The 115,343-nt window shown below is 65.1% G+C and carries 86 protein-coding genes and 5 pseudogenes (2 of these 91 cut by a window edge); 26 read left to right on the forward strand and 65 right to left on the reverse strand.

Annotation, left to right across the window (positions count from 1 at the left end):
• The 5 genes from AC1Q7Q_RS12245 to AC1Q7Q_RS12265 form a co-directional block, all read left to right on the forward strand.
• A protein-coding gene (locus AC1Q7Q_RS12245) for a VOC family protein (protein WP_492372470.1) crosses the window boundary here: on the forward strand, positions 1–266 show its 3' portion. It extends 157 nt beyond the left edge of the window; 266 of the gene's 423 nt are visible here — the last part of the coding sequence; its start codon lies off the left edge, out of view; its stop codon occupies positions 264–266.
• Between the two features lie 167 nt (positions 267–433).
• The gene (locus tag AC1Q7Q_RS12250; RefSeq protein ID WP_492372469.1) at positions 434–1,450 is read left to right on the forward strand and encodes a TonB-dependent receptor; all 1,017 of its coding nucleotides are present in this window, start codon (positions 434–436) and stop codon (positions 1,448–1,450) included.
• A 163-nt stretch (positions 1,451–1,613) separates the two neighbouring features.
• A complete protein-coding gene (locus AC1Q7Q_RS12255) occupies positions 1,614–2,972 on the forward strand; it encodes a sensor domain-containing diguanylate cyclase (protein ID WP_492372468.1) in 1,359 nt (452 codons plus the stop codon).
• 219 nt (positions 2,973–3,191) lie between these two features.
• On the forward strand, positions 3,192–3,632 hold the full coding sequence (locus tag AC1Q7Q_RS12260) for a hypothetical protein (protein WP_492372467.1): 441 nt from the start codon (positions 3,192–3,194) through the stop codon (positions 3,630–3,632).
• Between the two features lie 392 nt (positions 3,633–4,024).
• Positions 4,025–5,482 carry a sensor domain-containing diguanylate cyclase gene (locus AC1Q7Q_RS12265; protein WP_492372466.1) on the forward strand — a complete coding sequence of 486 codons (1,458 nt, stop codon included), beginning with the start codon at positions 4,025–4,027 and terminating at the stop codon, positions 5,480–5,482.
• On the opposite strand, the pseudogene AC1Q7Q_RS12270 reads toward AC1Q7Q_RS12265, so the two are convergent.
• Together AC1Q7Q_RS12270 and AC1Q7Q_RS12275 are read right to left on the reverse strand one after the other, a co-directional pair.
• Positions 5,405–5,628, reverse strand: a pseudogene (locus tag AC1Q7Q_RS12270) (hypothetical protein); the annotation flags it as partial. The gene AC1Q7Q_RS12265 and the pseudogene AC1Q7Q_RS12270 overlap by 78 nt on opposite strands.
• 29 nt (positions 5,629–5,657) lie before the next feature.
• Positions 5,658–6,032, reverse strand: a pseudogene (locus AC1Q7Q_RS12275) (MFS transporter); the annotation flags it as partial.
• A 294-nt stretch (positions 6,033–6,326) separates the two neighbouring features.
• On the opposite strand from AC1Q7Q_RS12275, the gene AC1Q7Q_RS12280 reads away from it, so the two are divergent.
• A complete protein-coding gene (locus tag AC1Q7Q_RS12280; RefSeq protein WP_492372465.1) occupies positions 6,327–7,103 on the forward strand; it encodes a hypothetical protein in 777 nt (258 codons plus the stop codon).
• A gap of 579 nt (positions 7,104–7,682) precedes the next feature.
• Here the strand turns inward: AC1Q7Q_RS12280 and AC1Q7Q_RS12285 are convergent.
• The 5 genes and pseudogenes from AC1Q7Q_RS12285 to AC1Q7Q_RS12305 form a co-directional block, all read right to left on the reverse strand.
• Positions 7,683–8,120: an SDR family NAD(P)-dependent oxidoreductase gene (locus AC1Q7Q_RS12285; RefSeq protein ID WP_492372464.1), complete on the reverse strand. Its 438-nt coding sequence runs from the start codon at positions 8,118–8,120 to the stop codon at positions 7,683–7,685.
• Positions 8,078–8,317: pseudogene (locus AC1Q7Q_RS12290) on the reverse strand (type IV toxin-antitoxin system AbiEi family antitoxin domain-containing protein); the annotation flags it as partial. The pseudogene AC1Q7Q_RS12290 and the gene AC1Q7Q_RS12285, both read right to left, overlap by 43 nt.
• A gap of 70 nt (positions 8,318–8,387) precedes the next feature.
• Entirely contained in the window at positions 8,388–11,078 is a 2,691-nt protein-coding gene (locus AC1Q7Q_RS12295) for an AAA domain-containing protein (RefSeq protein ID WP_492387164.1), read from the reverse strand.
• A gap of 388 nt (positions 11,079–11,466) precedes the next feature.
• Complete coding sequence (locus AC1Q7Q_RS12300; protein WP_492372462.1) at positions 11,467–12,147, reverse strand: SMI1/KNR4 family protein; 681 nt, start codon at positions 12,145–12,147, stop codon at positions 11,467–11,469.
• 187 nt (positions 12,148–12,334) lie between these two features.
• On the reverse strand, positions 12,335–14,539 hold the full coding sequence (locus AC1Q7Q_RS12305) for an OsmC domain/YcaO domain-containing protein (RefSeq protein WP_492372461.1): 2,205 nt from the start codon (positions 14,537–14,539) through the stop codon (positions 12,335–12,337).
• A gap of 1,650 nt (positions 14,540–16,189) precedes the next feature.
• Here AC1Q7Q_RS12305 and AC1Q7Q_RS12310 point away from each other — a divergent pair.
• Positions 16,190–17,329 (forward strand): GGDEF domain-containing protein, encoded by a 1,140-nt coding sequence (locus tag AC1Q7Q_RS12310; RefSeq protein ID WP_492372460.1) that lies wholly within the window; start codon positions 16,190–16,192, stop codon positions 17,327–17,329.
• Positions 17,330–17,531: 202 nt separating this feature from the next.
• On the opposite strand, the gene leuD is transcribed toward AC1Q7Q_RS12310, so the two are convergent.
• From leuD to AC1Q7Q_RS12325, 3 genes are read right to left on the reverse strand one after another with little or no spacing between them, the layout of a single operon-like run.
• The gene (gene leuD / locus AC1Q7Q_RS12315) at positions 17,532–18,173 is read right to left on the reverse strand and encodes a 3-isopropylmalate dehydratase small subunit (RefSeq protein ID WP_492372459.1); all 642 of its coding nucleotides are present in this window, start codon (positions 18,171–18,173) and stop codon (positions 17,532–17,534) included.
• Positions 18,174–18,183: 10 nt separating this feature from the next.
• A complete protein-coding gene (locus AC1Q7Q_RS12320; protein ID WP_492372458.1) occupies positions 18,184–19,590 on the reverse strand; it encodes a 3-isopropylmalate dehydratase large subunit in 1,407 nt (468 codons plus the stop codon).
• Positions 19,591–19,600: 10 nt separating this feature from the next.
• The gene (locus tag AC1Q7Q_RS12325) at positions 19,601–20,494 is read right to left on the reverse strand and encodes an isocitrate lyase/PEP mutase family protein (protein WP_492372457.1); all 894 of its coding nucleotides are present in this window, start codon (positions 20,492–20,494) and stop codon (positions 19,601–19,603) included.
• 125 nt (positions 20,495–20,619) lie between these two features.
• On the opposite strand from AC1Q7Q_RS12325, the gene AC1Q7Q_RS12330 reads away from it, so the two are divergent.
• Together AC1Q7Q_RS12330 and AC1Q7Q_RS12335 are read left to right on the forward strand one after the other, a co-directional pair.
• Positions 20,620–21,618, forward strand: coding sequence for a Bug family tripartite tricarboxylate transporter substrate binding protein (locus AC1Q7Q_RS12330; RefSeq protein WP_492372456.1), 999 nt, complete (start codon positions 20,620–20,622; stop codon positions 21,616–21,618).
• Between the two features lie 17 nt (positions 21,619–21,635).
• The gene (locus tag AC1Q7Q_RS12335; RefSeq protein WP_492372455.1) at positions 21,636–22,400 is read left to right on the forward strand and encodes a GntR family transcriptional regulator; all 765 of its coding nucleotides are present in this window, start codon (positions 21,636–21,638) and stop codon (positions 22,398–22,400) included.
• A gap of 46 nt (positions 22,401–22,446) precedes the next feature.
• Here AC1Q7Q_RS12335 and AC1Q7Q_RS12340 read toward each other — a convergent pair whose 3' ends face one another.
• From AC1Q7Q_RS12340 to guaB, 9 genes and pseudogenes are all read right to left on the reverse strand, one after another.
• Positions 22,447–23,169: an RNA polymerase sigma factor gene (locus AC1Q7Q_RS12340; RefSeq protein ID WP_492372454.1), complete on the reverse strand. Its 723-nt coding sequence runs from the start codon at positions 23,167–23,169 to the stop codon at positions 22,447–22,449.
• A gap of 151 nt (positions 23,170–23,320) precedes the next feature.
• Positions 23,321–35,533 (reverse strand): filamentous hemagglutinin family protein, encoded by a 12,213-nt coding sequence (locus tag AC1Q7Q_RS12345; protein WP_492387165.1) that lies wholly within the window; start codon positions 35,531–35,533, stop codon positions 23,321–23,323.
• Positions 35,534–35,806: 273 nt separating this feature from the next.
• Entirely contained in the window at positions 35,807–36,799 is a 993-nt protein-coding gene (locus tag AC1Q7Q_RS12350) for a FecR family protein (RefSeq protein ID WP_492371717.1), read from the reverse strand.
• A 118-nt stretch (positions 36,800–36,917) separates the two neighbouring features.
• Complete coding sequence (locus tag AC1Q7Q_RS12355) at positions 36,918–37,427, reverse strand: RNA polymerase sigma factor (protein WP_253927749.1); 510 nt, start codon at positions 37,425–37,427, stop codon at positions 36,918–36,920.
• A 2-nt stretch (positions 37,428–37,429) separates the two neighbouring features.
• Positions 37,430–38,239 (reverse strand): TonB C-terminal domain-containing protein, encoded by an 810-nt coding sequence (locus AC1Q7Q_RS12360; RefSeq protein WP_492371716.1) that lies wholly within the window; start codon positions 38,237–38,239, stop codon positions 37,430–37,432.
• Positions 38,240–38,757: 518 nt separating this feature from the next.
• Positions 38,758–39,309 (reverse strand): annotated as a pseudogene (locus AC1Q7Q_RS12365) (tyrosine-type recombinase/integrase); the annotation flags it as partial.
• Positions 39,310–39,610: 301 nt separating this feature from the next.
• Positions 39,611–41,230, reverse strand: a complete 1,620-nt coding sequence (gene guaA / locus AC1Q7Q_RS12370; protein ID WP_043346901.1) for a glutamine-hydrolyzing GMP synthase — start codon at positions 41,228–41,230, stop codon at positions 39,611–39,613.
• On the reverse strand, positions 41,205–41,816 hold the full coding sequence (locus tag AC1Q7Q_RS12375; protein WP_492371714.1) for a hypothetical protein: 612 nt from the start codon (positions 41,814–41,816) through the stop codon (positions 41,205–41,207). Before AC1Q7Q_RS12375 ends, guaA begins: the two co-directional genes overlap by 26 nt.
• A gap of 140 nt (positions 41,817–41,956) precedes the next feature.
• Positions 41,957–43,420, reverse strand: coding sequence for an IMP dehydrogenase (guaB, locus tag AC1Q7Q_RS12380; RefSeq protein ID WP_006163509.1), 1,464 nt, complete (start codon positions 43,418–43,420; stop codon positions 41,957–41,959).
• A gap of 123 nt (positions 43,421–43,543) precedes the next feature.
• Here guaB and AC1Q7Q_RS12385 point away from each other — a divergent pair, with 123 nt between their 5' ends.
• Positions 43,544–44,512 (forward strand): DMT family transporter, encoded by a 969-nt coding sequence (locus AC1Q7Q_RS12385; RefSeq protein WP_150983476.1) that lies wholly within the window; start codon positions 43,544–43,546, stop codon positions 44,510–44,512.
• A gap of 118 nt (positions 44,513–44,630) precedes the next feature.
• A complete protein-coding gene (locus AC1Q7Q_RS12390) occupies positions 44,631–45,200 on the forward strand; it encodes a DUF4124 domain-containing protein (protein WP_492371713.1) in 570 nt (189 codons plus the stop codon).
• A gap of 29 nt (positions 45,201–45,229) precedes the next feature.
• Here the strand turns inward: AC1Q7Q_RS12390 and AC1Q7Q_RS12395 are convergent, their stop codons facing one another.
• Entirely contained in the window at positions 45,230–45,577 is a 348-nt protein-coding gene (locus AC1Q7Q_RS12395) for an RnfH family protein (protein WP_492371712.1), read from the reverse strand.
• Complete coding sequence (locus tag AC1Q7Q_RS12400) at positions 45,570–46,007, reverse strand: type II toxin-antitoxin system RatA family toxin (protein WP_150983478.1); 438 nt, start codon at positions 46,005–46,007, stop codon at positions 45,570–45,572. Before AC1Q7Q_RS12400 ends, AC1Q7Q_RS12395 begins: the two co-directional genes overlap by 8 nt.
• 239 nt (positions 46,008–46,246) lie before the next feature.
• On the opposite strand from AC1Q7Q_RS12400, the gene smpB reads away from it, so the two are divergent.
• Positions 46,247–46,699 carry an SsrA-binding protein SmpB gene (gene smpB / locus AC1Q7Q_RS12405; RefSeq protein ID WP_006164727.1) on the forward strand — a complete coding sequence of 151 codons (453 nt, stop codon included), beginning with the start codon at positions 46,247–46,249 and terminating at the stop codon, positions 46,697–46,699.
• A gap of 75 nt (positions 46,700–46,774) precedes the next feature.
• On the opposite strand, the gene AC1Q7Q_RS12410 is transcribed toward smpB, so the two are convergent.
• The 3 genes from AC1Q7Q_RS12410 to ppsA form a co-directional block, all read right to left on the reverse strand.
• Entirely contained in the window at positions 46,775–47,707 is a 933-nt protein-coding gene (locus AC1Q7Q_RS12410; RefSeq protein ID WP_459371101.1) for an SPFH domain-containing protein, read from the reverse strand.
• Positions 47,708–47,791: 84 nt separating this feature from the next.
• Positions 47,792–48,217 (reverse strand): NfeD family protein, encoded by a 426-nt coding sequence (locus AC1Q7Q_RS12415; protein ID WP_492371711.1) that lies wholly within the window; start codon positions 48,215–48,217, stop codon positions 47,792–47,794.
• Between the two features lie 157 nt (positions 48,218–48,374).
• A complete protein-coding gene (gene ppsA, locus AC1Q7Q_RS12420; RefSeq protein ID WP_492371710.1) occupies positions 48,375–50,759 on the reverse strand; it encodes a phosphoenolpyruvate synthase in 2,385 nt (794 codons plus the stop codon).
• A 268-nt stretch (positions 50,760–51,027) separates the two neighbouring features.
• Here ppsA and ppsR point away from each other — a divergent pair, with 268 nt between their 5' ends.
• Positions 51,028–51,939 carry a posphoenolpyruvate synthetase regulatory kinase/phosphorylase PpsR gene (ppsR, locus tag AC1Q7Q_RS12425; protein ID WP_301542523.1) on the forward strand — a complete coding sequence of 304 codons (912 nt, stop codon included), beginning with the start codon at positions 51,028–51,030 and terminating at the stop codon, positions 51,937–51,939.
• A gap of 60 nt (positions 51,940–51,999) precedes the next feature.
• Here the strand turns inward: ppsR and AC1Q7Q_RS12430 are convergent, their stop codons facing one another.
• The 16 genes from AC1Q7Q_RS12430 to rpsB form a co-directional block, all read right to left on the reverse strand.
• Positions 52,000–52,782 (reverse strand): TrmH family RNA methyltransferase, encoded by a 783-nt coding sequence (locus tag AC1Q7Q_RS12430; RefSeq protein ID WP_416048775.1) that lies wholly within the window; start codon positions 52,780–52,782, stop codon positions 52,000–52,002.
• Positions 52,779–53,489: a ribonuclease HII gene (rnhB, locus tag AC1Q7Q_RS12435; protein WP_492371709.1), complete on the reverse strand. Its 711-nt coding sequence runs from the start codon at positions 53,487–53,489 to the stop codon at positions 52,779–52,781. The genes AC1Q7Q_RS12430 and rnhB overlap by 4 nt, the downstream gene beginning before the upstream one ends.
• Positions 53,489–54,694 carry a lipid-A-disaccharide synthase gene (gene lpxB, locus AC1Q7Q_RS12440; RefSeq protein ID WP_492371708.1) on the reverse strand — a complete coding sequence of 402 codons (1,206 nt, stop codon included), beginning with the start codon at positions 54,692–54,694 and terminating at the stop codon, positions 53,489–53,491. The genes rnhB and lpxB overlap by 1 nt, the downstream gene beginning before the upstream one ends.
• Positions 54,695–54,708: 14 nt before the next feature.
• Complete coding sequence (gene lpxA, locus AC1Q7Q_RS12445) at positions 54,709–55,512, reverse strand: acyl-ACP--UDP-N-acetylglucosamine O-acyltransferase (protein WP_492371707.1); 804 nt, start codon at positions 55,510–55,512, stop codon at positions 54,709–54,711.
• A 101-nt stretch (positions 55,513–55,613) separates the two neighbouring features.
• Positions 55,614–56,063, reverse strand: coding sequence for a 3-hydroxyacyl-ACP dehydratase FabZ (gene fabZ, locus AC1Q7Q_RS12450; RefSeq protein WP_150983486.1), 450 nt, complete (start codon positions 56,061–56,063; stop codon positions 55,614–55,616).
• On the reverse strand, positions 56,060–57,166 hold the full coding sequence (gene lpxD / locus AC1Q7Q_RS12455; RefSeq protein ID WP_492371706.1) for a UDP-3-O-(3-hydroxymyristoyl)glucosamine N-acyltransferase: 1,107 nt from the start codon (positions 57,164–57,166) through the stop codon (positions 56,060–56,062). The genes fabZ and lpxD overlap by 4 nt, the downstream gene beginning before the upstream one ends.
• A 34-nt stretch (positions 57,167–57,200) precedes the next feature.
• A complete protein-coding gene (locus AC1Q7Q_RS12460) occupies positions 57,201–57,728 on the reverse strand; it encodes an OmpH/Skp family outer membrane protein (protein WP_492371705.1) in 528 nt (175 codons plus the stop codon).
• 36 nt (positions 57,729–57,764) lie between these two features.
• Positions 57,765–60,098 carry an outer membrane protein assembly factor BamA gene (gene bamA / locus AC1Q7Q_RS12465; protein ID WP_492371704.1) on the reverse strand — a complete coding sequence of 778 codons (2,334 nt, stop codon included), beginning with the start codon at positions 60,096–60,098 and terminating at the stop codon, positions 57,765–57,767.
• 95 nt (positions 60,099–60,193) lie between these two features.
• Entirely contained in the window at positions 60,194–61,585 is a 1,392-nt protein-coding gene (gene rseP / locus AC1Q7Q_RS12470; RefSeq protein ID WP_492371703.1) for an RIP metalloprotease RseP, read from the reverse strand.
• Between the two features lie 138 nt (positions 61,586–61,723).
• On the reverse strand, positions 61,724–62,902 hold the full coding sequence (gene ispC, locus AC1Q7Q_RS12475) for a 1-deoxy-D-xylulose-5-phosphate reductoisomerase (RefSeq protein ID WP_492371702.1): 1,179 nt from the start codon (positions 62,900–62,902) through the stop codon (positions 61,724–61,726).
• 11 nt (positions 62,903–62,913) lie between these two features.
• Positions 62,914–63,735, reverse strand: coding sequence for a phosphatidate cytidylyltransferase (locus AC1Q7Q_RS12480; protein WP_492371701.1), 822 nt, complete (start codon positions 63,733–63,735; stop codon positions 62,914–62,916).
• 38 nt (positions 63,736–63,773) lie between these two features.
• Positions 63,774–64,547, reverse strand: coding sequence for an undecaprenyl pyrophosphate synthase (uppS, locus tag AC1Q7Q_RS12485; RefSeq protein ID WP_492371700.1), 774 nt, complete (start codon positions 64,545–64,547; stop codon positions 63,774–63,776).
• Between the two features lie 53 nt (positions 64,548–64,600).
• A complete protein-coding gene (gene frr, locus AC1Q7Q_RS12490) occupies positions 64,601–65,161 on the reverse strand; it encodes a ribosome recycling factor (RefSeq protein WP_043346946.1) in 561 nt (186 codons plus the stop codon).
• A gap of 120 nt (positions 65,162–65,281) precedes the next feature.
• Positions 65,282–65,992: a UMP kinase gene (gene pyrH / locus AC1Q7Q_RS12495; RefSeq protein WP_043346948.1), complete on the reverse strand. Its 711-nt coding sequence runs from the start codon at positions 65,990–65,992 to the stop codon at positions 65,282–65,284.
• 326 nt (positions 65,993–66,318) lie between these two features.
• Entirely contained in the window at positions 66,319–67,197 is an 879-nt protein-coding gene (gene tsf / locus AC1Q7Q_RS12500) for a translation elongation factor Ts (protein WP_492371699.1), read from the reverse strand.
• 265 nt (positions 67,198–67,462) lie between these two features.
• Positions 67,463–68,206 carry a 30S ribosomal protein S2 gene (gene rpsB, locus AC1Q7Q_RS12505; RefSeq protein WP_043346950.1) on the reverse strand — a complete coding sequence of 248 codons (744 nt, stop codon included), beginning with the start codon at positions 68,204–68,206 and terminating at the stop codon, positions 67,463–67,465.
• 404 nt (positions 68,207–68,610) lie between these two features.
• Here rpsB and map point away from each other — a divergent pair.
• From map to AC1Q7Q_RS12520, 3 genes and pseudogenes are all read left to right on the forward strand, one after another.
• Positions 68,611–69,432, forward strand: a pseudogene (gene map / locus AC1Q7Q_RS12510) (type I methionyl aminopeptidase); the annotation flags it as partial.
• Positions 69,433–69,499: 67 nt separating this feature from the next.
• Positions 69,500–72,085: a [protein-PII] uridylyltransferase gene (locus AC1Q7Q_RS12515; RefSeq protein ID WP_492371723.1), complete on the forward strand. Its 2,586-nt coding sequence runs from the start codon at positions 69,500–69,502 to the stop codon at positions 72,083–72,085.
• A 23-nt stretch (positions 72,086–72,108) separates the two neighbouring features.
• Complete coding sequence (locus AC1Q7Q_RS12520) at positions 72,109–73,713, forward strand: pseudouridine synthase (RefSeq protein WP_492371698.1); 1,605 nt, start codon at positions 72,109–72,111, stop codon at positions 73,711–73,713.
• Positions 73,714–73,948: 235 nt separating this feature from the next.
• Here AC1Q7Q_RS12520 and AC1Q7Q_RS12525 read toward each other — a convergent pair whose 3' ends face one another.
• Positions 73,949–75,100: a hypothetical protein gene (locus tag AC1Q7Q_RS12525; RefSeq protein ID WP_492371697.1), complete on the reverse strand. Its 1,152-nt coding sequence runs from the start codon at positions 75,098–75,100 to the stop codon at positions 73,949–73,951.
• 172 nt (positions 75,101–75,272) lie between these two features.
• Between AC1Q7Q_RS12525 and AC1Q7Q_RS12530 the strand changes: the two genes are divergently transcribed.
• Positions 75,273–76,217 carry a LysR family transcriptional regulator gene (locus tag AC1Q7Q_RS12530; protein WP_492371696.1) on the forward strand — a complete coding sequence of 315 codons (945 nt, stop codon included), beginning with the start codon at positions 75,273–75,275 and terminating at the stop codon, positions 76,215–76,217.
• A 28-nt stretch (positions 76,218–76,245) separates the two neighbouring features.
• Here AC1Q7Q_RS12530 and def read toward each other — a convergent pair whose 3' ends face one another.
• The 4 genes from def to smc are packed head-to-tail and all read right to left on the reverse strand — an operon-like array spanning position 76,246 to position 83,855.
• Entirely contained in the window at positions 76,246–76,779 is a 534-nt protein-coding gene (def, locus tag AC1Q7Q_RS12535; RefSeq protein WP_492371695.1) for a peptide deformylase, read from the reverse strand.
• The gene (gene ligA, locus AC1Q7Q_RS12540; protein WP_492371694.1) at positions 76,776–78,902 is read right to left on the reverse strand and encodes an NAD-dependent DNA ligase LigA; all 2,127 of its coding nucleotides are present in this window, start codon (positions 78,900–78,902) and stop codon (positions 76,776–76,778) included. Before ligA ends, def begins: the two co-directional genes overlap by 4 nt.
• A 52-nt stretch (positions 78,903–78,954) precedes the next feature.
• Positions 78,955–80,343 carry a cell division protein ZipA C-terminal FtsZ-binding domain-containing protein gene (locus AC1Q7Q_RS12545; RefSeq protein WP_492371693.1) on the reverse strand — a complete coding sequence of 463 codons (1,389 nt, stop codon included), beginning with the start codon at positions 80,341–80,343 and terminating at the stop codon, positions 78,955–78,957.
• Positions 80,340–83,855: a chromosome segregation protein SMC gene (gene smc / locus AC1Q7Q_RS12550; protein ID WP_492371692.1), complete on the reverse strand. Its 3,516-nt coding sequence runs from the start codon at positions 83,853–83,855 to the stop codon at positions 80,340–80,342. The genes AC1Q7Q_RS12545 and smc overlap by 4 nt, the downstream gene beginning before the upstream one ends.
• A gap of 451 nt (positions 83,856–84,306) precedes the next feature.
• On the opposite strand from smc, the gene AC1Q7Q_RS12555 reads away from it, so the two are divergent.
• Entirely contained in the window at positions 84,307–85,182 is an 876-nt protein-coding gene (locus AC1Q7Q_RS12555; RefSeq protein WP_492371691.1) for a ferritin-like domain-containing protein, read from the forward strand.
• Positions 85,183–85,195: 13 nt separating this feature from the next.
• Here AC1Q7Q_RS12555 and AC1Q7Q_RS12560 read toward each other — a convergent pair whose 3' ends face one another.
• Complete coding sequence (locus tag AC1Q7Q_RS12560; protein ID WP_492371690.1) at positions 85,196–86,176, reverse strand: DMT family transporter; 981 nt, start codon at positions 86,174–86,176, stop codon at positions 85,196–85,198.
• Between the two features lie 213 nt (positions 86,177–86,389).
• Between AC1Q7Q_RS12560 and dapC the strand changes: the two genes are divergently transcribed.
• From dapC to prmB, 6 genes are all read left to right on the forward strand, one after another.
• Positions 86,390–87,607: a succinyldiaminopimelate transaminase gene (gene dapC, locus AC1Q7Q_RS12565; protein WP_492371722.1), complete on the forward strand. Its 1,218-nt coding sequence runs from the start codon at positions 86,390–86,392 to the stop codon at positions 87,605–87,607.
• 83 nt (positions 87,608–87,690) lie between these two features.
• Positions 87,691–88,518, forward strand: a complete 828-nt coding sequence (gene dapD, locus AC1Q7Q_RS12570) for a 2,3,4,5-tetrahydropyridine-2,6-dicarboxylate N-succinyltransferase (protein ID WP_043346976.1) — start codon at positions 87,691–87,693, stop codon at positions 88,516–88,518.
• Positions 88,519–88,715: 197 nt separating this feature from the next.
• Positions 88,716–89,075 (forward strand): hypothetical protein, encoded by a 360-nt coding sequence (locus tag AC1Q7Q_RS12575; protein WP_492371689.1) that lies wholly within the window; start codon positions 88,716–88,718, stop codon positions 89,073–89,075.
• Positions 89,076–89,098: 23 nt separating this feature from the next.
• The gene (locus AC1Q7Q_RS12580) at positions 89,099–89,446 is read left to right on the forward strand and encodes an ArsC family reductase (protein WP_150983508.1); all 348 of its coding nucleotides are present in this window, start codon (positions 89,099–89,101) and stop codon (positions 89,444–89,446) included.
• 98 nt (positions 89,447–89,544) lie between these two features.
• Positions 89,545–90,696 carry a succinyl-diaminopimelate desuccinylase gene (gene dapE / locus AC1Q7Q_RS12585; RefSeq protein WP_492371688.1) on the forward strand — a complete coding sequence of 384 codons (1,152 nt, stop codon included), beginning with the start codon at positions 89,545–89,547 and terminating at the stop codon, positions 90,694–90,696.
• 25 nt (positions 90,697–90,721) lie between these two features.
• Positions 90,722–91,615: a 50S ribosomal protein L3 N(5)-glutamine methyltransferase gene (gene prmB / locus AC1Q7Q_RS12590; protein ID WP_183031221.1), complete on the forward strand. Its 894-nt coding sequence runs from the start codon at positions 90,722–90,724 to the stop codon at positions 91,613–91,615.
• A gap of 91 nt (positions 91,616–91,706) precedes the next feature.
• Here prmB and AC1Q7Q_RS12595 read toward each other — a convergent pair whose 3' ends face one another.
• The 10 genes from AC1Q7Q_RS12595 to AC1Q7Q_RS12640 all read right to left on the reverse strand — a co-directional run bounded on the left by AC1Q7Q_RS12595 (position 91,707) and on the right by AC1Q7Q_RS12640 (position 103,415).
• Positions 91,707–92,786, reverse strand: coding sequence for a M14 family metallopeptidase (locus tag AC1Q7Q_RS12595; RefSeq protein WP_492371687.1), 1,080 nt, complete (start codon positions 92,784–92,786; stop codon positions 91,707–91,709).
• Between the two features lie 95 nt (positions 92,787–92,881).
• The gene (locus AC1Q7Q_RS12600; RefSeq protein ID WP_492371686.1) at positions 92,882–93,727 is read right to left on the reverse strand and encodes a hypothetical protein; all 846 of its coding nucleotides are present in this window, start codon (positions 93,725–93,727) and stop codon (positions 92,882–92,884) included.
• Positions 93,728–93,884: 157 nt separating this feature from the next.
• Positions 93,885–94,697, reverse strand: a complete 813-nt coding sequence (locus tag AC1Q7Q_RS12605; protein WP_492371685.1) for a M55 family metallopeptidase — start codon at positions 94,695–94,697, stop codon at positions 93,885–93,887.
• Positions 94,698–94,710: 13 nt separating this feature from the next.
• The gene (locus AC1Q7Q_RS12610) at positions 94,711–95,778 is read right to left on the reverse strand and encodes a DmpA family aminopeptidase (protein WP_492371684.1); all 1,068 of its coding nucleotides are present in this window, start codon (positions 95,776–95,778) and stop codon (positions 94,711–94,713) included.
• 13 nt (positions 95,779–95,791) lie between these two features.
• Positions 95,792–96,709, reverse strand: a complete 918-nt coding sequence (gene gsiD / locus AC1Q7Q_RS12615) for a glutathione ABC transporter permease GsiD (protein ID WP_183031225.1) — start codon at positions 96,707–96,709, stop codon at positions 95,792–95,794.
• A gap of 11 nt (positions 96,710–96,720) precedes the next feature.
• A complete protein-coding gene (gene gsiC, locus AC1Q7Q_RS12620; RefSeq protein WP_416048798.1) occupies positions 96,721–97,641 on the reverse strand; it encodes a glutathione ABC transporter permease GsiC in 921 nt (306 codons plus the stop codon).
• A 154-nt stretch (positions 97,642–97,795) separates the two neighbouring features.
• Positions 97,796–99,343, reverse strand: a complete 1,548-nt coding sequence (gsiB, locus tag AC1Q7Q_RS12625) for a glutathione ABC transporter substrate-binding protein GsiB (protein WP_253928212.1) — start codon at positions 99,341–99,343, stop codon at positions 97,796–97,798.
• Positions 99,344–99,366: 23 nt separating this feature from the next.
• Positions 99,367–101,256: a dipeptide ABC transporter ATP-binding protein gene (locus AC1Q7Q_RS12630; RefSeq protein WP_253928213.1), complete on the reverse strand. Its 1,890-nt coding sequence runs from the start codon at positions 101,254–101,256 to the stop codon at positions 99,367–99,369.
• A gap of 105 nt (positions 101,257–101,361) precedes the next feature.
• Positions 101,362–102,315 carry an isoaspartyl peptidase/L-asparaginase family protein gene (locus tag AC1Q7Q_RS12635; protein ID WP_492371683.1) on the reverse strand — a complete coding sequence of 318 codons (954 nt, stop codon included), beginning with the start codon at positions 102,313–102,315 and terminating at the stop codon, positions 101,362–101,364.
• Between the two features lie 5 nt (positions 102,316–102,320).
• Positions 102,321–103,415, reverse strand: coding sequence for a MurR/RpiR family transcriptional regulator (locus AC1Q7Q_RS12640; RefSeq protein WP_492371682.1), 1,095 nt, complete (start codon positions 103,413–103,415; stop codon positions 102,321–102,323).
• A gap of 256 nt (positions 103,416–103,671) precedes the next feature.
• Here AC1Q7Q_RS12640 and AC1Q7Q_RS12645 point away from each other — a divergent pair, with 256 nt between their 5' ends.
• Entirely contained in the window at positions 103,672–105,618 is a 1,947-nt protein-coding gene (locus AC1Q7Q_RS12645) for an ATP-binding cassette domain-containing protein (RefSeq protein ID WP_492371681.1), read from the forward strand.
• Between the two features lie 81 nt (positions 105,619–105,699).
• Here the strand turns inward: AC1Q7Q_RS12645 and AC1Q7Q_RS12650 are convergent, their stop codons facing one another.
• The 5 genes from AC1Q7Q_RS12650 to alr all read right to left on the reverse strand — a co-directional run bounded on the left by AC1Q7Q_RS12650 (position 105,700) and on the right by alr (position 110,179).
• Positions 105,700–106,185, reverse strand: coding sequence for a disulfide bond formation protein B (locus AC1Q7Q_RS12650; protein ID WP_006161979.1), 486 nt, complete (start codon positions 106,183–106,185; stop codon positions 105,700–105,702).
• Positions 106,186–106,244: 59 nt separating this feature from the next.
• Positions 106,245–106,898 carry a GNAT family N-acetyltransferase gene (locus tag AC1Q7Q_RS12655; RefSeq protein WP_492371680.1) on the reverse strand — a complete coding sequence of 218 codons (654 nt, stop codon included), beginning with the start codon at positions 106,896–106,898 and terminating at the stop codon, positions 106,245–106,247.
• A gap of 25 nt (positions 106,899–106,923) precedes the next feature.
• Positions 106,924–107,505 carry a hypothetical protein gene (locus AC1Q7Q_RS12660; RefSeq protein WP_492371679.1) on the reverse strand — a complete coding sequence of 194 codons (582 nt, stop codon included), beginning with the start codon at positions 107,503–107,505 and terminating at the stop codon, positions 106,924–106,926.
• Positions 107,506–107,581: 76 nt separating this feature from the next.
• Positions 107,582–108,943: a DNA repair protein RadA gene (gene radA / locus AC1Q7Q_RS12665; RefSeq protein ID WP_006161974.1), complete on the reverse strand. Its 1,362-nt coding sequence runs from the start codon at positions 108,941–108,943 to the stop codon at positions 107,582–107,584.
• Positions 108,944–109,063: 120 nt separating this feature from the next.
• Complete coding sequence (gene alr, locus AC1Q7Q_RS12670) at positions 109,064–110,179, reverse strand: alanine racemase (RefSeq protein ID WP_492371678.1); 1,116 nt, start codon at positions 110,177–110,179, stop codon at positions 109,064–109,066.
• A 461-nt stretch (positions 110,180–110,640) separates the two neighbouring features.
• Between alr and lplT the strand changes: the two genes are divergently transcribed.
• Complete coding sequence (lplT, locus tag AC1Q7Q_RS12675; RefSeq protein WP_492371677.1) at positions 110,641–111,960, forward strand: lysophospholipid transporter LplT; 1,320 nt, start codon at positions 110,641–110,643, stop codon at positions 111,958–111,960.
• Positions 111,961–112,100: 140 nt separating this feature from the next.
• Here the strand turns inward: lplT and AC1Q7Q_RS12680 are convergent, their stop codons facing one another.
• The 4 genes from AC1Q7Q_RS12680 to tsaB form a co-directional block, all read right to left on the reverse strand.
• The gene (locus AC1Q7Q_RS12680; RefSeq protein WP_492371676.1) at positions 112,101–113,267 is read right to left on the reverse strand and encodes a DUF1853 family protein; all 1,167 of its coding nucleotides are present in this window, start codon (positions 113,265–113,267) and stop codon (positions 112,101–112,103) included.
• Positions 113,242–114,213, reverse strand: a complete 972-nt coding sequence (locus AC1Q7Q_RS12685) for a uracil-DNA glycosylase (RefSeq protein WP_492371675.1) — start codon at positions 114,211–114,213, stop codon at positions 113,242–113,244. The genes AC1Q7Q_RS12680 and AC1Q7Q_RS12685 overlap by 26 nt, the downstream gene beginning before the upstream one ends.
• Positions 114,210–114,695, reverse strand: coding sequence for a ribosomal protein S18-alanine N-acetyltransferase (rimI, locus tag AC1Q7Q_RS12690; protein ID WP_416050501.1), 486 nt, complete (start codon positions 114,693–114,695; stop codon positions 114,210–114,212). Before rimI ends, AC1Q7Q_RS12685 begins: the two co-directional genes overlap by 4 nt.
• A 101-nt stretch (positions 114,696–114,796) precedes the next feature.
• Positions 114,797–115,343 carry the 3' portion of a tRNA (adenosine(37)-N6)-threonylcarbamoyltransferase complex dimerization subunit type 1 TsaB gene (gene tsaB / locus AC1Q7Q_RS12695; RefSeq protein ID WP_492371674.1) on the reverse strand. The gene runs 221 nt beyond the window's last position, so the window shows 547 of its 768 coding nt (coding positions 222–768); its start codon lies off the right edge, out of view; it ends in the stop codon at positions 114,797–114,799.

Consider the following 115,343-nt stretch of genomic DNA (forward strand, 5'->3'; position numbering starts at 1 on the left):
TGAAGCATTTTGCCCTGTGGCCGTTGGCGCAGGCGGCTGAATCCTGTTTTGGCACGGATCAATGGCCTGGCAATCTTCCCGTGCCACAAGCGTGGATCGAATTTGACGTGGCGGATATCGAAAATGGCACAGCGGAACTGAAGTCGCAGGGCTACACACTGCTGGTTGCGACGCGAGCGGAACCCTGGGGTCAGACCGTCACGCGGCTGCTGGGACCGGAAGGTCTGCTGGTGGGCATAACCCATACGCCCTCGATGCGCAAGTGAACTCGTGCGCCCTCACTCTCCGAGTCCATTCCAGAGCGATCATGCCCGAGATGCCATCTCGAGCGAACAGCAGGCTTTTGGTGCGTTCCCATTGCGTTTCCGGACGTGTAGCGTCCGCCGCGCCGCAACAAGACCCACTCGGCATGCCCAACCACGGAGTACCGTTCATGCGACATCACCTCGGGTTCGGCGTGGGCCGATGGGGCGGCCGGCATCACCTGTTTCATCTTGCACTTTGCATGGCCTTGCTAGTGGGCATCGCCCATGCGGCCCATGCCCAGGAGATTTACGTGCTTGGCGGGCTGCAGCAAACGCCGTCGCTGGGAGAGAAAACATACGGCTACACTTACGAGTACGCCCATAACCTGACCGACAACGTCTACGCCTCCTTCTCGTACCTGAACGAGGGCCACGTCACCAACCATCATCGTGACGGACATAGCGCGCAGTTATGGGGACGATTGCTGTCGACGGACCGGCGGTTTGCCTTCTCGCTTGGGGTCGGTCCCTACCGCTATTTCGATACCACGGTGAGAACGGCCGAAGGCGGTGTCAATGACCAGCATGGCTGGGGAATCCTGATCAGCGCGGCGGCCAACTGGTATATCAACGGCGGCCCTTGGATCGTCCAGGCCCGATACAACCGGGCGCAGGCATTTGGCAGCATCGACACCAACACCTTGCTGATTGGCGTGGGCTATCAGCTCGATCGAGGGAGCAGGGATGGCCCGGTGGTGCCACCGCCTTCGTACACCCTCAACACGACCAGCAACGAGCTCACGGTCTTTGGCGGCACCACCATTATCAACAACTTCGATTCACCCAGCGGCACCGCTTTCGCGGTGGAGTACCGCCGCGGCATCCTGCCCTATGTAGACCTCAGTGCCACCTATCTGAACGAGGGCGATGCCCGGGTTGTACGCCGGCAAGGTGTCGCAGCGCAGGCCTGGCTGGTGCGGCCGTTCTTCAATGACCGTCTGACGCTGGGGATCGGACTGGGCCCTTATGTGGCGCGGGACCGGGACGAGGGCGGCGGCATCACGCACACGCTCGGCCTATTCACCATGTCGGCGAGCTATCGCATCAGCCGGTCCTGGACCACCCGCTTCTCCTGGCACCGCACCGTCACGACCAATAGCCGCGATTCCGATGTGATGGTGCTCGGCCTAGGCTATCGGTTCTAAGATCCCGGCTGATCAATCAAGGATGGGCGATATAGACTGACTAGACTGACGATCGTTGTACGTTGACGGGCTTGTATGAGGTTGATTGTGCCTCAACGGTATGTCACTTCACGATGCCGGGACCATGCGGGCTGTGGAAGACGGCTAAAGACTGGTGAACACTATGGAAAGCTTCCTGGTACGGCAGGCCACGCGCAGACAAGCAATGCTTGCCGGTATCACTGCGCTACTTATCCTGTGCGTCTTCGCGATCGCCGTCCCTCGGGCAACCCAGGTGCTACCCGCGGTTCCCCCCTTCATGCCGATGTGCGCGCTGACGGTATTCACCACCGCCTGTATCGCCAGTTTTTTGCTCGGCGCGCAATTTACGGTGACCCGGCAGCCGATCCTTGGAGCACTGGGTGGGGCATACGCGTTTACCGCATTGGCGGTGGCTTTGCAGCTGCTAACGTTTCCCGGTGTTTTCACCCCTGGGGGCCTCTTTGGCGCCGGTCCGAATAGCGCCGCGTGGATGTGGGTCTTCTGGCATGGCGGCTTTCCGTTTTTTGTGATTCTCGCAGTGGCGGTGCGCAGTTTATCCATGAAAGAGCTGATCCGCCCCAAGAATGTCAGCCTATGGGCATGGGGGCTAGTCGGTGGGCCCGTCGCAATTGGTGTGGTGTTGTGTGGGCTGGCTCTATACGGTGATCTGCCATCCGCCCTGAACGCAGCGGGAGACGCCGGGGCCTACGAGAAAAATGCAACCGCGCTGGCGATATGGTCGCTCAATGTCGTTGCCATTGCTATCGTGTTGCTGAGCGGTCGCCTGCGGGCCGTACTTGACATATGGCTATCGATTGCCTTGCTCGCTTGCCTCATCGATACCAGCTTGAACCTGCTGAGTGCCGCCAGGTTCAGCGTGGGCTGGTATCTCGCCAGGATTTTCAGCATGTTTGCCCCGGGTGTACTCGTGTGCGTTCTAGTATGGGAGGTCACCGTTCTGTACCAGCGTCTATTTGCGGCCCATGCCAGCCTGCTGCAAACATCTGTCCATGACGGGTTGACGGGGATCTATAACCGGAGCTATTTCAATGAGCACTTCAGCAAGGAATTCGACCGTGCGAAGCGCAAGAACTTGCCACTATCGCTAATCATGATCGATGTCGATCATTTCAAGCTCTACAACGACACCTTGGGCCACCTAAAAGGGGATGCTTGCCTTGTCGCAGTGGCGACTGCTCTTGCTGGGGTCGTTCGCCGGCCGGCGGACCTAGTCTGCCGTTACGGCGGAGAGGAATTTGTGATAGTTCTCCCGGATACAGACCGTCGTGGCGCTTCCGAGGTCGCGGCGCAAGCGCTCCAGATGGTGACGCAGTTAAAGCTCGACGCTCCGACTCCGGTTGGCTATGTCACAGTCAGCGCCGGCTGCGCAACCCTTCGGCAAGAACGCTTCCCCGACGAGCTTGTCGAGGCGGCCGATGCTGCGCTGTACAGAGCGAAAGGCGCTGGGCGAAATCGTGTTTATCTCGCGAAGACTGAATGAATGTTCCTGCGTGCCCTGTCGCATTGGTCGCTTCACATTGATGGGTGAATGCGTTTAGGCGCAGCCTCTAAATACGCGCCACGCGCGGCAGTGGATTCAAGATCGCGACCGTCAAAGAGCACAATAGTAACGACGCGCCTGCGCCAGGCGTCGATCTTTGGCTAGAGACCGGATAGCACGCCATCTGCACAACCATATCCGGTGTCTTGCCGATCGCATGTGGAAAGCCTCGGCAAACCTATCTCCTCCTGTCACCAGCCTCCCCGGTCGGGGGGATTGTTTGCCGACGATAAAACGCTACCATATGAGGATCACAACAACGCCAACATCATCTTGCATGCCGGCATGACAAGGATCTCTTTCAGATTGCGACGCATTGCACAGTGGGTTGCCGCGAGCATCGCGATTGTTGTCGTGGTCGTTATCAATGACCGAAACTCTGTCGATATTCACGCGGGTACCTCTGACGATGAACAACCAGGTTCCATTGGCGACCTCTGGCATCTGACCGTCGCGAAGGCAGAGTCGAATGACCCGGCAGCGCGTGAATATTTTTCCTTTACTAGCCAGCACGAGTGCGAGAAGCTTCGGCGAGAACTGCAGCTAGAGAATGCTGGCATAGTATCGGTATGTAGGATCAGCACCATGCGGAATATTTAACGGGGTTTCTAGCCGGTCACGCTTGTCTGATGCCTGGCCGTGGTCGGGCTCCCGTATGGCTTGGCAAAAATCGGGATAAATACTCGATCGTTGAGGCCTGACCTGGCAACTCGAGCGTGCAGTTTCTTTGGTCGACCCCGGGGAGCGCAGCGGCGTCTGTCTCAGGCTTGGTTCCCCTCATTACCACGAGCTTCAGGCCCCAGTTATCGAGTCAGCGCCTCGCGTGCTTGGCGGACCTTCCGGCGCGCCCTCCTTTTCGGCTAGCGTACAATTTGCACTCGCGTGCGTGGCTGTGTAACGGCCCAAGAATCATCCCGATGGCCTTGGCCTACGACAGATAAGTGATTTTAAAGTACCCCAACCTTTTCATGACAGCCAGCGTTGGCCTTGCTATGGCCATCGCCACCATTGGAGCCGGGGCGCTCGTTGAGATGCGCCAGGACGCATTTGCGCGCGCGCAAGAAGCATCCTCCAACCTCTCACTCATCCTTGAGCGAGATATTGCCCGCAATCTGGAGATCTTTGAGCTGTCGATGCACTCCGTGATCGACGGCGTCAAGGATCCGGAAATTCTCCGGTTGAATCCCGCCATCCGCCAATTGGTGCTGTTTGACCGCTCGACGAACGCAACCGACATGGGCTCCCTGTTGGTGACGGACGAGCAAGGCAATCTCGTTCTCGATTCACGCTCCACCCCTCCCCGCCCCGTCAATGTCGCTGACCGCGACTACTTCGAAGTGCATCACGATTCGGCAACGGCTGGGTTGTTTATCAGCCAGCCGTTCCAGCCTCGCTTGACGGAGCAAGCCCAATCGATCGGTTTGAGCCGGCGGTTGTCACATGCGGACGGTAGCTTTGCCGGCATCGTCGTCGGCACGCTGCGCCTCAACTATTTCAAGAGGCTCTTCGAGGGGACGAAGCTCGGCCCTGGGGGCACCATCACATTGCTGCGTGACGATGGCATCGTGTTGATGCGCCGTCCGTATGACCCTGCCACCATCGGCCGTAGCATTGCCGCCAGCGCATCCTTCGCGCCGGTTGCGCAGGCACAGGAAGGATCATTTGTCGGCATTGCCGCGCTGGACGGTAACGAACGGTTATACGATTTCCGCCACGTTGCCGGTTTCCCCCTCGTGGTTGTTATTGGCCTGTCGACCGACGATATTTACGCGGAATGGCGAAAAAGGGCATGGCTGCTCGGCGGACTGATTCTTACGCTAGACATCGCGATCCTTATCCTCTCCATCCTGATTTCCCGGCAGTTCAAGCGCAGGCAAGCGATGGAAGAGCACCTTCGGCTGATGGTCAACACGGACGGGCTGACAGGCATCGGAAGCCGGCGTGCCCTGGACGAGGCCGCGGACATCGAATGGCGCCGGGCATGGCGCAGCCAGCAGCCCTTGTCGTTGCTGATGATCGACGTGGATCATTTCAAGAATTTCAATGACCGTTACGGGCACGCGGGCGGAGATGATGCGCTGGCTGCGGTCGCCCGATGCATTGCCAGCAACATCCGCAGGCCGGGCGATTATGCGGCCCGCTACGGTGGCGAGGAGTTTGCCGTGCTGCTACCCAACACGGGTTTGGACGGAGCTATTGCGGTTGCCGAGAAGATCCGGTCGGCCGTCCAGGATCTGGTTATCCCGAATGCGGGAAGCGCTAACCGGATACTCACGGTCAGTATGGGCGTGGCTTGTGCGGACGGCCGTGCACGTTTCCCTAGTCTGCGGTTTTTCTTCAATGCAAGTGACGAGGCGCTATACAAGGCAAAATCATCCGGACGCAACCGGGTAGCTGTCGCAGAAACGCGGCCGGAGATTCAAGCCCACCGCGAGATCCCGGAGCACTAGGGCCACGGGAAACCACGCGGTCCGCCGGGCGGCCTCGGACAACCGCATCAGCGCCTGGTTGTTCTGTTCGGCGCCGCCGGCCTGCGCCTGCATGCCCTCCTGGCTATTTGCACCCGCGGAGCCAGCGACTGCACCTGGCCGATGAGCATGGGCCGCTCGTAGGGATGGAGGCGGCTGCGCCATCTGCATCATGATGGCGCTGCCCTACCTCGGCGATCTGCCCGGTCAGCCGCTTCAACTCGTCACTGCGGCAGCGCCGGATCAGGAATGCCACCGATTCTGGCATCGACTTGAGGATCAGCGGGATCAGCAACACGGGGAGTCCCGCGGCGATGAATACGGATTGCCATCCGTAGGTCTCGAACAGACCCTTGCCTAGCAGGGCGGCGAGCATGCTCCCGATCGAGTAGCCGCTGAACATCAACGCCACCATCGTGCTGCGCACGCGCTGCGGTGCGTACTCGGTCATCTGCGCGATCACGTTTGGCATGACGCCGCCGATGCCAAGCCCGGCCAGGAAGCGCGCCGCGCCGAACGAGACCGCCGGCATGCCATTTTTATTCCCGGAACCGCGACCTGAAATGGATCCCGTGCTGATTCCGCATGGCAAGCGCCGGCCGTGTGGCCAGTGCACCTCCCATGGCAATCGTCTTCACGGGCAATCGTGTGCGGCAGGAAGATGAGTGAGTGTGGGAGCGGGAATATCTGGCAACGGAGGGACGTCTACGCATTGCATACTAGAGAAGATGGCCTGCGTCCGACTGCCGGGTTAGCCGTTCGGCAGCCGCTGTGCCAGAAGTTCTCTCCATGTTGAGCATCAAGGGGAAGGAAAGTGCAATCAATCATGCGCCGCTTGCAACTCGGATCGGGTGTGGTGCTGCTGATCTATCTCTTTCTCCATCTGGCCAATCATGCACTCGGGATCTGGTCGCTGGATCTTGCCGGGCGCGGTCTCACGCTGGCTCTGCGGCTCTGGCATAGCGTGCCCGGAACGATCCTGCTGTACGGTTCGGCCTCCCTGCATTTTGTACTGGCGCTGCGCACAGTCTATGGGCGCCATCACTGGGTGCTGCCGCCCACCGAATGGATCCGCCTCTGGGCGGGACTCAGCCTCCCTCTATTACTTATCCGCCATGCGGTGGCGACCCGGCTTGCCGCCTCTCTCTACGGCTTCGAACCGAACTATGAGCGGATCGTGATTATGCTGATCACGAGCGGCACGCAGGGCCTGCAGGTTGCGTTGCTTGCGCCGGGCTGGGTACATGGTTGCCTGGGGCTGTGGATCCGCTTGCGCCACTACGCGATAGTGCGCCGCGCCAAGCCTGCACTGCTCGCTCTGCTCGTGTTCGTGCCACTCCTGTCGGCGGCCGGCCTTGTCCGGATGACCCAAGCCGTCGTGGCGAGTCGAGCAAGCCTCCCGGCGCCCGATCCGAAACTGGCTGCGCACCAGCTCGCTCTCGATGCGTGGCGTCACAATCTCCTAATCCTCTACTTGCTGCTGATCATCAGCGCCTTTGTGGCCGGCCAGCTGCGCAATCGACTTGAACGTCGAAAGATCGCGCGAAACATCGCTCAACGCTTGATTCACAGCCCTGAAGAAAACGCGCATACGGTCGAATGATAGGCACTATGTCCACCCTTGAATTTTCTTCCGTGGGCATTAGTTCACCTATAGGTAGTAAAAGAAGACCGATGATAGTGACGCCAACGGCGTTCCGAAACGTGAACTGGTCGCACTTCTTGACCCCACCCGATCCGGATTGGTACATCGCAAAAAAACCGTTCAACTGCCCCCGCCAACCGCATCTTCTTTCGAGAGGCCGTATGGGACCTGCGCGCGTAGTCAAGGCACCTGCTTCGCTCGCCGCCCTAGCCTAGTCGTCCGGCATCCCCTCGACCGCTGACGGCAACACCCATATCGCCGGGCCGCGCGATCCTTACACGGATGGCGCGAAAGCAGGCAAGTTCCACGTTCATTCCGACGGCGCAAAAATCACGGATCGGCACGATCCGTTCACCGACGGCGCGCACAGCTAAGACGCTGCCAGATCCTCCGGCGCGGCTGCGGCCCGTCCGCAACGTGAGTATTTCGGGGCGCATGATCAGCAACGTAATCGCCGTGCTCATACGCAGTTGCCCTTTGGGTGCATCAGGTAGGGTTATCCGGGGATTGCCTGGCTCCTTCCAGGTAATCCCATGCTCAACCGGCAGCCATCGTATCGTTAAACTCGTTGACCCAGGCGTGTTCGTTTGGTCCCGGATTGGCGCGCATGCTCACGGCGGAGCCCACCAGTATTTCGTTGGCTTCTGTGCCCAGTTGTTCGATCGCGCCCGCGATGAATGCTTCGAGAGGCATCGCGCGCTCCTCCTCGCTGCTGTTCATCAGCTCGGTACGGACCCAGGGTGGCGCGATCTCGATGACCGAGACCTTGCTGTCCCGAAGCAGGTAACGTTGGGAGAGCGTGTATGAATGCAAGGCCGCCTTGGTCGCGCTGTACACGGCCGTGATGGCCATGGGCACAAAGCCAAGTACCGAGGTGACATTGGCCACGACGGCACCCTCTCGCGTCTTCAGGTGCTCGATTAGCGCCGAGGTCATGCGTATCGGCCCGAGCAGATTCGTCTCGGTTGCAGGCATCCGTCGGGCACCAGCGCGCGCTTGCACCGGCCCAGATCGACACCTTGGAGCGGCACATGCGACAGCCACACATGCCGATGGCGTTCGGCCAAGGCCAGGAACAAACGCTTGGCCTTGATACTGCGGCAATGGCGCAGCAGCATGCCGGCCCGTTACGGATGCAGCGTGGTCATCGCCTGCATCAAGGCATCGGCCTCGGCTTCCTCAACACCACCCTGCCGAGGCGTAGTGAAGTTTTTCCAAGGGAGAAAGCGCCACCCATTTCCCTCAAGCGGTTGAAGCGCCGCTTGCCCACCGAGCCAAGAATTCCGCAACCTTTTCTTCGATGTGGCTCTCTACGGTTTGCAATCGGAGCAAGGGGATTTCGCTTTTTCTCAGGATGCTGTCTTTCAACGCATCCCGCTCGGCCTGCGGTGCCTCGCCATGAGACCCACCATCGACCTCGATCACGCCCAGCGGCGTTTTCCCCACCTTGAAATACAGCACAAAATCGCAACTGGCACGGTTTCTCATGAAATCCCGCTCCCGCGACGTCATTGCCTCGTTGGCCGATGAGACCAACTGGATCAGGGCGATCTGGGCGTGGAACGTCATCGCCCGATAGGCCTCCTGGGACAACGCATCACGCAGTATCTGCGCCACGATCTGCTCGGACTTGTATCGCGAATCGCCTGAGCGCAACCTGGCATTGAGCCTTTCCAGAGATTGATCGTATTCCGTGTAGAGCAGGTCGAAGGCCGACACGACGGGGGCGCGATGGATCAGCTTTTCATCCGCGTAGTATTCGATGTAACGCACCAAGGCGGCAATATGCCCGTTGTTCGCGGCAAAGACGTCGTCGCCCGTCACCAGGGTGAATTTGCTCCTGGCCCGCGATACTGCCACATTGACCAAGTGGGGATCATCCACAAAGGTCAGGCCTCGCTGGCTACTGCGCTTCTTGTCCAGCACGGTGGAAAAGACAATCTCGTCGCACTCCCGGCCCTGAAACTTGTGCACTGTGTCCTTGACGAAATCAGGCGGCAAATGCGCGCGAGAAAGCGCGACCTGAGCGTTGTAAGGGGCAATGAATCCCCGGCCATTCTCGCTGTCCCAGTCGCTCTCTCCATCCCATTTGAGCGTCTCGAGCAGTGAATCCAGCTCTCTCCGATTCGAGTTATTTCGCGTGTGGTTTCCCTTGGCAGTGACGAGCAGCTTCAGCGACTTTTCGCCAGCGTCTTGCGTCATTGGAACGAGCCGGTTGTCGTAAAACTGCTGGTTGCAGAACTGGATGATTCTGGGGTGGCACCGGTAATGCTCTTTCAGCAGCGTCACCGGGATCGAGTCATTGAAAACGCCGACGCACGAATCGAGCAGGCTGTATTTGTCGCAATCGTAGAATTCAGCGGGCGGTGCGATGCCCAGATTCGCCGGAATGTGCGGGAGCTGCTTTCTGTCGCCAACGATGATCAGGTTTCTGGCGCAGCCCAGCGCCAGTATCCCCGGGACGATATCCTGCTGCGAAGCCTCGTCGATGATGACATAGTCGAGCATCGCACCGCGGCCGATCGAGTTGACGATGGAATGCGTACTGCTACCGATAATTGGAAAACGCTTCACAAACTCACCGAACTTCGCGCGGTAATTTTCCGAATCGAATTCTTCCTGACGCGGGACATACTGATGAAGATGGTGTTTAAGATGTGCCATCGACCCGGCGGCGAGATCATTCAGCAACGCCTTGAAGTTGCCACGCTCCAACGCCTCCCGATAAGCTGCCAATGCCGATTCCTTATCCCGCAGCGCATTCTCGTAGTAGTGAAGCTGCAAGGCATAGATCATGGATTTTCGCTTTTCCCAATCATCGAAGGGTTTCGTACGCAGGATCTTGAAATTCAACAACAAATCGATCCTGTCCTTGAGCCTGATGCGATTCGTGGCAAGATAGGCCAAATAAGCCATCAGGTCCGAGGATTTTCGTGGGGACAGACTGTACTTCGCCAGAGGGACTGGCGCCACCACCATGTTTTCGCGCTGCCATTGCAGCAGATAGCGCTGCTCTATGGTCAATTCATCGATCTCGGCCTGTAGCCGTGCCACCGCGTCCTGGGCATGAAGATGCTGCTTCAGCTTCTGCAGAACGGCTTGAATATGATCCATGGAGGGCGCAGGTGCCGGGGTTTCTGAGGGCACGGCCGGTACGTCTTTGAAGAAGTCCGCTCGAATCTGCTTACTGCCCAGCTTGGCGACCACATAGTCCAGCCCAACCTTGCCTAGTTTTTCATAAACGTTTCCCACAGCAGCATTGTTATTGGACAGGATAGCGACGGATTTTCCCCGCAACACGATATTGGCGATAATGTTCAATATCGTTTGCGTCTTCCCCGTACCAGGGGGTCCTTCGATCAGACTGATTTGGGAGGTGAAGGCCTGCTCCACTGCGTTGAGCTGGCTTTCGTTGACGCCGAAAGGGTAAATAAAACTACCCGGCCGCTCCCGCGGTCGGTTCTGTCCTGTGCAGTAAGCGTGCAGCGCGGTGTCCTCGTGAGGAAGCACCATCTCCAGTTGAAGCCGCACATTCTTGGAAATGGGCTTGTCCTGCTGATTGGCCTGCTCTTCCCGGGCTTTTGCCACGACGCCGAAGTAGCGGAATATGGGCTCGTCCTTGATCGTCGTCTCCGGGCAGAACGCAATACGATCCGCGTTCATTACGTAGATTTTTTGCTTCCCGCGATACTGAACGGCGGCATACTTCCCGCCATAGATCACCGCCCTGTCGATGGCACTGAATACCGCGCCTCCTTTTTTTGACAGGAGCTTTCCTTGCACCACCTCGGTAGGTTCAATTTTGCAACTGCTGAGCGGACTGTCGTAAGACTTGCCGGAGGGAAAACGGCAAGTCAGCATCAACTCCCCCTGTTGAGAGTTCCACCATATCTTCCAGTCGCTGATTTGCCTGGTTTTGTCTTTACCGTTCACACAGATGGAAACCATATGCCCCTTATGCAAGAGTTACTCCAAGCATAAAAACATCAAATGTTTTCCATTCTAAACGCCACCCAACCCAAAAGACCCGCCGGCATGTACATCCCCACCTGCTAAGGCGAGCTAGTACACGCTTCATAAGACGAGCGGGCCTTGCCCGTAGGCGCCCCTCAAAGATACGACTGTAGATTGAGACCGGCGTACACGTAGCTTGCTAGAAGCTATCCTCTGCCACCGCGATCCAACGCCGGCCCCCTGCCTACAGGCACGTTTTTGCAACGTCAACTAGTACTTGAAACTAGCAAAGCCCTGGATTGTCAATGGCGCACTGCTGAAATGCCTGCAGGGCTAACGCGCCAGGCGGGGCGGCAGTGCGCCCGCCTCACCGCTTCCCGCACTCCCACCGCGCCACCACCGCAAACGCATCGTCTTCCACCTCCCGCAGCAAAGCCAGCACTGCCTGCGCGGTCTCGTCGCTGATCATCTTCGCCGCCTCATCATCGGGTTCCGGCAAGGCATCGGCAAGCACGCGCTCCAGTCCGGCCCGCATCGCCTCGGGCAGATACCCCCGCAAGGCCTCGATGTTCGCCGCCACGCACTGTACCGCCTCGGCGGGGCTGTAATCGTCGTCGAGCAGATGCGAGAAGTCCGCCGCGCTGCGCACCAGGGCCTCATAGACGAAGGCCGCGAATGAGACGGCTTCGATCCGGCTTGTGCCGCGGTCGTGCCAGACCAGCGCCACGCCGATGTCGCCGTTGGCTAGCGGCGTCAAGCAGTAGGCATCGCCCGCCCCGGTCTGCGCGAACGGCAGGAAGCGCCTGCCGTGCTGGAAGGCCGGATTCAGCCATTTGGCGATGAACTCCCCGGCCTGCTTCGCGTCGATCCACTCCAGATCATAGACGCAGGAAAGCACCGGTTGCGCAGCCAGCGTATGGGCCTTCCAGTCGGTGCGCCAGGCCTCGATGTCGGCGCTGTAGCCGGTGCGCCCTGTGTCAATCAGTTGCCTCAGGATAGCTGGCAAGGTGATGCCGCTGGCGTCCGCTAGTGCTGAAAAAGTGTCCATCCGTGATCTCTCCGTGGGATGCTGCCGGTCGATGCCAGATATCTGGATGCGCCCAGACGTAACTAAGCCCGCGGAATCGCGGGCTTAGCTCACTGACTGCCTCTTATTGCAAGGTGTTGCACTTCAGATTTGAGGCCGCCGGGAAAAAAAGATTGCCCTAGCCTTTATCCAGCCATGACGCATAACCCTAACTGGCTGAAGCCGCCGCATTGGCCCGCGCCTTATGCAGTTTTTTGCAACTGTCGATCAGGCGGTGGTGCCTATCGAGGCCCTCCAGTTTCATACTCGTTGGCGTCAACCCGAAGAAGCGCACGCTGCCGTCCACTGACCCCATTACGGCGTCCATCCGAGCGTCGCCAAACATCCGACGGAAATTGACCGCGTAGTCGTCTAGTTCCAGGTCGTCGTCGAGCAGCACCTCCAGCACCACATTCAAGGCCTGGTAGAACAATCCACGCTCGACCGTATTGTCGTTGTATTGCAGGAAGGCGCCCACCAGTTCTTGCGCCTCCTCAAATTGCCGCAAGGCGAGATGAATCAGCAGCTTCAACTCGAGAACTGTTAGCTTCCCCCAGTCCGTATTCTCGTCAAATTCGATGCCGATCAAAGTGGCAATATCGGAGTACTCATCCAGCTCACTGTTCTCCAGCCGCTCAAGCAGATCTGCCAGGCCGGCATCGTCCAGGCGATGCACATTCAGAATATCGGCGCGGAACAACAGTGCCTTGTTTGTGTTATCCCAGATCAAATCCTCCACCGGGTAAACTTCCGAATAACCGGGCACTAAAATGCGGCAGGCCACGGCGCCCAACTGGTCATACACCGCCATGTATACCTCCTTGCCCATGTCTTCGAGAATGCCGAACAACGTGGCGGCTTCCTCGGCATTGGAGTTTTCACCTTGGCCAGAAAAATCCCACTCAACAAAGTCGAAATTCGCCTTGGCGCTGAAAAAGCGCCACGACACCACACCGCTGGAATCAATAAAGTGCTCAACAAAGTTATTTGATTCAGTCACGGCGTTACTGACAAAGGTGGGCTGAGGTAAATCGTTCAGGCCCTCAAAACTGCGCCCCTGCAGCAATTCCGTCAGACTCCGTTCCAGCGCCACCTCGAAGCTTGGGTGCGCGCCGAACGAGGCAAAGACACCGCCTGTCCGCGGGTTCATCAAGGTGACGCACATCACCGGATAGGTCCCACCCAGCGACGCGTCCTTTACCAGCACCGGAAAGCCCTGCTCTTCCAACCCCTGAATCCCGGCCAGAATGCCAGGGTATTTCGCCAGCACTTCGTGCGGCACATCAGGCAATGCGATTTCACCTTCCAGAATTTCGCGCTTTACCGCCCGTTCGAAAATTTCGGACAGGCATTGCACCTGCGCTTCAGCCAGCGTATTACCGGCACTCATGCCATTGCTGACGAATAGGTTTTCGACCAGGTTGGACGGAAAATACACCACTTCGCCGTCCGACTGCCGCACATACGGCAGCGAACAGATACCGCGCTGCACATTGCCGGAGTTAGTGTCGTACAGATGCGAGCCATACAACTCGCCATCGGGATTATAAATTTGCAGGCAGTACGCATCCAGAATTTCGGCCGGCAGCGCATCTTCAGGGCCAGGCTTGAACCAGCGCTCGTTCGGGTAGTGAACAAACGCCGCATTGGCGATGTCTTCACCCCAAAACGTACCACCATAGAAATGGTTGCAATTCAGGCGCTCGATAAACTCCCCCAACGCCGATGCCAGTGCGCTTTCCTTGGTCGCACCCTTGCCATTGGTAAAACACATCGGCGAGTGCGCATCGCGGATATGCAGCGACCACACATTGGGAACGATATTGCGCCATGAAGCGATTTCAATCTTCATGCCCAGATCCGCCAAAATGCCCGACATATTGGCGATGGTTTGCTCCAACGGCAGATCCTTGCCCGCAATATAGGTGCTGGCGTCAGATGCCGGCGTCAACATCAGCAACGACTGAGCATCGGCATCCAGGTTCTCTACTTCTTCGATGACAAACTCGGGGCCGGCTTGCACCACTTTTTTCACCGTACAACGCTCGATAGAGCGCAAAATACCTCGACGGTCCGCCTCCGAGATATCCGCCGGTAACTCAACCTGAATCTTGAAAATCTGTTGGTAACGATTTTCCGGATCAACAATATTATTCTGCGACAGGCGGATATTCTCGGTAGGAATATTGCGGGTTACGCAGTACAACTTCACGAAGTAAGCGGCACACAAGGCCGATGAGGCCAGAAAATAATCAAAAGGACCAGGCGCCGAGCCGTCGCCCTTATAACGGATAGGCTGGTCGGCCACTACGGTGAAGTCATCGAACTTAGCTTCAAGACGTAGCTTATCGAGAAAGTTGACTTTAATTTCCATGGGGGAATTCTGAAAATGGTGCACAAAATGACGTAGCCACTACTATCCGCCGCCACGCTGGTGCCGTGCAATGCACCGAAGCTTTCGCAAACGCTGCCGCATACGGATAATTTTTCAGGCGAATGCCATGGCGCAGGACATGGCTTGGACCGGCGAGCGTCCATGTGCCACGCCGACCTCCACGGCAGCGCCAAGTGCCGTTGTACCAAACTGAATCGCCACGTGTTCCTCCAACACTCTCCAGAATGCGAGAACTACCAGGCGGCAATCCGAAATATAAAGCCCTGTGAAAACAGGGCTTTAATAGTCAATCAACTAGCGAATCATGTTTCCCAACGGGAATCCACCCCCACTCCATCATCAACAGGCCGCCCAGACCCGCATGGTTAGGGGATTGGCAGCGATTAGCATGGGACTTTATCGTCGCTTTTACCGTCGGCCGCGCTGAACTTTTGCTGGTGCGGGAGATGGAGCGATTTGCGGGGCGACGACGCTGGCCACGCCATTATAAATCAACCCAGAGGATACAAAAGGTGCCGTGCCCTGCCCGCCCTCCGCCGACCTGCTGGGCTACGCCAATCGGGGGACACAGATACGGTCTGATCACGATCGTGGTATCGACGGCACGCCAAGAGTGGCATCACCTATTTCCGGAGAAGGCGGCCCGAGTTTTGAAGACGAAGTCGCGGTGAGTGCCGAGGCCACAGGCCAAGTCGGCCTGCCCCGGGAAAGTCCGTGGATTCGTCGCCAAGTAGTCTCGCAGATGCGCTTCCATCACGAACAGGCTGGATCCGTATGGGTCCGGACTCGCGTCCATGGCCTCTCCTTGAGTGGTAAATGTGGGGGTCGAATTGACGGCTCGTCATATCCCCGTGCGTTTGCACTCAACCCTTGGGTATGTTTAGCCTGCCGCGTACGAGGCCAAGCCCTCAGCAAAACGCCCCATCTGCCTGTCCGGTAGAACTTTCCTACTACACCTGCACTACGACGTCCATTCTCCGAACTGGTCGACGGTGGTGGGAGCCTCCTCCTACCTCTTTGCAACAAGCCGAGATCCACCAATCAACGCACGAATCAACGTCGGAGGCAGCTTGCCTTCCGCCCACTCCCGACCCGGCGACTTACCGTCCATCATGAATGTCCATCACGACGAGTGATCGCTTGGAGCTCCACCTGCAAGCTCACGCGCCCCAACTTCACCGCACTTACAAGACGATACTGGCAGAGCCGAGCTCTCATTGCAGCGGAGTGATCTTGCTAATCGCACAGTTGCCAGCATCGGCCACGTAGACGTTGCCGCCGGCGTCGATCGAAGTACCAAAAGAGGCTTTAAACGAAGCGGCGGTACCGGTACCATCGGACGACCCAGATGTTGTCGAACCCTCCAGGGTCGTGACTATGCATTCGGATGTCCGGTCCGCAGCAGACACGCGACGGTTCGCCGGCCCGGCCGCCGTTATACTTCGGTTTGCGCAGCCGTTTCGAGCGCGTCGTCCACTTCGATACCAAGGTAGGCCTCGCTAACCGGCTCCGCGGCGAGTCAGTCACTGGGCATGCGCGATTTGGGCTGGGGCAAATCCCAATCGCGCCAGTCATCTTTGTGAAAAAGTGCTTCTTCGATAATTCGCGTATGGGAACCGAAGGGGCTATATGCACCTGACTTTCGATGTGGGCACCATTATTCTTCTGCACAACACCTCGTTGATTGCAGGCGCCGCGGCGATATTGCATAGCCGCAAGCGTTCGTCCCGGCCCACGGGTCTAGGGCGTCTCGCCGTTGCTTTGATTGCCTTGGCAATCGGTGCAGTGCTGGCTGCGTTTGGGGAGCGGGCCGCCTTACCGCTTTGGCTGTGGACGCATTTGAGTCTTCTTTTAGGGACGATCGCCTATCCGCTGCTCTGGGACGGCATACGGCGCCTAAGTGGTCGCCGCCGGAGCCATTACTGGATTGTCATACTCGTGCCGGCGGTGTGGTTCATATTTGGCATAGTGTCGGGATTCCCGCTTGTGAATTCTCAGCGGGCGAGCGTCTTTCACCTGACCGCGGTAATGTCCCTGGCGGCTTCGGCAGTCGAGATATGGCTGGACCGACATAGCGAGCCACTGCCTGCGCGTCGTCCGTTGGCTGCGTGCCTCCTGGTGAGTGCGCTGATCTATGCTGTTCGCCTCGTTTGCATCGTTCTCGATATTCCATCGGAATTTGACTTTTCGGCTGCCTTTTTTCTTCAGATATTCTTCAATTTCTGGATTGCGCTGCTGGTTGTGACGCTCGTCAGGGAGCGGCGCGAGGCGGGTCTTCAGCTTGCAGCGGACACCGATGCACTGACCGGCGTCGGTAACCGCCGCTGGTTCCTGGGGCGCCTTCCCCCAGCGCCGCTCGCAAACAGCGCTCTCGCAATCCTGGATGTGGACCACTTCAAGCAGATCAACGACAGATTCGGACATCCTGTGGGGGACCTCGTACTGGCGTCGGTGGCTACAGCTGTCCGAGATGGATTGCGGGAGGGAGACGTCCTTGCGCGATACGGGGGCGAGGAGTTCGCGCTCTTTCTTCCGAACGTCGACGAGCAAGATGCCAGAGCGGTCGCTGAACGGCTTCGCAAGCGAATCGAAGCAATGTCCATTGTGATCGACGGCGGGCGCGTTAGCGTTAGCGTTACCGCGAGCATCGGTGTGGCCTGGAGCGACCGGAATGGCGGGGCGTGGGAAGCCTGGATAAAGACAGCAGACAGTGCTTGTTATGCGGCGAAGGGCGGCGGGCGCAACCTCGTGAAGACGAGCGCCGTGTAGATCCAGCCACCCCAAGCCGAGGTCGGGAGCGGCATCGAGACGTCTTAACGACGCCACTCATCGCGAGATGCAATGCGCGATCTTGCCGTCCGGGTGCGTGATATCGACAATGTAGCCGAGTCCGATGAATGCAGTGTTTGTCATGGTCTGTGTCGAACCGTTGCGGTGAGGTGGCCAGCATGGTCTCTGGCCACCTGAGATGTCAAAGCGGCTCTTCTACGGCCAAAACCCAGGGACGCGCCTCACGCAGCGCCGCCTGGTACGCCTCGATCTCGGCCCGGCGCTTCAAAGTCAGGCCAATGGCATCGAGCCCTTCGAGCAGCAGGGTGCGTTCGCTCGGGGGTACGATGAACGGCAAGCAGCGGCCCTGCGGGTGCTGCACCGTGCAGGACTCAAGATCGACGGTCAGCTCCAGCACCTCCCGCTCGGCTTCGGCGGCCAGCACGGCAATTTCATTCGCGGGCAGCACCACCGGCAGCACGCCATTGCGGTAGCAGTTGCTCTGGAAGATCGCGCCGAACGACGGCGCGATGACGCAGCGAAGGCCAAACTGCCGCACCGCCCAGACGGCGGCCTCGCGCGAGGATCCGCTGCCGAAGTTCTCGCCGGTCAGCAGGATCGTCGCCCGGCGGTAGGGTTCGCGATTGAGCACAAAGTCGGGGCGCTCGACGCGCTGTCCGTTCCCGCTCCCGCTGGCTTCATAGCGCCAAGGCGCGAGCAGCTTCTCACCATAGCCATCTCGCCCGGGTGAGTTGATCTCGCGCGAGGGAATGAGAAGGTCGGTATCGATGTTGGCTCGCATCAGCGCAGCGGCGATTCCCTTCAGTTGGATGAACTGTTCCATGTGATGCTCCCTAGCGCAGCAGCGGGCGTGGATCGGCGATGCAGCCGGCGACGGCTGAGGCGGCCACCGTTGCCGGGCTGGCCAGGTGAGAGCGCACGCCCGGGCCCTGCCTGCCCTCGAAGTTGCGGTTGGTGCTGGTGATCACGCGGCGCCCCGGCTTGCCAGGCTGGTCGAAGTTATCGCCGCCGGCGAAGAAGCACAACGAGCAGCCGCTTTCGCGCCACTCGAAGCCAGCTTCCGTGAACACGCGATCCAGGCCCTCGCTTTCTGCGGCATGCTTCACACTGGTCGATCCGGGCACCACGATGGCCTTTACGCCAGGGCGCACGCGTCGTCCTCGCACCACCTGCGCGGCGGCGCGCAGGTCGGGCAGGCGGCTATTGGTGCAGGAGCCGATGAAAGCCGCATCGATGGGAGTCCCCAGCATCGGCTGCCCGGGGTGCAGCTCCATATAGCGCAGCGCGCGCTCGGCATCCGCGTCGGCGGGAGGCGGCACTGTGCCGGTGATGCCCACGACCTGGCCGGGATGGGTTCCCCAGCTCACCTGGGGAACGAGCTCCGCGCAGTCCAGCTCCAGTTCCTTGTCCCAGTGCGCGTCGTCGTCCGAGCGCAGCGCGAGCCAATCCGAAACCGCTGCATCCCAGGCGGCACCTGAAGGGGCAAAGGGTCGCCCCGCCAGCCATTCGACGGTACGCGCGTCTGGCGCCACCAGACCAGTCCAGGCGCCGAACTCGACGGCCATATTACATAGGGTCAGCCGCCCCTCAACGTCCAGCGTCCGCACTGCCTCGCCCGAAAATTCGATGGCATGCCCGTCGCCACCGCTGACGCCGAACCTGCCGATCAAGGCCAGCACCATGTCCTTGGCCGACACCGCCGGCCCGAGGCTGCCGTGGAACGATACCCGCATCGTCCGTGGCTTGCTTCGCACCAGACACTGCGTGGCGACAGCGTGCTCGCCTTCGGTAGTGCCGATGCCCCATGCCAGCGCGCCAATGCCCCCAACAGTGCAGGTATGGCTGTCGCAGCAGACCAGGGTGCTGCCCGGCAAGGCGATGCCCAGCTCCGGGGAGATCACGTGCGCGATGCCCTGACGTGGAGTGCCCAGGTCGAACAGGCGGATGCCCGAGCGCCGCGTGGCGGCGCGAAAGGCCTCAATGAAGCTGCGCCCGCCCCGAACCAGCGTGTCGTCGCCCCGGCCCGGCTGAGTGTCGACAATGTGGTCCATGGTGCCGAACACAAGGCTCGGATGCGCCACGCGATGCCCCCCCTCCTCCAGGCCGGCCAGCACGCGCGGCCCGGCGCGGTCGTGCAGGAAGACCCGGTCGACATGTAGCAGCGCCTGCTCGCCCTCCAGCTGGGCCACAACGTGCTGGTCCCAGATCTTCTCGATGATGTTGCGCGGTGATGCATACATAATGCTCACCTCACGGTGCGGTGCCGGGATGCTGCAGCCCGGCCAAATAGCGCTGCTCCAGCGCGAACACCTCCTTGAAGCCGACCAGCTCGAGCTGCTCGCGAAAGTCCGCCAACCGCGCGCCGGGACCACCGGCGTAACCGTTGGCACGCAGCGCCGCCAGCGCGTCGCGCATGCCCTGGATGGCCGCCAGCATCAGCGTGGCGGGCAGGCTCACGCGCGCGATGCCGATGCCCTGCATCTCCTCGAACGTGAAGGCTTCGGGCGACTTGCCGCCTTCGACCACATTGATCGCCACTGGCCCGCGAATTCCCTGCACGGCCTGCCGCGCCAGCTCCTTGGACGTCATGCCGTCCACGAAGATCATGGTCGCCCCCGCCTCCAGGTAGGCATTGCCGCGACGGATCACTTCCTCGATGCCGCCTACGGCAAGCGCGTCCGTACGCGCGTTGATCACGAAATCCGGATCCGTGCGCGCCTCGGCGCAAGCGCGAATCTTCTGCACTGCTTCGTCCAGCGGCACGATGGATTTGCCCTCCAGGTGGCCGCAGCGCTTGGGCATGACCTGGTCCTCGATATTGACGCCCGCGCAGCCAATGCGCTCAAAGGCCTTGACCGCATACCAAGCGTTGACGGCATTGCCGAAGCCGGTATCGCCGTCGGCCATGACCGGCAGGTCGATGGCGTCGACTATCTGCTGCGTGGCCGCGACCATATCGGACAGCGAGAGGAAGCTGTAGTCCGGCAGTCCCAGCCGGCTCACGGAAATGCCGAAGCCGGAGCACTGCACCGCGGGAAAACCCGCCTCCTGCGCGATGCGGGCGGACAGGGGGTCAAAGGCACCGGGCATGACAAGGAGTTCCGGCGCGTGGATCAGTTTCTGGAGTAATGCAGTCTTTCGCATGATGAGTCTTGGTGGTCGTGGTTCGCACAGTATGTATGCATGTTTTTATATTTTCAAGAAATAAAGTAATCATGAAGCATTAATTACGCTAACATGCATACATACAGAAGAAAGGAGACCTGCACATGCCAAGCCTGAAATCCCTACGCCGGACTCGCCCCGTCCTGCTGCTCACGCTCGTCGGCACCATCTGCCCCGCCTGCTGGGCGCACGCCGAAACGAGCGTTGCATGGCCCGCGCGACCGCTCTCGCTGGTCGTGCCATTCCCTGCCGGCGGGACCACCGACACGATCGCCCGCCTGCTGTCGAAGAACCTGTCCCGGCAGTTGGGCCAATCCGTGGTGGTGGAGAACAAGAGCGGCGCCAGCGGCACGCTGGGTGCCGCGCAGGTCTTGCGCGCGCCGGCGGACGGCTATTCCCTGCTGCTGGGGACGCCCGCCGAGCAGATCAACGCGCCCTTGCTGATGGCGCGCCCGCCCTACGATCCGGCGCGCGACTTCACGCCGGTCGGCTGCGTCAGCCGCGGCCCGAACGTGCTCGTCGTCAATGCGGCATCGAAGGCGAAGACCTTGGCGGACCTGCTGCGCATGGCACGGGCGCAGCCCGGGCAGATCAATTTCGGCAGCGCGGGCAATGGCAACACTTCACACCTGTCTGGCGAACTGTTCGCGCAGGCGGCCGGCGTCGTGCTCACGCACATCCCCTATCGCGGCAATGCTCCGGCCATCGCGGACACCATCGGCGGCCAGGTGCAGATGATGTTTTCCAATCCGGCCACCGTGCTGCCCCATATCCGCAGCGGCACGCTGCGGCCGCTCGCGGTGACGTCGCGCGCGCGGATCGCGTCGCTGCCGGACGTGCCCACGCTGACGGAGGCGGGCATCCCGGTGGAGATCTATAGCTGGACCTGCCTGTTCACGCGGGCCGAAACGCCGAAGGAGATCGTCGGCAAGCTGCATGGCGCTCTCGCGCAGGCGCTCGATGACGGGCAGCTCGCCCAGGCGATCGAGGCCAGCGGAGCAGAGAAATTCCCCTCGACACCCGAGCAGACCAGCCGGTTCCTTGCCGGCGAGCGGACAATGTGGGGTAATCTCATCCGCAGCCGACACATCCACACCGACTGAATCCTAAATCCAGAACGATGTCTTCACCCGAAACTTCCCGGACCCGCGCGCTATCAGTCGCGGATACCCTGCGCAACCGCATCTTCGACGGCGAGATTCCGCCCGGGTCCCACTTGATGGAGGTCACACTGGCCCAGGAGTTGGGCGTCTCCCGCACGCCGGTGCGCGATGCGCTGGCCCGGCTCGCCGACGAGGGCTTGCTGGTCTACCAGCCCAATCGCGGCTTCCTGGTCCGCCGCTTCCAGCCCAAGGACATCAAGGACGCCTTCACCGTGCGGGCCACGCTCGAGGGCTTGGGCTGCCGGCTGATCGGCGAGCGCGGCTTGCTGCATGCCGAACAGGAGCGCCTGGGCGGCCTCCTGGCGGCTCAGCGGCGGGTGCTGCACGAGCAAGAGTGGAACGACCAGCAGGCCCTGCAGTGGCAGAACATGAATCTCGACTTTCACTACGCGCTGCTGGAGTTGGCGGACAACAGCTGGCTGACCGACGCCGTGCGCCGCGCGCGGCAGTTGCCCATCATCTTCGACAGCAAATCGCATCCCCACGACCATGACGCCCTGATGCTGCTGTACCAGCGCGACCACAGTCGGCAGGCGCTCGCGGAGCACTACCGCATCGTGGACGCGCTGGCGCTGCGCGAGGTCGGCCGCGCCGAGGCACTGATGCGCGAGCACATCCTGACCAATCGTGACGTGCTGATCCGCGCCCTGGGGACGAACAGGCTGGGCGCAGCGGCGCAGGTGCCCGGCAGCGGCTCCGATCAAGCCGTGTGCGGCACATAGCACGCCAATTGCCGAAGGAACATTTGTCCGTCTATGTCGTTCACACTTATTCGACCGGGCATAAGGAATGGGCGGTATCCACAAGCGCGGAGTACGCTCCGGTTGGCGCCTCCTTTTCCGATGCATAGGCACCGCAGTCCCTCCTTCTCGCGTGCAGTAACGCGCGCCGCGGCGTGTTGACACCCCCGACGGCGCGCCGCCCGGTCTGCGTCGCACAGTAGTCCAGGGTCTGACGCAGCACCGTATCCACGCTGCGCAGCGAAATGCCATGGCGTGCAGCCACTTCCTCGCGGGTCAGTTCCTCCAGGCGCAAGCCCACCAGCACGCGCCGGTGGCGGCCCGGAACGTTCTCCAGCGCGCGATCGAGCGCCGCCAGATCCGAGCGCGCTTCCACGACGGCTTCCGGCCCCGGTCCTTGGTCGGCAAGATGCTCGAACACGGTGTCTGCATCGAGCGGCGATGGCCAAATGCGACGGTCACGCAGCTGATCCGTCGCGAGGTTGCAAACGACGCGATACACGTAAGCCTCGGCGCTACGCACCGTGTCAGGGAGTGTCGCGCTCCCCAGGCGCAGCCACGCCTCCTGCAGGCTGTCGCGCGCCGTATCGGGGCAACCAATTTGGCGCGTCAGACGTCGACGGAGCTGGTCATAGTTCAATACAAGGAAGTCGCGCAGGACGCCCCCCGACGCACCGGCATGGGAGGCCACACCGGCCGCGCCGCCAGTTGTCCCGAGCGCCTTGACGCAATGCGCAATGCTCGTATCCATGAGACGTCTATCTCCGTGTTCCACTTCGAAGTCCTCAACCGCACAGGTGATTCCAGCGCGAACGCTCCCGCCTCGACGACGCAATGCCGAACGCTGAGAGGAGTTGGAGAAGGCGATGCCACGATAGACGCGCATGCCGCTCGATTGGCTGCTACCGGATCTGTTTCAGATTGCGGCGCTCGTCGTCGGTCAGTCGCTCCAGCTGGACAGGATTGAACCGCCCGCCCAGGCCGACGAACTGCACTGGACTCGCCGGATCGTATGGCACGCTGGATTGGAGGCCGCCAGCAGGCACCTTCTTGCTCTCGCCGTCAGCGGGCGACGACGACTCCGTGCCAGCGTCGAGCATGCGCACCGTGAAGATCGAAGGCAGGTTTTGCCGCTGCGCCGCGCGATCCCGCGACATCGCATCCTGCGCAGCGGCGGCAGCTTGCGACGCCGTTGAACTGGCATTGGTCATCGCCCCCACATTCACGGTGGCGACCACCGGCAGCCCTGTCGATTTCCCCTGAACCTGCACGTTGGCCGCGTTTACCACCTGCAGCGCCGCGAAGTTGACATTGCCCGAGACCCGGATGCCCGCCTCACCGGCATCGATGGTGCCCAGCGGCGCCACCAGGTCCACGTCGCCGGGCGGCACCTCAGGAATCGGGCTCAGCGTGGCGATGCCGGCGCCCGAGGACGGCACGTTCGGCGACACCGTGACATTGCCCAGCGCGTCGTAGACCCGCTTGGGCGGGGTGTACACCACCGTGGTCTTGGAGCCCCGGCCGGCGTTGATGTCGCCTTCCGACGACCAGCCCTGGATGCTGCCGCCGAAGGTCGTCATGATGCGCGACAGGCCCAGCAGGATGCTGCCCTTCGCGTAGAGCGCGATGTCCCCCGCACCCTGCGTCAGCAGGCCGGCGCCGGCTCCCGCCGGCACGCCCTCCACGCCGACCAGCGTCTTGCCGCCCGGGTTGAGCATCTGGATGTCGCCGCCGAAGTTGGTATGCACGCCGGCGTCGGTAATGACTGGCACCGTCTGCCCGTTGACGGTGGTGGAACCCGTGATACTGCTGAACATGGTGATGTCGCCCTGGTAGGCGATCGCCTTGCCGCGCGCATCCGTGGCCGGGAACAGCGCCGCGATCGCCTCGCGCCCGCGCAGGTAGCTGCCATAGCGCGAACTCGCCGGATCGTTGTACTCGCGCCCGCCGAGCAGCAGCTCCTGGAAGTAGGCCTGCCGCGCGAAGACGCCCTGCTGCTCGCCGGGCAGCGCCAGGAGGTACGCCAGCGCATCGGCCGCCGCGCCCTTGTAGCCGAAACGCTGCCGCAGCCAGGCCAGCAGCTCTGCGTCGTAGGCATGCGCCACCTTGCCGCTGCCCGCCAGCGGCGTGCCTGCGTTCAGCTGGTTCGCCGCGTCGAAGTAGAGCCTGGCGAAGCCCGCGTAGTCGGGGCCGTTCGCGCCGGCACCGGCCAGCACCGTGATGCCGGCCCCGCCCGACTTGTTCGACGGGTTGACGATGTCGCCCACACTCGTCAGCGCGCCGTAGTAGCCCTGATTGAGGTTGCGTCCGGCCTGGGCCTGCAGCAGGCCGGGGCCGGCGACATTGACCGACTGATAGAAGATGTCGCGGCCCGCCTGCATCACGGTGATGTCGTTCGCCCCCACGTTGAGGAACACGCTCGGCGTCGGGCCCGTCCCCACGATGTCGCGGCCCGCGAGCACTTCGAACGGCTTGGCCGCGACATACCACGTGCGGTGCGTCGGCATGAACTGGCTCGAGGGCGACCAGTTCCGTGACAGCGCTTGTCCGATCTGCAGGTCATCGATATCGATGCCCGCATAGACCAGGGCCGGGCGCGGATCCTGGGCATGCAGGTTGCTCGTGGGGTTGTCTTCGCCGAAGGCGATCGGGTTGGATGCGTTCACGCGCACCGCGCCATCGGCGGCCGCATTGCTGGGGCCGCCCGGGCCCGAGGTGGTTTGAAAGAGCGGTCGCGCGGGGGTCGCCAGGCTGGCCATGTCGGCGCCCGACATCGACACGGTAGAGCCCGAGCCATAGATCGACCCTGCCGCAAGCAGCTCCAGCTGGCCGGTGGGCGACGGAATCAGCTCGATGACACCTGGCAGGGCACCCGCGGAGTCCGTGTCGCGTAGCCGGATGTCACCGTTGGCCGCGGCAACGGATAGGCTGCCGGGAAAGAAGCCATTGCCGTTCTGACTGCCGCTGCCCGACAAGGCGCCGTTCAACGGCGCGACATCGCCGCCCGCGGCAAGCAGGCGGATCGCCGTCGAAGGCCGCCACAAGGTGAACTGCGCATTGGCGCCCTTGACGATCGCGCCAGGCACCGTGTAGTACATCCCGGCGCTGTCCGCGAGCGCCGTCATCCCGGCATCGCCGGCGCCGCCCAGCACCAGGTCGCCGCGCGTGGACACCATCACGATGCCGTCGCCCGGCACGACCGTCGGACCGGGCGTCTGCATCGAGCGCTTGATCGTCGAGACATCCAGCACGCGGGGATCGTACGACGTCCAGTACGACGGTCCCGTATTCTGCGCGATCACGCCCACCGCCCCGGCATCGATGGCGATGTCGCCCCTCAGCGCGGTCACCGAGCCGAAATAGTCCGTGGAATAGCCGTTGGAACCCTGGGCCTGGCGGCCATTGAGGACGCCCCCCACCTTGACGGTCAGGTCACCGCCGCCGGTCTGCACCAGGGTGCCATCCGCCATGACCCGGCCGGTGGAGGCGACGGCGAGATCGAGACCGGTCGAGCTGAAGCTGGCGCCGTCCGTCGTCACGCCGGCATGGCGTCCCGCGACCACCGTCAGGTTGCCGCCACCCAATGTCCCGATGCCCTGGAAGCCGATCAGCCCCAAGGCGGAACTGTTGGCATTGGTCTTCGCCATGGATCCGAAGTTGATCCACCATGCGGCAGGATCGGGGCTGACCCCTCCGCCGCCCTGGCGCCACAGCCAGTTGCTGGTCAGGTTGCTGTCGACGAAGCGCAACGTGCCGTCGGCGAGCTGGATGTTGCCGGTCACGTCCTGTTGCGCCGTCAGCAGCAGGTCGCCGCCGTGCTCGGGGTACCACGCCTGGGACACGCCGCCGGTGACGGTCGCTGCAAGATCGTAGGGGTTGCGGCCGTCGGCCGTCCTGAGCGGCGCCGACTGCGTACCGGCGGTATAGACGCCGTAAGGCGTGGCCTCGCTGAAGCTGCCGCCGGCCAGCAGGTCGAGGCTGCCGGTGCCTGTGCGCAGCACGCCGAAGAAGGTTCCCGTCAGGTCGGCGTTGTAGGCCGGGTCGTTGAGCGTGAGGTTGCCGCCGCCGCCGAGCGCTTGCGTCGCCTGCAGTGTGCGCTGGTCAGCCGCTGAGGTATCCGCGCCAGCGACCAGGCGCAGCGACGCCGACAGCGAACCGGCCGCCAGCATGTTCGCCCGCGCCGAGGTCGCGGCAGCCGCGGGGCTGCCCGGATCCGTCTGCAGCGACAAGCCCGTGACCTTGCTCTCCAGGCCGACCGCAATATAGAGGCGCTTGAGTTGCGTGCCATTCGGGATGACGGTTCCCGAAGCATAGGTGGTACCGTCGAGCGCTTGCGGCCGGAAAGACATCGGCAGGCCCGCGCCGGTGGCGAGCGTGGGCACGGTCCAGCCCCCTGCCGCGGTCACCGCCACGGTGTTACCGGCGACCAGGCGCCACAGCAGGGCGCCCTGCGCGGCGAAGTGGACCTTATCCGTGGACAGGGAAGACGGCAGGATGGCGGCAAAAGTGGGCGCGATGGATGCGCCGGCCTGGAATCCGTCCGAGATGCTGCCGCCGATGGTCAGGTTGCCGCCCGCGCGGACCACGAGGGCCATCGGTTCACCTGCGCCGTAGGTCGGCGATGCCGGGCCGCGATCCGCGCCCTGTCCGTAGCGATACCCGGCCAGGTCGATATCCCCCGAGGTCGAAAGATCGCCGCTGGAAGCGATCTCGATGCCCGGCCGCAGGTGGAAGGCGCCGCCAAGGGCCGACAGGCCCGCCATGCGTGAAGCGAGTGCGGCATTGCCGAGCGCGGTGTGGATGAAGTCCGTGCTGGCCGCGTCGTAGCCGTCGAGCGTTGCCTGCGAAATGGTACTGCCGCCCGGCAGGTTGTAGGTCCAGAAGGCATTGAGCGCGAGGCTGTTCGCGCCCTCGATGGCGAGCGGACCGCCCGCGCTGATGGCAATGTCGCCCGAGGTCTCGCCGGCGCGCCGCGCATTCAGCACGATATCGCCATGGGCCACGCCATCCGGGGTGGACAGGTCGATGGTGGCGCCCGGCTGCAGCGTCAGGGTACCTCCGGCGGCGGTGAGTTCGACATGCCCGCGGTTCTTCGCCTCGATCGGCTGGCCGTAGCTGTCGACCTGCAGCACCGCGCCATGCGCATCGAGCACGGCGCTCGATGCCAGCGTCAGCCCGTGGGCGGCCGACAGCCTGATCGTGCCGGGGGCCGCGCCCGATGCGTCGATGGTGCCGCTCACGGTCAGCTGCCCGCCGTCCGTTGCGATCGACACCTGGTGCGCCTTCACACCGTCGCCGACCACCAGGTCCCCCTGCCTGGCGGTGAAGCTGCGGGCATCGAAGAAGCCGCCCCGGGTCAGCGCAGCGTTGAGCCCGGCAAAGTCGGCGAACGCTCCTGCCCGGGCACTGAAGTCGCCGCTGGCCTGGCCGTCGGTCGCGCCACCGTTCAGCGTACCGTTCAGCGCGACCTGCCCGTTGCCGGCATCGATCGTGATCTCGCCGGCGTTCGCATGGATCGCCGAGACGTCGATCAGCGAGCCGCCAGCCTGCACCACGCCGCCCTGCGCGCTGTGGAAGCTGGCCGTGCCGCCGAAGCCATAAACCGTAGCCCGCTGGATGGTCGACGGCTGGCCGCTCAGGTCAATGCGGCTGCCCGCGTCCAGCGCGATGTCGTGGGTGGCGTTCACCACCAGCTTGCCACTCGGCAGCAGGATGGTGCTGCCGATGGCGACGCTGTCGCCGCCCAGGTCGATCTGCGCGCCTGCGATGGTCGAGCTAGCCTGGCTCGGCGCCTGGCCTTGCGGCGCCACCACGTTCAGCGCCCCACCCGCCGTATAGGCCATGATCGACTTCTGCATGCCGGTCAGCAGCGGCGTTGCCAGTGTCAGGTTGCCACCCGTGCCGCTCTGGCCGAACACGGCCGCCGGATCCGCGCTGGGCGCCTGATAGACAAAGAGCGAGCCGTTTCCGGCCGACACGATCTTCTCGCTGGCCGTCAGGTTGACGTTGCCGAAGCCATAGACCGTGCGGCTGGCCTTGCTATTGTCCAGCGACAAGAACTGGCCGAGGTCGATCTCCCTGGCCACCAGGTCCAGCGTGCCCGTGCCGGTGCCCGGGCCGCCCGCGCCCAAGGCCGCCGGCGAGGTGCCTGGCACCACGCTCCAGGCGATCCTGTCCGCGGCGAAGGTCGCGCGGTCGCCGGCGTTGCCATAGCCGTAGATAGCGGGCGTCGCCAATTGCAGGTCAACACCGGAACCTGTGGCATCCAGCCCCGTGGTACCGAAGGTGTTGATGGCGTTGGCCGCGCTCAGGGTGAAGCGCTGCAGCGCGGGCGCGCCATGGTCCGGGTCGCCGTGCAGCAGCGTGTTGAACAGCGCCTGGTCGATCAGCAGGCCTGCGCCCGCGCCCGCCGCCGCGACGGCGCTGCCGGCGCCCACATTGAGCGTGCCCACAGCCAGCGTGATGTTGCGCGCGCCGAAATGGGCGCTCGGATCGAGGCTCGACTGCCCGTTGGTGGCAAAGGCCAGGGTGCCTTCGGCGTACAGCGACGATCCGGCGCCGACCGCGATCGAGCCGTTGCTGTTGGCGGAGCCGACCAGGTTCACGTTTCCGTTCGACAGGGCGAGCACGGTCACCGGGTCTGCCAGGTAGCGCAGTCCCGTCGAATCGGAGTCGAACGGCACTGCACCCCGGCCGACCGTCGACAGCGTGACCCCGCTGCCGACCGCGATGTTCCCGCCCACCAGGAACATCTCGCCCGCCTTGAGGGTCACGCCGTCGCGGATGAAGAGATCTGCGCCATTGTTGCCGAAGAACTGCAGCGAGCCGTTGGCCGGCGCCAGGAAGGCGTTAACGGTCAGGCGCGGCGCGCCGATGGCGTTGATGCTGCCGGCGCTCACCGAAATGCCGGAGAACCCGGCGGTCGGTGCCTCGTTGAACACCTCGCCGACATTGCGCAGGGCCACCTGGCCGCTGACGCCGCCTTGCGAGGGGGCAAACAGCACCGTCCCGCCGAAGTTCAGCGCGGACGGCGCCGGCGTGGGCGACGGCATCGGCATGTCGCTGGCCGCATTGAACTGCACGTCCAGGACCTTGCCATCGATGGGCAACAGCGGGCGCAGGCTGCCGGAGAGCGCGGCTTGCGCCGTCAGGAAGTCGCTGTAGCCCTGTTCGCTGTAGTGGGAATACGAGCGCACGGCCGTGCCCGGGGTCACCAGCACGGTGGTGGGCAGCTGGCTGCGGATGCCGGTGTTGGCGATCCCCGTGACGCCGGAGGTGAGATAGCTGCCGCCGCCGATGGCCGTCGCGCCGCCCGCCACCTTGGCGCCCCTCGCGCCGAGTTCAACGCGGTAGGCGCCGGGCAGCAGCGCGTAGTTGGAGGGCAGCAGCGTATAGGTGCCCGCGGGCAGGCCGGGCACGCCGGCCGCCAGCGTGATCTGCTGGCCGATGTCCGGGTCGCCCGCGCCGTTCTCGGGCGCCACCGGCGCGTAGCCGGAGACATAGCCCGGCAGGATGGCGTAGACCTTGTCGCCCGCCTTGCTGAACCGGTTGGCCGGGTTGGCATTGATCAGCGGCGTGCCGAGGATGTTGACCGAGCCGCCCCGCCCGGAGACGAAGCCCGCGCCGGTCAGCGTGCCGCCGCCGGACAGGTCGATGAGCGCGCCGTCCCGGACATTCACGTTCTGGCTTTGAAGCTGTACGCCGGACTGGATGCCGTTCATGTTATACCCGGTCAGACTCGAGCCCAGGACCGCGTTGCCGTTGTAGTTGTATGTGACGCCGTCGATCGTCCCGCCGTAGGGAATCGTCAATCCGGCCATCGATACCGACGTCACACTGCCGGGCAGCAGATCGACCGTCTGCGCGAGGATCGAGTACGGATTCCCTCCGATATCGATACGCCCGAACGGAGCACGGACGATCCCGCCTTGTTCGATGATGGGGGCAACCAGGCTGAGATGACCGAAGACCGACAGCGGAGCGTCCGGCACCGTGGCCGTGGTGCGGCCGATCCTCAGCGTGGCGGCATAGCCGTTATTGCTCTGGCCGGCGATGACGCTGGCGACCGCATTGGTGGCCGGATAGACCTGAGCCGCTTCCAGGTCCAGGTCCCATGCCGATGCCAGCGTCGTGCCCTGCTGGACCGTGGTGGGCAGGAAACGGATATCGCCCTGGCTGACCAGCTTCGCCGAACGGAAACCGGGGGCCGGAGAGTTGAGATAAGTATTCTGCGCGGGATCGTAGTAGCTGTTGCGGGCCGAGAAGACGACCAGGCCCTGGACATCGATCTGGTTCGCGTCCACCGCCAGGGTCGCCGTGGTCGGCGAAGGAGCGGCCCCCGGGTTGTAGATGGTGCCGCTCCGGCTGCCGTCGCGGACGACGACCGGCGTGCCACTGAGCATGACATACGGCGCCGCCAGGCGGACGGCGCCACTGCCTGGCGTCAGCGCCGGGTCGGTGCCCGGAACCCGCGGTCCGGAGGTGAACGCTCCGGCATTGAGCTTGAGACTCCTGTCCAAGGATAGGGCGACGTCGCCGGAAAAGACGATGTAGTCGCCGGAGGACAGGGACAGGGCGCTGAAGCCGCCCTGCTTGACCATGTCGGCGCTCACCGTCGCCTGCCCGAACGGCAGCGTGGCCACCGGGGCGCCCGGCTCGGACAAAGCTGCCGCAGCCACACGCGCTTGCGTTACCGTCATCACGCTGGGCACCAGCACGCTGAACGGGATCTGCGCCAGCAGATCGGGGAAGGCGGGCGTGATCAGCGCAACGGACAGCTCCCCGCCCGCGACCCCCTTTCCGCCCGCTGCGGCATGCAAGTTGCCGCCCAGGTCCAGGCCGCTCATCGAGGACAGCGCGATGCCGCCCCCATTGCCCGCCAGCGTGATCGTGCCGGCGCTGGATTGGCCCGGAACGGTCGAGGCATCGACGGTCACGGCGCGGCCATCCGCGTTCAGCTCGGCGCCAGGACGGATCACCACAAAGGCCGTGCCGCCGCCCAGCTTGATGGTGCCGCCATCCGTGACCGCGCCATAGCTGCGGCCCAGGGCATCCACCGCCGTGTAGGCCTGGCCCGAGACATCGAGCCTGCCGTGCGGACCGACCCAGACCGACACGCCGCGGTTCGCCCCGGCCGCATCGAAGTTGCGCGCCAGATCCGTGCTGCCGTCCGTTTCATTGGTCAGGCTGATGCTGCCGCCGCGCGCGGTCAGACTGCCATCGACCGTCACCTGGCCGAAGGCATCGAGCCGGATGCTCTGCCCCGCATCGACGGCGATGCTGGCATTGCTGCCGATCACGATGGCGCCGCCCGAGGGGTCCCCGCTCGCGGACTTGGCCAGCGAGCGCAGCGCCAGGCTGGCACCCCCGCGCTGGCTCAGCGTTGCGCTTTGCGGGTGTTCGGCGAATAGCGGCGGGAGCCACGAGGACATCGCCGAAGAGGGATTGCTGCCCGCGCGTACATTGAGGCTGTCGGACGTGAACCGGTACACGGGCATGGCCGGCGCGATGGCCGCCCCATCCGTCATCAGCACGCCGCGGCCGCCGTTGATATCGTAGTTGGAGAAGCCGGCGCGGAAGAAGGCGCCATCGAGCGAGGGCAGCGGCACGACCGACACGGTCTGGCCCAAGGCCACGCCGACCGGGATCACGGTACCGGCCTGGTAGGTCATGTCCCGGCTCTGGACCGAGCCCGCAGCATAGACGAGATGGTAAGGGTTGATGGCAATGCCATTCGGGAAGACGCTCGAGGGGATAACGGTGCCGGCCGGGATATGGTCGGGGCCACCAACGATGCGCGTCCCGGCCGGCACCACGTCACCGGGACTGTAGTAGACCAGCAGGCCATCGATCCCTTTGGAGGACAGGTCCACACCGTCCGGGACGACCCAGTCCGCGGCGGTCGGCGCACTGGGCCAGTTCACCAGGGAGATGACGGTGGGAGCAGGGACATCCAGCGTCAGCTTGGCAAACGTCTGCGTCAGCGTGAAAGGCAACGGTTGCCCCGCCCGGATCGTCAGCGGCTGGCTCAGCCTCAGCGGCGTCGAAGCCGGCGTGCCGCTTGCCAGCACGCCACCGCTGAGCATCGCGTTCTCGCCGATCAGGACACTGTCCGGCGATGAGACGGTCAGCGTGCCGCCGCCCTTGACACCGTAGGCGCGGATTTCGCCCTTGATCGCCAGCGTCCCGTCGCTGCTTTGGTTGATCGAGTCGCCGGCGATCAGGGTGACGTTGCCGCCCTTGCCGCCCATGGTCTTGCCGCTGGCGAGGATCGCGCCACCGGACGACACGTCGATCAGGCTGCCATCGCCCAGCATGAGGTCGCCCGACGAATCGAAGGTGACGTTGCCACCGTTAAGATAGGCGAGGCCCGTGAGCGTATCCGGATCGGTGCGCGCGTTGACCCACACCCCGCGCGCATCGATCGTCGCCCCCGGCGCCAAGGCAAGTGCGGAGGAACCGTCGGCCGCCGTCAGCGTGATCGGGGTCTTCGCTCCGGCCTGCAGGAACAGGTTCGACACGTTCACCGTGCCGCCGTGCGCCGTGATATTGGCATTGACGTCGACATTGGGCGCCACCAGGCTCAGCTGGCCGCCATCGGCGAGCACCAGCGGCTGGCTCACCACGATGCGCCCGCCGCTGGCCAGGTCCAGCGCGCCGAGCTGGAAACCGTTCAACATGCCTGCGTCCAGCCACACCGTGTTCTGCCGCTGCGGGTCGAGCGCGTCCGCCGCCCCCATGCCCGGCGTCACGCCCACCTCCGTGCCGATCTTCACCTCGCTGGTGAACACCCCCGTGCGCCCCGGCCCCGTGTACTGCCCCAGTGCCAGCCCGCCCGCCTGTGCCACGGCGTACTGCCCCTGCTTGTAGCCGTCGGCGAGACCGGCCGCGCGCGCCTGCGTCTGCTGCGCCCCGTTGAAGACCCGGGCTACCACCTCGCCTTCGAGTACCGCCGTCGGTGCGCTCACCTGCAGGCGACCCGCGTCGCGGCCCACCGTGTAGCCGTTCTGCAGCACCTGCTGCGGCGCGATCAGCGGGCTCGCATACGACTGCGTCGCCGTCTTGCCCCAGCGCGGGTGCTCGTCGTCGAAGCCGGTGTAGACCCCCGTGTACAACACCCCCGCCTGCGCGTTATTGGCGTTGCTCAGCGTCCCGTCCGCCCCCTTGAACCACGTCTGCCTCAGGTATCCCGTCTGCACGTCCAGGCTGCCGCCCGACAGGTTGATCGACGAGCCCGCCTGCGTCACCACCTCCTTGCCGCCCAGCGTCACCCTGCCGCCCTGCGCCGCCCACTCGCCGATCCGGTGTCCCTGGTTGCCCAGGTAGCCGCCCACCTCCAGCAGCCCGCCCCCCGTGTACCAGCGCTCGGTCGCGTAGCCGCCCACGCCCGCCGGCACGTACACCAGCCGGCGCCGGTCGATCCACACGTTCGCATTGAGCAGGTTCCCGCTGTCGCGGTTGCCCGGCGCATCGCGCTGCTCGTTGCCCTGCACATTGACCCTCACGTTGTTCGTGTCCATCGCCAGCGCCACGCCCACCGCCCCCGACACATCCAGCTGCGCCCGGTTGGCCACGAAGCTACGCCCCGTCGCGCTCACCGCGATCTGCCCTCCCGTGGCCAGCGTCAGTGAATCGCCCTGGAACAGCACGTCGCCCCCGCTGACGATCTCCACCCGCGACTGGTCGCGCCGGTCCGACAGCCTCGACAGGTTGTCGAACAGCCCCGATGCCGCCCCCCCGCGCAGCAGGTCCTGCGCCGCCGAGTCCTGGATCAGCGCGTCACGCTGGCTGTCCAGCGCCGTGGTCTTGCCGTCATCGTCGATCAGCACCGCCGTCACCGCGCCCGGCCCCAGCGTCACCCGCCCCTGCGTGTCCGCCGCCGAGTTCAGCAGGTGCACCGTGCCGCGCGTGTTGACCGTAGTGGTCGCCACCGCCACCCCGAGCTGCTGCACGTCGCGCCCGGCCAGCGTCACGTCGCCCTCCGTGGCCAGGATCAGCCCGCTGTTGGCCACCTTGCCCGCCCTGCCTGCACTACTAGCGCCGGCCGCGAACCGCGGCGAGATCTCGTTGCCGCGCGTGGTCGACGCGGTGTTGCCGTCGGTGCCCCCCCCCCGCCGGATCACAAAGCTGTCGCCCGCGGCCAGCGCCGCCTGCCCGCGCGGCGTGGCGATCGTGCCCGCATTGCCGACCTCCGCGCCCAGCAGCAGCACATAGCCCCCGCCCTGCGTCACCGTGGCCGGCGTGCGCGTAGCAATCCGCGCGCCGGCCTGCACCTCCACCTTGCCCAGGGCATCGGTGAAGCTTGGCGTCGTGCCATTGAGCCCGTAGATGCCGTTGCTCGTGAACTGGCTGTCGCTGATGCGCGCGGCGGCCGCCACCAGGTTGCGCGTGTCGACCTGGCTGGTGCCGCTGAAGATGACGCCATTGCGGTTGACGATCATCACCGTGCCATCACCCCGGATCTGCCCCTGGATCTGGCTCGGCCGTGCCTGCGGGTCGTTGACGCGGTTCAGCACCGCCCAGTCCGCCTGCTGCTTGAAATCCACCGTGGTGTTGCGCCCGACGTTGAAGGTCTCCCAGTTCAGCACCGCGCGGTCCGCGGTCTGCTGGATGGCCACCGTCGTCTTGCCGTCGGCCACCGTCTGCGCCGGCGCGTTGGCGTTGACCCAGCCCTGCGTAAGGCTGTTGGTGTCGATCTTCAGGCCGCCCTCGGCCAGCCCGTCCGGCACCGTGGCGTTCGCCGCCGCGGCGGCCGCGCGCGCGCTGGCCTGCGCCGCCTGCATCGCCGCGATGCCCTGTGCGGCCGTGCCCAGGTTGGCCAGCGAGCGCTGCAGCTCGGCGTTGGCCTGTTGCTGCTGCGCCGAGGGGCTGGCCAGCGCCGACACCGGCATGCCGTTGGGCAGGCGCCCGGTCTGCTGCGCCGCGCTCTGCGCCGCGCCCTTGGACGCAAACCATGCACTGCTGAACGCCTGCTGCGCCTGCGCCGTGCCCCAAACCCCGCCAGTGGCAAGCAGCATGGCAACGGCCCGGGTCAGCGGCGCCGTGCGCAATGGCCATGCCGCCGGTGCCAGGTGTCGTGATTTCGCTATTGCGCACTTGCGCCCGCGTGTGCTCATCTGAAGTCCTGCCCAATAGTTGAGTCGATTCCGCTACGGCAGCCCGCCCGGTGCCGGGCTGCCACGTCCTTCGAGTTTTGTTTGGTTCCGCTTCGCAGTAAGCGGCAACAGGAACTCGCTGAGACAAGACGAATGGCTACCGCCAGATCCCTCAACTATTTTTTGACTTTGCACTTTCTCGCCGGGCTACAGCGGCGAACCTCGTGAGGCGGTGGGCATTCCACACCCGATGCACTTTGCGCAGTGCGAAGGCCAGCCCTCGTGCCGGAAAGATCAACTCAGGACCAGCAGTCCTCCTGGCAAGGACGTGGCTTCAAGCTTGTAGGTACGCTCGATTTGCCATAACACCGCGTCGAGAGACGTAACCAGGAATCGACCGCTCACCAGATGGGCGCGAACAGCGGCGTTCACCAGCACGACACGGCCGGGGCGATAGCGGTTGATTTCTTCGACCACCTCGGCAAGCGGCGTATTGCGGAATACCATTTCTCCGGTGCGCCAAGCCGACACTTCCTGCGGATCAGCGCCGGCGACGGGGCTGACGATACGATCGTCGTAGATTGCTTGCTGCCGAGCCAGGAGTGCGCGAATCCCCGAGGGATGCTCCACGCGTGCGGCGCCCTCAAGACAGGTGACACAGACCTTGCCGTTGAGAGACTTTACGTCGAGGCGTCCCGATTCGGCTACGCTTCGGCCGGCTCCCGCCGTCACGACGAAGCGCTGGCCGTCCCGGGACAGGTCGACGGCGGCCTGTCCATTGATAAGTTCCAGGCCGACCATTTCGCCATGGTCCATCTGTCGTCGAACGCTGGTCCGCGTGTTGAGCGTAACCAGAACACTGCCGGCACGCCCGATTTCCTGCCGCTCGCCGGCGGCGGTACGGTAGTCCGCCCCCCACTCCGTGATTGCTGGCCAGGCCCCGAGGGGTGGGTACACCGCGGCAACGGCCGCTACGGCCGCAGCACTCACCGCCGCGCCCATGAATGCACGACGGCCCGACTGCATGGGGCGTCGTGCATGGCTGTGTGCGGCGGCGATCCCCGGATTGGCACGCAGCAATTCCCCTGCCGCCGGCTTCATCGCAGTCCAGAGCCGCCTGGCTTCGTTGAACGCTTCCTTATTGGCCGGGCTGCTCTGCAGCCAGCGTTGAAATCCTTGCGCATCCCATGCATTGACTTCGCGCGAGGTGAGCAAGCGCACCCAGGCCCGCGCTTCCTCCTGGAGCACGTCGTTGGAGACGGCATGTTGGTCGATGGGTTTCTTCACGATATCGAATCAAGCCACCATGACGACACGCGCTGGATAGAGTCGGCGAGCGGCGCGCAGCTTCGGCGCGGATTGCGTTTCACGAGTAAAGACGAATGACAATGCTCAAATCCCTCAACTATTTTTGTCTGCTCGACATTTGGGCACAGAAATCGTGCGCGCGCTTCAATTCGTTCTCGACCGTGCGTATCGAAACCCCCAGTCGCTCGGCCACTTCCTTTTGCGGCAATCCTTCCCAGCGGACCAGCAGCAAGATTTGCCGCCGGCGCTCTGGCAAGCGCGCCATGATTCTGCTCAAGGCCTCAAGCTCGGCACGGTCTTCAACCACCTGCGCCGGACCGGGTGCGGGATCGGACAGCGCCATGAGAGCGTCAACGTCGTCTGTCGACAAGTTGCGGCTCTGCCTGCGCTGGATATCGACGGCGATATTGACCGCCATGCGCAGCAGATAGGCACTCGGGCTCAGGATCGGCCCGCGGCTCTCCTGGCGCTGCAACCTCAGATAGGTATCGTGCAAAGCATCGCCGGCCAGATCATCGCTGCCCAGCACCCGCACGAGACTGCGCTTAAGTTTGGCGTAGCGATTGGCCAAATGGTCCAACAAGGCCGGCTGCACGTCGTCGGACATAGCTAGGATGCCCCCCTGCCGCAGCGAAGCGTGCCATTGTGATCCCCGGGGACTATCAACATAGTTAACGGTTGTTGCACCATATCCAGCGGCGGCGGAGGGACCTGAATCGTTCTCAAGGTCTCCATCAGCGCCACGTCACGTTGGGGCTCCCCCGTCGAACCCAGCAAGCGCACCCCTTGGATGCGGCCATCGGCGCTCAATTGAAAGCGCATCAGCGCGCGGTAAGTCCCGGGGGCGGTCCGTGGGGTGCTACAGAGCGCCTGCCAGATGCGGGATTGAACCTGGCCAGGATACCGTCGATCACTGACCAGATTGTCGATCCCGGCATAGGGTGCCGGTGCAGCGTGCTCATCGGCTTGCATCAAGACAAAGGCACTGCCGCCTCCCCCTGCATCGTCTCGTTCTGCGACGAGGCCGGTGCCCTTGAGTAGCTGGTTCAGCGCGACTTCGGGCAAGAAGCGCCCCCGCACAGCTGACGACATGCGCCCGGTCACGAGTTCGCTTCGAAAAAGCACCGGCCGTCTGGACTGCGCCGCATAGCGGTCAAGTGCGGAATCCAAGGGTAGCGCGGGTATGTCGAAATCGAAAAACCTTTCATTTCTCCCCGCCGCGAGGCTGATGGCCGGCGCATCCGCCAACGGCAATGTGGCAGCGGTGGCCTGTCCATGCAGAGGCATGTCCGACCGTGATGGCCCGCCCGACGTACCCGTCGACTGCGCACGCACCATCCCAGTCGCAATCAGGAGCCCCAAGCCACTCAAGAATCCTGTCAGCGCAAGCACGCTGACCGATGCCGAGTTGCCTGTCATTTCAAACGCATGAGTCGCCGGAGTTTTTGGAAATAGCGGGGTGGATGCTTCGCCAGCAATGTCGTCGAATTTTGTGAATATTTCATGACGAACGCCGCTTTTTCCGTGTGACTTCCATCTACACAGAAAGGAAGTGCGCCCTGCTGGACGCAAAAAAAACTATGCCGAACGGCCGGGCCAAGAATCCCGGTTAGGTTAGCAATAGCACCGGCGGTTCACCCGGCCCGGCCTGCGATTCGCTCCAGTGCCTGCTCAAGCTCGCGGCGATCTGCCTCGCGCTTGGCCGCGGCACGCTGGGCCAGGTTATGCAACTTCCGCCGAACACCCGGCAGCTGACTCGCATGAGAAAGCCCGAGAATGCCGAAGTCTGGCTTCTCGTCTTCTACTGACCGAAGAAATGCGCACGAAGGCTTGTCCAGCCACCCTGCCCCGCGCGCCAGCAATCGCTCACGGCTCTCCCGCAAGGCCTCCGCGCTGATTGGCTCGGCCGTCAACCGTGGCAGATCGTGTTCGATCAGGTTGATCGCCCTCTCACCATGCAGGCTGGCGACGGCATAGACCTGTTTCACGATGTCGCGGACATGCACCGCGGTGGCGGGCGCACCGCGCACCTTCACCTTACCGCACAGGGCGCGCAGGTCATCAGCGGTGATTTCATTGAGCATCCGGTTCTGGAAGGCCGGCAGAATGTCCCGATCGACGATGCTCTTGCACATCGCCTCGGTGCTGTCGGCAATCCGGGCATCCACCAGCCACTTGTCGGTCACGTCGCCAAAGGTCTTGGCGGCGGTCAGTCGGCGCTTTTCGCGCTGCTTCTCGTGGGCTGGGGACTTGCCTTGGGCGACGGCCTTCTTGGCGTCGAGCAGCTCTTCTCGAACCATCGCCAGCGAGATGCCGGACGGCCCGTGGCGGCCAATGGTCAGCGTCTCGCGCCGGCCATTGAGACGGTAAACCTAGCGGAAGGTGACGGTACCGGTGGGCGATACCGTCACATACATGCCATCGCGGTCGGAAGCCTTGTATGTCTTGGATTTAGGCTTGAGATTGCGCAGTGCGGTGTCGGTAAGCATCGAGGTTTTTCCTCCTGTTCATGACGGCTTTTACCGTCAGGGGCCAGGAGACCTGCTGATGCCGGGAAAACCGCATAAAGCCAGCTTTCCCGAAGAGACTTTTACCGTCAAAGACCGATTTGGTCTGGATAGTAAGCGGGAGGGCCTTAATCCGGCCTCCTGGTTCTACTGCCACTTCTACCGCCAACCAGTTCCGCTGGCCGGCGATGGTGACCGATAGCCATCGCAACCCATTTCTTTTTAAATCAATACGTTACGACGATTTTTCGATAGCTGGCGATAGTCCCCGAAGGACCCGATTTCACTCCCACTCGATCGTTGCCGGCGGCTTGCCCGACACGTCATACACCACGCGATTCAACCCCCGAACCTCATTGATGATGCGGTTCGAGCAGCGGCCCAGCAGCGCGTACGGCAAATGCGCCCAATGCGCCGTCATGAAATCGGTGGTCTGCACCGCGCGCAGCGCGACCACGTAGTCATAGGTTCGGCCGTCGCCCATCACGCCAACCGACTTGACCGGCAAGAACACCGCAAAGGCCTGGCTGGTCAGGTCGTACCAGCTCTTGCCCACTTGCGAAGGCTCGCACATGCCCGCAGCGGCATCCTGCTCGGTAGCAACCGTGCCACGCAGCTCTTCGATGAAGATCGCGTCGGCGCGGCGCAGCAGCTCGGCGTAGTCACGCTTGACTTCGCCCAGGATACGCACGCCCAGGCCCGGGCCGGGGAACGGGTGGCGGTAGACCATCTCCGGCGGCAGGCCGAGCGCCACGCCGAGTTCGCGGACTTCGTCCTTGAACAGGTCGCGCAGCGGCTCGAGCAGCTTCAGGCCGAGCGTCTCCGGCAGGCCGCCCACATTGTGGTGGCTCTTGATGGTGGTGGCCTTCTTGGTCTTGGTGCCACCGGACTCCACCACGTCGGGGTAGATCGTGCCTTGGGCCAGCCACTTCGCGTTGGTCAGCTTCTTGGCCTCGGCCTGGAACACTTCGACGAACTCGCGGCCGATGATCTTGCGCTTTTGCTCGGGATCGGTCACGCCAGCCAGGTGGCCGAGGAACTGCTCGGACGCGTCGATGGCGATGACCTTGGCGTGCAGGCGGCCGGCGAACATGTCCATCACCATCTTGCCTTCGTTCAGGCGCAGCAGGCCGTGGTCGACGAACACGCAGGTGAGCTGGTCGCCGATGGCGCGGTGGATCAGGGCTGCGGCCACCGAGGAATCGACGCCGCCGGACAGGCCGAGGATCACTTCTTCGTCGCCGACCTGTTCGCGGATCTTGGCGACGGCTTCGGTGATGTGGTCATGCATGACCCAGTCAGGCTTGGCGCCCGCGATCTTCAGCACGAAGCGCTCCAGGATGTCGCGGCCCTTGGCGGTATGCGTGACTTCCGGGTGGAACTGCACGGCGTAGTAGCCGCGCGCTTCGTCGGCCATGGCGGCGATCGGGCAGCTCGGCGTGGAGGCCATCAGCTTGAAGCCCGGCGGCAGCTCGGCGACCTTGTCGCCGTGGCTCATCCAGACCTTGAGCATGCCGTGGCCTTCGGGCGTGGAGAAATCTTCCAGGTCCTTGAGCAGCGCGGTGTGGCCATGCGCACGCATCTCGGCGTAGCCAAACTCGCGATGGTCGCTCCACTCCACCTTGCCGCCCAGTTGCACGGCCATGGTCTGCATGCCGTAGCAGATGCCCAGCACCGGCACGCCGAGGTCCCACACGGCCTGCGGCGCGCGCAGCTGGTGGTCTTCGTAGGTGCTGGCGTGGCTGCCGGACAGGATGATGCCCTTGGGCGCGAACTCGCGCACGAATTCGTCCGTGACGTCGTTCGGGTGGATTTCGCAGTAGACGTGCGCTTCGCGCACGCGGCGGGCGATCAGCTGCGTAACTTGCGAGCCGAAATCAAGGATGAGGACTTTGTCGTGCATGATGGGCGGATGGCGTTTCGTCCGGTGCGGGCTCGGTCATCACTTCGGTGCCCGGACCATAGCCGGGCGGCGGCGTGACACCCGGCTCGCGCCGGTATTCGGGTGATTGCGGCCGGCGTGCCACGGGGGCGGTGCCGGCATCCTTGTTTTGCGTCTCTTTTTGCAGCTCGCGTTGTTCACGCTGCTCGCGTTCGCGCACGCGTACGCGCTTGGCGGCCGGGATCTGCACCGCGGCGAAGAAGGCCAGCACCGCGGCCAGCACCGGCAGCCAGATCTTGCCGGCGCCCTGCACCGGCAGCTCGAACATAAGCATCCACGCCACGATCAGCACCGCGCTGGTGAGATTGACCTGCCCGACTGTTCGCGCCACCGCCACCGTGAGCTGCCCGTTGACGGTTGCCTGCCACAGCAGCAAGGCCAGGCCGACCAGGGCCACGCCGAGCAACTGCCCGTACATCGCGGGCTGCGGCTGCGGCAGTTGCAGCGCGCTATAAAGGGTCGTGAAAGGCGACAGCAGCATGACGATGCCGAGCAGCAGATTCAGCAACGCATCCAGGAACAGCACGGCACGCAGCAATACTTTCATGAGAACTCCTCCGGCCAGGCGCAGTGCCTGGCTTGCGGGCGGCGCCGGGCGGCGCAGCCGGCGCGCGGCTGGCGGGACATCCAGGTCCCGCACAGCCGCCAGTTCATAAAGACCTGCCTGGTCGACTCACTGACACCGACTTAGTCGATGTAGTAGTTCGGCGCTTCCTTGGTGATCTGCACGTCGTGCACATGCGACTCGCGCATGCCCGCGGCGGTGATCTGCACGAACTCGGACGTCTCGTGCCAGTCGGCGATCGAGCTGCTGCCGCAGTAGCCCATGGAAGCACGCACGCCGCCGCACATCTGGTGGATGATGGCGGTGACCGAGCCCTTGTAGGCCACGCGGCCTTCAATGCCTTCGGGAACCAGCTTGTCGACGTTGGCGGTGTTGTCTTCCTGGAAGTAGCGATCTGCCGCGCCGTCCTTCATCGCGCCGACCGAACCCATGCCGCGGTAGCTCTTGAAGGAGCGGCCCTGGTACAGGAACACTTCGCCCGGTGCCTCTTCGGTACCGGAGAACATGCCGCCCATCATGACCACATGCGCGCCGGCAGCCAGTGCCTTGGCGATGTCGCCCGAGTAGCGGATGCCGCCATCGGCCACCAGCGGCACGCCGGTGCCCTTGAGGGCTTCGGCCACGTTGGAAACCGCAGTGATCTGCGGCACGCCCACGCCAGCAACGATACGGGTGGTGCAGATCGAGCCCGGGCCGATGCCGACCTTGACGCCGTCGGCGCCATGATCGACCAGCGCGCGCGCGGCGGCACCGGTGGCGATGTTGCCGCCGATCACCTGCACTTGCGGGTAGTTCTGCTTGACCCAGCGCACGCGGTCCAGCACGCCCTGGCTGTGGCCGTGGGCGGTATCGACCACGATCACGTCCACGCCAGCCTTGACCAGCAGGTCGACGCGTTCGTCGTTATCAGGGCCCACGCCGACTGCGGCGCCGACCCGCAGCTGGCCGCGGTCATCCTTGCTGGCCAGCGGATGTTCCACTGCCTTCTGGATGTCCTTGACGGTGATCAGCCCGTTGAGCTCGAAGTCCTTGTTGACCACCAGCACACGCTCGAGGCGGTGGCGGTTCATCAGGCGCTTGGCGTCTTCCAGCGATGCGTCTTCGCCCACCGTGACGAGCTTCTCGCGCGGCGTCATCTTGGCGCGCGCGGGCGCGTCCAGTTCTTCCTCGAAACGCAGGTCGCGGTTGGTGATGATGCCGACCACGGTCTTGCCTTCCACCACCGGGAAACCGGAGATGCCGTATTGATGTGATAGTGCAATCACATCGCGGATCTTCATGTCGGGGGGAATGGTGATCGGGTCACGCAGCACGCCGGATTCGTAGCGCTTCACGCGCGCCACTTCCCGGGCCTGGTCGGCCGGCTTCAGGTTCTTGTGGACGATGCCGATACCACCGGCCTGCGCCATGGCAATTGCCAGGCGGGCTTCCGTGACGGTATCCATGGCGGCGGATACCAGCGGAATGTTCAATTCGATCGAACGGGTCAGGCGGGTACGGAGCGAAACATCCCGGGGCAGTACCGACGAATAGGCCGGCACGAGGAGCACGTCATCGAATGTGAGTGCTTTCTGGACAAGACGCATAGCAATTCCTCTAGGCGCAAAACCGAATTATACAGGAATGGCACGTTTCTTGACGCGCCTGCGAGTGCCCTTGTTCAAGTCTGCTATGCTCTTTGTCTTTTTTTCAGGGATAGGCAAGCCACAATGGGTATTGGCGTACTGTGCGGCCTGCTGGCCGGCGCCTTCTGGGGCATGGTGTTTATCGCCCCCAAGCTGCTGCCCGTCTTCTCCCCCTGGGAACTCGCGATCGGCCGCTACCTGGCCTATGGGCTGGTCGCCTTCATCGCCGCGCTGCCGCTGATGAAGCGCATTGCGCGCAAGCTCACGCGCGCAGACTGCCTTGCGCTGCTGCGCCAGGCCTTCACAGGCAACCTGCTGTACTACGTGCTGCTGGCGTTCGGCGTGCAGCTGGCCGGCGTGGGCCCCACCTCGCTGATCATCGGCATCCTGCCCATCTCCGTGACCATCATGGGCCGGCGCGACCATGGCGCCGTGCCGCTGTCGCGCCTGATCTGGCCGCTGCTGGTGGTGGCCGCCGGCATCGCCTGCATCAATATCGACCTGTTCGCCGGCGGCGGACATGCGCACGGCGCTGCCGCGGGCGAGGCGGTGCGCACGGTCTGGCAACGGCTGGCCGGCGTGATGTGCGCGGCCGGCGCGCTGGTGTGCTGGACGCTCTACGCGGTCGACAACGCACGCTACCTGCAGCGCAACCCGCAGTACAGCGGCAATGAATGGTCCGCGCTGTATGGCATCTCCACCGGCGTGGTGTCGGTGGTGCTTGCGCTGCTGGCACTGCTGGGCTGGCTGGTCGCCGGCGACAGCCTGGATGCGGCCAGCGGCGGCCGCGACTGGCAGTGGTTCTGGATGGTCAACGCGGCCGTGGCGCTTGGTGCGTCACTGATCGGCAACAACCTCTGGAATATCTCCAGCCGCCGCCTGCCACTTACGCTCTCGGGGCAAATGATCGTATTCGAGACGCTGTTCGCGCTGGCGTACGGCTTTGTCTTCGACCATCGCCTGCCGCGCCCGCTGGAGATCGCGGCCATCGCGTTGCTCATGATTGGCGTGGCCTGGTCGGTTCGCTTGCACGCTGTCGACAAGTCTGCCTAAACTAGCGGCCAATCCCGTCAGCCAAGGGCGCACGAGTCACTCGCAAAGCGGGGTTCCAGCCCTGTGCGCCCTGCTGCCGCACGCACTCTCACCGCAGGCTGCCCCAACACGCTAAGCCATGAAACGATCGACCGCGCACATCAAGCTCGCCACGCTGGCCGCCCTCGCCTGCCTATGCCAGGCAGCCACCGCCCAGGCGGATTCACAATGGCAGTGGCGCGACGGCAGCGGCCGCATGGTCTACAGCGACGTGCCGCCGCCGCCCTCGGTGCCTGCCGCCAGCGTGATCAAGGCACCTGGACGCTTTGCCGGCAGCTTGCGCCCGGTCGAGCCGCCAGCCGCTGCAACCAGCCCTGCAGGCGTTGCCGCCGCCACCCAGGCTGCGCCGGCGCCGGGCGCAAAGGGCAATGGCAGTGTGAAAGCCGAGTCCATGGCAAGTGCCGAGGAAGCCTTCGAGAAACGCCGCGCCGCGCAGGCAAAGGCCGAAGCGGACCAGGCCGCCAAGGACCTGGCCGCGCAGGAGCGCCAGGTGCGCTGCGCGCAATCGCGCAACTATGCGACGTCCCTGCAGCAGAACCGCCGCATTGCCGTGTCAGCGCCAGATGGCTCGCCGCAGCAACTGAACGATGACGAGCGGCAAGCCGAATTGCAACGCGTCAACGCCGCGCTCGCACAAAACTGCGTCTGAGCGCGTGCGCAGCTCCGCGCCGGGGCCTGTCAGCCGCCACGCAGCCATTTCTGCCCTTCGCGCGTGCCGCCCTTGCGGGTCTTTTGCACGCGCCGGTTGCGGGCCGACTGGGGATCGGCCACCAGCGGGCGATAGACCTCGACGCGGTCGCCGGCCCGCACCAGGGTATCCGGCGTCTTGAGCTTGCTGAAGATGCCGACCCGCATGGTGGCGGGATCCACCTCGGGACAAGCCTGCAGCAGGCCCGAGGCCGCGATCGCGGCGACAATGCTGGTGCCGAAGGGCACCTCGACCTCCTTCAGGAAGGCGTCGCCTGGGCGGGCATAGCAAACCGAGATGCGCACCGGAGCCGCGGTGCCGGCGTCGTGCTCAGCCATTGCCGTAGACCATTTCGGCACGCTTGACGAACGCATCGACAAACGTATTGGCGATCATGCTGAACACCGGCCCGATGATTTTCTCCAGCAGGAAGCTGGAAAACTCGTAATGCAGGTGGAATTCGATCTTGCAGGCATCCTCGCGCAACGGCGTGAAGCGCCAGGAACCGCTGAAGGTCTTGAAGGGGCCATCCTCGAACACCATATCGATCTTGGTGGGCCGCTCCTGCGTATTGCGGGTGTGGAAATACTGCTTGATGCCGTTGAAGTGGATGTAGATCTTGGCGTCGAGCATCGTCTCGGTCTGCTCGAACACCTCCACGCCACCGCACCAGGGGAGGAACTTGGGATAGTCCTCGACTTGCGTGACCAGGTTGTACATCTGCTCGGCGGAATGGCCGAGCAGCACGGATTTATGGACGTCTGCCATGTAGTGGGGAATCATGGCCCGCGCAGGCGCCGCCAGCGCCATGACGCACTGCGGAATCCACCGGAGCGGGCCGGTTTGCTAGAATCCCGATTTTAGCCCACGCGCGCGCCGACGGCACCCCGGGCGCGCACGATAGCGCCCAAACCGCGGCCTGACGGCCTTGCACGGCCCTGCAGCGTCTTTCCCCTACGTTTTTTGGTGCTTGTTTTACTTATCTCCATTTCCACTATCCGGACCGCATGACCATCGCAGACAACAAGAAAGCCTTTTTCGACTACTTCATCGAAGAGCGATATGAGGCGGGGATCGTGCTCGAGGGCTGGGAAGTCAAGGCGATCCGCGCGGGACGCGTGCAGATCAAGGAAGGCTACGTGGTCATTCGCGACGCCGAGCTGTTCCTGATCGGCGCCCATATCAGCGCGCTGAACAGCGCATCCACCCACATCTCGCCCGACGCGGTGCGCACCCGCAAGCTGCTGCTCAAGGCAGAAGAGATCAAGCGCCTGATCGGCAAGGTGGAGCAGCGCGGCTTCACGATCGTGCCGCTCAACCTGCATTACACGCGCGGACGCGTCAAATGCGAGATCGGGCTGGCCAAGGGCAAGAAGATGTTCGACAAGCGCGAAACCGAGAAGGACCGCGACTGGCAGCGGGAGAAGGCACGCATCATGAAGGGTGCGGGCAAGGAGTAAAAGACCAAGGCAGCCCGGCGGCACGCCGCATGACTGCCTGCTCTGTGCAAGCCTTCTCCTTCAAGCCCCCTCGCTTCAAGCCCCCTTCTGCTGGCCTTTGACGATCTGCAGCGCCGACGCAATCATGGTGCTCATGTCGCCAAGGTTGCCCGGCACGATCAGCGTGTTGCCCTGCTTGGCCAGATTGCCGAAGGCGCTCACGTACTCCTCGGCCACCTTCAGGTTCACCGCCTCCATGCCACCGTCCGTGCGGATGGCATGCCCGATCTTCTCGATGGCCTGCGCGTTGGCCTCCGCCACCGCCAGGATCGCCGAAGCCTCGCCCTGTGCCCGGTTGATGGCCGCCTGCCGCTCGCCTTCGGACTTCTGGATGGCGGCCTCGCGCGCGCCCGTGGCCAGGTTGATCTGCTCCTGGCGCTTGCCTTCCGACGCGGCGATCAGCGCGCGCTTTTCACGCTCGGCGGTAATCTGCGCCTGCATCGCATGCAGGATTTCCTTGGGTGGCGTGAGATCCTTGATCTCGTAGCGCAGCACCTTCACGCCCCAGCTCGCGGCGGCCTCGTCCAGCGCATTGACCACGCTGTGGTTGATGTACTCGCGCTCCTCGAAGGTCTTGTCCAGCTCCAGCTTGCCGATCACCGAGCGCAGTGTGGTCTGCGACAACTGGGTGATAGCCACCACGAAATTGCTGGACCCGTAGGATGCCTTCATCGGATCGGTTACCTGGAAATACAACACGCCGTCCACCTGCAATTGCGTGTTGTCCCTGGTGATGCAGATCTGGCTCGGCACATCGAGCGGGATTTCCTTCAGGACATGCTTGTAGGCCACGCGATCGATGAAGGGCAGCACGACAGTCAGCCCCGGCGTCAGCGTGGCGCGGTACTTGCCGAGGCGTTCCAGCACCCAGGCATGTTGCTGCGGCACGATCTTGAAGCTTTGCGCCACCAGCACGATGACGGCGACCAGGATCAGCAGGGGCAGCAGGCTGCCGAAGAATTCGAACATGGGACCTCCGTGACGGGGTTGAGAAAAACGAACTGCAAAAAACGGGGAAAACCGAGGCCACGCCCTGCCTCGCCCTACCTTGCTCTATCGCGGGCTGACGAAGAGCGTGTTGCCGCGCACCTCGACGATGCGAAAACGCCCGGGCGCTGCCGGGCCAGCCGCCTGGAGTTCCACGTCCCAGTCGGTGCCGCGGTAGCGCACGCGTGCCCGCCCGGCGTCGCCCCAGGCCGGCACTTCTAGCTCCTGGCCGATGTCCGGGTTGACGTTGGGATCGCGCTCCGCCGCATCGCGCCTCACGCGCCCATAGCGGGAGCGCCGCAGCGCGACAAAGCCCGCTAGCGCCACCAGCGCCGCCAGCAGGGTCTGGGCGGCTGCACCAAGCCCGGCCAGCGCACCCAGGCCACCCGCCGCGGCGCCCAGCGCCACCATCAGCAAATACAAGGTGCCGAGGCCCAGTTCCGCGATCACCAGCACCGCGGCCAGCGCAAACCAGATGTAGTACGGCGCCATCTTTGCCTCCTTGCTTAACTGCTTACTTGCTTACGTGCTTACCGACGTTTGTCCTGGCCACGGCCAAAACAAAAAACCCCCGCAGCGCCAGGGCGCCTGCGGGGGTTCGGAACACCTGGCGCAGGGCCGGTGTACCGCTATTGTGACGTCAAATGCCTCAGGAAGCCAGTTGCTTCCAGGTATCGACCACCGAATCCGGATTCAGCGAGATCGACTTGATGCCTTCCTTGGCCAGCCACAGCGCAAAGTCCGGGTGGTCCGAGGGGCCTTGGCCGCAAATGCCAACGTACTTGTCCAGGCGCAGCGCGGTAGAGATAGCGCGCGACAGCATGAACTTGACGGCCGGGTCGCGTTCGTCGAAGTCCTTGGCCAGCAGCTCCATGCCGGAGTCCCGGTCCAGGCCCAGCGTGAGCTGGGTCAAGTCGTTCGAGCCGATCGAGAAGCCATCGAAGTACTGCAGGAACTCTTCAGCCAGGATGGCGTTGGACGGCACTTCGCACATCATGATGACGCGCAGGCCGTTCTCGCCGCGCTTCAGTCCGTGCTTGGCCAGCAGGCCGATGACCTTCTCGGCCTGGCCGAGCGTGCGCACGAACGGCACCATGATCTCGACGTTGGTCAGGCCCATGTCGTCGCGCACGCGCTTCATGGCCTTGCATTCCATCTCGAAGGCTTCGGCAAAGTCTTCGGAGATGTAGCGCGAGGCGCCACGGAAACCCAGCATGGGGTTTTCTTCGTCCGGCTCGTAGCGCGAGCCGCCGATCAGCTTCTTGTACTCGTTGGACTTGAAATCCGACAGGCGCACGATGACGGGCTTCGGGTAGAACGCCGCGCCGATGGTGGCGATGCCTTCAGCCAGCTTGTCCACGTAGAACGCACGCGGGCTGGCATGGCCACGGGCCACGCTTTCCACGGCCTTCTTCAGGTCGGCATCGACTTGCGGGTAGTCGAGGATGGCCTTCGGGTGGACACCGATGTTGTTGTTGATGATGAACTCGAGGCGGGCCAGGCCAACACCCTGGTTCGGGATCTGGCAGAAGTCGAAGGCCAGTTGCGGGTTGCCGACGTTCATCATGATCTTGACGTCGATCTCCGGCATTTCGCCGCGCTGCACTTCGGTGACCTCGGTTTCCAGCAAGCCGTCGTAGATGCGGCCTTCATCGCCCTCGGCGCACGACACCGTCACCAGCGTGCCGTCCTTGAGCAGGTCGGTGGCGTCGCCGCAGCCGACCACGGCGGGCACGCCCAGCTCGCGCGCGATGATGGCCGCGTGGCAGGTACGGCCGCCGCGGTTGGTCACGATGGCGGCGGCGCGCTTCATCACCGGCTCCCAGTTGGGATCGGTCATGTCGGCAACCAGCACGTCGCCGGGCTGCACGCGCTCCATTTCGGACGGGTCATTGATCACACGGACACGGCCGGTGCCGATCTTCTGGCCGATGGCGCGGCCGCTGGTCAGCACGGGCGCGGTGCCCTTGAGCTTGAAGCGCTGCTCTGCCTTGCCGGCGGACTGGCTCTTCACCGTTTCCGGGCGGGCCTGCAGGATGTAGATCTTGCCGTCGCGGCCGTCCTTGCCCCACTCGATGTCCATCGGGCGGCCGTAGTGCTTCTCGATGATCATCGCGTACTTGGCCAGCTCCGACACATCGGCGTCGGTGATGGAGTAGCGGTTGCGCAGTTCGATGGGCACGTCGACGGTCTTGACGCGGCCGGCTTCGCCCGGCGCGGTGAATTCCATCTTGATCAGCTTGGAGCCGATCGAGCGGCGGATGATGGGGTACTTGCCCGCTTGCAGCGTGGGCTTGAAGACGTAGAACTCGTCCGGGTTGACCGCGCCCTGCACCACCGTTTCGCCCAGGCCGTAGCTGGAGGTGATGAAGACGACATCGGGGAAGCCGGATTCGGTGTCGATGGTGAACATCACGCCTGCGGCGCCCACATCCGAGCGCACCATGCGCTGCACGCCGGCGGACAGCGCGACGATGTCGTGCGCGAAGCCCTTGTGCACGCGATAGGAAATGGCGCGGTCGTTGTACAGCGAGGCGAACACGTGGCGGATCTTGTCCAGCACATCGTCAATGCCGCTGACGTTGAGGTACGACTCCTGCTGGCCGGCGAACGATGCATCCGGCAGGTCTTCGGCGGTCGCCGACGAACGCACGGCGAACGAAGCCTCGGCGCCTTCGCGCTCCTCGGCACGCGCGTAGAACTCGCGGATTTCCTTTTCCAGGCGGGGCTGGAACGGCGCTTCGACGACCCAGCTGCGGATCTCGGCACCGGCTTCGGCCAGGGCCTTGACGTCGTCGACGTTGAGGGCCTTCAGGCGATCGGAAATGCGTTGGGTCAGGTTGCTATGAGCGAGGAAGTCGCGGAAAGCCAGCGAAGTGGTGGCAAAGCCGCCGGGCACACGCACGCCAGCTTCGGCCAGCTGCGAGATCATCTCGCCGAGCGACGAGTTCTTGCCGCCCACGGTTTCCACATCTTCCTTGCGCAACTGCTCGAACGGCAGCAGGTATGCGCCGTCAATTGCCGGGTTGTTCATAAAAGCCTCAAAACAAAGTAAGAAACCTGTTGCTGACGCCCGGAATATTGTTGGAGTTCTGCTACCGGACGGATCGCTTGGCTAAACAGCCCCAGCGGCTCACAATCGGTGTGCGATCGTGATTGCTGCAGCGCACATTGTTGACAATTCGTGGCCGAATCGTTGTGCCAACAGCGCTGGCGGAATTGCTTAGCGAAAAGATCGCCGCTATTCTACCGTGCCGCACCGCACTTTCGCGGAACGCGGATTCAAAAATAATTGTCCATACATGTCCCTCCCCGACGCTCCCCAGCCCGACGCTCCCGCCGCGCCCCTTGCGCCGCAGCACCCCCAGGAACCGCGTAAGGAGGAGGAGCGCCCCGCCATCCGCACGGTCTTTATCGTCTCCGATGGCACCGGCATTACCGCCGAGACCTTCAGCCACTCGATCCTGGCCCAGTTCGAGATGCGTTTCCGCAAGGTGCGCATGCCGTTCGTCGACACGCCCGAAAAAGCACACATCGCGGTGGGCAAGATCAACGAGGCCTTCTACGCGGAAGGCGTGCAGCCCATCGTCTTCACCACCCTGGTCAACCAGGAGTCGAACAAGGCGATCCGCCGCGCCAAGGCCATGATCCTGGACATGTTCCAGACCTTTATCGAGCCGCTGGAAAAGGAACTCGGGCTGAAGTCCACCCATGCGATCGGACGTTTTCACCAGAACGCGGACACCGAGGCCTACCAGAACCGCATCGAGGCGATCAACTTCTCGCTCGCGCATGACGATGGCCAGTCGCACAAGAACCTGGCCGAGGCCGACATCATCCTGGTGGGCGTGTCGCGCAGCGGCAAGACCCCGACCAGCCTTTACCTGGCCATGCAGTACGGGCTGAAGGCGGCCAATTACCCGTTGATTCCCGACGACTTCGAGCGCGGCAAGCTGCCTACCGCACTCTACGCGTTCAAGAGCAAGATCTTCGGGTTGTCGATCAACCCGCAGCGCCTGGCCGAGATCCGCAATGAGCGGCGCCCGGGCAGCAAGTACGCTGCGCCGGAAAACTGCCGCTACGAGGTCAACGAGGCCGAGGCCATGATGCGCCGCGAGGGCATCAAGTGGCTGTCGTCCACCCACAAGTCGATCGAAGAGATCGCCACCACGATCCTGCAGGAGATCAAGGTGGACCGCGACAGCAACTATTGAGTCAGCTGACGCCGCACGGCGGGCGCGCAGGCCCGTCAGTGCGGCGAAGTGGTGGCAGGCTTAACCAGGACGGCGCTGCCGCACCGCCTCGAACAGGCAGATCGCCGTCGCGGCCGCCACGTTCAGCGACTCCAGCCCGCCCGGCTGGGGAATGCCCACCGTGCGGCTGACCTTGGCCATCCACTCCGGGCTCACACCCGCGCCTTCATTGCCGACCACCCAGCCTACCGGTGCGCGCAGGTCCGTGTCGAACACAGCTGCCTGCGCGTGCGAAGACGTGGCCAGCAGCGGCACCGCCAGGCGCGGCGCCAACATGTCGAGCGTGCAGTGCTCGACAATGTTCAGGTGGAAATTGGCGCCCATGGCGGCCCGCAGGGTCTTGGTGGACCAGGCGAAGGCGCTGCCCGTGACGAGGAAGGCGTGCTGGATGCCTGCGGCCGCGGCGCTGCGCAGGATAGAGCCGACATTGCCGGCATCCTGGACGCCGTCCAGGATGATGCAATCGGTGTCGATATGCGACGGCAGGTGGCCGGAGGGCGTATCGATGACCAGCATCAGGTCGATGCCGTTGACCACGCCGGCGATCAGATCGAACAAGGCATCCGCCAGCAGGACCACGCGCTCGGGCTCGATCTGCCTGAGCAGCTGCGCCACCTCGGCATGATCGTAGTGCCGCTCCGACACCACGCACTGCACCGGCTGGCCCAGCGCGTCCAGGTAGGCTTGCGCCAGGTGCACGCCATCCAGCACCGACTGCCCCGCCTTGCGGCGTGCATGCGTGGAACCAGTCAGTGCCTTGAGGTGCTTGAACAGCGCGTTTTCGCGCGACGTGACGTGTTTCACTGTAGCGGCTCCGGGAATGCTGGCGCCGGGATGGCGGCCACGGGCGCGATCCGCCCCATCGCGATGGCTTCGCGCACGGGCGCAAACGAGCGCCGGTGGTGCGGCGTGGCGCCGAACTCGGTGAGCGCGGCCAGGTGCTGCGGCGTGCCGTAACCGGCGTGGGCATCGAAGCCGTACTGCGGGTATGCGGCATGCAGCACCAGCAACTCGCGGTCTCGCGCCACCTTGGCGAGGATGGAAGCCGCCGAGATGGCCTGCACCTTGGCATCGCCTTTCACGATGGCCTCGACCGCAAAGCGCACCTGCGGGCAGCGGTTGCCGTCGACCTGCACCAGGTCCGGCTCCAGGCCGGAATCAGCCAGGCCATGCACGGCACGCTGCATGGCCAGCATGGTGGCATGCAGGATGTTGATCGTGTCGATTTCTTCCACCGAAGCCTGGGCGATATGCCAGCCCAGGGCGCGCTCGCGAATCTCGTCGAACAGCGCCTCGCGGCGGCGCGCGGTCAGCACCTTGGAGTCCGCCAGGCCCTGGATCGGGCGGGCCGGATCCAGCACCACGGCGGCGGCATAGACCGGGCCGGCCAGCGGGCCCCTGCCCGCTTCGTCCACGCCGCACAAGTGGCGTGCCTGCGCGGCGGTGCCGGCCAGGTCAAAGCCGAGCTGGGCCGCATCGCCCTTCGCAGTGGCTGTGGGTCGGCGCGCCATTACACGCCCCTCCGCTGCCGGATCAGGTCGGCGACCACGGCCGAAGCGATCTCGGCGGTATTGCGTTTAAGCGTCTGGTGCATCTGGGTGAAATGGTCCCGCAGGAACGCGGTATTGCCTTCGTCGTTCAACTGCAGCAGCGTCTCGCGCGCCAATGCCTCGGGCGTGGCGTCATCCTGCAACAACTCGGGCACGACAAAACGCCCGGACAGGATGTTGGGCAGGCCCACATACGGCAGATAACCCTGCCGCTTCATGATCTGCGCGGTCAGCCAGGGCACCTTGTACGAAATCACCATGGGCTTCTTGTACAGCGCGGCCTCCAGCGTGGCGGTACCGCTAGCCAGCAGGATCACGTCGGCGGCTTCCATGGCCAGGTGAGACTGCCCGTCGACGACGGTCAGCGGGATCTGCGGATACTGCTGGTGCAGGCCCGCGACGATCTCTCGCAGCGGCGCGCTGGCAACCGGCAGCACAAAGGCGAGATTGCCGTCCATGCTGTGCATGCGCGCCATGGCCGCGAAGAAAGTCGCGCCCAGGTTGCGCACCTCGGACTGCCGGCTACCGGGCAGCACGGCCACCACGCGCGGCCCGGCCGGCAGGCCAAGCTTCTCGCGGGCGCCCTGCGTGTCCGGCACCATCGGGATCACGTCGGCCAGCGGATGGCCCACATAGGTGGCGGGAATCCCGGCGCGGGCGTAGATCTCCGGCTCGAACGGAAACAGGCACAGGATGTGGTCGACCGCGCGCGCGATGGTGCGGATGCGCCCGCCGCGCCAGGCCCAGATCGACGGGCTGACGAAGTGCACCACCGGAATGCCGGCACGGCGCAGCGGCACCTCGAGCCCGAAGTTGAAATCCGGCGCGTCCACGCCGATGAAGCACAGCGGCGGCTGCGCCAGCAGCTTTTCCTTGATGGCGCGGCGCGTGGCGAGAATCTCGCGCAGCGAGCCCAGCACCTCCACGTAGCCGTTGACCGAGAGGGTGTCCATCGGCCATTGCGACTCGAACCCCTGCGCCATCATGCGGGGGCCGCCAATGCCGGCATAGCTCACTTCACCGAGGCGGGCCTTGAGCCCGCCCATCAGCAGGGAGGCAAGCAGGTCGCCGGAGTTCTCGCCAGCCACCATGGCAATGGTGCCGCGATTGCCCGCACCCGCCGCAACCGGCGTGGCCTCCATGGCCGGTAGGACACCGTCGACCATGGCTGTATCCGGCTTCAGCGCACAATGCCGCGCTGCGTGGCGGCAATGAAGTCGAGGAAATCCTGCAACGCAGCCGTGGCGGTGCCTTCGGCCTGCGCAATCAGTTGCGCGATCTCGTTGCGGGCGGCTTCAAAGCTCAGGTCGGACTTGTACAGTACCTTGTAAGCCTGGCGCAGGGCCGCGATCTGCGCGGCGTCAAAGCCACGGCGGCGCATGCCTTCCACGTTGATGCCGTGCGGCGTAGCCTTATTGCCGCCCTTGTCGCCAGCGGCGATCACGAACGGCGGCAGGTCCTGCACCAGGGCAGAGGCGCCGCCCAGCATGGCGTGCGCGCCGATGCGCACGAACTGGTGCACCCCGCTCATCCCGCCAAGAATGGCCCAGTCGCCCACCTGCACGTGGCCGGCGATCTGCGCGTTGCTGGAGAACACCGTGTGATTGCCCACCTGGCAATCGTGCGCGATGTGCACGTAGGCCATGATCCAGTTGTCGTCGCCGATGCTGGTCACGCCCTGGTCCTGCACCGTGCCGGTGTGGATGGTGGTGAATTCGCGAATGGTATTGCGATCACCGATCACAAGCCGGGTCGGCTCGTTGCGGTACTTCATGTCCTGCGGCGTGCCGCCCACCGAAGCGTAAGGCCCGATGCGGTTATCCGCGCCAACGGTGGTATGCCCTTCGATGGTGGTATGCGCGCCCACCTGGGTACCGCTGCCAAGGCGCACGTTGGGACCCACGATGGAAAACGGCCCGACGGTCACGTCGGCTGCAAGCTCGGCCTTCGGGTCAACCAGTGCGCTGGGATGGATTTGCGTCATGCGTCCTGTCCTATGGTCTGAGATGAAAAGATTGAACGGTCAACACAGTGAGCCAAATACGTCCAAGACCTGCCCAGGGCGTAGCCCCGAAGGCAGGTTTCTTAGTCGGCTTGTTTGACGGTGCACATCAACTCAGCTTCACAAGCCACCTTGTCGTCGACGGTGGCAAATGCCTTGAACTTCCAGATGCCGCGGATATAGCGCTCGACAGATACCGTCATGTGCAGCTGGTCGCCCGGCGTCACGACCTGCTTGAAGCGCGCGCCGTCGATGCCGACCAAGTAATACAGCGAGTCTTCCTTGCGCTCTACGTCTTCGCCGAAGGTCAGCAAGCCGGCCGACTGCGCCAGCGCTTCGAGGATCATCACACCCGGCATTACGGGGTGACCCGGGAAATGGCCCTGGAAGTACGGCTCGTTCATGGTGACGTTCTTCAGCGTTTTGATACGCTTTTGCGGCTCCAGTTCAAGCACGCGGTCTACCATCAGGAACGGGTAACGATGCGGCAGCAGCTTGAGGATCTTGCGGATGTCGATATCGACGGCGTTCATGGTTTTTTCTCTTCGGTATGCTGGATAGATTTGCCGGCGTCCTGCCCTTGCAAGCGCTTCTCGAGCTGGATCACGCGATCGCGCAATTTGCTCAGGCCTCGCAAGGTGGCTGCGGTGCGTTCCCACTCGCCATGCGGCTGGACCGGGAACACGCTGGTGAAATGCCCGCCGGGCTTGGAAATGGATTTAGTGATCGAAGTGCCACCGGACACCGTGGTGCGGTCGGCAATGTTCAGGTGGCCGGCAAAGTTGGCAGACCCCCCGATCACGCAGAAGCGCCCGACCTTGGTACTGCCGGCAATCGCTGCGCATCCCGCGATCACAGTATGCGCGCCCACCCGCACGTTATGCGCGATCTGTACCTGGTTGTCGAGCTTGCAGCCGTCCTCGATGACCGTGTCGGCCATGGCGCCGCGGTCGATGGCGGTATTGGCGCCGACCTCGACGTCATTGCCCAGCACAGCACGGCCGGTCTGGGGAATCTTGACGTACTCGACGCCAGCCGGGCCAATGTCCGGGGCAAAGCCGAAGCCATCCGCCCCCAGCACCACACCGCTGTGCAGTATGCACCTCATGCCCACCACGCATTGGTGATAGACCGAGACATTGGCGTAGATCAGCGTGTCATCGCCAATCTGCGCCCCGGCGCCGACAAAGCCGTTGGCCAGGATACGCACCCGCTCGCCTAGCCGGGCCCCACTCTCGATCACCACGTTGGGGCCAATAAAGCAGGACGCCGGCACCACGGCATCGGGCGCCACGCTGGCGCGCGGGTCGATGCCGGTACGGTGGTCGGTATTGGCGCGGCGATCGAACCCCTGCGCGATTCGCGCAAAGCACACGTAGGGATTGCGTGCCACCAGCCAGTTGCGGCCGTCGGCCTGCCCTTCGGCGCGAATGCGCTCCAGGTCGGTCGCCGACACAATCACGGCGCCGGCGCCGGAGGCCAGCGCCTGCGGCAGGTACAGGGGATTCGAGAGAAACGAGAGCTGGTCGGGACCGGCCTGGTCGAGCGGCGCGAGGCCGCGCACGGCGAGGTCGGGATCACCCACAACCTGCGCGCCGGTATCGGTGGCGAGCTGACCCAGTGTGGGTGTTTGCATGGCAGTACTTCCTTGGACGGCGAAAACTGGCAGCTTACTTGCTGCCGGCGTTCAACGCTTTCATCACATCGTCGGTAATGTCGATGCGAGGATTGACGTACACGGCCTCTTGCACGATCAGGTCGTACTTGCGCTGCTCCGCAAGCTGACGGATCACGCGGTTGGCGCGCTCGAGCACCTGGGCCAGTTCCTCGTTGCGGCGCTGGTTCAGGTCCTCGCGGAATTCACGTTGCTTGCGCTGGAATTCGCGATCGAGATCGGCCACTTCGCGTTGACGGCGCTGGCGGTCGGCATCGGCCAGCACGGCGGTGTCCTTGTCGAGCTTGTCGGCCATGCCCTTGATCTTCTGGGCCATGTCCTGCAACTCGCGGTCGCGCTTGGAGAACTCCTGCTCCAGCTTGACCTGGGCCTGCTTGGCAGGCACCGAATCACGCAGGATACGCTCGGAATTGACCGCGGCGATGCGCGCTTCCTGCGCCGTGGCGGGCGCGGCTGCCAGCAGCGCACCAACCGTCAGCGCAGCCGCCGTCAGGCTTTTGATCAGTGGGAATGTTGTTTTCATGAATCCGTTCCTCAATCTTCTATCTTCTATGCCCGATCAGAACGCAGTACCGATCTGGAACTGGAAGCGCTGCACCTTGTCGGTCTCATCCTTCTTCAGCGGGAAGCCCACGCTGATCTTGAGCGGACCGATCGGCGAGAGCCAGGACATGCCCAGGCCCGTCGAATACTTGAGCTGGCTGAACAGTATCGGGGCCCCTTCCTCGTACACGTTACCAAAGTCGAAGAAGGTGAACAGGCGCAGGGTCCGGTCCACGCCAGAGCCCGGCAGCGGGAAGATGAATTCGACGTTGCCGATCATCTTGGAAGCGCCACCAATCGGGTTGCCGTTCTGGTCCTTCTTGCCCAGCGTACTGGTCTGGTAGCCGCGAACCGAACCGATACCACCGGCGTAGAAGTTCTTGAACACCGGGAACGGCGTGTTGCCATAGCCGTGACCGTAAGCCACTTCACCGTTGAAGGCCAGCGTGAAGGCCTTGGACAGCGGATAGAAATATTGCTGCTGGGCACTGGCGCGATAGTACTGCGTATCGCCGCCGGGCACGCCCACTTCAAGGTTGACCTGCGTGTAGGGTCCCTTGGTGGGGACCAGCGCGCTGTCGCGGCGATCGCGGGCCCAGCCGATCGTGAACGGGAAGTTGTTGATCGGATCGCCGCTCGACTTGCCGATCTTGTTCAGCCACTGGCCGTACTGGATCGGCGTGTTCGGCGAAATGGTCACCTGGGTGCGCTCGTAGCCGATACCGAAGAACACGGTATCGGTTTCCGTAAACGGCACGCCGAACTTGACGTTGCCGCCTTCCGATACGATCTTGTAGTCCTGGTCACCGGTGTAGTACAGCGGCCGCGACGTACGGTAGTAGATATCGGTTGAGCGGCTGATGCCGTCCACCGTGAAATACGGGTCGTACTGCGTCAGCGAGATCGTGCGGAAGGACTTCGCGGTGTTCACGTCCAGGCCCAGGCTGGTACCCGACCCGAACACGTTGTCCTGGCGCAGGCCGGCTTGCAGCACCAGCTTGTCCGTGGAGGAGAAGCCCAGGCCCAGGCTGATCTGCCCGGTCGGCTTCTCGGTCACGTTGACGTTGACATCGACCTGGTCGGGCGCGCCGGGCACGTCCTCGGTGGTGATGTTTGTGTCGGTGAAGTAGCCGGTACGGTTGATACGGGCCTGCGATTGCGTCAGCTTTTCGCTGTCGAACCACGAGCTTTCCATCTGGCGCATTTCGCGGCGCACCACTTCGTCGCGCGTCTTGCTGTTGCCCACCACGTTGACGCGGCGCACATAGACGCGACGGCCAGGATCGACCATCAGGGTCAGCGCGACTTCACGCTTTTCCTTGTCGATCTGCGGCTGCGGGTTGATGGTGGTGAACGCGTAGCCGTAGGTGCCCAGCAGGTCGGTAATGGCCTTGGTGCTCTGGGTCAGCTTCTCGGACGAGAAGACCTCGCCCTTCTGCAGCTTGAGCAGCTTTTCCATCTCGGCCTGCTTGCCGAGCAGCTCGCCCGCCAGGCGGATATCCGACACCTTGTACTGGTCGCCTTCCTTGATGTTCAGCGTCAGGAAGATGTCCTTCTTGTCCGGCGTGATCGACACCTGCGTCGATTCGATGGCGAACTCGAGGTAGCCACGGTTCAGATAGTACGAACGCAGTGCTTCCAGGTCGGCGGTGAGCTTCTGCTTGGAATACAGGTCGTTCTTGGTGTACCAGGACAGCCAGTTCGGAGTCGACAGCTGCATTTCATCGCGCAGCGTGCTTTCCTTGAAGGCCTTGTTGCCGACGATATTGATCTGGCGGATCTTGGCCACCGGACCTTCGTCGACATTGAACACCACCGACACGCGGTTGCGGTCGACCGGGGTGATCGTGGTCTGGACGTCGGCGGCATAGTAGCCACGCGCCACGTACTGACGCTTGAGCTCCTGCTCTGCCTTGTCGATCAGGGCCTTATCGTAGTACCGGGCCTCGGCCACGCCCACCGCGCGCAACGAGCGGCGCAGGGTGTCCTTGTCGAATTCCTTGATGCCGACGAATTCGAGCTGGGAAATGGCGGGACGTTCTTCCACCTGGACCACCAGCACGCCGTCCTCGGAACGGATCTGGACGTCCTTGAAGAACCCGGTGTTATACAGGGCACGAATGGCGTCCGCGCCCTTGTCGTCGCTGAAGGTTTCGCCGACCTTGACCGGCAGGTAGCCGAACACCGTACCCGGCTCGACCCGCTGCAGGCCCTCGACACGAATGTCCTTGACGACGAATGGCTCCGCGGCCCAACTCACTGGGGTCCAGGCTGCGATGATGGCACTCGCCAGCACGCCCAGCGAGATGCGCTTATGTCTGATCAATCTTGATCCCCTCTTTGATTCCATGCAGGATTGGGCTCCGATGCTTCACGGGGCTGCGCCTTGGCTCGGCAGGCGCGGGGTGTCAGTGACACCCGCACGCCGCAGCCGGCAACCTATGTCTAGCCGCGCGCTAAAAACAGCCGGCTGACATCGTTGAACAAGGCGAGCGAAGTCAGGAGCAAGACGCAGGCGATGCCGACCTTCTGCAGCACAGCCTGCCAGTGGTCTGGTACGGGCCTGCCAGTCAAAAATTCAACGCAATAATACAGCAAATGCCCCCCATCCAATACCGGAATAGGTAACAAATTCAATACACCGAGGCTAACACTGACCAACGCCAGGAAGCCGACAAAGGGCTGCCAGCCGAGGTGGGCGGCGCGCCCCGCGTAGTCCGCCACGGTCAGCGGGCCGCTCAGGTTCTGCAGCGAAGCCTGCCCCACCAGCATCTTTCCGAGCAGCTTGAGCGAGAGCGCGCTGGTGCTCCAGACCTGCCCGACCGCGCGGCTCAGCGCCTCGACCGGCTGGTAGCGCACAGTTTCCATCTCGACCGCCTGGCTCAGCGCGGCGCCCAGCTTGCCAGTGGCGGCGGCTGCCGCGCTGGCGCGCTGCGCCGCGGGAACCGTATCGAGCTTCACGGGCACATCCAGGCGCCGGCCCTCCCGCTCGATGCCAAGCGTGACCTCGGCGCCGGGCTGCGCCCTGACCCCGCGGATCAGTTCGCCAGCCTGGGTCAGCGGGTGTCCTTGCCAGGCCACCACGCGATCGCCCTGGCGCAGGCCGGCGCGTTGCGCAGCGGAGTCCGGCAGGACTTCAGTGATCGTCACCGGCCCGCCCTTGAGGGCCAGCCCCAGGGTGGCAAGCGGGTCTTGTTCGGGATTGCCGCCGGTATTCGGCAACCGCGGCAGCTTCACATCGCGCTCGGCGCCATCGGCAGCGCGCACGTGCAGCACCGCGCTGGCGTCGCCAAAGCCCTGGGCGAACACGGCCATGCGCAGGTCGTTCCAGGAACGCACCTGCTCGGTCTCGCCATTGGCCTGCAGCGCCAACACGCGGTCGCCCTCGCGCAAGCCCGCCGCAGCCGCGGGGGTGCCGGCAGGCGGCGCCGCGACGATGGGCGCGGCCTCGCGCATGCCGCCGGCAAACAGCACGAAATACAGCACGATGGCCAGCGCAAAGTTGGCCAGCGGACCAGCCGCCACAATCGCGAAGCGCTTGGCCACCGGTTGCCGGTTGAAGGCGCGTGGCAGGTCCGCGGGATCGAGCGGCGCGTCATGGCCCGGATCGCTCTCCCGCTCATCGAGCATCTTGACGTAGCCGCCGAGCGGAATCGCGGCGATGGTCCACTCGGTACGGTCCCGCCCCTTGGACACCCAGCGCACCAGCGGCCGCCCGAAGCCGATCGAGAAGCGCAGCACCTTGACCCCGCACAGGCGCGCGGCCAGGTAGTGACCCATTTCATGGAAATAGATCAGGATGCAAAGGGCGGCGACGAAAGCAATTACGGTTTGCATGGCAGGCAGCTTGTCGTCAGGGGCTGGAACGCCCCGATGGCACAAAGTAGACGCCGGGCACGAGGCCCGGCAACCGGTGCACCAGCATCGGCCGGTGCGCCGCTATTGTCGCCGATCCCGGCCGCACCGCCACCGGCGTCAGCACGAACGCGCGCTTTCCAGCAAGGCGCCAGCGCGGCGGCGCGCATCCTGGTCGATGTCCATCACGCCTTCCAGCGTGTCGACACTGCCCGGCGAGGCCTGCGCCAGCACCTGCGCCACGATGCGCGCGATGTCGGTAAAACGGATCCGGCCTTGCAGGAACGCCTCGACGGCAACCTCGTTGGCGGCGTTCAGGATGGCCGGGGCCACCCCGCCCGCCCGCAAGGCGTCGAACGCCAGGCCCAGGCAGGGAAAACGCGCCAGATCCGGGGTTTCGAAGGTCAGCGCGCCGGCACGGGTAAGGTCCAGCGGGGAAACGCCCGCGTGCATGCGCTCGGGATAGGCGAGCCCGTAGGCGATCGGCGTACGCATGTCCGGGTTGCCGAGCTGGGCCAGCACCGAGCCGTCCGCGTAGGACACCATCGAATGCACAATGCTCTGCGGGTGAATCAGCACCTCGATGCGGTCCGCCGGCGCGGCGAACAACCAGTGCGCCTCGATCACCTCCAGCCCCTTGTTCATCATGGTGGCGGAGTCGACCGAGATCTTGCGGCCCATCACCCAGTTCGGGTGGGCGCAGGCCTCGTCCGGCGAGATATCGTGCAAGGTGGCCGGGTCCCGAGTCCGGAACGGGCCGCCGGAAGCCGTCAGCAGGATCTTGGAGACGCCCGCGCTCAGGCGCGGATCGTCCGCCGGCAGGCACTGGAAGATGGCATTGTGCTCGCTGTCGATCGGCAGCAGCGTGGCGCCGTGCTCGCGCACGGCATCCATGAAGAGCCGGCCCGACATCACCAGCGCTTCCTTGTTGGCCAGCAGCACGCGCTTGCCCGCCCGCGCCGCGGCCAGCGTGGGACGCAACCCGGCGGCGCCGACGATGGCGGCCATCACCGAATCGGCCGCGGGATCGACCGCCACCGCTTCCAGGGCCGCTTCGCCATAGCCCACCTCGGTTTTGATGCCGTCGGCACGCAGCAGCGCCTGCAACTCGCTTGCGGCCTGGGCGGTGCCTACCACAGCGTGCGCCGGGCGGAACTCGCGGCACTGCGCCGCCAGTTTGTCGACCTGCCGGTGCGCCGTCAGCGCATGGACGGCATAGCGCTCGGGGTGGCGCTTGACCACATCAAGCGTACTTTCCCCGATCGAGCCGGTGGCACCCAGGACGGTAATACGACGCATATCAGATCAACTCAAAGATAGATGGCCAGCAAGGCGGCCAGCGGAAACACGGGCAACAGCGCGTCGATCCGGTCGAGCACGCCGCCATGGCCGGGCAACAGCCGGCTACTGTCTTTCATGCCAACCTGGCGCTTGAGCAACGACTCGAAGAGATCGCCGACCACGCTGGCGACCACCAGCAGGGTCGACAGCAGCGCCACGACGGCCAGGCCCTTATGGTCGGCCATGCGAGAGAACCAGGTCGGGGAAAAAGCTTGGGTAGCGGCCAGCCCGAGTGCGATCAGCAGCACCACCAGCCAGCCGCCGATGGCGCCTTCCCAGGACTTGCCCGGGCTGATGGTGGGGGCAAGCTTGCGCCGCCCGATGGCCTTGCCGACGAAATAGGCGCCGATATCGGCCGCCCAGACCAGCACCGCTACTGACAGCAGCACCCCGATGCCCAGCTCTCGCAGGATCAGGGTGGCGTGGCCGAACGCGGGCAGCATGAACAGGCCGAGAATGGCGCCCAGCAAGGTAAAGGACGGGCTCGCCTGGCGCACGCCGCGCGCCAGCAGCACCACGGCGACGCCCCAGCAGGCCACGCCGATCTGCAGCAGGCGCGTCAGCGCCTGGCGGTCGGCGGCGTCATGCCAGCCGATCAGGGCAACCAGGCAGGCCACCGCATAGACATAGGGCCAGAAGCCGCGCAGCCCGATCAGGCGGCCGAATTCCCAGCCCGCCAGGACGACGATCACCGCCACCAGGCCGGCCAGCGCCGACGGAGGTGCCAGAAACAGGATCGGCAGGATCAGCAGCAACAGGCATACGGCGGTGATGACACGGGTAAGAAGCATGCGCTGCGGGATTCCGGTGAAAAAATGGAAAACGGGCTTCAGGCGGTGCCGGAAAGGCCGGGTGGTGCCACCACTTGCGCGCTGGTACGACCGAAGCGGCGCTCGCGCTGCCGGTACGAGGCAAACGCCTTGTCGAGCTCGGCGGGGCTGAAATCCGGCCAGAACACGTCGGTGAAATAGAGTTCGGAGTAGGCCAGCTGCCACAGCAGGAAATTGCTGATGCGCTGCTCGCCACCGGTGCGGATGAACAGGTCCGGCTCGGGCGCGTAGGCCATGGCCAGGTGCGGCGCGAGCATGGATTCGTCAACGGACTCCGGATCGAGCATGGGCGAGCGCGCCAGCATCTTGCGCATGGCCTGGAGCAGATCCCAGCGGCCGCCGTAATTGGCGGCGATCGTCACCGTCAGGCCGGTGTTGTTGTCCGTGCGGGCCTCGGCGTCGGCGATCAGCTGCTGGATACGCGGGCTGAAGCGACTCAGGTCGCCGACCACCCTCACCCGGATATTGTTGGCGTGCATCTTGACCACCTCGCGGCGCAACGCGGTCATGAACAGCCGCATGAGGAACGAGACTTCGTCCGCCGGGCGGCGCCAGTTCTCGGAACTGAACGCGAACAGGGTCAGGTACTGCACGCCACGCGCGGCGCAGGCCTCCACCACGGCCCGGACGGCATCCAGGCCACGGCTGTGGCCGGCTACGCGTGGCAGGTGCCGCTTGGTCGCCCAGCGGCCGTTGCCATCCATGATGATGGCGACGTGGCGGGGCACATAGGTAGAGTCGGGGACGCTGAGCGTGGAACTGATGTGATGCATGATGGGAAACGGTACCGGACACAGCGGCGGCTGGCAAGCCGCCGCATCAAGCGTCACACCGTCATGATCTCCTTGTCCTTCTCGGCGACCATCCTGTCGATCTCGGCAACGAACTTGTCGGTCAGCTTCTGGACATCGTCCTGGCCGCGGCGCTCGTCGTCCTCGGAAATGGCTTTGTCCTTGACCAGCTTCTTGAACTGCTCGTTGGCATCCCGGCGCAGGTTGCGCACGGCGATCTTGGCGCCCTCGGCCTCGCCCTTGACGACCTTGGCGAGTTCCTTTCGGCGCTCTTCGGTCAGCATGGGCATGGGCACGCGGATGGTCTCGCCCATGGTCGACGGGTTCAGGCCCAGGTCCGCGTCGCGGATGGCCTTCTCGATGGCGCTGACCATCTTCTTTTCCCAAGGCTGCACGCTGATGGTGCGCGAATCGGCCAGGCCGACGTTGGCCACCTGGCTGATCGGCACCGGGGAGCCGTAGTAATCCACTTGCACGTGGTCGAGCAGACCGGTGTGTGCACGACCAGTGCGAATCTTGGCCAGGTCGGCCTTGAACGCTTCAATGGTCTTTTGCATTTTCTGCTCGACGCTCTTCTTGGTGTCGGCGACGCTCATCTTTACCTCCGAAAACGGGTAACCATGATCCTGGACGGCGGGATCGAAAATGAATCATTCTACTCTTTGCCGGCACGCGCGCCACCTTCGGCGGCAGCGCGCCAGCGCCTGGTGCAGCACTTATACGTGCACCAGAGTACCTTCGTCTTCGCCCAGGATTACGCGTTTGAGCGCACCCGGCTTGACGATGGAGAACACCTTGATCGGCAGCTTCTGGTCGCGGCACAGGGCGAATGCCGTGGCATCCATCACCTGCAGGTTGCGCGAGATCGCCTCGTCAAAGGAGATGGTGGTATAACGCGTGGCGCTGGGGTCCTTCTTGGGGTCGGCGGTGTAGACGCCGTCCACCTTGGTCGCCTTGAGCACGATCTCCGCGCCGATTTCCGCGCCGCGCAGGGCCGCCGCGGTATCGGTGGTGAAGAACGGGTTGCCGGTGCCGGCGGCGAAGATCACCACCTTACCCTCCTCCAGCTGGCGGATGGCGCGCGGCCGAATGTAAGGCTCGACCACCTGGTCCATGCGCAGGGCCGACTGCACGCGCCCCACGATGTCGGCGTGGCGCATGGCATCCTGCAGGGCCAGCGCATTCATCATGGTGGCCAGCATGCCCATGTAGTCGGCCGTGGCGCGGTCCATGCCCGCCGCCCCGCCGGCCACGCCGCGGAAAATATTGCCGCCACCGATCACCACCGCGACCTGGACGCCCAGCCTCACGATCTCGGCGATGTCATTGACCATGCTTTCGATGGTGGAGCGGTTGATGCCGAAGGCATCATCGCCCATCAGGGCTTCGCCGGACAATTTCAGTAGGACGCGCTTATAGGCTGGCATATTGATCCCCGGAGCTGGTTCGGCTCGTTCTGTTGAGCCGGAAATTTGAAGGCAGGCGGCACGGATCGGCGTGCCGCCGCTATAAAAGCCGGTTTTCGGGGTGGCCTGGCTCCGGCACGGCAACAGCGCGATAACACACGAAAAACTCGCGTTCAAAGCGCCCCTGGGGCACGGCAGGTCAGACGACTGCGGAAACGGGCTACCAAGCCCGCGCCGCACGGGTAAGCGCGGCGCGGTCATTTGTGCCGAGGGGCACCTTGCGGTGCCCCTCGGCATTATACGGCGACCGGTGGGGCACCCTACCGGGCACCCTGGCCGCCAGGACTTCAGGCCTTTTGGGCAGCTGCCACTTGGGCGGCCACTTCAGCGGCGAAGTCGTCCTGCTTCTTCTCGATGCCTTCACCGACCACGTACAGGGTGAAACCCTTGACCGTGGTGTTGGCGGCCTTGAGCATCTGCTCGACGGTCTGCTTGTCGTTCTTCACGAAGGTCTGGTTGAACAACGACACTTCCTTCAGGTACTTCTGCACCGAGCCCTCGACCATCTTGGCGACGATTTCGGCCGGCTTGCCCGATTCGGCAGCCTTTTGCTCGGCGATGCTGCGTTCCTTGGCAATCAGGTCGGCGGGCACGTCGGCGGACGACAGCGACACCGGCTTCATCGCGGCAACGTGCATGGCCACGTCCTTGGCGGCGGTTTCGTCGCCGTCGAACTCGACCATCACGCCGATGCGGGTGCCGTGCAGGTAAGCAGCCAGCTTGCCGCCATTGGCATAGCGGGCAAAACGGCGGATCGCCAGGTTTTCGCCGATCTTGCCGATCAGGGCGGTACGGGTGGCTTCCACGGTCACGCCGTCGATTTCCAGCGCCGACAGCGCAGCCACGTCGGCCGGGTTCTGCTTGGCGACCAGCTCGGCGACCTTGTTCGAGAACGCCATGAAGTCGTCGTTCTTCGACACGAAGTCGGTTTCGCAGTTCAGTTCCACCAGCGCGCCGGTGGTACCTTCGATGAAGGACACGACCACGCCTTCGGCGGTCACGCGCGAAGCGGCCTTGCTGGCCTTGTTGCCCAGCTTGACGCGCAGCAGCTCTTCAGCCTTTTCCAGGTTGCCTTCGGCCTCGGTCAGGGCCTTCTTGCATTCCATCATCGGCGCGTCGGTCTTCGCGCGCAGTTCTGCCACCATGCTTGCGGTAATTGCCGCCATTTGTCACTCCTTGAATGGTTCGCCCCGCCCTACCCCGCCGTCGATGTGGCGCGATCCGGGACCGGAGGTAAGTTCAACTTCACCCGCGCCAGATCATGCCAGGGGCGGATGACAACAATTCGAAAAAAGGGGGCGTAAGATTCGCCCCCTCGGTTGCCGGAAAACCCCCGGCTGCGCGCAGCGCCCCGGCCCAGGGGCCGGTTGGCTAGCGATGATGTGTCAGCTTGCGATGCGCGCGGTACGGGGTCCTCTCGGCAGCAAGCCTTTAGGCTTCTTCGACTTCGACGAAATCGTCGCCGCCGCGTGCGGCTTCAACCACGTCCTGCACGGCGTTTGCACGGCCTTCCAGGATCGCGTCGGCCACGCCGCGCACGTACAGGGCGACTGCCTTGCTCGAGTCGTCGTTGCCCGGGATCACGTAGTCGATGCCTTCCGGCGAGTGGTTGGTATCGACCACGCCGATGACGGGCACGCCCAGCTTCTTGGCTTCGGTCACGGCAATCTTGTGGTAGCCGACGTCGACCACGAAGATGGCGTCAGGCACGCCGCCCATGTCCTTGATGCCGCCGATGGACTTTTGCAGCTTGTCCATTTCGCGCTCGAACATCAGCGCTTCCTTCTTGCTCATGGTTTCCAGCGCGCCAGCTTCCTTGGCGGCTTCCATGTCCTTCAGGCGCTTGATCGAGATCTTGACGGTCTTGAAGTTGGTCATCATGCCGCCGAGCCAGCGGGCATCGACGTAAGGCATGCCAGCGCGGCCTGCTTCTTCAGCCAGGATCTCGCGCGATTGACGCTTGGTGCCCACGAACAGCACGGTGCCGCGGTTTGCTGCCAGTTGACGCACGTACTTCAGCGCGTCCTGGAACATCGGCAACGTCTTTTCGAGGTTGATAATATGGATCTTGTTGCGATGGCCGAAGATGTACGGAGCCATCTTGGGGTTCCAGAAGCGGGTTTGGTGGCCGAAGTGGCAACCGGCTTCCAGCATTTCGCGCATGGTAACGGACATGAAAAATCTCCAAAAGGGTTAGGTCTGAAGTCCGCCCCGACATTCCTGAAAAGGAACACCCCGGATGGACGGACTCGCAATTTCAATAACTTTGTATTTAATAAGCGCAAGGCGCCTGCCAAATACCGTAGCACTACCGCAGCACAGTAGTGACTGCCCAGCCCGCCAGCCGCTGCCCGCAAGGTCCAAGGTCACATCGACCTGCCAGGTAGCCGCAAGAAGGCTAGCCAGCGATTGTAGCAACAAAATAGGACTTCGCTCAAGGGGCCACTTGCCATGGAAAGCAGGCGGCTGTAGCCGGCGAAGCCCGTTTTCGGCTGCGGTTGGTGCCCGATGGTGCGATAATCCCACTTTCAGATTCAATTTGAGGCGCAGCCCGTGGCTTCGCCGCCACTTTTGCGAGCAGCATGAGCATCCATATCAAGAACGCCGACGATATCGCCCAAATGCGGGTAGCCTGCCGGCTGGCCTCCGAGGTCCTCGACTACATCACGCCCTTCGTCAAGCCGGGGGTCACCACCGGCGAACTCGACCGGCTGTGCCACGCCTATATGCGCGATGTGCAGGGCACGGTACCCGCGCCACTGAATTATGCGCCGCCCGGCTACCCCCCCTTCCCCGGCGCCATCTGCACGTCGGTCAACGACGTGATTTGCCATGGCATCCCGGGCGAGCGCGTGCTGAAGTCCGGCGACGCGGTGAACCTCGACATCACCGTGATCACCAAGGAAGGCTACTACGGCGACACCAGCCGCATGTTCATTGCCGGTGAGGGCTCGATCCTGGCCAAGCGCCTGGCGCAGATCACTTTCGAATGCATGTGGAAGGGCATCGCCCAGGTGCGCCCCGGCGCCCGCCTCGGCGATATCGGCCATGTGATCCAGGTCCATGCGGAAGCGGCCGGCTATACCGTGGTACGCGAGTACTGCGGCCATGGCATCGGCAAGAACTTCCACGAGGACCCGCAGATCCTGCACTACGGCCGTCCCGGCACCGGCATGGAAATCCAGGCCGGCATGATCTTCACGATCGAGCCGATGGTCAACGCCGGCAAGCGCGATATCCGCACCATGCCCGACCACTGGACCGTCAAGACGCGTGACCGCAGCCTGTCCGCGCAGTGGGAGCACACCATCCTGGTGACCGAGACCGGTTACGACGTGCTCACCGTCTCCGCGGGCACGCAGGCGCCGCCGTCGTTCGTCACTGATTCTGTTGCAGCCTGACGCTACGGGCGCCAAAGTTGGCGCCCTTCTTGTTTCAGCTGTCCCTTCGATGCCCCAAGCCCTAGCCATGGACGCCACGCCGGAAATCATCCTCGCCACCCGTGTTCGCGATCAGCTGAAAGCCGACAAGCAAGCCGTGTTCGCGGACTTCAATGCGCACGGCCATGTCGGCCACCTGCTGACGCGCCTGCGGCGCGCGGTCGATGCCGCGCTGGTCGAGGCCTGGCGCGGCCTGGGCCTGCCGGACGACAGCGCGCTGGTGGCGGTGGGCGGCTATGGGCGCGGCGAGCTGTTCCCGTTTTCCGATGTGGATGTGCTGCTGTTGCTGCCATCGGAACCCGACGAGGACACCACCTCCAGGCTGGAGAAATTCATTGGCCTGTGCTGGGACCTGGGCCTTGAAATCGGCTCCGCCGTGCGCACCGTGGACGACTGCATCCGCGAATCGCGCCAGGACGTGACGATCCAGACGTCCTTGCTGGAAGCGCGCCTGCTGACGGGCAACCGCAAGCTGTTTGCCGAGCTGCAGACGCGCTACCAGGCCGACCTGGACCCGCGCGCCTTCTTCCAGGCCAAGCTGCTGGAAATGCGCCAGCGCCACGCCAAGTACCAGGACACGCCCTACTCGCTCGAGCCCAACAGCAAGGAAAGCCCCGGCGGCCTGCGCGACCTGCAGGTGATCCTGTGGATGACCAAGGCCGCGGGGCTGGGCGACAGCTGGAAGGAACTGTTCGAGCGCGGGCTGCTGAGCGAGCGCGAAGCGCAGGAACTCGCCCGTAACGAGCGCCTGCTCAAAACCATCCGCGCGCGGCTGCACCTGGTGGCCGGGCGCCGCCAGGACGTGCTGGTGTTCGACCTGCAGACCGCGCTGGCCGAGGCCTTCGGCTACCGCCAGAACAATAACAAGCGCGCCAGCGAGCAGCTGATGCGCCGTTACTACTGGGCAGCCAAGGCGGTCACGCAGCTCAATATCGTGCTGCTGCTCAATATCGAGGCCATGCTGTTCCCCAGCGAATCCAAGGTGACGCGCGTCATCAACGAGCGCTTCGTGGAACGCCAGGGCATGCTCGAGATCACCAGCGACGATCTCTACGAGCGCGAGCCCCACGCCATCCTGGAAACCTTCCTGGTGTACGAGCGCACGCCGGGCGTCAAGGGCTTGTCGCCACGCACGCTGCGCGGCCTGTACAACGCCCGCACGGTGATGGACGCGAGCTGGCGCAACGATCCGGTGAACCGCCGCCTGTTCCTCGCCATCGTGCAGGAGCCGCAGGGCATCACCCACGCGCTGCGCCTGATGAACCAGACCAGCGTGCTGGGCCGCTACCTGATCAACTTCCGCCGTATCGTCGGGCAGATGCAGCACGACCTGTTCCACGTCTACACGGTGGACCAGCACATCCTGATGGTGGTGCGCAACATGCGCCGCTTCGCCATCGTCGAGCACACGCACGAGTTCCCCTTCTGCAGCCAGTTGATGGCGACCTTCGACCGCCCCTGGGTGCTGTGGGTGGCGGCGCTGTTCCACGACATCGCCAAGGGCCGCGGTGGCGATCACTCCAAGCTCGGCACGGCGGATGCGCGGCGCTTTTGCAAGCAGCACGGCATCGAGCGCGAAGATGCCGACCTGATCGCCTGGCTGGTCGAGCATCACCTGACCATGAGCCATGTCGCGCAGAAGCAAGACCTGACCGATGCGGACGTGATCCATGCCTTCGCCCGCGTGGTCGGCACCGAACGCTACCTGACCGCGCTCTACCTGCTGACCGTGGCCGATATCCGCGGCACCAGCCCCAAGGTGTGGAACGCGTGGAAGGGCAAGCTGCTGGAAGACCTCTACCGCATCACGCTGCGCGTGCTGGGCGGCGCGCGCGTGGACCCGCACTCGCTGTGGGCGCAGCGCAAGGACGACACCATTGCGCAGCTGCGGCTCAAGGCGTTTGACCCGGAACTGGGCAAGCCATTGTGGGCCCAGCTCGACGTGGCCTTCTTCCTGCGCCACGATGCGCGCGACATCGCCTGGCTCACGCGGCACCTGTACAACAAGGTGGACAGCCCGGTGCCGGTGGTCAAGGCGCGCCTGTCGCCCGCGGGCGAAGGCCTGCAGGTGGCAGTCTACGTCAAGGACCAGCCCGACGTGTTCGCGCGCATCTGCGGCTACTTCGAGCGCAAGAGCTTCTCCATCCAGGAAGCCAAGATCCACACCACGCGCCACGGCTATGCGCTGGATACGTTCCAGGTGACCGACCCGGGCATCAGCAGCGATGCCAGCGGCAACTACCGCGACATCATCGCGCTGGTGGAGCACGAACTGGCCGAGCGCCTGCAGCAGCAAAGCACGCTGCCGGAACCCGCCCAGGGGCGGCTGTCACGCCAGTCGCGCAGCTTCCCGATCAAGCCGCGCGTGGACCTGCGCCCCGACGAACGCGGCCAGTACTACCTGCTTTCCTTGTCGGCCAACGACCGCACCGGCCTGCTGTACGCGATCTCCCGCGTACTGGCCAAACATCGCACCTCGGTGCATACCGCCCGCATCAATACGCTCGGCGAGCGGGTGGAAGACGTTTTCCTGGTCGATGGCAGCCGCCTCGCCTCGGATAACAAACTGCAGTTACAGCTTGAACAGGACCTGCTGGCGGCGCTGGCCATCTAGGCCGGACGCCCCACATAGAAGATATGACCGATAGCAATTCGCCCAAGCGCAAGACGCTGGGCATCAAGACCGCCGCGCCCGAGGGCAATGCCCGCAAACCCGCCGCCACCCGGCCGGTGCGGGTGTCCGACCTGAACCGCGGACGCGTGCGCGCCGTGGTCGACGGCATCAAGCAGGCACAGGAACGCGCCGGCGGCCGCAAGAAAGCGCAAGACGCTCGCCAGCGCCCGCCGCGCGGCCCGCGCACGGGCGAAGGCCAGGATCGTCCGCGACGCTTTGGCCCGGGTGAAGGCCAGGATCGGCCCCGCCGCTTTGGCGGCGACAGCAGCGACCGCCCGCGCAATTTCGGCTCCGGCGAAGGCCAGGACCGTCCGCGCCGTTTCACCCCGGGCGAAGGCCAGGATCGGCCTCGCCGCTTTGCTGGCGAAGGCAACGACCGCCCGCGCAATTTCGGCTCCGGCGAAGGCCAGGACCGTCCGCGCCGTTTCACCCCGGGCGAAGGCCAGGATCGCCCCCGCCGCTTTGCTGGCGAAGGCAATGACCGTCCGCGGCGTTTCGCCCCAGGCGAAGGCCAGGACCGTCCCCGCCGCTTTGCCGGTGAAGGCAATGATCGTCCACGCAATTTCGGCCCAGGCGAAGGCAACGATCGTCCACGCCGCTTCAGCCCCGGCGAAGGCCAGGACCGTCCGCGCCGCTTTGCGGGCCAGGGCGACGACCGCCCTCGCCGTCCCGCTCACGGTGGCGACAATGACCGTCCGCGCCGCGCCGGCGATGCCGGCCAGCGCGACTACCAGGGCGCCCGTGCGGAACGTACGGAACGTGCCGCACCCGTACAGAACGCGCCCCAGCCCAGCTCGGATGGCCTGGTACGCCTGTCCAAGCGGATGTCGGAACTCGGCCTGTGCTCGCGCCGCGAAGCCGATGAATGGATTCCGCGCGGCTGGGTACTGGTCGACGGGCAGCCCGTCACCGAACTGGGCTCGCGCATCAGCCCGGACGCCAATATCGAGATCCACCAGGCTGCACGCTCCGAGCAAGGCGAACGCGTGACCGTGCTGCTGCACAAGCCGGTCGGTTACGTGTCGGGCCAGGCCGAAGATGGCTATGAGCCCGCCGCCGTGCTGTTCGCGCCGGAAAACCAGTGGGAGCTGGACCCCACCCGCAAGCGCTTTGCCCCGTGGCAGCGCAAGAGCCTGGCACCTGCCGGCCGGCTCGACATCGACTCCACCGGCCTGCTGGTGCTGACCCAGGACGGCCGCGTTGCGCGCCACCTGATCGGCGAGGATTCGACCGTCGAGAAGGAATACCTGGTGCGGGTGAGCTGGGATTCGCCGGAAGGCCTGGTCGAGCGCGACATCTCGCACGTGTTCCCGGTGGAACTGATCGAGAAGCTGCGCCACGGCCTGTCGCTGGATGGCGAAGCGCTCAAGCCGGCCAAGGTGAGCTGGCAGAACGAGGAGCAATTGCGCTTCGTCCTGCGCGAAGGCAAGAAGCGCCAGATCCGCCGCATGTGCGAACAGGTTGGCCTGCGGGTCGTGGGACTGAAGCGCGTGCGCATGGGCCGCATCGTGCTGGGCGACCTGCCGGTGGGCCAGTGGCGCTTCCTCGGCGCCTTCGAGAAGTTCTGAGCGCCAGGCGAAAAAGCAAGCTGGCGGCCGCCATGGCCACCAGCGCGCATCTGCCGAGCCGCATACTCACCGGCTCGATCGCATGATGCCACGCGCCGTGCCATTGCCAGGCACGTGGCACTCGACACCCTAGCATCGCTTGCCCGGTCTGGCCGCCGGGACAAACCCAGCGGCCTCGCATAGCCAATGCCTCAAGCCATGCCTCAAGCGGGCGCCCTGCCCTGCGCCAATCGCTTCACAGCCGCGGCGCACGGCAAGCCGCGCCGTCCGCATTGGCCGTCTCCGCCAGCCCGAACACTGCCTTGGCGCCGCATTGCGAGCCAAGCATCCGGTGCTGGTTGTGCCCGACGCCTACCACCTCGAACGCCTGGTGGCGCACCGGCGGGCGCTGGCTGCCCATCGGCGCAGCAAGGTACTGCGCGTAGCGCAGGTAGCCGCGCGCGCGCTCCAGCCGGGTCGGGCCTTCGGCCTCGGCGCCGCAGGCCTTGTCGAGCACGCGGTGGTTGGGGTCGTTATCTTCCGAGCCCACAAGGTAGGTCACCTGGCGCTGGAGATAGCGGCGGAACAGCGCATCGCCGGTCGCGCCGCGCGCATAGGGCACCATGTCGCGCATGCCGTAGCGGTATTTGTCGTAGTCCGCGCAAATGGCCGTGTCATAGGGCGCAAAGCCCTTGCCGCGTGGGCGCTCCGGCGTGAAATACAGATACGACGAAGGATTCGCCACTACGTAGCGCAGATCGATGCCGCCCGCGCGGATACGCTCGTCGACATTGTTCAGCACCGCATAGCGATGCACCAGTTGCGCGCCACCGGAGTGGCCGGCCACCGTCACGCGGGTCACCGCCGGAAAACGGGCCTTGTTGGTCACCATGCCGACGAGATCGTCCAGCACCTGCAGCGAGCTGACCGAGAACGGCGGGTTGACCGCATCCTCCCCGCTCATCCAGCCCTGCACGCTCCATATCGGCATGCCGTCGAAATGCTTGCCCTTGGCCGCATCCGGCGTGCCGGGAAAGTTCGGCGCGATGAGCAGCACCTCGTCGGGATTGCGCCCGGTTTGCTTGAGCAGCGCCGCGCCGGCCGCGAAGTAGTCGTCGCCGTTACGCTGTAGCCCGTGCTGGACGAAGATCACCTCGCGGATGCCGCGCAGGTCCGCGTCCAGCGGATGGTTGGCGTAGACCGGAAAATCGTAGGCGCCAGCGCCCGCGCCGAGCCTGACCCGCTGCCATTGGGGCGCGGCAGCTTGCGCCTCCGTGCCGGGCGCCGGTGCGGCCTGCTTCGCGCTCGCGGCACTGTCCACGCCTGGGGCGGCGCAGCCAAACTGGGCCGCCGCGGCTAGCGCAATCAGTGCGATCGATGCGAAACGCGCAAGGCGAAGTGTCTTCATATCCTGTCTCCCGGTGCTCGATGCGGCGCGCCGCCTGGCGCGCGCGCCCGTGTTCTCGTTCGTAAAGCCGTACCATCCTAGGCCGCCGCGATCCGGATGTAAAATATATGCCACAGTGGAAATACATATCGAAAAGATATGCTTTCTACAGCGCCCGGCCCGCAAAGACACCATGGAACTGAGACACCTTCGCTACTTTCTCGCGGTAGCCGAAACCGGCCACATCACGCGCGCCGCCGAGCAGCTCGGCATCCAGCAACCTCCGCTGTCGCAACAGTTGAAGGGGCTCGAGACGGAGCTAGGCGTGATCCTGTTCGAGCGCCAGCCGCGCGGTGTGGCGCTCACCGCCGCCGGGCACGCGCTGCGTACCGACGCGCTAGACATCTTCGCGCGCCTGGACCAGATGCGCCAGCGCATGCAACGCATGGCGCGCGGCGAGCAAGGCATGCTATCGGTCGGATTCACCAGCTCGGCAGCCGCGCATAAGCTGACGCCCGAGGTACTGCGCGCCTGCCGCCGCCGCTTTCCCGGCATCGCGCTCAAGCTCAGCGAGAACAACGCCGCCGAGGTCATCGAGCAACTCACCGCGGGCACGCTCGATGTCGCACTGCTGCGCGCGCCGGTGGGACGCCCCGAAGGCCTGCGTTTCGAGTTGCTGCTGGAAGAGGAAATGGTGATCGCGCTGCCGCTGGACCATCCGCTGCTGCGCAAGCGCGGCGCGCCGGCCCACGCAGCGGCCCAGGAAGCCATCTCGCTGCGCGCGCTGGCAGACGATGCGTTCATCCTGGTGCGGCGCCCGGGCGCGCCGGGCATGTATGGCGATCTGCTGAAGGTGTGCGAGCGGCTGGGCTTCACGCCGCGCGTGGGCGCTGAAGTCGAGCGCATGCTGAGCAACCTGAACCTGGTAGCCGCCGGCGCCGGCGTGACCGTGGTGCCAGCCTCGATGGCCGGGCTCAACCCGCACGGCGTGGCTTATCGCCGCATGGAAGAAGCCGACCAGCTGCGCGCGCCGCTGACCCTGGCTTACCGGGAGCGCGACGACAATCCCGCCTGCGCGGCGCTGGTCGCCCTGACCCACCGCATCGCGGCACGCCATCGCCGCCAGGGCAATCGCTGATCAGTCGTCGCGGGTCAGTCGTCGCCAGTCAGTCATCGCTATTCGGAGGCAGGTCGGGGAACAGCACATCGGTAAATCCGAAGCGCGTGAAGTCCGTCACCCGCATGGGATAGAGGATGCCCTGCAGGTGGTCGCATTCATGCTGCACCACGCGCGCGTGGAAATCCTCGGCCACGCGCTCGATGCGCCCGCCCATCAAGTCAAAGCCGGTGTACTTCAGGCGCGTGAAACGCGGCACCACCCCGCGCAGCCCCGGCACCGACAGGCAGCCTTCCCAGGCTTCATCCTGCTCCTCGCCAAGCGGCGTCAGCTCGGGATTGATCAGTACGGTCTTGGGCACGGTGGGGGCGTCGGGATAGCGCGGATTGCGGTCGAAGCCGAAGATCACCACCTGCAGGTCCACGCCGATCTGCGGCGCGGCCAGGCCAGCACCATTGGCGTGATCCATGGTGTCGAACATATCGTCGATCAGGATGCGCAACTCGGGCGTGTTGAAGCGCGTGACAGGGCGCGCTACCTGCAGCAGGCGCGGGTCGCCCATCTTGAGAATGTCACGGATCATGCTTGATCTCCGGTATTAAGCTCGGCCAGCAAAGCCAGCAAGGCGGCCTCGTCCAGCACGGGCACGCCGAGCGCCTCGGCCTTTTCCAGTTTGCTGCCGGCTTCCGCGCCAGCCACCACATAGTCGGTCTTCTTCGACACCGAGCCGGCCACCTTGGCGCCGGCCGCTTCCAGCTTTTCCTTGGCGTCTTCGCGCGACAGCGTGGGCAGCGTGCCAGTCAGCACGAACGTCTTGCCGGCCAGCGGCGCGGGCGCGGCGCGCTCCGCCGGCTCGCTTTCCGGCCAGTGCACGCCGGCGGCACGCAGTTGCTCGATGACTTCCACATTGTGCGGCTCGGCCAGGAAGTTGGCGATGGACTGCGCCACCACCGGCCCCACGTCGTTGACCTCCAGCAAGGCGGCCTCGTCGGCTGCCAGCAGCCCATCGAGCTTGCCGAAATGCCTGGCCAGGTCCTTGGCCGTCGCTTCGCCCACATGGCGGATGCCAAGCGAGAAGATAAAGCGGTTGAACGTGGTCTCGCGCGACGCCTCGATGGCTGCCACCAGGTTGGTGGCCGACTTGTCGGCCATCCGGTCCAGCGCGGCCAGCTTGGCGACGCCGAGCTTGTAGAGATCGGCCGGCGTGTGCACGATAGCCATGTCGACCAGTTGCTCGACCACCTTGTCGCCCAGGCCTTCGATATCCATGGCGCGGCGCTGCGCGAAATGCAGCAGCGCCTGCTTGCGCTGAGCCGCGCAGATCAGCCCACCAGTGCAGCGCGCGATCACCTCGCCTTCCAGCTTCTCGATGTGCGATCCGCACACCGGGCATGCGGTGGGCATAACGAAGGCGCGTGCGTCGGCGGGCCGGCGCTCCGGCACCACCGCCACCACTTCGGGAATCACGTCGCCCGCGCGCCGCACAATCACGGTATCGCCGATATGCACGTCCTTGCGGCGGATTTCGTCCTCGTTGTGCAACGTGGCATTGGTCACCGTCACGCCGCCCACGAACACCGGCGCCAACCGCGCTACCGGCGTGATGGCGCCGGTGCGGCCAACCTGCACCTCGATGTCTTCAACCACCGTGGTCATTTCCTGGGCCGGGAACTTGTGCGCCAGCGCGAAGCGCGGCGCGCGCGACACGAAGCCAAGGCGCTCCTGCTCGGCCAGCGCATTGACCTTGTACACCACGCCGTCGATGTCGTAGGGCAACGCCGCGCGCCGCTCGCCCACGCCGCGATAAAAGCTCAGCAAGCCGTCCGCGCCCCGCACGACTTCGCGCTCCGTGCAGACCGGCATGCCAAACCCGGCGAACCAGTCGAGCATGGCGCTGTGCGTCTCGGGACGCGGCGCGCCTTGCAGCTCGCCCAGCCCGTAGGCAAAGAACGACAACGGACGCTTGGCGGTGATGCGTGGATCCAGCTGGCGCAGGCTGCCGGCGGCGGCATTGCGCGGATTGACGAAGGTCTTTTCCCCGGCCTCGGCCTGCCGCGCATTGAGCTTGTCGAATTCGCGGCGATACATGAAGACTTCCCCGCGCACTTCCAGCACCGCCGGCAAGGCCTCAGCTTCCCCGCGCAAGCGCAGCGGAATCGCCTTGATGGTGCGCACGTTGACGGTCACGTCCTCGCCGGTTTCGCCGTCGCCGCGGGTGGCGGCCTGCACCAGCCGGCCGGCCTCGTAGCGCAAGGACATGGCCAGGCCATCGAACTTCAGCTCGCAGGCATACTCCACCGCCTCGGCGGCGCTGAACAGGTCAGCCGCGCCCTCGGCTGGGGCGGCACGCCCCAGCCCCTGCGCGCAACGACGGTCGAAGGCCAGCACATCCTCATCCTCGAAGCCGTTGTTGAGCGACAGCATCGGGATGGCGTGGCGCACCGTATCGAAGGCCGACAGCGGCTGGCCGCCCACGCGCTGCGTGGGCGACTCAGGTGTCAGCAATTCGGGATGCCTGGCCTCGATATCCTGCAATTCGCGGAACAGCGCGTCGTACTCGGCATCGGGCACCGACGGCGCATCGAGGACGTAGTACTGGTAATTGTGGCGCTCCAGCTCGGCGCACAGCCAGTCGGCGCGCGCGGCGGGAGAATCGCTGACAGGCGCGGGGGCTTGCGCCGCCGCACCTTCTGGTTTGGTGCTCATGCTGAAGGGCTGAATCCGTTGTCGTCGTTATCGTCGATGCCGAACTGGCGTATCAGAGACTGAACAAACGTAGCGTCACCGGCGAGCCCGCGGGCATGCCGCGGGCTTCCAGCTTGTCGTAGAGTGTTTGAAGCTGGCCGAAGATGGCGACGAAGGACGATTCGCTCAACGGCCGCATATTGTCGTCGACCAGTTGCGCGCCCATGCGCTGCGCCAGGCTGTAGCCGTACTCGCACACGGTCTTGAACGGCTTGGTCGCCTGCGCCGCGGACGGCACATCGAGCAGCAGCGTGATCTGGCGGCCGGCCTTGGCCGTGAGGTCATCGCGCAGGAAGTTGGTATCGCCGAACTGCAGCGTAAACAGCGCCCGCTGCACGCCCTCGGCGTTGGCCTGATAGCGCGTGAAGCGAGTGCCGTCGCGCGACAGGACCAGCCCGTCCTGGGTCGCCACCGTCTGCACATAAGCGGCCGACCACGGCGCGCCGTCGGAGATCACGTTGACGCCAAGCTGCACATCGCAACTGGCGGCAAACGCATCCAGCTCGCGGCCGTTGGCGACCGTCTCGGTCATGTCGGGCAGATCGGCCGAGGCGTCGAGCGCTTCTGCCAGCGCTTCCACCGCATTGACGAACTCCGAAAACTCGAGCGCATTGAGCGCGCCGCCGCGGTTGGCAAGCTGCACCGCTACCTGCAGGTCTTCGTACTGATGGCCGGCGGTGACCGGCTCCCAGGCATTGGCTTCGCTGCGTAGGCCTTCGATGTGCACCTGCTTGGTCCCCGCACGGCGCAGGCGGCCGGTGAGCGGCAGGATGCGATCGCCCGAGCTTTTGCGCTCCAGGTGCAGCGGCACGATGCAGTCGATCAGCGGATCGATGACGGCCGGTGTGGGCTGGCCATCGAGCGCAACGGGCTCCAGCTGCGCTGCCTTGGCAGGCGCGGCCTCTTGCTTGGGCTTTATCTGTTCGGTTCGTTCCGCGTGCTCCGCATGTTCTGCGTATTCTTCATGGTCTGCAACGTCATGCGATTCGGCGGGCCCGGCAGACTCTCCCGCCTCCTCGGCATGCACGGGCTTGCCGGCAGCCGCATGGGGCGCATGGACCGACGACGGCGCCGCGGCAACGGCGACTTCATCCGCCAGGGCTTCGTCGGCATCGGCTGAGCTGGCGGCCATGCCAGCCGCCACGGCGGCGGCGTCCAGCGGCGAAGCCGACAACGTGGGCTCGCGCCGCTCGACCTGATGCTCGGGCAATGGCTCGTGCAGCTTGGCGCTGACTTCCGGCTTGACCACCGGGCTTACCACCGGCTCGCGCATCGGCGGCAGGTCGTCTTCGGGCTGCAGCGCGCGCGGGCGGCGCGCCTTGCGGATCTGCCACTGGTTGTAGGCGACTACCAGCAGCAGCAGGACAATGCCTGCAACGATCAGGGCGGTCTGGAGCGTCATGCTGCCTCCGCCATCGAGAGCGCTGCGTCCATATCCACGGCGACGATACGCGATACACCTTGCTCTTGCATCGTCACGCCAATCAACTGGTGTGCCATTTCCATTGCGATTTTATTGTGGGAAATGAAGACGAACTGGGTCTTGTCCGACATGCGCGCCACCATATTGGCGTAGCGCTCCGTATTGGCATCGTCCAGCGGCGCGTCCACCTCGTCGAGCAGGCAGAACGGCGCCGGGTTGAGCTGGAACATGGCGAACACCAGCGCGATGGCCGTCAGGGCCTTCTCACCGCCCGACAGCAGGTGGATGGTCGAGTTCTTCTTGCCTGGCGGCTGCGCCATCACCTGCACGCCGGCGTCGAGGATTTCGTCGCCGGTCATGATCAGCTTGGCTTGCCCGCCACCGAAGAGCGACGGGAACAGCTCGCCGAAGTGATGGTTGACCTGGTCGAAGGTCCCTTGCAGCATCGCGCGGGTTTCCTGGTCGATCTTGTGGATCGCGTCTTCCAGCGTGGTGATGGCGTCGATCAGGTCGGCCGACTGCGCATCGAGGAAAGTCTTGCGCTCGCGCGCCGCCGCCAGTTCGTCCAGCGCGGCCATGTTCACCGGCCCGAGCGCGTTGATGGCGTTGTTCAGGCGCGTGACCTCACCCTGCAGGTAGGAGGGCTTGAGATCGGGCGTGAGCTTCTCGGCCAGCACTGCCTCGTCCACCTCGGCGGTCGTCAGTTGCTCGCTGAACTGCTCCTGGTTCAGGCGCGCGGCCTGTTCCTTCAACTGGTACTCGGTGATGCGATCGCGCAGCGGCTGCAGGCTACGCTCGGCGGCCAGGCGCTGGTCGTCGTACTGGCGCAACTGCGCCGACAGCGCATCGAGCTCGGTGCGGGCGAGCTGGAGTTTTTCTTCCTTCTCGGCACGGCGCTCCAGCGCATCCTGCAGGCCGGTGTGGGCGGTCTGCTCATTGATGGTTTCCAGCTCGACGCGGGCATCTTCCAGCGACTGGGCAAGACGCTCCGACTGGTCGCCCGCAGTCTGGATATTGCGGCGCAGCTCGTCGATGCGGTTAGCCAGGTTGCGCTCGGCGAACAGCGCTTCCTGCGCCGCGCGCTCGAAGTCGCGCAGCTGGTGCCGCGCCGATGACAGCTTGCTGTCCAGCGCCTCGAAGGCCATCTGGTGGTCTTCGTGCGTGGACTGCATCTCCGCCAGCGCGGCGTCGTGCTGCTCGAAGCTGGCTTCGGACTCGGCGCGGATGGCGCGCTGCTCTTCGATCTGCGCGGCGATTTCGGCCAGTTCCTCACGGATCTGGCCGCTGCGCGCGGCGTAGCGCTCCATGGCCTGCGACAGCTTGAGCACATCCATCTGCAGCGCGTGCACGCGGCGTGTGGCCTGCTCGCTGCGTCCGCGGGCCTCGGTGAGCGCGGCGCTGGCCTGGGTGTAGGCAGCCTCGGCGCGAACCGCCTGGCTCTTGGCTTCGTCGGACAGCAGCAGCTGGGCGCGCGCCTGCTTCTGCAGGTTTTCGATTTCCTGCTCGCGGGCCAGCATGCCGGCCTGTTCGGAATCGGCCGCATAGAGGTGGACCGAGCTGCGGCCCACCAGATGGCCCTCGGCCACGACGAACGACGCGCCTTCGGGCAGCGTGGCACGCTGGGCCAGCGCCGACGCCATGTCGGTGGCGATGTAGATATCGGCCAGCCAGTCCTGCATCACGGCCCGGATGCCGGGCTCGGTGATCTGCACCAGCGCCATCAGCGGACGCATGCCGGCGGGGGTTTCCTGCGGGCGCGCGGCCGGCGGCGGCGAGTAGAAGGCCAGCTTGGCGGGCGGCGCGTCGGACAGGAAGGACTTGATCCAGTCCAGGTTGGAGACTTCGAGCGCGCCGAGCTTTTCGCGCAGCACGGATTCCAGCGCGCTTTCCCAGCCCGGCTCGATATGGAGCTTCTTCCACAGGCGCGGCAGTTCGGCCAGGCCGTGCTTGGCCAGCCAGGGCTGCACCTTGCCTTCGGTCTGCACGTTTTCCTGCAACTGCTTTAGCGCGGCCAGGCGCGCTTCCAGCGATCCGATCGCGGCGGCCTCGCGCTGCACGCGTTCCTGCGCGCTGCGGCGCTCGCCGTCCAGGCGCGGCACGCTGTCGGCGGAGTCAGCCAGGATGGCCTGCGCCTCTTCCAGCACGGCTTCCTGTTCGGCCAGCTCGGCGCGTTGCTCTTCCAGGCGGGTTTCATCGGGGCGGTCCAGCCCCTTTTCTTCCCCGGACAAGCGCTCGCGGCGTTGCTCCAGCTGCTGCAGCATCTGGTCGGCGCTGCGCTGCTGCGCGGCCTCCAGCTTGAGCGCCTGCTCAGCCTGCATGATGCTGGCGCGCTGCTCGTTGGACAGCACCTGGGCATCGCGCCACTGGGCTTCCAGCGTGGGCAGCTCATCGGTCTTGTGCGCCACGGCCTCCTGGGCTTCGATGGTGCGGCCTTCGGCCACCGCCAGCTCTTCCTCGGCCTGCGCCAGGGCATCGGTAGCCTGCTCGGCCTTGCCTTGCCACTGCTCGCGCTGCGCCGTCAGTGCGGCGATCTGCGCCTGCACGCGATTGCGCGACTCCACCACATAGCGGATCTCGGCCTCGAGCTTGCTGACCTCGGCATTGGCCTCGTACAAGCCGCCTTGCGCGGTGTGCATATTGTCAGAGGCGGCGTAATGCGCTGCGCGCATGGTCTCGAGCTCGGCCTCGACGTGACGCAGTTGCGCGGTTTGCGCTTCCAGGTCGATCTGTGCCTGCTCGATGGCACGCGTGTGCCGCTCCTGCTCGGCCTGGGCCTCGCGCTTGCGCAGCAGCCACAGCAGGTGCTGCTTTTCCTCGCCGTCGGACTGCAAGGTCTTGAAGCGCTGGGCCACTTCGGCCTGCCCTTCGAGCTTGTCCAGGTTGGTGCCGAGCTCGCGCAGGATGTCTTCCACGCGGGTCAGGTTCTCGCGCGTGTCGGACAGGCGGTTTTCGGTTTCGCGGCGGCGTTCCTTGTACTTGGACACTCCTGCGGCTTCTTCCAGGAAGATCCGCATGTCATCGGGCTTGGCCTCGATGATGCGCGAGATCATGCCCTGCCCGATGATGGCGTAGGCGCGCGGCCCCAGGCCGGTGCCCAGGAAGATGTCCTGGATATCGCGGCGGCGCACGGCCTGGTTATTGATGTAGTAGGAGGACGTGCCGTCGCGGGTCAGCACCCGCTTGACGGCGATTTCGGCGTATTGGCTCCATTGCCCGCCGGCGCGCCCCTCAGGGTTGTCGAACACCAGTTCGACGCTGGCGCGGCCAGCCTGTTTGCGCGCGGTGGAGCCATTGAAGATCACGTCCTGCATGGACTCGCCGCGCAGCTCGGAGGCGCGCGACTCGCCCAGCACCCAGCGCACCGCATCGATGATGTTCGATTTGCCGCAGCCGTTGGGACCGACGATGCCGACCAGTTGGCCGGGCACTTGAAAATTGGTGGGATCGACGAAGGACTTGAAGCCCGCCAGCTTGATCGAGGACAGTCGCACGGTTGGTCGTGGGGTATCTAGCGTAATGCAGCGTTCAGGAGAGCCGGGCCCCAACGAGAAGCGGGGCCGACGCGTGCCGGTTGCGCCCCATGCCTTCTCTCTTGTGCCCGATAGATGGCGCTAATCATACCATCGCGCCTTCGGCGTCCGGGCGCTTTCCGGGCTAAGCGCAAGCCATTTCCCCAAGGGAGTTTGGGCCGCTTCCGATACACCCCGTGCGGTTCACGCCCCACACTTGCGGCGATGCTGCCATGCGGCTAAAGGCCACCACCCTGCGCTTAACGTCGTCGCACTTCTTGGCACCGGCGGGAAACTTCCAAGGGTTAGTGCTAGTCTCTTATTGTCAGCGTGATCCTTGAGGCCCATTGCACCTGCCGCCCCGTTCCCGGCGCAATGGCTGCCTCCGGCCAACACGGAACCCGGCTTCGCGACCCTTCTGGGAGTGTCCAGCATGACCGCCTTCTTACCGGCGATATCCGACAGCAGCTTGCCCGGCCAAGATGCCGTGAATGTGCCCAAAACGCCACAATGGTCCTTGAGCGACATCGATTTCCAGGCCATCGACACCGCCCTTGTCCGGCCCGATCGGGAGTTGTTCTACCTGCTGGTGTCGGCGTCCTTTGTCGAAAGCGGCTCGGACACGTACGCCGGCAACCTGGCCAACTACTACGCCGCCAATCCCGAGGCCTCCGGCTGGCTGTCCGAACACTGGGAGGCGGAGGAGCTGCAGCACGGCCTGGCCCTGCGGCGCTACGTGGAACATGTCTGGCCCGAGTTCGACTGGGAGCGCGGCTATGCGCGGTTCTTCGACGAATACCGCCATACCTGCTCGATCGACAATTTCGAACCCACGAAAGCCCTTGAGATGGCAGCGCGCTGCGTGGTCGAGACGGGCACCGCAGCCCTCTACCGCTCTCTGGAGCAAGCCAGCGACGAGCCGGTGCTGCGCAACCTGACGCGGCGCATCGCTGACGACGAGGTGCGCCACTACAAGCACTTCTACCGCTACTTCAACACCTTCAACGGCGTGGAACGGCTCGGCCGCCTGCGCGTACTGGGCGCCTTGGTGCGCCGCTTGCTGGAAATCAAGAACGAAGACGCGGAGATCGCGCTGCGCAATGTGCTGCGCATCGAGCGCGGCACCGAGGATATCCCGCAACGGGACGTGCGCAAGCTCAACTCCCGGGTGAGCGCCGTGATCCGGCGCAACCTGCCGATCGAGATGACGGTCAAGATGCTGCTCCGCCCGCTGCACCTGCATGCCGGCGTGGAACGCGCCATCCGCAAGCCGCTGGTGGCGGTGGTGTCGCGGGCGATGCTTTATTGAGGCGCGGCGCCAGCTATTGCGGCTGTAGCGCCTGGTCCGCCGCACCGGCGGCATCGTTGCCGCGACGCGCCTTGGTGCGGTGCACCAGCCCCGACAAGGCGCCAGCCGCCACGATGCACAGGCCGCCGGCGGCCTCCTTCCAGCTCAGCGTCTCGGTCGCCAGCCACCACGACGACACCGCCGCGATCACGATCTCGAACAGCATCAGCAGCGATACCCGGTTGGCCGGCAGGCGCTGCAGTCCGTACTGGACCACCGAATTGCTCAGCACCAGCGTGGCGGCGAGGCCCAGCATCAGCGCCACGCCGCCCCAGCCGATCACCGGCGCCAGCGCCACACCGCCCGGCTCCAGCAACAGCGCGCACGGCAGGCCGACCGCGGTGCAGCCCACGTAGACCATCACGGTGCGCAGGCGCGCATCCATCTCCGGGTAAAGCTGCCCGGCCCGGCGCGACAGCACATTGTTGACGGCAAAACCCATGCCGCCGATCAGGCCGGACCATTCCGCCGCGTGCGTTGGCAGCGGCAGGCCCACTTCCGGCGTCCACAGCATCAGCCCCGCGCCAAACAGCGCCAGCACCACCAGCAGCAAGCCGGATGCCGACAGTTTCTCGCCCAGGAAGACGCGGGCAAACAAGGCCGTCCATACCGGCGTCAGGTAGAACAGCAGCAACACCCGCATCACATGGCCGTTGACGCTGCCCCATACAAAGCCGGCGTTGGTCACACCCGCCGCCAGCCCGATCGCCACGAACAGCCACGACCAGCGCAGGCCGCCCAGGTGGCGGGCGAAGGCCACCAGGGCGATCAGCGCGGCCATGGCGCTCACCAGCGCGGCTGCCGTCATGCCACCCAGCCCCCAGCCGGCGAGCAGCCGGTAGGGGAACCAGGCGATGCCCCAGACCGAGGCGCCCAGCAGGATGGACAAGGTGGATTTGAAGGCATGCGGGTCGGCCGGGGCCGAAGCGGTGGAAGTGGCGGGCAGATTGCTCATGGGAAAACGGTTAAGGCTGCCACTTGGGCAGCCAGTCAGCATTCGGTATCGGAAAAGCACCGCGGCGCGACCGGGGCCGGTCGCGGACGGCCGGGGATAGGCAGGGACAAGCCGGCGCGGCGTGCCGGCAAGGCCTTGCCGGCACGCGGGAATGCGCGGCAATCCTTTATAATGACCGGCTTTGAGCTTGGCCCTACCGGCCTGAACCCGATCGTGAATCCCCGCCTCGACCTGCTCCAGCCCTATCCGTTCGAGAAACTGCGCGCGCTGCTGGCTGACGTCAAGCCAAACGGCGCGCTGCCCGCGATCAGCTTCGGCATCGGCGAACCCAAGCACCCCACGCCCGAATTCATCAAGACAGCGCTGTCAAACGCGCTGCAAGGGCTGGCGAATTATCCCACAACGGCCGGATCGGATGCACTACGACAGTGCATGGCCACGTGGATCCAGCGCCGCTACAACCTGCCGGCGGTCAATGCCGCCACCCAGGTGCTGCCGGTCACCGGCTCGCGCGAGGCCTTGTTCGCCTTCGCCCAGACCGTGGTCGACGCCAGCCAGCCCGGCGCGCTGGTGCTGTGCCCCAACCCGTTCTATCAGATCTATGAAGGCGCGGCCCTGCTGGCCGGTGCCACGCCGGTATTTGCAAACAGCGATCCGGCGCGCAACTTCGCGCCCGCTTTCGACCGCATTAGCGCCGAGACCTGGGCCAAGGTGCAGCTGGTCTTTGTGTGCTCTCCGGGCAACCCGACCGGTGCCGTGCTGTCGCCGGAAGACTGGCGCGAGCTGTTCGCGCTGTCCGACCGCTATGGCTTCGTGATCGCCTCGGACGAGTGCTACTCCGAGATCTACTTCAAGGAAGGCGAGCCGCCGCTGGGCGCGCTGGAAGCCGCGCACAAGCTGGGCCGTGCCGAAGGCGCCCATCCCTTCGAGCGCCTGGTGATGTTCTCCAGCCTGTCCAAGCGCTCCAACGTACCGGGCCTGCGCTCGGGCTTCGTGGCCGGCGATGCCGCCCTGCTGAAGAAATTCCTGCTATACCGTACCTATCACGGCGGCGCCATGAACCCGGCGGTGCAGACCGCCAGCATGGCGGCCTGGAACGACGAGGCCCATGTGCGCGACAATCGCGCCGCCTACGTACGCAAGTTTGCCGAGGTCACGCCGATGCTGGCCGAGGTGCTGGACGTGGCCTTGCCCGATGCCGGCTTCTACCTGTGGGCGGATGTCTCGCGCACCGGCCTGTCCGACACCGAGTTTGCCGCGCGGCTGCTGGCCGAGCAGAACGTTACCGTGCTGCCGGGCAGCTACCTGGCGCGCGAGGCCGACGGCATCAACCCGGGCGCCAACCGCGTGCGCATGGCGCTGGTGGCCACGCCCGAGGAGTGCCTGGAAGGCGCGCGCCGCATCGTCGCCTTCTGCAAGTCGCTGGGCTGAAACCAGCGGATGCGGGCAAAGTGCACCGCGCCGCACACACCGTATTTTGTTGTAGACAACGATCAACCACTGAAAACACGCATATGACGCAAGCACTGCAAGCCCTGATCGACCAGGCATGGGAAGACCGCGCAAGCCTCTCGCCCAAGTCCGCCCCCAACGACATCCGCGAAGCCGTGGCCAACGTGATCGGCCAGCTCGACACCGGCGCCCTGCGCGTAGCCGAGAAGCAAGGCAAGGAATGGATCGTCAACCAGTGGATCAAGAAGGCCGTGCTGCTGTCGTTCCGCCTGGAAGACAACGCGCCGATGTCCGCTGGCGGCTTCGCCCAGTTCTACGACAAGGTCCCGACCAAGTTCGCCAACTGGACCGCTGACGACTTCGCCAAGGGCGGCTTCCGCGTGGTGCCCCCGGCGGTCGCCCGCCGTGGCTCGTTCATCGCCAAGAACGCCGTGCTGATGCCTTCGTACGTCAACATCGGCGCCTACGTCGATGAAGGCACCATGGTCGACACCTGGGCCACCGTCGGCTCGTGCGCCCAGATCGGCAAGAACGTCCACCTGTCCGGCGGCGTCGGCATCGGCGGCGTGCTCGAGCCGCTGCAGGCCAACCCGGTCATCATCGAAGACAACTGCTTCATCGGCGCGCGCTCGGAAGTGGTCGAAGGCGTGATCGTGGAAGAAAACTCGGTGATCTCGATGGGCGTGTACCTCGGCCAGTCGACCAAGATCTATGACCGCGAAACCGGCGAGATCCACTACGGCCGCGTGCCGGCTGGCTCGGTGGTGGTGGCGGGCAACCTGCCCTCCAAGGATGGCAAGTACAGCCTGTACTGCGCCGTGATCGTCAAGAAGGTGGACGCGCAAACCCGCGCCAAGACCAGCCTGAACGACCTGCTGCGCGGCGACTGATCTCGCCCGCTGCATCGAGGGGAGCGCCCCTGGCCCGCAAACGTGCGCGTGCACGGCCGGCCTGAACCGGAATGCCGGATCAGAACGCTAACGCTCCCCTCACCCCTTTTTCCTTTTCCCTTTTCCCGCTCTCCAACGGTTCCCGCTCAATGGATACCGCCGCCGGCCGCCGCTGGCCCGCCCTTCGCAAGCGACTCATGGCCCTGGACCCGACCACTGTCACCACCGTTCTCTCGCTGCTGCCCACGATCCTCGAACAGGCCAACAAGACCATCGAGAAGATCAAGAAAGGCAAGCGCCGCGATGGCAGCGCCGACATGCCCGGCCAGGACGCGCGTGACCCTGCCGCGCGCATTGCGGAGCTGGAGAACGCCGCCATGCAGCAGGCCGAGGCCGTCAAGCTGCTGGCCGAGCAACACGCCATCACCATCGAGGCCCTGCGCCGCGAAGCCGCACGGCTGGACCGCCGGCTGCGCCTGATGACGGCGGTGGCCATGGCTGGTTTCGCGCTGGGCCTCGCCGGCCTGGTGGTCGCCCTCAACCTCTTGCTGCGCTAGCCCCGGCTGGCCCCGAATTCGCCATGACTGTCCTGCTCTACGGCATTCCCAACTGCGATACCGTCAAGAAAGCCCGCACCTGGCTGGAATCCAACGGTGTGGATTACACCTTCCACGACTTCAAGAAGCAAGGCGTGGACGAAGCCATGCTGCGCGGCTGGCTCGCGCATGTGCCGCTCGCCACCCTGCTCAACCGCAAAGGCACCACCTGGCGCGCGCTGTCCGACGCGGACAAGGCGCTTGCAGAACAGGAAGCCGGCGCGATTGCGCTGATGCAGCAAAGCCCGTCGCTGATCAAGCGGCCGGTGCTGGCCCACAAGGGCAGCGTCAGCGTGGGGTTTTCACCGGATAATTACGCCAGCCTTTTTTAAGCCCGATGGCAGCGCCAGGACATGCGCGCTGCCAGGACGCAAGACTCGAACCATGCACCCCGCCGGACTCCGGCGCCACGCGCCTCCTCGCTGCCACCATGAACCCCACCCTCGCCCTCACCGAAGACCTGATCCGCCGCCGCTCCGTCACGCCCGCCGATGAAGGCTGCCAGGCCGTGCTGGAAACCCGCCTGAAGGCGCTGGGCTTCGCCTGCGAAGCCATCGTCAGCGGCCCGGACGACTTCCGCGTGACCAACCTGTGGGCCGTCAAGCGCGGCACGCGCGGCCAGGACGGCAAGCTGCTGGCCTTTGCCGGCCACACCGACGTGGTGCCCACCGGCCCGCTGGAGCAATGGGGCTCCGACCCCTTCCTGCCCAGCCACCGCGACGGCAAGCTGTACGGCCGCGGCGCCGCCGACATGAAGACCTCCATCGCTGGCTTCGTGGTAGCTGTCGAAGAATTCGTGCAGGCCCACCCGGACCACGCCGGCTCCATCGCCTTGCTGATCACCAGCGACGAGGAAGGCCCCGCGCACGATGGCACCGTCAAGGTGGTCGAAGCGCTGAAGGCGCGCGGCGAGCGACTCGATTACTGCGTGATCGGCGAGCCCACCTCGGTCGACACGCTCGGCGACATGGTCAAGAACGGCCGGCGCGGCTCGCTCTCGGGCAAGCTCAGCGTCAAGGGCGTGCAAGGCCATATCGCCTACCCGCATCTGGCCAAGAACCCCATCCACCTGGCCGTGCCCGCATTGACCGACCTGGTGAACGAGCGCTGGGACGAAGGCAACGAGTACTTCCCCGCCACCAGCTGGCAGATGTCGAATATCCACGGCGGCACCGGCGCCACCAACGTGATCCCCGGCCATGTCACCGTCGATTTCAATTTCCGCTTCTCCACCGCCAGCACGCCCGACGGCCTGAAGGCGCGCGTGCATGCCATCCTGGACCGCCACCAGCTCGACTACGACCTGGACTGGACCCTGGGCGGCGAGCCCTTCCTGACCGCGCGCGGCGATCTCTCCGAAGCGCTGGCTGGTGCCATCGCGGCGGAAACGGGCATCAAGACCGAGCTGTCCACCACCGGCGGCACCTCGGATGGCCGCTTTATCGCCAAGATCTGCCCGCAGGTGATCGAGTTCGGGCCGCCCAATGCAAGCATCCACAAGATCGACGAGCACGTGGAAGTGCGATTTATCGAACCCCTCAAGAACATTTACCGTGGCGTGCTGGAACGCCTGATCGCCTGATCGCCGCGGACCAGAAAAAGACGTTATGGCAACCTCCTCCCCCCTGCTCACCGTGCGCGACCTGCTGCGCTTCGCGGTATCGCGCTTTACCCAGGCCAAGCTGTCCTTTGGCCACGGCAGCGCCAATGCCTACGACGAAGCCGCGTACCTGACGCTGCATACGCTGCACCTGCCGCTGGACACGCTCGACCCGTTCCTCGACGCGCGCCTGCTGCCCGAAGAAGTCGACGCCGTGCTGCAGGTCATCGAGCGCCGCGTGACCGAGCGCGTGCCCGCGGCCTATATCACCAACGAGGCCTTCATGCATGGCCTGCGCTTCTACGTGGACTCGCGCGTGATCGTGCCGCGCAGCTTTGTTGGCGAACTGCTGCATGAAGGGCTGGAACCGTGGGTAGGCGACAGCGCCGAAATCGGCCCGGTGCTGGAACTGTGCACCGGCTCGGGCTGCCTGCCCATCATCGCCGCGCATGTCTGGCCGAAGGCCCGCATCGATGCGGTCGACATCTCGCCGGATGCGCTGGCCGTAGCCCGCCGCAATGTGGCGGACTACAAGATGGAAGACCGCATCAGCCTGTATGAGGGCGATCTGTACGCACCGCTGCCCGCGGGCGCCAAGTACGATGTGATCCTCACCAACCCGCCCTACGTCAACGAAACCTCCATGCAAGCGCTGCCGGCCGAATACCAGGCCGAGCCGCGCATCGCACTGGCTGGCGGCGACGACGGCATGGACGTGGTACGGCGCATCATCGCCGGCGCCAAAGCGCACCTGAACCCGGGCGGCGCGCTGGTGGTAGAGATTGGCAACGAGCACGCCAATGTGGAGGCCGCGTTCCCCGGACTGGAGATCGTCTGGCTGCCGGTCAGCGCTGGCGAGGAACAGGTGTTCCTGCTGACTTACGAAGCACTGCCAGGTTGAAGGCTTGCACAAGACACGGCCGCAGATTCCTGCGGCCGTCTTCCTTCGCAATGGATGCCAGCCGCGACGGCCGGATAGTTCGCTCAGTCCCTCACCATCCCGCCAGCCCCTTCACCACCGCCTCCCTGACCTGCTCCACCACGCTCGCCCGCCAGTCGTCCGCATCCCCATAAAAGGCATGCCACATCGCCTGCCGAATCAAATTCCGCTGGCCTTCATCCGCCTCCGGGTGCAGGTGCAGCCAATGATCGCCACGTAATGCCTCCAACACCTCGGTAACAGGCAAGGTGCCGAACTCCAGCGCGATGCCGCTATACGCCAGCGTCGGCAACGTCTGCGGCGCGGCCACCCAGGCCATGCCGTTGAGATTGGCCGATGCCGACGAGCCATCGTAGATCGAGGTGACATTGCTGCCCCAGATAGCGCGCACCTTGCCGATTGCCTCTTCGCGGTCCGGCCCCATGTAAATCGGCTCACCGTAGCCCCAAGGCCCCAGGCCGGTATGCAGGTCGATCCAGCGCAGGGCTTCGCGCCCGGCGCCGAAGCGCGCCAGGATGCGGCGCAGCGTGTAATTGCTCCACGTCGCCTTGTTGCCGCCGAAGAACAGCCCTTCGGGCGCCTGATACTGGCCCGCGCTCACCGCCGCCTGGTACCAGGGCAGGCCTTTCTCGGCCACCGCCTTCATCAGCGCGGCCTGGTCGGTCTCGGAGGGCGGCCAGTGCTCGGGCAGCAGCATGGGCGCCACCTCGGCATACGGTGCGTTGTCGGGCAGCGGCTGGGTGAAATCCATGAAATTGCGGTTGAGATCAACGTTGTCTTCGTTGACCCGGCGCATATGCGAGAAGCCGTAGGGATTGACCGCATGCACCAGCAGCAGCGCCACGCCCGCGCCGGCGCACGCCTGCAGCAGCTCCGCGTCGCCCAGCATGGCGACCTGCGCCCCTGAGCCGCAGAAGCCTTCCACGCCGTGCATGCCTGAAGTCACCATGAGCACGCGCCCGGCCTCGGCGCCGCCCACCCAGGCGACATCCATGGCGAGTTCCTCGTCGGCGCAGCCGCGCTTGGTGGGATGGGGAAAATCGGTCAGGGTGCCGCCGGCAGCCTGGGCCGCGTCACGGAATTTCTGCCGGGCTTCGGCATAACTGCGGGAAAAGCTGGTGTGCAAGGACATGACAGCAGATTTCGCGCTTGGCGAGGAGTGGGGGTGCCGCTATTAAACGCCAACTTGGCCGGCATTGCCATCCGAAGCCGCCCGAAGCCGGGCAGCTAGCCTTTGCCGCCCTTGGCGCCCTTCTCGTTCTTGGCACCCAAATCGCCCTTCTCGCCCTTGGCGGCATCCGCCGGCACCGCCTCACGCAGCAACAGGGAGCGGAACGCATGCGGATGCATCTGGATGCCTGCCGCGGCGATCTGGGCGGCGGACAGCACCAGGTGGCGCGCCAGCCAGTCATGGATGCTGCGCAGGAACCGGCGCTGCTCGACGCGGTTGGACTCCTGGATCACGCGCTCCAGCTTGACGTGCGCGGTGTAGACATCGAGCAGGTTGATGGTCTTGAGCTTGGGCGGCGTGGTTGCGCTGCGCTCGATGGCGAGAATGCGCTTGACCTGGGCATCCGGCAGCTCGCCGGTCTCAAGGTAGGACTGATACACCGCTTCGAGCGCAGGAAAACGCACGGTGGGTTGCACGCGCGGCACGCCGGCCACCTTTTCCATGCGCAGCACGAGGTAACGAATGGCGGCTGTACGCCGCAGCGCGGCGTCGCTGGCCTTGCCTTGGCGGCCGCCGCCCGCCGCGCCGCGGGAACGCGGAGCGGCCGGACCGGTGGCCTCGAACTCGTCGTTGTCCGGCGCGGTCGCTTCGGGCACGGGCTGGCCGGCGTCCCGCTCGGTGTAGTCTGGCACCAGGTACAACAGGTCTGGCTCAGCAAGCACGGCCCGCGCGCAGGCCTCGCCAAAGGGGTACTCGTGGCCTTGCCCGTCGCGCAGGATAAAGGCCTGGCCGTTACCGAAGCCGTGGTGCCGCCCACGGCCGACCTGCTGCCGGCAGCGCGTGCCGGGCTCGACAAAATCCTTGCGTACGGGAGTCCAGCTCCCGTCGTTGACTGCGATCATGAATCTGCTTGTACCTGCCGTGATGAGTGCTGCAAAGTGGCTTATGGCTTGCGGGGCGCCGCCGGCGGCTGCCACCCGCCATTGTCCACCATGCGGCCAGCAGCGGCACAACCGGGCACAACAGGGCACAACAGGGCACAACAGGCCAGGGCGCAGCCTACTTCAGCATGAACGACATCGCCGACAGGCAGTTCAGCATGCGCACGGCCGCCTGCACCGAGGCGGCGTCGAATACCAGCGTGACGCCGTCCACGCGCTCCAGCGTGGGCCACTGGCAGAACAGGTCGGCGAACGCCGGGCTCTGGGTCTGCAGGCGGCAACGGATCGGGCCGTCGATCTTCAGGGGGCGCCCGTCCGCATTGCGCACCGCCACTTCGGCGGCAGCAGCGATGGCCTGGCGCGAGGCGGCCAGCGACAGCGTGGTGCCGCTGCCCTGCCCGCCGGCCTCCTTGGTCTGCACATAGCGCACCCAGGGCATCAGCGGTCGGGTCTCGTCCACGAAGACATCGTCGCCGCTGGCCATCAGCACCGGCACGCCGAATTCACCCGCCAGGGCGCCGTAGATCCCGGCCTCGCCCAGTTCCTGGCCGTTGAGCCAGATGCGGGCGAACGCGCTGCTGTTGATGGTGTGGGCGAGGATACCGCGGCTTTGCGCGCGGCCGTGGTAGCCGATCATGAAGACGCCGTCGCAGTCGTGCACCCCGGCCATCATGCCAAGGTAGCGCGGCTTGCCTAGCACCAGGCGCGCGCGCGGGTCGAGCTGATCCGGCAGCAGGTTGCGAAAGCCGCCGTGGGAGTCGTTGACCAGCACTTCGGCCGCGCCGCCCGCGAAGGCGCCCTGCACGGCGGCATTGGCTTCGGCCGTCATCCAGGCGCGGGCGCGTTCGTACTCGCCGTTGCCGGCGCGGGTCTGCTCGGGATGGAAAACCCCGGCTACGCCTTCGATGTCGGTGGAAATCAGGATCTTCATGGCTTGTGGGGATTCAGTTCGTCGGTGCCACGCGCGGCAGCCATTGCGGCAGCTCGGGCATCAGTTCGCGCAGCGCGACACGCTGGTGCCCGTCGCGGCCACGCACGGTTTCGGCCTGCCACAGCGCATGCAGGATGGCCTGCTCAACGCTGTCGGCGGCGGCATGGAACAGCGCATCGAGCCGGGTTTCGTGCAGCATGGCCAGCGCCGGCATGGGCGCGCCGGCTTGCTGCGGCACGGTGTAGGCGGTGGAAAAAGCGAGCGCGATGTCGCCCGAGCCGTGGCCGAATACCGAGCCGGTACGCGCCAGGCCCGCCCCCGCGCGTCGCGACAGGCGGCGCAGCTGGCGGGCGTCGAGCGGCGCGTCGGTGGCGAGGATCATGATGATCGAGCCCTTCTCCGGCCCTGACTCCGCCGGCGTTTGCGTATGCGCCTGGAGCCGTTCGGCCAGCAAGCCGCCAAGGCGCGCGCCGGCCACGGTGAAGCTGGGCAAGGTGCCGAAGTTCGCCTGCACCAGCGCGCCCACATGGTATCCACCCACCTGGCGGGAGGCGGAGCCGATGCCACCTTTCAGCCCGAACGACGACATGCCGCGCCCTGCCCCGACCGCGCCCTGCGCGAAATCCACGCTGGCCGCGGCGCAGGCTTGCGCATAGTGCGCCTCCTGCACGGCCATCGCCTGTATGTCGTTCAGGTAGCCGTCATTGCACTCGAACACCAGCGGGTTGACCGTTGGCCAGGCACGCCCGATCTCCGGATTGGCTGCAATGGCCTGCCGGATCTGCGCCTGCGACAGCGCGCCCACGGCAAAGGTGTTGCTCAGCACGATGGGCGTCTCCAGCACGCCGAGCTCTTCCACCTGCACCAGGCCTACGCTCTTGCCGAAGCCATTGAGCACGGTCGCGGCGGCCGGCACCTTGTCGGTGAACAGGTTGCCGCCGTGCGGCAGCACCACCGTCACACCGGTCTGGCAGGCGCCGTCGGCCAGCGTGCATTGGCCAACCGCCACGCCCGGCACGTCGGTGATGCTGTTGCGCGCGCCGGCTGGCAACGCGCCGATATGCGGCATGGATCCGGACATCCGCGTGCGCTCCTTAGCGCCGGTCGATCTTCGGGTCCAGCGCGTCGCGCAGGCCGTCGCCCAGCAGGTTGAACGCCAGCACGGTCAGGAAGATGGCCAGGCTGGGGAAAATCGCCACATGCGGCGCGGTCACCATGTCGGCGCGGGCTTCGTTGAGCATCGCGCCCCACTCCGGCGTGGGCGGCTGCGCGCCCAGGCCCAGGAAAGACAGGCTGGCCGCGGTGATGATCGAGGTGCCGATACGCATCGAGAAATACACCACGATGGACGAGATGGTGCCCGGCAGGATGTGGCGCATCAGGATGGTGAAGTCGGACGCGCCGATGCTGCGCGCGGCTTCCACATACGTCAGGCGCTTGAGCATCAGCGTATTGCCGCGCACCAGGCGGGCGAACGCCGGGATGCTGAACACCGCCACCGCGAAGATCACGTTGGTCATGCCGTTGCCGAGGATGGCGACGATGCCGATCGCCAGCAGGATGCCGGGGAAGGCGAACAGCACATCGGAGATACGCATCACGATGCGGTCCCACCAGCCTTCGTAGTAGCCGGCCAGCAGGCCGAGCACGGTGCCCACGATGGCGCCGATGATCACCGAGAAGAAGCCCGCCGCCAGCGAGATGCGGGCACCGGCCAGGATGCGGCTGAAGATGTCACGCCCCAGCGAATCGACGCCAAACCAGTGCGCGGCGGAGGGGCCGGCATTGAGCGCGTCGTAGTCGAAGAAATTCTCCGGATCGTAAGGCACCAGGTGCGGGGCGAGGACCGCCACCGCCACCAGCAGCAGCACGAACACGCCGGCGCCGAGCGCCAGGTGCTGCTTGCGGAATTTGCGCCAGAACTCGGTCCAGGGCGTGCGCACGGCTTCTTGCGTGGCGGCTGCGGCCGGAACGGCGGGCTCGCCGTTGGCGGGCGTGGATAGCTGGGTCATGCCGGCCTCACTTACTTGTAACGAATTGCGGGGTTGATGACGGTGTACAGCACGTCGACCACCAGGTTGATCAGGATGAACTCGAGCGAGAACAGCAGCACCTCGGCCTGGATGACCGGGTAGTCGCGCATCTCGACCGCGTCCACCAGCAGGCGTCCGAGGCCAGGCCAGTTGAACACCTTTTCCACCACGATCGAGCCGCCCAGCAGGAAGCCGAACTGCAGGCCCATCATGGTCACCACGGGAATCATGGCGTTGCGCAGGCAGTGCTTGGCCACCACCAGGAACTCGCCCACGCCCTTGGCGCGCGCGGTCCGCACGAAATCTTCATTCAGCACCTCGACAAAGGAGGCGCGGGTAAAACGTGCCATCACGGCGGCCACCGCGGCGCCCAGCGTGATCGACGGCAGGATGTAGTGCTTCCAGGTATCGGCGCCGATCGACGGTAGCCAGCCCAGCTGCACCGAGAACACCTCCATCAGCAGCATGCCCAGCGCGAAAGCGGGAAACGAAATGCCGGACACGGCGAGCGTCATGCCGAAGCGGTCGGGCCAGCGGTTGCGCCAGACGGCCGAGCTGATCCCGATCACCATGCCGAAGATCACCGCCCAAACCATCGAGGCCAGCGTCAGGTACAGGGTCGGCATGAAGCGGTCGCCGATTTCCTCGCTGACCGGCCGCTTGGTGCGCAGCGAATTGCCAAACTCCCAGCGCACGGCGTTCGAGAAGAATTGCACGAACTGCTCGGGCAGCGGCTTGTCCAGGCCGAGATCGCGGCGCACCAGTTCCACCGTGGCCTGGTCGGCCTCGGGGCCGGCCGCGAGCCGGGCGGGATCGCCGGGCAACAGGTGGACGAACAGGAACACCAGCACTGCCACGATCAGCAATGTGGGGATCACGCCCAGGAATCGTTTGAGAAAGTAATTCAGCATGATGCACCGGATGATTAAAGACCGCGGGCCGCCCGCCCTGCCCCCGCGACTGTGGGCAGGCGGCCGTGCACGGCTTACTGCGCTGTACCGCTAAGCGATGACTGAGCACGTGGCACCGCGCTGATGGGATGCGCCACGCGTCAAGCCAATGCGCTTACTGCTTGATGTCGATCTCGTCGAAGCTGAACGAGCCGTCCGGCGTCACGTAGGCGCCCGTCAGGCGCTTGCTGCGCGCATACAGCACCTTTTCAGTCACCAGGAACGCCCAGGGTGCATCCTTCCAGATGTGTTCCTGCGCGTCCTTGTACAGACGGGCCTTCTCGCCACGGTCGGTGGTACGCAGGGCGCCGGCGATGTCGGCGTCGACCTGGTCGTTCTTGTAGTACGCGGTGTTCAGCAGCTTGGGCGGCATCGATTCCGAGGCCAGCAGCGGACGCAGCGCCCAGTCGGACTCGCCGGTCGACGACGACCAGCCTACGTAGTACATGCGCACGCCGGCATCTTCCGGCTTCTGCACGCTCTCCACCTTCTCGACGCGCTGGCCGGCCTCAAGCGCTTGCACGGTCGCCTTGATGCCGACTTGCTGCAGTTGCTGCTGCACGAACTGGATCACCTTCTGCGCGGTGGTGTGGTTGTACGCGGACCACAGCGTGGTCTCGAAGCCGTTCGGGTAGCCGGCTTCCTTGAGCAGCGCGCGTGCCTTGGCCGGGTCATACGGCCACGGGCCCAGCTTCTCGGCGTAGTCCACGCCCGCGGGCACCACGCCGTCCATCGGCGTGGCGTAACCGGCGAAGGCTACCTTGGCCAGCGCGTCCTTGTTGATGGCGTAGTTGATGGCCTGGCGCACCTTGGGGTCGTTGAACGGCTTGACCATGGTGTTCATGCTCAGGTAGCGCTGGATGATCGAGGGCGAGGCGATCAGGTCCACCTTGGCACTGCCCTTGAGCACGGCCGCCTGTTCGAACGGAATGCTGAAGGCAAAGTCTGCTTCGCCGGTCTGCATGATGGCGGCACGCGTGTTGTTGTCCACCACCGGCTTCCAGGTGATGGTATCGATCTTGGGATAGCCGGTCTTCCAGAAACCGGCGAATTTCTTGCCCTTCAGGTGATCGGGCTGCTTCCACTCGACGAACTCGAACGGGCCGGTGCCGACCGGATGGAAGGCGATGTCCTTGCCGTACTTCTGCAGCGCTGCGGGCGAGATCATCACGGCGGACGGATGGGCCAGCACGTTGATGAACGGCGAGAACGGCTCCTTCAGCGTGACCTTGACGGTGTTGGCGTCGACCACTTCCGTCTTGGCCACGCGGTTGAACAGCGTGTAGCGCTTGAGCTTGTTGGCCGGGTTGGTGACACGGTCGAAGTTGGCCTTGACGGCGGCGGCATCGAAGGCTGTGCCGTCGTGGAACTTCACGTTCTTCTTCAGCTTGATGGTGTACGTCAGGCCGTCCTTGCTGGCTTCATAGCTCTCGGCCAGCACGTTGATCAGCTTCATGTCCTTGTCAAAGCCGAACAGGCCTTGGTAGAAGGACTTGGCGGCGGCTTGCGACAGCGTGTCGTTGGCGTCGTACGGATCGAGCGTGGTGAAGGTGGAGTACACCGCCATCACGGCATCCTTGGCGGCAAAGGCGGGACCTGCGCCGAACGCGGCCAGGGCCAGGCCACCGGCGATCAACTTGGAAGGGGCCAAACGGGTCATCATCGATTCTCCTTGGTTTCGTCAGTTCAGTAGGCGCCGCCGATGGCGTGCCGGGCTACAAAATGATGGGATGCGGCGTTGCCGCCAACTGCTACGAGCGGTTGCACCACCGGCTCGTCGCCAAGCGCGCGGATCGGGCTGGGCATTTCGTCCGAGAGCGGCTCGCGCTTGAGGTGGCGGCGCGCCGGATCGGCGATCGGCACCGCCGACATCAGCTTCCTGGTGTACGGGTGCTGCGGGTTTTCAAAAATGGCGCGGCGCGGGCCGATCTCGACGATCTGGCCCAGGTACATCACCGCCACGCGGTGGCTCACGCGCTCCACCACGGCCATGTCATGCGAAATGAAGAGGAACGCAATGCCCATCTCGCGCTGCAGGTCCAGCATCAGGTTGACGATCTGCGCCTGGATGGAAACGTCGAGCGCGGAGACCGATTCGTCGGCGACCACCACCTTCGGGTTCAAGGCGAGCGCGCGCGCAATGCAGATGCGCTGGCGCTGGCCGCCCGAGAACTCGTGCGGGTAGCGCGAGGCGTGCGCGGCCGACAGGCCCACCTTTTCCAGCAGCCAGGCCACGCGCTGCTCGGCCTCCTTGCCGCTGGCCACCTTGTGCACCAGCAGCGGCTCCATGATGGAGTAGCCCACCGGCACGCGCGGGTCGAGCGAGGCGAACGGGTCCTGGAAGATGAACTGGATATTGCGGCGCAGGGTCTGCAAGGCGCCGCCGCGCATCTGGCTGATGTCCTGCCCGTTGAACTCGATGGTGCCACTCTGGCTGTCGACCAGGCGCAGCAGCGAGCGGCCGGTGGTGGACTTGCCACAGCCGGACTCGCCCACCAGCGCCAGGGTCTCGCCGGGGTAGAGGTCAAAGCTCACGCGCTCCACCGCGTGCACGCGGCGCGCCACGCGGCCCAGCAGGCCACCCGGCACGTCGAAGCGGGTCACCAGGTCGCGCACGCGCAGGATCGGCGAGGCGTCCACCGCCACCGTATCCTGCGGCACCGGCGCCACCGGCTCGCCCTGGTCCAGCTGCACCAGCGGGAACTTGGCCGGCCAGTCGGTGCCGCGCATGGCGCCCAGCTTGGGCACCGCGGACAGCAGCGCACGGGTGTAGGGATGCGCGGGCTTGCCGAAGACTTGCTCGGAGGTGCCCTCCTCCACCTTCTCGCCGCGGTACATCACCAGCACGCGGTCGGCCACCTCGGCCACCACGCCCATGTCGTGGGTGATGAAGACCACGGCCATGTCCATCTCGGACTGCAGGTTGCGGATCAGTTGCAGGATCTCGGCCTGGATGGTGACGTCGAGCGCCGTGGTGGGCTCGTCGGCGATCAGCAGCGCCGGCTTGCACGACAGCGCCATGGCGATCATCACGCGCTGGCGCATGCCGCCGGAGAGCTGGTGCGGGAAGCGGTCCAGCACGCGGCGCGCCTCGGGAATGCGCACGATCTCCAGCATGCGCAGGGCTTCGGCGCGCGCCTCGGCGCGGCTCTTGCCCTGGTGCAGGCGGATCGATTCGGCAATCTGCTCGCCCACCGGAAATACCGGGTTGAGCGAGGTCATCGGCTCCTGGAAAATCATCGCCACGTCGCTGCCACGCACGCGGCGCATGGCAGCGCCATCGGCGGTGGCGAGATCGAGCACCTGGCCATTGCGCCGTCGCAGCGCCATGCTGCCGGTGGCGATCTTGCCGCCGCCGTGTTCCACCAGGCGCATCAGCGCGAGCGAGGTCACCGACTTGCCCGAGCCCGACTCGCCCACCACGGCCAGCGTCTCGCCACGATCGACGTGGAAAGACAGGTTGCGCACGGCTTGCACCGTGCGCTCCGAGGTGGAGAAACGCACGGTGAGATCGTTGACGGCTACCACGCGTTGCGCTGGCAGGACGATGGTCGACTGGGAAGAGGATGCAGCCACTGGGCCCCCTTTAGTGCCTAGGTTGATGCTTTGTTGGTGCTTTGCTTGGTGCTTTGCTTGGTGCGTTGCTTGCCATGCGGGTGCCGCTGCCGTACTCGCGCACGCTCAGCCGTAGATCCACACATTGACCGGCTCGCCAACCCGGGCGAAGCCGCGGTACATGCCTTCGGTATTGAACGGCAGCGTGACGTTGCCGTCACGGTCCACGGCGATGAGGCCGCCGCGCCCTTCGATGGCAGGCAGCTTTTCCATCACCACGCGGCGTGCGGCTTCTTCCAGCGGCACGCCCGCGTAGCGCATCTGCGCCGCCACGTCGTACGCGGCCACGGTGCGGATGAACATTTCACCGGTGCCGGTGGCGGACACCGCCGCCACATCGTCGGCAAAGCAGCCGGCGCCGACGATGGGCGTATCGCCCACCCGGCCTACCTGCTTGTTGGTCACGCCGCCGGTGGAAGTCGCTGCGGCCAGGCGCCCCTGCGCATCGAACGCCACCGCGCCGACCGTGCCGAACTTGGTGTCCGGGTCAATGGGTTCCGCAGCCAGCGTGGCGGCGTCGTGGTCCAGCAGGGTCGTGCCACTGGCGGCGCGGGCGCGCGCCCACTGATCGGTGCGCGCCTGCGTGAAGTAATAGTCCGGTGTCACCAGTTCCAGGCCCTGCGCTTGCGCGAAGGCCTCGGCGCCCTCGCCGGCGAACAGCACGTGCTGGCTCTTCTCCATCACAGCGCGCGCGGCCAGCACCGGGTTGCGCAGGTGCTTGACGCAGGCCACCGCGCCGGCGCCCAGCGTGGCGCCGTCCATGATCGCGGCGTCCAGCTCATAGGTGCCGGCGTGGGTCAGCACCGAGCCGCGCCCGGCATTGAACAACGGGCAATCTTCCAGCAGGCGCACGGCCTCGGTGACAGCGTCGAGCGCGCTACCGCCATCGGCCAGCACGCGCTGGCCGGCCTCAAGCACAGCGCTCAGCGCGGCGGTGTATTCGGCTTCCTTGGCGGGGCTCATGGCGGCACGGGTGATGGTGCCGGCGCCGCCGTGGATAGCAATGACTGGGGTGTTCATGAGGTTCACGATGCGTTCGGGGAAGTCTTTTTGCGGCGTGCCGTGGCCGCCTTGGCGCGGCCTTCGGCCGCTTCGTCGTGGCGTTGTTCGCGTTGGTCACGCGGCTCGCGCCCATCCCGCCCTTGTCCGGGGGGCGCGCCGTGCAGCCACGGCAGCAGGAAGTCGGTCATCTCGGCGGCGGCCTTGACGGCATGCGCGGCGCGATACGCCACCGCGCCGCACAGCGCCTCGATAAAGGCCAGCACAGCCGCATCCGAATTGGCGGAAAGCTGGCGCCCGGTCTGGGCGTACAGCGCGATGTCGGCCAGCGGCGCCAGCGGCGAAGTGGGCCCGTCGGTCAGCGCCAGGATATGGGCGCCATGCGAGCGTGCACGCTTGGCGATGGCCACGGTGTCATACACATAGCGCGGGAAGCCGATCACGATCAGCAGGTCGCGCGGCTGCAACTTGAACAACTGGCGCGCCGCGGTGGACGCGCCGCCCGCGCCCGAGACCGAGATCACGGTGCGGCAGGACATATCCAGCCCATGCTGCAACAGCCCTGCCAGGAAGCCGCTGGCGCCGAAGCCCACCACGAAGATGCGCTCCGCCGCCAGGATGGCCGCCACCGCGCGCTCGCAGGTCTCGGCATCGAGCGCGCGCCGCGAGGCTTCGAGGTTGCGCACATCCTCCTCCAGCGACGCGGCAAACACTTCGGCCACCGTGGCGGGACGCGCCAGTTCGGTGCGCAATTTCTCAACTGGTGCAAGCGTTGCCTCGAAACCGCGCACCAGTTCGGCGCGGAACTGCGGGAAGCCTTCGAAGCCCAGCGCATGCGCGAAGCGGTTCGCGGTGGCCACCGACACCGCCACGGCATCGGCAAATTCGTCGATGCGCATGGTGGCGGCGCGGAACGGGTTGCCCAGCACGTACTCCGCCATGCGCTGGTGCGCTGGCGTGAGCGTGGGCAAGGCTCGGGCGATGCGCTCCGCGATCGAAGCGCTGCCGTTACTGCCGTTACTGCCGTTTTTTCCGGCAGAGCCGTGGGTACCGTTACCGTTGGTCATGGCGCGTGCATTGGGTTGGTCGGAGATGCGCGCGGCGGGAAACAGCGTTTTCATCCAGCGCGGATCTATGTAAATAAATTTACACGCAAACCCCATGCCATGAAAATAGAGTTTTACCAGCCCAAGGGTTTTCACCTAGGAACATCGAAAACGAAGACGGCCATACGCCATGCGCCGAGCGTTGCGGGGGCGCCGCCATACGAAGCGGCTACAATGCCGGGTTGCCCCGTGCCATGCCGGGGCAGGTTAGATTTCGAGCTACAAGGGCAACCGCCCCAGACCCGCAGCCTTCTTCAGCCTTTCCCCTCCCGTGATCCGAATCGACCAGCTAGTCCTCCAGCGCGGCACCAAGGTGCTGTTCGACCACACCAGCGTGACGCTGAACCCCGGCGAGCGCGTCGGCCTTGTCGGTGCCAACGGCAGCGGCAAGTCGACCCTGTTCGCCATGCTGCGCGGCGAATTGCAGGCGGACGGCGGCGACGTGGCCATCCCGCCGCAGTGGCGTACTGCCCACGTTGCGCAGGAAACCCCCGCGGTCATGCGCAGTGCAGTGGATTACACGATCGACGGCGATACCCGGCTGCGCGACATCGAAGCGCGCATCGCCGCGGCCCAGGCCAGCGGCGATGGCAGCGCAGAGGGCGAAGCCCACGCCGCCTTTGCCGATGCCGACGGCTACACCGCGCCGGCACGTGCGGAGGCCCTGCTGCTGGGGCTGGGCTTTACGCTGGCGCAGGTATCGCAACCGGTGGCCTCGTTCTCCGGCGGCTGGCGCATGCGGCTGAACCTGGCGCAGGCGCTGATGTGCCCGTCCGACCTGCTGCTGCTCGATGAGCCCACCAACCACCTGGACCTGGACGCCATCGTCTGGCTGGAAGACTGGCTGGCGCGCTATCCGGGCACGCTGGTGATGATTTCCCACGATCGCGAATTCCTCGATGCGATCTGCAATGTCACCGTGCACATCGAGAACCAGCAATTGCGCCGCTATGGCGGCAACTACAGCCAGTTCGAGACGCTGCGCCTGCAGCAGATGGCCTTGCAGCAATCCGCCTACTCGCGCCAGCAAAAGGAAATCGCCCACCTCGAATCCTTCATCACCCGCTTCAAGGCCAAGGCCAGCAAGGCACGCCAGGCGCAGAGCCGGGTCAAGGCGCTGGAGAAGATGGAACGGCTGGCGCCGGTGCATATCGCTGCGGGCTTTGCGTTCGAGTTCCGCGAGCCGGATTCGGCGCCCAACCCGATGATGGTGCTCGAAGGCGTGGACTGCGGCTATCCCGCTCCCGCGCCGGACGCGCCGCCCGTGACCATCCTGCACAACCTCACGCTGTCGATCCAGACCGGCCAGCGCATCGGCCTGCTGGGCGCCAACGGCCAGGGCAAATCAACCCTTGTCAAGACGCTGGCCGCCTCGCAGGAAGCACTGGCCGGCACGCTGCGCCAGGGCAAGGGCCTGCAGATCGGCTACTTTGCCCAGCACCAGCTGGAAACGCTGCGCGATCACGAGTCGCCGCTGCAGCACTTGGCCCGGCTCGCGCCGGACACCCGCGAGCAGGAACTGCGCGACTTCCTCGGCAGCTTCAATTTCCGCGGCGAAATGGCCACCGCGTCGATCGAGCCGTTCTCCGGCGGCGAGAAGGCGCGCCTGGCGCTATCGCTGATCGTCTGGCAAAAGCCCAACCTGTTGCTGCTGGATGAGCCAACCAACCACCTGGACCTTGACACCCGCGAGGCCCTCACCATGGCGCTGGCGCAGTTCGAAGGCACGCTGATCGTGGTCTCCCACGACCGACACCTGCTGCGCGCCACCACCGACCAGTTTCTGCTGGTGGCCGACGGCACCATCCAGCCCTTCGATGGTGACCTGGACGATTACCGCGACTGGCTGCTCAAGCAAGCCGCGGCCAAGCGCAACGCGGCCACCGCCGCGCACGCACAGGAAGACGGCGAAGCACCAGCGGCCTCCACCGCCAACCGCCGCGACCAGCGCCGCGCCGAGGCCGACGAGCGCCAGCGCCTGACGCAATTGCGCAAGCCGCTGGCCAAGGAGCTGGAAAAGGTGGAAAAGCGCATGGCCGTGCTGCAGCAGGCCAAGAGCGAGATCGACACCTTCATGGCCGACGAAGCCAGCTACGCGGAGGCCAACAAGGCAAAGCTGCTGGAAATGCTCAAGCGCCAGGGCGAGGTCGGCGGCGAGCTGGACACGCTGGAAGAGCGCTGGCTGGAGCTGCAGGAGCAGATCGAGCTGATCGTTTGATCGTTGGATCGTGCGAGGGGTGCCGGGGGCGGCAGCCCCCGGGATGCGCGCGCCGGCAGCCGCCGGTGCGCGCCAGGCAGATCAGCGGTAGTTCTTCTCGCGCCGGATCATGCCGACCGCCAGCGTGGCGGACAGGATGAACAGCCAGATCAGCGACCATGCCGGGATCGACAGGCCGAAGATCGGGGGCAGCGGCGTGGTGCACATGCCATCCGAGTAGAACACCTGCGGCAAGATCTTGGCCGTGGGCAACTGGTTGACCCAGTTCTCCAGCGGATCGATGCCGCAGCTGGCCTTGGGGTTGAGCAGCAGCGACACGTGATAGCCCGCCACCGCGATGCCGGCCACGCCGGACAACATGCCCAGGCCCTGCCACAGGCTGCGCGTGTTCTGCGCAATGGCGGCCAGCAGCGAGAACAGGCCGATGCCGACGAAGGCAAAACGCTGCATCACGCAAAGCGGGCAAGGCTGGTAGCCCTCCACATGCTGCAGGTAGAGGGCATAGCCGACCAGGCCGAACGAAATCGCGGCGATCAGCAAAAAGAAACTACGGGAATTGGCTTGCATGGCTCACTAGCAGAAAAGGGCCGGGCGACATGCGCCGGCGCGCAATACGAGGCACATTATTACCGATTTTGCGGACCGCGCCCGCCCAATCCGTTGCGATGGGCAAGGCGCTGCTTGCGGCGGATTGACGCATGCCAGCGCGCCAACGGCAAGCGGTAGAGCCAATGCTTGCGCAACGGGCTGTCCGGCGCGACCGCCGGGTGCTCGAAGGTGCCATCCGCCACCATGCCCAGGCGCTCCATCACGGCCCGCGAACGGACGTTGGGCAGCGCGGTGAACGAGACGATTTCCGCCAGCGCCAGTTGCTCGAAGCCCAAGCGCAGCGCGGCCTGCGCCGCCTCAGAGGCATAGCCCTGCCCCCAGTACGCCTGCGCCAGGCGCCAGCCGATTTCCACACAGGGCGAAAACGGCAACGCAGCGGCAGGCTCGTGCAGGCCGACAAAGCCGATGAATGCGCCATCGGCCTTGCGCTCGACCGCCCAAAAGCCCCAGCCCCGCTGCGCGATCAGCGCCTGGCAGCGCAGCGCCATCGCGTCGCTGGCCGCGCGGTCTAGCGGCGCGGGGAAACACGCCATCACCACAGGATCGGCATTGAGCGCGGCAAAGGGTGCGAAATCCGCCTCACGCCACTGGCGCAGGCGCAGCCGCGCGGTTTCCAGCACGACCGGCTCATGGCCAGCCGTGCCTGGCGCCGAAGGGCATTGATCGGGCATGGTGGCAACTTCTCCTGGGCCAGTGTCAGCGCGCAGCGGCGCCCTGCTCCGCCCGGCTGCGCTCGTAGGCTTTGAGCGCCCGCGCATCCGCGTGGCTGACAAGCTCGCAGAGCAGCAACGTCTTGCCAGGCAGCGCGGCGCTTTCGCGCGCCACGATGGAAACGGTGCCGAGATCGGGCAGGGGCTGCTGAGCGGCCGGCAGAGCGCGGGCAAAGCCCTTGGTGGCGGTGCCGAGCAACGTCGAAGGCTCCTGCTTGAGCTTGTAGCGCGCGGCCAGCGCCTCAGCCTGCAGGCCTTGCACCAGCACACCCGCCGACGTACCGGCGAATACCACTTCATCACTTTGGAAACCGTCCTGCCCGATGGGCTGCGGCAGCTTGTAGATGGCCGCGCCCAGCCTGGACAGATCTGGCTTGGCGAGCTTCTCGGCGGCCTCATAAAGCGCGGTGGCGGATTTCGTCGTGTAGGGCGGCTTGCACAGCGCTGCGTCAAAGAACGCCTTGCTGGCATCGGCCGCGGCGGCGGCGCCGGACACCGAGAGCAGCGTGGCGCCGCAGCCGATCGCGGCTAGCAGGCCGGCGTGGCGTCGGACGTTGAAAGTGAGCATGGATGAACTCCGATTAAAAAGTGCTTCGGAATATACCCAAAGTTGCTGGAAAAAGGGCAGGAATGGGCCGAAAGCCTCACTCCATATGCCGAACCCGGTCGATCGCCTGCTCCAGCCGCTCCACCGCGATCACTTCCAGGCCCTCGATCTTCTGCTTGGGCGCGTTGGCCTTGGGGATCACCGCGATCGAGAAGCCCAGCTTGGCCGCCTCGCGCAAGCGGTCCTGCCCGCGCGGGCTGGGCCGGATCTCACCGGCCAGGCCGATTTCGCCAAACACCACCAGGCCGCGTGGCAGCGGCTTGTTGCGCATGGAGGAGTGAATGGCCAGCAGCACCGCCAGGTCGGCCGCCGGCTCGGTGATCTTGACCCCGCCCACGGCGTTGAGGAAGACGTCCTGGTCAAAGCAGGCAATGCCGGCATGGCGGTGCAGCACCGCCAGCAGCATGGCCAGCCGGTTCTGCTCCAGACCCACCGCCAGGCGCCGCGGGTTCGGCACGTTAGCCGTATCGACCAGCGCCTGCACCTCCACCAGCAGCGGGCGCGTGCCCTCCTGCGTCACCAGCACGCAGGAGCCGGGCACCACCTGCTCATGCTGCGACAGGAACAGTGCTGACGGGTTGCTGACCCCGCGCAGGCCGCGCTCGGTCATGGCGAACACGCCCAGCTCGTTGACCGCGCCAAAACGGTTCTTGAAGGCACGGATCAGGCGGTGCGAGGAATGCGTGTCGCCCTCGAAATACAGCACGGTATCGACGATGTGCTCCAGCACGCGCGGGCCGGCCAGGCTGCCGTCCTTGGTCACGTGGCCGACCAGGATGATGGTGGTGCCGGTGCTCTTGGCAATCCGGGTCAGCTGGGCCGCGCACTCGCGCACCTGGGCGACCGAGCCTGGGGCCGAGGTCAGCGCATCCGAGAACAAGGTCTGGATCGAATCGATCACCGCGACCTCGGGCTTTTCCACCTCCAGCGTGGCCTGGATCTTCTCGAGCTGGATCTCGGCCAGCAGCGCCAGGTGCGGGCTGTCCACGCCCAGGCGCTGCGCCCGCAGTGCGATCTGCGCGCCGGACTCCTCGCCGCTGACGTACAGCACGCGGCGCTGCGCGGACAGGTTGGCCAGGGCTTGCAGCAGCAAGGTGGACTTGCCGATGCCGGGATCGCCGCCGATCAGCACCACCCCACCCGACACCAGACCACCGCCGAGCACGCGGTCGAACTCCTCGATGCCGCTGGAAAAGCGCGGCACGTCGGCGGCGTCGATCTCCGACAGGCGCTGCACCATGGCCGAGGCCGCCAGCGGCTGGAAGCGCTTGGTCGAAGGGGTTTCCGCCACGCTCTCCACCAGCGTGTTCCATTGCTGGCACTGCGGGCACTGGCCTTGCCAGCGCGGCGAGGTGCCGCCGCACTCGGTGCAGGTATAGACGTTCTTGGGCTTGGCCAACTGAGGTCCTAGGGGATGCTGAAGGGGATGCTGAAAAGGATGCGCAAGGAAATGGCGGGGGCTCGGGATCGGTCGCCTGGGCCGGGACGAAAGCCCCGGCCCCTGCCCTGCATGGGCCGCTCAGGTCAGCGCAGGCTGCTCCGGCGCGGTCAGGGTCGCCACGGTGACGGGCACCCGGGGCGCCAGCGCGCACATCAGTTCGTAGCCCACGGTGCCGCTGGCCACGGCGACGTCGTCGATCGGCAAGCCCTGGCCCCACAGGGTCACGGCGCTGCCCACCTTGGCTTTCGGACAAGGCGTCAGGTCGACGCAGATCATGTCCATGGAGACCCGGCCCACCAGATGGGTGCGCACGCCGTCGACCAGCACCGGCGCCGGCTTGTCGCCCCAGCCTGCGGCGTGGCGCGGATAGCCGTCGGCATAGCCGCAGGCCACCACGCCGATGCGCATCGGCCGCTCGGCCGTGAACAGCGAGCCATAGCCTACGGTATCGCCCGGCTGCAGGTCCTGCACCGAAATCAGCTCGCTGTGCAGCGACATGGCCGGCTGCAGCCCAAAGCTGGCCACATCGGCCGCGACGCCCGAGGGCGAGGCACCGTACAGCACCACCCCGGGACGGACCCATGCGCGATGGGCCTGGGGATGCCACAGCGTGGCGGCCGAGTTGGACAAGCTGGCCTCGCCCGGCAGGTTGGCGGTGGTGGCGTCGAAGACTTCCAACTGGTGCGCGACGCCGCGCGCGCTGTCGGCGTCCGAGAAATGGGTCATGTGCACAATGCTGCCTACGCATGGCAGGGTTCGCGCACGCTCCCAGGCTGTGCGGTACTGCTCCGGGCGGAAGCCCAGCCGGTTCATGCCGGTGTTGAGCTTGAGCTGGATGCCCAGCGGCCCCTTGGGACGCGCCACTTCCAGCATGCGCAGTTGTTCCTCGCAATGCACCGCGGTGGTGAGACGGTACTGCTCCAGCAAGGGCACGTCCTGCGGCTGGAAGAAACCCTCTAGCAGCAGGATCGGGCCTTGCCAGCCCAGCTCGCGCAGCAGCACGGCTTCGTTCAGGTCGAGCAGGCCGAAGCCGTCGGCAGCGCGCAGGCCGGCGAATGCCCGGCGGATGCCGTGGCCATAGGCGTTGGCCTTGATCACAGCCCAGACGCGCGACTGGGGTGCGCAACGGCGCACTACGTCCAGGTTGTTGGCCAGGGCCGGTTGATGAATGACGGCGTGAATGGGTCTTGGCATGGGATCGCTTCTAGTGCTTTCTACTGCTTTCTACTGCTTCTAGTGGCTTGCGGCGCGGCGGATCGGCGGGGATCCTGGCTGTCTGGCCGGATCACTTCCGCCGGGTGGATGCACCATATCCGGGAAGACCCGGTACGCGCAGCGCGTCGCACAGACGTTATTTGAACACATTAGGGCAAACATTTAGGGAATCGCCGCGCGCTTGCGCTGTCCAACCGGCGGCCCGTGGAAGCTCGGAATCGCCTTATTTTCGTGTTATAAAGCCGGACGTTCCGGCCATGTTTTAAAAGTGATGCAATATGTCGAACACGGTCAGGCAAACTGCGCAGCGATCCCACGGCTGGCCCGGGCATCACTTTGACAACGACGCGGGCCCAGGTTCCCTACAGGCAACAACAGCACCCAGCGGCGCGCTGCTGCCTGACATGTACGGTGATAGCGATGGAGATAGAGTCCAAAGTATGAAGAAGGGTTTTTATACCATCATGGCCGCGCAGTTCTTCTCCTCGCTGGCCGACAATGCGCTCCTCATCGCCGCTATCGCCCTTCTGACCGAGCTGCACTCCCCACAGTGGATGACGCCGCTGCTCAAATTGTTCTTCGTGCTGTCCTACGTCGTGCTGGCCGCCTTCGTGGGCGCCTTCGCCGACTCGATGCCCAAGGGCAAGGTGATGTTCATCACCAACACCATCAAGATAGCGGGGTGCGCCATCATGATGTTCGGGTTGCACCCGCTGCTGGCCTACGGCATCGTCGGGTTCGGCGCAGCGGCATACTCGCCCGCCAAGTACGGCATCCTCACCGAGTTGCTGCCGCCCGAGAAACTGGTCGCCGCCAACGGCTGGATTGAAGGCCTGACGGTGTGCTCGATCATCCTGGGCACGGTGGTGGGCGGGGCACTGATCTCGGTGCACATCTCGCATCTTCTGCTCGGCATCGACGTTCCCTACGTCAACACGGGCATCAACACCCCGGCCGAGGCAGCCATGGTGGTGATCATGCTGTTCTACGTGATCGCAGCCGTGTTCAACCTGTTCATCCCCGAGACGGGCGCGCGCTACCCGCAGCAGGAAAAGAACCCGATCAAGCTGATCGCCGAGTTCGCTGATTGCTTTACCGCCCTGTGGCGCGACAAGCTCGGCCAGATCTCGCTGGCCGTGACCACGCTGTTCTGGGGTGCCGGCGCCACCTTGCAGTTCATCGTGCTGAAATGGGCGGAAAAATCGCTCGGCCTGAACCTGTCGCAAGGCGCCCTGCTGCAAGCGGTGGTGGCGGTGGGCGTGGCGGTAGGCGCGATCATGGCGGCCATGCGCATCCCCTTGCGCAAGTCACTGTCGGTGCTGCCGTTTGGCGTGGCGATGGGCGTGGTGGTGATGCTGATGGCCTTCTACACCAAGAACAGCCTGCCCGAAATTTCGCTGGATGTGCTTGGCATGCACATGCCGCTGTACATGGCGATCGCCTACGTCTTCCTGATGCTGGTGGGAGGCATGTCCGGCTACTTCGTGGTGCCGATGAACGCGCTGCTGCAACACCGCGGGCACGTCCTGCTGTCGGCCGGCCATTCGATCGCCGTGCAGAACTTCAACGAGAACGTCTCGGTGCTGCTGATGCTGTGCCTGTACGCGCTGCTGATCAAGCTCAATGTGCCGATCGGCATTGTCATCGTGGCCTTCGGCATCTTCGTATGCGCCACCATGCTGCTGGTGATGCGCCAGCACCGCTACAACGTGCGCAACTTCAATTCACTCGCCATGATCGGCGAGGACAAGCACCACTAAGAGGCTGTTTCAAAATGAAGCGAAGCGGTTCTGGCTAGGCGCGCGGCCGCAGACAGTACAAGTGGATCGGCCAAGGCCGCGCAACGACGCCAGCATCTTTTTGAAACGGCCTCTAAGCGTCGCTTGCGCCGCGGGCCGGTTCAGCCCACCGGCCTGGCGATGCGCTCGCGCGCCCGCTCCTCCCAGCCCGGCGGCACCACAAACCCACGGGTACGCTCGCGCCACACGCCGGGCTGCCCCGCCGGCTCTACCTCGCACAGCATCACCGGCGCTTCCCGGCGCCAGTTCTTCTCGTGATGCGTCTCCGCAAAACGCAGTGCCAGTGCCTCATGAATCGCCTCGGCGGTTTCCGTGTGCGCTTGCGCCACCCTGGCCGGCGCCATCCACGCCGAGCGCGGCAGCCGGTACCAGCGCGAGCCTTCGCGCCTGCCAGCCCAGGCCAGCCAGTCCGGCAAGGTGGACCACCATCCGTGCAGGTGATCCGGCGCTATGCCCAGGCTGTCGATGGATAGCGGCACCACGCCGTCCCGGTAGAAGAGCCAGCCGAGCAGGTAGACCTCGCTGCGGTCGACAGGGCGGCCCAGCAGCGCCAGGGCCTCGGGGGTGCGTGACAGCGGCAGTTGCCTGCGCACAATGTGTTCGAGCTTGTCACCCAGGCGGTCCACCAGGTTGGGGCCGACGAAGCAATGGCGGTCCAACACGGCAGCGCCGGGCCCGCCGCCGCGCGGCGCGCCGTGCGCCGCGGGCTCGACCAGCAAGTAGAACTTGGCCGCCATCTCCCAGTGCACGGTGGCGCCGCTGGCCACGTCGCGCCAGACAAAATCGAGCTCGCCCAGCGTCTGCACGCCATGCGCGCCGGCACGGCGCACCGGCAGGTTCGCCGCAAGCAGCTCCAGCCCCTCGGCGTGTTCCAGCGTGAATTGCAGCAGGCGCTCGGCATGCCGGCCCAGCCGCAGGCTGGGCGCGGGCGACGGGCCGCGCACGCGTTGCTGCTCCAGGCCCGCGGCAAGTTCGGCAATGGTGGGAGGCAGCGCGGCGGGGTCGGCGGCGGGCAGCCAACGCTGCCAGGCGGCCAGCGCGCCTTCCGGCCAGCGCGCGAGCGCCGCTGGCGAATGCCCGGGGGCGTTGCCATTGATGATGGCGTTGCCTGCGTCGTCCGTCGGCAGGAATGCCAGCAGCGGAGGCGACAGCGAGCACCAGGCGAGCTCGCGCAGGCGCTGCGAGACGGCATGGCGCCAGAGCGGCGCCATCTCGATGGCGCCGCCGGGGCTCAGCGAGAACTCAGGCCTTGGCTCCCGCACGGGCATGTACCTCGCGGGCCAGGCACAGGTCTTCCCAGGCACGCGCCTTGTCGGACAAGGTGCGCAACAGGTAGGCCGGGTGGTAGGTCACCACCACCGGAATGCCTTCGTAGCTATGGACGGTGCCACGCAGCTTGCCGATCGGCGTGGTGGTGCGCAGCAGGGACTGGGCGGCAAAGCGCCCCAGCACCACGATCAGCTTGGGCTGGATCAGCGCGATCTGCCGGCGCAGGTAAGGCTCGCACTGGGCGACCTCCTCCGGCTCGGGATTGCGGTTGCCGGGCGGGCGGCACTTCAGCACGTTGGCGATAAACACGTTGCGCCCGCGCGCCAGGCCTACCGCCGCCAGCATATTGTCGAGCAGCTTGCCGGCCTGGCCCACGAAGGGCTCGCCTTGCAGGTCCTCGTTTTCGCCGGGGGCTTCGCCGACCAGCATCCATTCGGCCTGGCCGTCGCCCACGCCGAACACGGTCTGGGTGCGGCCATCGCACAACTGGCAATCGGTGCAGCCGGAGACCCGCTGCGCAAGCGCGGCCCAGTCCAGGCGCGCAATCACGGCTTCGCGCGTGCCGGTATCTGCCACCGCCGCCGCAGGCTCTGGCGGCATGCGCGCGACGGCGGCGTCGGCCGTGGCCGACACTCCCGCGTCCATATCGGCTTGTGCCGACCATGCGCAAGGCGCTGCTTCGGCCTGCGCTTTGGCATCCCCTTCGTCCTGCGCTTCGGGCTGGGCTTCGTCCACGCCAGCGTCGGCCACAGCGGCGAGCGTCACGGCGGCCTGGGCCGCTTCGCGCGAGGCCGTGTCGTCATTGACGACGGGATCTTCGGCGCTCGGGTCGGCGAGCCCCGCCATGGCGGATGGCTCGACCGCCTCCGGCAGGGCTGGCGCGCGGCGCAGCACCCATTCATCGGCAATGCCGAGCACTTCGAGGAACCTGGCGCGGCGGCTCATGGCACGGCCTCCGTGGGCGCCCACGCGCGGCGCAGCACAAGCGCATCCTCGCGCGTCTGGCCGGCTGCGGGGTAATAGCCCTTGCGCCGGCCGATCTCGGCAAAGCCTGCCTGACGGTACAGCTCGATGGCACCCACATTGGAGGGACGCACTTCGAGCAGCATGGTGTGCAGATGATGCGCGTGCGAGGTAGCCATGGCAGCGGCCAGCAGCAGCCGGCCAAGGCCGCCGCGCTGGCGCGCCGGGTCCACGGTGATATTGAGCAGGTGCATCTCGTCGACAACCGGCATCAGCACCGTGTAGGCGACCAGCACGCCCCCGTTATCCCGCAAGGTCAGGCCGATGTGACCGGCCTTGACGGAATTCTCGAAATTGGCACGGGTCCATGGGTGGGTGTAGGCCCGGGCTTCGATCTGCGCCACGGCTTCCACATCCAGCGCCGTCATGCGGCCAATGCTCCAGCCCGCCGGCACGCTTGGCATCACCGGCACCTCGGGCCATGCGTACCCGCTGCCGCACGCTGCATGCGCGCCCTGGCCGGGATTGGCCGAGCCGGCGTCCGGTGGCGGGTTGCGCTCCACGCTCACGGCTGGTCTCCCGCCGCCAGCGCAGCGCGCTGCGCCGCCACGGCCTGGCGCTCGGCGATGGTCTGGGCGACCTTGTCGCGCAGATAGATCGGCATGGCATCGGACGGCGCAACGGTTTCGTTGCGGGCCAGCGCGCGCAAGGCAATCGATACCAGGGCCGGCGCGGCGGGCAAGGCCTCGGGCACGCTGTGCAGCGCCAGCGCCGTGGCCTTGAGGCGCTCGCCAAACACGGCAGCGGCACTGCCCGCGAGCCAGAACGGCCCGGTGGGCAGGCTGACGGCCTCCGGCGGGCACACCTGCATGTCGGTCGCCGCCTGCCACGCCTGCGCGGCGCCATCCCAGCGAAACGCGCCTGCGTAGGCTTCGTCCATGCGGGCGTCCAGCGCCACCAGCACGGATACGTCGAGCGGCAGCGCCGGCATCCCTTCCCCGCCCAGGCGCACGCGTTCGGCGCAAGCCATCAGCGAATTGACGGGAATCACAGGCAGATCGGCGCCAAAGGCCATGCCCTGGGCCACGCCGCAGGCGGTGCGCAGGCCCGTG

The organism is Cupriavidus sp. GW823-FHT07A04 (assembly GCF_058794615.1).

Coding starts and splice junctions, on each gene's coding strand:
- AC1Q7Q_RS12265 (WP_492372466.1), top strand. CDS start 4,025: ATGGCCATCGCCACCATTGGAGCCGGGGCGCTCGTTGAGATGCGCCAG.
- AC1Q7Q_RS12605 (WP_492371685.1), bottom strand. CDS start 94,697: ATGAAGATCCTGATTTCCACCGACATCGAAGGCGTAGCCGGGGTTTTC.
- AC1Q7Q_RS12545 (WP_492371693.1), bottom strand. CDS start 80,343: ATGACGCTCCAGACCGCCCTGATCGTTGCAGGCATTGTCCTGCTGCTG.
- rnhB (WP_492371709.1), bottom strand. CDS start 53,489: ATGGCGCGCCGACCCACAGCCACTGCGAAGGGCGATGCGGCCCAGCTC.
- guaA (WP_043346901.1), bottom strand. CDS start 41,230: ATGCACGACAAAGTCCTCATCCTTGATTTCGGCTCGCAAGTTACGCAG.
- fabZ (WP_150983486.1), bottom strand. CDS start 56,063: ATGAACGCCGTCGATATCGACATCCGCAAGATCCTCAAGCTGCTGCCG.
- AC1Q7Q_RS12305 (WP_492372461.1), bottom strand. CDS start 14,539: ATGGAAATTAAAGTCAACTTTCTCGATAAGCTACGTCTTGAAGCTAAG.
- gsiC (WP_416048798.1), bottom strand. CDS start 97,641: ATGCTGAATTACTTTCTCAAACGATTCCTGGGCGTGATCCCCACATTG.
- AC1Q7Q_RS12575 (WP_492371689.1), top strand. CDS start 88,716: ATGGCCCTGGACCCGACCACTGTCACCACCGTTCTCTCGCTGCTGCCC.
- bamA (WP_492371704.1), bottom strand. CDS start 60,098: ATGGAATCAAAGAGGGGATCAAGATTGATCAGACATAAGCGCATCTCG.
- gsiD (WP_183031225.1), bottom strand. CDS start 96,709: ATGACCCAGCTATCCACGCCCGCCAACGGCGAGCCCGCCGTTCCGGCC.
- AC1Q7Q_RS12400 (WP_150983478.1), bottom strand. CDS start 46,007: ATGGCAGACGTCCATAAATCCGTGCTGCTCGGCCATTCCGCCGAGCAG.
- AC1Q7Q_RS12300 (WP_492372462.1), bottom strand. CDS start 12,147: ATGGACACTTTTTCAGCACTAGCGGACGCCAGCGGCATCACCTTGCCA.
- lpxD (WP_492371706.1), bottom strand. CDS start 57,166: ATGCAAACACCCACACTGGGTCAGCTCGCCACCGATACCGGCGCGCAG.
- AC1Q7Q_RS12525 (WP_492371697.1), bottom strand. CDS start 75,100: ATGAAGACACTTCGCCTTGCGCGTTTCGCATCGATCGCACTGATTGCG.
- AC1Q7Q_RS12330 (WP_492372456.1), top strand. CDS start 20,620: ATGCCAAGCCTGAAATCCCTACGCCGGACTCGCCCCGTCCTGCTGCTC.
- AC1Q7Q_RS12385 (WP_150983476.1), top strand. CDS start 43,544: ATGGGTATTGGCGTACTGTGCGGCCTGCTGGCCGGCGCCTTCTGGGGC.
- ppsA (WP_492371710.1), bottom strand. CDS start 50,759: ATGAACAACCCGGCAATTGACGGCGCATACCTGCTGCCGTTCGAGCAG.
- leuD (WP_492372459.1), bottom strand. CDS start 18,173: ATGGAACAGTTCATCCAACTGAAGGGAATCGCCGCTGCGCTGATGCGA.
- ligA (WP_492371694.1), bottom strand. CDS start 78,902: ATGAGCACCAAACCAGAAGGTGCGGCGGCGCAAGCCCCCGCGCCTGTC.
- AC1Q7Q_RS12580 (WP_150983508.1), top strand. CDS start 89,099: ATGACTGTCCTGCTCTACGGCATTCCCAACTGCGATACCGTCAAGAAA.
- AC1Q7Q_RS12555 (WP_492371691.1), top strand. CDS start 84,307: ATGACCGCCTTCTTACCGGCGATATCCGACAGCAGCTTGCCCGGCCAA.
- AC1Q7Q_RS12680 (WP_492371676.1), bottom strand. CDS start 113,267: ATGCCCGTGCGGGAGCCAAGGCCTGAGTTCTCGCTGAGCCCCGGCGGC.
- AC1Q7Q_RS12640 (WP_492371682.1), bottom strand. CDS start 103,415: ATGAAAACGCTGTTTCCCGCCGCGCGCATCTCCGACCAACCCAATGCA.
- gsiB (WP_253928212.1), bottom strand. CDS start 99,343: ATGATGACCCGTTTGGCCCCTTCCAAGTTGATCGCCGGTGGCCTGGCC.
- def (WP_492371695.1), bottom strand. CDS start 76,779: ATGATCCGTGACATTCTCAAGATGGGCGACCCGCGCCTGCTGCAGGTA.
- AC1Q7Q_RS12600 (WP_492371686.1), bottom strand. CDS start 93,727: ATGATCGCAGTCAACGACGGGAGCTGGACTCCCGTACGCAAGGATTTT.
- AC1Q7Q_RS12460 (WP_492371705.1), bottom strand. CDS start 57,728: ATGAAAACAACATTCCCACTGATCAAAAGCCTGACGGCGGCTGCGCTG.
- prmB (WP_183031221.1), top strand. CDS start 90,722: ATGGCAACCTCCTCCCCCCTGCTCACCGTGCGCGACCTGCTGCGCTTC.
- AC1Q7Q_RS12335 (WP_492372455.1), top strand. CDS start 21,636: ATGTCTTCACCCGAAACTTCCCGGACCCGCGCGCTATCAGTCGCGGAT.
- AC1Q7Q_RS12340 (WP_492372454.1), bottom strand. CDS start 23,169: ATGGATACGAGCATTGCGCATTGCGTCAAGGCGCTCGGGACAACTGGC.
- rimI (WP_416050501.1), bottom strand. CDS start 114,695: ATGCCAAGCGTGCCGGCGGGCTGGAGCATTGGCCGCATGACGGCGCTG.
- lpxA (WP_492371707.1), bottom strand. CDS start 55,512: ATGACGCAAATCCATCCCAGCGCACTGGTTGACCCGAAGGCCGAGCTT.
- AC1Q7Q_RS12320 (WP_492372458.1), bottom strand. CDS start 19,590: ATGTATGCATCACCGCGCAACATCATCGAGAAGATCTGGGACCAGCAC.
- AC1Q7Q_RS12310 (WP_492372460.1), top strand. CDS start 16,190: ATGCACCTGACTTTCGATGTGGGCACCATTATTCTTCTGCACAACACC.
- frr (WP_043346946.1), bottom strand. CDS start 65,161: ATGAGCGTCGCCGACACCAAGAAGAGCGTCGAGCAGAAAATGCAAAAG.
- AC1Q7Q_RS12410 (WP_459371101.1), bottom strand. CDS start 47,707: ATGTTCGAATTCTTCGGCAGCCTGCTGCCCCTGCTGATCCTGGTCGCC.
- AC1Q7Q_RS12415 (WP_492371711.1), bottom strand. CDS start 48,217: ATGGCGCCGTACTACATCTGGTTTGCGCTGGCCGCGGTGCTGGTGATC.
- AC1Q7Q_RS12390 (WP_492371713.1), top strand. CDS start 44,631: ATGAAACGATCGACCGCGCACATCAAGCTCGCCACGCTGGCCGCCCTC.
- AC1Q7Q_RS12650 (WP_006161979.1), bottom strand. CDS start 106,185: ATGCAAGCCAATTCCCGTAGTTTCTTTTTGCTGATCGCCGCGATTTCG.
- ppsR (WP_301542523.1), top strand. CDS start 51,028: ATGTCCCTCCCCGACGCTCCCCAGCCCGACGCTCCCGCCGCGCCCCTT.
- AC1Q7Q_RS12610 (WP_492371684.1), bottom strand. CDS start 95,778: ATGTCCGGATCCATGCCGCATATCGGCGCGTTGCCAGCCGGCGCGCGC.
- AC1Q7Q_RS12560 (WP_492371690.1), bottom strand. CDS start 86,176: ATGAGCAATCTGCCCGCCACTTCCACCGCTTCGGCCCCGGCCGACCCG.
- AC1Q7Q_RS12395 (WP_492371712.1), bottom strand. CDS start 45,577: ATGGCTGAGCACGACGCCGGCACCGCGGCTCCGGTGCGCATCTCGGTT.
- AC1Q7Q_RS12520 (WP_492371698.1), top strand. CDS start 72,109: ATGACCGATAGCAATTCGCCCAAGCGCAAGACGCTGGGCATCAAGACC.
- AC1Q7Q_RS12280 (WP_492372465.1), top strand. CDS start 6,327: ATGCGCCGCTTGCAACTCGGATCGGGTGTGGTGCTGCTGATCTATCTC.
- pyrH (WP_043346948.1), bottom strand. CDS start 65,992: ATGCCAGCCTATAAGCGCGTCCTACTGAAATTGTCCGGCGAAGCCCTG.
- smpB (WP_006164727.1), top strand. CDS start 46,247: ATGACCATCGCAGACAACAAGAAAGCCTTTTTCGACTACTTCATCGAA.
- AC1Q7Q_RS12250 (WP_492372469.1), top strand. CDS start 434: ATGCGACATCACCTCGGGTTCGGCGTGGGCCGATGGGGCGGCCGGCAT.
- AC1Q7Q_RS12360 (WP_492371716.1), bottom strand. CDS start 38,239: ATGACAGGCAACTCGGCATCGGTCAGCGTGCTTGCGCTGACAGGATTC.
- lpxB (WP_492371708.1), bottom strand. CDS start 54,694: ATGGTCGACGGTGTCCTACCGGCCATGGAGGCCACGCCGGTTGCGGCG.
- AC1Q7Q_RS12635 (WP_492371683.1), bottom strand. CDS start 102,315: ATGAACACCCCAGTCATTGCTATCCACGGCGGCGCCGGCACCATCACC.
- AC1Q7Q_RS12595 (WP_492371687.1), bottom strand. CDS start 92,786: ATGTCCTTGCACACCAGCTTTTCCCGCAGTTATGCCGAAGCCCGGCAG.
- AC1Q7Q_RS12480 (WP_492371701.1), bottom strand. CDS start 63,735: ATGCTTCTTACCCGTGTCATCACCGCCGTATGCCTGTTGCTGCTGATC.
- dapD (WP_043346976.1), top strand. CDS start 87,691: ATGACGCAAGCACTGCAAGCCCTGATCGACCAGGCATGGGAAGACCGC.
- AC1Q7Q_RS12285 (WP_492372464.1), bottom strand. CDS start 8,120: ATGCCTGCAACCGAGACGAATCTGCTCGGGCCGATACGCATGACCTCG.
- guaB (WP_006163509.1), bottom strand. CDS start 43,420: ATGCGTCTTGTCCAGAAAGCACTCACATTCGATGACGTGCTCCTCGTG.
- rseP (WP_492371703.1), bottom strand. CDS start 61,585: ATGCAAACCGTAATTGCTTTCGTCGCCGCCCTTTGCATCCTGATCTAT.
- AC1Q7Q_RS12655 (WP_492371680.1), bottom strand. CDS start 106,898: ATGCCCGATCAATGCCCTTCGGCGCCAGGCACGGCTGGCCATGAGCCG.
- AC1Q7Q_RS12375 (WP_492371714.1), bottom strand. CDS start 41,816: ATGAAAGTATTGCTGCGTGCCGTGCTGTTCCTGGATGCGTTGCTGAAT.
- alr (WP_492371678.1), bottom strand. CDS start 110,179: ATGCCAAGACCCATTCACGCCGTCATTCATCAACCGGCCCTGGCCAAC.
- rpsB (WP_043346950.1), bottom strand. CDS start 68,206: ATGTCCGTTACCATGCGCGAAATGCTGGAAGCCGGTTGCCACTTCGGC.
- AC1Q7Q_RS12355 (WP_253927749.1), bottom strand. CDS start 37,427: ATGTCCGACGACGTGCAGCCGGCCTTGTTGGACCATTTGGCCAATCGC.
- tsf (WP_492371699.1), bottom strand. CDS start 67,197: ATGGCGGCAATTACCGCAAGCATGGTGGCAGAACTGCGCGCGAAGACC.
- AC1Q7Q_RS12255 (WP_492372468.1), top strand. CDS start 1,614: ATGGAAAGCTTCCTGGTACGGCAGGCCACGCGCAGACAAGCAATGCTT.
- AC1Q7Q_RS12685 (WP_492371675.1), bottom strand. CDS start 114,213: ATGAGCCGCCGCGCCAGGTTCCTCGAAGTGCTCGGCATTGCCGATGAA.
- AC1Q7Q_RS12325 (WP_492372457.1), bottom strand. CDS start 20,494: ATGCGAAAGACTGCATTACTCCAGAAACTGATCCACGCGCCGGAACTC.
- lplT (WP_492371677.1), top strand. CDS start 110,641: ATGAAGAAGGGTTTTTATACCATCATGGCCGCGCAGTTCTTCTCCTCG.
- dapE (WP_492371688.1), top strand. CDS start 89,545: ATGAACCCCACCCTCGCCCTCACCGAAGACCTGATCCGCCGCCGCTCC.
- ispC (WP_492371702.1), bottom strand. CDS start 62,902: ATGCGTCGTATTACCGTCCTGGGTGCCACCGGCTCGATCGGGGAAAGT.
- uppS (WP_492371700.1), bottom strand. CDS start 64,547: ATGCATCACATCAGTTCCACGCTCAGCGTCCCCGACTCTACCTATGTG.
- AC1Q7Q_RS12515 (WP_492371723.1), top strand. CDS start 69,500: ATGGACGCCACGCCGGAAATCATCCTCGCCACCCGTGTTCGCGATCAG.
- AC1Q7Q_RS12660 (WP_492371679.1), bottom strand. CDS start 107,505: ATGCTCACTTTCAACGTCCGACGCCACGCCGGCCTGCTAGCCGCGATC.
- AC1Q7Q_RS12345 (WP_492387165.1), bottom strand. CDS start 35,533: ATGAGCACACGCGGGCGCAAGTGCGCAATAGCGAAATCACGACACCTG.
- AC1Q7Q_RS12530 (WP_492371696.1), top strand. CDS start 75,273: ATGGAACTGAGACACCTTCGCTACTTTCTCGCGGTAGCCGAAACCGGC.